The 101356-nt window shown below is 73.4% G+C and carries 105 protein-coding genes and 1 tRNA gene; 59 read left to right on the top strand and 47 right to left on the bottom strand.

Annotated elements, in window-relative coordinates; genetic code table 11:
• Positions 1-501: 501 nt before the first annotated feature.
• A complete protein-coding gene (locus ACFYE1_RS11895; RefSeq protein ID WP_387742986.1) occupies positions 502-1398 on the top strand; it encodes a heme o synthase in 897 nt (298 codons plus the stop codon).
• A 71-nt stretch (positions 1399-1469) separates the two neighbouring features.
• The gene (locus tag ACFYE1_RS11890; protein ID WP_387742984.1) at positions 1470-2387 is read left to right on the top strand and encodes a dihydrodipicolinate synthase family protein; all 918 of its coding nucleotides are present in this window, start codon (positions 1470-1472) and stop codon (positions 2385-2387) included.
• Positions 2388-2392: 5 nt separating this feature from the next.
• Here ACFYE1_RS11890 and ACFYE1_RS11885 read toward each other — a convergent pair whose 3' ends face one another.
• From ACFYE1_RS11885 to ACFYE1_RS11875, 3 genes are all read right to left on the bottom strand, one after another.
• Positions 2393-3418 (bottom strand): COX15/CtaA family protein, encoded by a 1026-nt coding sequence (locus ACFYE1_RS11885; protein WP_387742982.1) that lies wholly within the window; start codon positions 3416-3418, stop codon positions 2393-2395.
• Positions 3419-3569: 151 nt separating this feature from the next.
• Positions 3570-4358, bottom strand: a complete 789-nt coding sequence (locus ACFYE1_RS11880; protein ID WP_387742980.1) for an ABC transporter permease — start codon at positions 4356-4358, stop codon at positions 3570-3572.
• Positions 4355-5308 carry an ABC transporter ATP-binding protein gene (locus ACFYE1_RS11875; protein ID WP_387742978.1) on the bottom strand — a complete coding sequence of 318 codons (954 nt, stop codon included), beginning with the start codon at positions 5306-5308 and terminating at the stop codon, positions 4355-4357. Before ACFYE1_RS11875 ends, ACFYE1_RS11880 begins: the two co-directional genes overlap by 4 nt.
• Positions 5309-5592: 284 nt before the next feature.
• Here ACFYE1_RS11875 and ACFYE1_RS11870 point away from each other — a divergent pair, with 284 nt between their 5' ends.
• The 6 genes from ACFYE1_RS11870 (at position 5593) to ACFYE1_RS11845 (ending at position 11374) form a co-directional block, all read left to right on the top strand.
• Positions 5593-6390, top strand: coding sequence for a helix-turn-helix transcriptional regulator (locus ACFYE1_RS11870; protein ID WP_387742976.1), 798 nt, complete (start codon positions 5593-5595; stop codon positions 6388-6390).
• A complete protein-coding gene (gene sufB / locus ACFYE1_RS11865; protein ID WP_387742974.1) occupies positions 6383-7837 on the top strand; it encodes a Fe-S cluster assembly protein SufB in 1455 nt (484 codons plus the stop codon). The genes ACFYE1_RS11870 and sufB overlap by 8 nt, the downstream gene beginning before the upstream one ends.
• A 166-nt stretch (positions 7838-8003) precedes the next feature.
• Complete coding sequence (gene sufD / locus ACFYE1_RS11860; protein WP_387742992.1) at positions 8004-9203, top strand: Fe-S cluster assembly protein SufD; 1200 nt, start codon at positions 8004-8006, stop codon at positions 9201-9203.
• A gap of 59 nt (positions 9204-9262) precedes the next feature.
• Positions 9263-10024, top strand: a complete 762-nt coding sequence (gene sufC, locus ACFYE1_RS11855; RefSeq protein ID WP_387742972.1) for a Fe-S cluster assembly ATPase SufC — start codon at positions 9263-9265, stop codon at positions 10022-10024.
• 38 nt (positions 10025-10062) lie between these two features.
• Positions 10063-10419 (top strand): metal-sulfur cluster assembly factor, encoded by a 357-nt coding sequence (locus tag ACFYE1_RS11850; protein ID WP_387742970.1) that lies wholly within the window; start codon positions 10063-10065, stop codon positions 10417-10419.
• Positions 10420-10582: 163 nt separating this feature from the next.
• Entirely contained in the window at positions 10583-11374 is a 792-nt protein-coding gene (locus ACFYE1_RS11845; protein WP_387742968.1) for a ZIP family metal transporter, read from the top strand.
• A 416-nt stretch (positions 11375-11790) separates the two neighbouring features.
• On the opposite strand, the gene ypfJ is transcribed toward ACFYE1_RS11845, so the two are convergent.
• The 9 genes from ypfJ to ACFYE1_RS11800 form a co-directional block, all read right to left on the bottom strand.
• Positions 11791-12696, bottom strand: coding sequence for a KPN_02809 family neutral zinc metallopeptidase (ypfJ, locus tag ACFYE1_RS11840; RefSeq protein ID WP_387742966.1), 906 nt, complete (start codon positions 12694-12696; stop codon positions 11791-11793).
• 43 nt (positions 12697-12739) lie between these two features.
• Positions 12740-13351 (bottom strand): energy-coupling factor transporter transmembrane component T family protein, encoded by a 612-nt coding sequence (locus tag ACFYE1_RS11835; RefSeq protein ID WP_387742964.1) that lies wholly within the window; start codon positions 13349-13351, stop codon positions 12740-12742.
• Positions 13348-14085, bottom strand: a complete 738-nt coding sequence (locus ACFYE1_RS11830) for an energy-coupling factor ABC transporter ATP-binding protein (protein WP_387742962.1) — start codon at positions 14083-14085, stop codon at positions 13348-13350. Before ACFYE1_RS11830 ends, ACFYE1_RS11835 begins: the two co-directional genes overlap by 4 nt.
• A 3-nt stretch (positions 14086-14088) precedes the next feature.
• The gene (locus ACFYE1_RS11825; RefSeq protein WP_387742960.1) at positions 14089-14712 is read right to left on the bottom strand and encodes a biotin transporter BioY; all 624 of its coding nucleotides are present in this window, start codon (positions 14710-14712) and stop codon (positions 14089-14091) included.
• Between the two features lie 10 nt (positions 14713-14722).
• Complete coding sequence (locus tag ACFYE1_RS11820) at positions 14723-16177, bottom strand: AI-2E family transporter (RefSeq protein WP_387742958.1); 1455 nt, start codon at positions 16175-16177, stop codon at positions 14723-14725.
• A gap of 132 nt (positions 16178-16309) precedes the next feature.
• A complete protein-coding gene (locus ACFYE1_RS11815; RefSeq protein WP_387742957.1) occupies positions 16310-17404 on the bottom strand; it encodes a zinc-dependent alcohol dehydrogenase in 1095 nt (364 codons plus the stop codon).
• Positions 17401-18408: a Gfo/Idh/MocA family protein gene (locus ACFYE1_RS11810; protein ID WP_387742955.1), complete on the bottom strand. Its 1008-nt coding sequence runs from the start codon at positions 18406-18408 to the stop codon at positions 17401-17403. Before ACFYE1_RS11810 ends, ACFYE1_RS11815 begins: the two co-directional genes overlap by 4 nt.
• Positions 18405-19544: a glycosyltransferase gene (locus tag ACFYE1_RS11805; RefSeq protein ID WP_387742953.1), complete on the bottom strand. Its 1140-nt coding sequence runs from the start codon at positions 19542-19544 to the stop codon at positions 18405-18407. The genes ACFYE1_RS11810 and ACFYE1_RS11805 overlap by 4 nt, the downstream gene beginning before the upstream one ends.
• On the bottom strand, positions 19541-20509 hold the full coding sequence (locus ACFYE1_RS11800) for a glucosyl-3-phosphoglycerate synthase (RefSeq protein ID WP_387742951.1): 969 nt from the start codon (positions 20507-20509) through the stop codon (positions 19541-19543). Before ACFYE1_RS11800 ends, ACFYE1_RS11805 begins: the two co-directional genes overlap by 4 nt.
• Positions 20510-20734: 225 nt before the next feature.
• On the opposite strand from ACFYE1_RS11800, the gene ACFYE1_RS11795 reads away from it, so the two are divergent.
• Together ACFYE1_RS11795 and abc-f are read left to right on the top strand one after the other, a co-directional pair.
• Complete coding sequence (locus ACFYE1_RS11795) at positions 20735-21445, top strand: histidine phosphatase family protein (protein ID WP_387742949.1); 711 nt, start codon at positions 20735-20737, stop codon at positions 21443-21445.
• A 94-nt stretch (positions 21446-21539) separates the two neighbouring features.
• Positions 21540-23138: a ribosomal protection-like ABC-F family protein gene (gene abc-f / locus ACFYE1_RS11790; RefSeq protein WP_387742947.1), complete on the top strand. Its 1599-nt coding sequence runs from the start codon at positions 21540-21542 to the stop codon at positions 23136-23138.
• A gap of 26 nt (positions 23139-23164) precedes the next feature.
• Here the strand turns inward: abc-f and ACFYE1_RS11785 are convergent, their stop codons facing one another.
• The 3 genes from ACFYE1_RS11785 to ACFYE1_RS11775 are packed head-to-tail and all read right to left on the bottom strand — an operon-like array spanning position 23165 to position 24962.
• Positions 23165-24136, bottom strand: coding sequence for an SURF1 family cytochrome oxidase biogenesis protein (locus ACFYE1_RS11785; protein ID WP_387742945.1), 972 nt, complete (start codon positions 24134-24136; stop codon positions 23165-23167).
• Complete coding sequence (locus tag ACFYE1_RS11780) at positions 24133-24411, bottom strand: hypothetical protein (RefSeq protein ID WP_387742944.1); 279 nt, start codon at positions 24409-24411, stop codon at positions 24133-24135. Before ACFYE1_RS11780 ends, ACFYE1_RS11785 begins: the two co-directional genes overlap by 4 nt.
• A gap of 56 nt (positions 24412-24467) precedes the next feature.
• Complete coding sequence (locus ACFYE1_RS11775) at positions 24468-24962, bottom strand: DUF3099 domain-containing protein (RefSeq protein WP_387742942.1); 495 nt, start codon at positions 24960-24962, stop codon at positions 24468-24470.
• A gap of 176 nt (positions 24963-25138) precedes the next feature.
• On the opposite strand from ACFYE1_RS11775, the gene ACFYE1_RS11770 reads away from it, so the two are divergent.
• The 6 genes from ACFYE1_RS11770 to ACFYE1_RS11745 all read left to right on the top strand — a co-directional run bounded on the left by ACFYE1_RS11770 (position 25139) and on the right by ACFYE1_RS11745 (position 29932).
• Positions 25139-25867 (top strand): beta-ketoacyl-ACP reductase, encoded by a 729-nt coding sequence (locus ACFYE1_RS11770; protein WP_387742940.1) that lies wholly within the window; start codon positions 25139-25141, stop codon positions 25865-25867.
• A gap of 45 nt (positions 25868-25912) precedes the next feature.
• Entirely contained in the window at positions 25913-26671 is a 759-nt protein-coding gene (locus ACFYE1_RS11765; protein ID WP_387742938.1) for an SDR family oxidoreductase, read from the top strand.
• Between the two features lie 214 nt (positions 26672-26885).
• The gene (locus tag ACFYE1_RS11760) at positions 26886-27911 is read left to right on the top strand and encodes an ATP-binding cassette domain-containing protein (protein WP_387742936.1); all 1026 of its coding nucleotides are present in this window, start codon (positions 26886-26888) and stop codon (positions 27909-27911) included.
• The gene (locus tag ACFYE1_RS11755; RefSeq protein ID WP_387742934.1) at positions 27908-28744 is read left to right on the top strand and encodes an ABC transporter permease; all 837 of its coding nucleotides are present in this window, start codon (positions 27908-27910) and stop codon (positions 28742-28744) included. Before ACFYE1_RS11760 ends, ACFYE1_RS11755 begins: the two co-directional genes overlap by 4 nt.
• Positions 28745-28746: 2 nt before the next feature.
• On the top strand, positions 28747-29262 hold the full coding sequence (locus tag ACFYE1_RS11750) for a methyltransferase domain-containing protein (RefSeq protein WP_387742932.1): 516 nt from the start codon (positions 28747-28749) through the stop codon (positions 29260-29262).
• A 160-nt stretch (positions 29263-29422) separates the two neighbouring features.
• A complete protein-coding gene (locus ACFYE1_RS11745) occupies positions 29423-29932 on the top strand; it encodes an SRPBCC domain-containing protein (RefSeq protein WP_387742930.1) in 510 nt (169 codons plus the stop codon).
• Positions 29933-30170: 238 nt separating this feature from the next.
• On the opposite strand, the gene ACFYE1_RS11740 is transcribed toward ACFYE1_RS11745, so the two are convergent.
• Positions 30171-30587, bottom strand: a complete 417-nt coding sequence (locus ACFYE1_RS11740) for a VOC family protein (protein ID WP_387742928.1) — start codon at positions 30585-30587, stop codon at positions 30171-30173.
• 106 nt (positions 30588-30693) lie between these two features.
• Here ACFYE1_RS11740 and ACFYE1_RS11735 point away from each other — a divergent pair, with 106 nt between their 5' ends.
• Positions 30694-31248: a dihydrofolate reductase family protein gene (locus ACFYE1_RS11735; protein ID WP_387742927.1), complete on the top strand. Its 555-nt coding sequence runs from the start codon at positions 30694-30696 to the stop codon at positions 31246-31248.
• Positions 31249-31359: 111 nt separating this feature from the next.
• On the top strand, positions 31360-32784 hold the full coding sequence (locus ACFYE1_RS11730) for an FAD-binding oxidoreductase (RefSeq protein ID WP_387742925.1): 1425 nt from the start codon (positions 31360-31362) through the stop codon (positions 32782-32784).
• A 39-nt stretch (positions 32785-32823) separates the two neighbouring features.
• Here the strand turns inward: ACFYE1_RS11730 and ACFYE1_RS11725 are convergent, their stop codons facing one another.
• The gene (locus ACFYE1_RS11725) at positions 32824-33582 is read right to left on the bottom strand and encodes an amidohydrolase family protein (protein WP_387742923.1); all 759 of its coding nucleotides are present in this window, start codon (positions 33580-33582) and stop codon (positions 32824-32826) included.
• Positions 33583-33766: 184 nt separating this feature from the next.
• Between ACFYE1_RS11725 and ACFYE1_RS11720 the strand changes: the two genes are divergently transcribed.
• Entirely contained in the window at positions 33767-34177 is a 411-nt protein-coding gene (locus tag ACFYE1_RS11720) for a hypothetical protein (RefSeq protein ID WP_387742921.1), read from the top strand.
• A gap of 196 nt (positions 34178-34373) precedes the next feature.
• On the top strand, positions 34374-34568 hold the full coding sequence (locus ACFYE1_RS11715) for a hypothetical protein (protein ID WP_387742919.1): 195 nt from the start codon (positions 34374-34376) through the stop codon (positions 34566-34568).
• A gap of 232 nt (positions 34569-34800) precedes the next feature.
• On the opposite strand, the gene ACFYE1_RS11710 is transcribed toward ACFYE1_RS11715, so the two are convergent.
• From ACFYE1_RS11710 to serB, 5 genes are all read right to left on the bottom strand, one after another.
• Positions 34801-35061, bottom strand: coding sequence for a hypothetical protein (locus ACFYE1_RS11710; protein ID WP_387742917.1), 261 nt, complete (start codon positions 35059-35061; stop codon positions 34801-34803).
• Between the two features lie 63 nt (positions 35062-35124).
• Entirely contained in the window at positions 35125-35400 is a 276-nt protein-coding gene (locus tag ACFYE1_RS11705; RefSeq protein WP_387742915.1) for a helix-turn-helix domain-containing protein, read from the bottom strand.
• A 41-nt stretch (positions 35401-35441) separates the two neighbouring features.
• Complete coding sequence (locus ACFYE1_RS11700; protein WP_387742913.1) at positions 35442-36107, bottom strand: response regulator; 666 nt, start codon at positions 36105-36107, stop codon at positions 35442-35444.
• A complete protein-coding gene (locus ACFYE1_RS11695; protein WP_387742911.1) occupies positions 36104-37915 on the bottom strand; it encodes a sensor histidine kinase in 1812 nt (603 codons plus the stop codon). Before ACFYE1_RS11695 ends, ACFYE1_RS11700 begins: the two co-directional genes overlap by 4 nt.
• 121 nt (positions 37916-38036) lie before the next feature.
• On the bottom strand, positions 38037-38966 hold the full coding sequence (serB, locus tag ACFYE1_RS11690; RefSeq protein ID WP_387742909.1) for a phosphoserine phosphatase SerB: 930 nt from the start codon (positions 38964-38966) through the stop codon (positions 38037-38039).
• Positions 38967-39058: 92 nt separating this feature from the next.
• Here serB and ACFYE1_RS11685 point away from each other — a divergent pair, with 92 nt between their 5' ends.
• The 8 genes from ACFYE1_RS11685 (at position 39059) to ACFYE1_RS11650 (ending at position 46272) form a co-directional block, all read left to right on the top strand.
• Complete coding sequence (locus tag ACFYE1_RS11685) at positions 39059-39844, top strand: ABC transporter ATP-binding protein (RefSeq protein WP_387742908.1); 786 nt, start codon at positions 39059-39061, stop codon at positions 39842-39844.
• A 16-nt stretch (positions 39845-39860) separates the two neighbouring features.
• On the top strand, positions 39861-40739 hold the full coding sequence (locus tag ACFYE1_RS11680) for a sulfite exporter TauE/SafE family protein (protein WP_387742990.1): 879 nt from the start codon (positions 39861-39863) through the stop codon (positions 40737-40739).
• Between the two features lie 90 nt (positions 40740-40829).
• Positions 40830-41654, top strand: coding sequence for a TrmH family RNA methyltransferase (locus ACFYE1_RS11675; protein WP_387742907.1), 825 nt, complete (start codon positions 40830-40832; stop codon positions 41652-41654).
• Positions 41655-41854: 200 nt separating this feature from the next.
• On the top strand, positions 41855-42409 hold the full coding sequence (locus tag ACFYE1_RS11670; RefSeq protein WP_387742906.1) for an AMIN-like domain-containing (lipo)protein: 555 nt from the start codon (positions 41855-41857) through the stop codon (positions 42407-42409).
• 222 nt (positions 42410-42631) lie between these two features.
• A complete protein-coding gene (locus ACFYE1_RS11665; protein WP_387742904.1) occupies positions 42632-42892 on the top strand; it encodes a type B 50S ribosomal protein L31 in 261 nt (86 codons plus the stop codon).
• Positions 42893-43025: 133 nt separating this feature from the next.
• Positions 43026-44090 (top strand): lipoate--protein ligase family protein, encoded by a 1065-nt coding sequence (locus ACFYE1_RS11660; protein WP_387742902.1) that lies wholly within the window; start codon positions 43026-43028, stop codon positions 44088-44090.
• A 158-nt stretch (positions 44091-44248) separates the two neighbouring features.
• Positions 44249-44401 (top strand): hypothetical protein, encoded by a 153-nt coding sequence (locus ACFYE1_RS11655; protein WP_387742900.1) that lies wholly within the window; start codon positions 44249-44251, stop codon positions 44399-44401.
• A 101-nt stretch (positions 44402-44502) separates the two neighbouring features.
• Positions 44503-46272: a glycosyltransferase family 4 protein gene (locus ACFYE1_RS11650; protein WP_387742899.1), complete on the top strand. Its 1770-nt coding sequence runs from the start codon at positions 44503-44505 to the stop codon at positions 46270-46272.
• Here the strand turns inward: ACFYE1_RS11650 and ACFYE1_RS11645 are convergent.
• The 3 genes from ACFYE1_RS11645 to ACFYE1_RS11635 all read right to left on the bottom strand — a co-directional run bounded on the left by ACFYE1_RS11645 (position 46235) and on the right by ACFYE1_RS11635 (position 48886).
• On the bottom strand, positions 46235-47224 hold the full coding sequence (locus tag ACFYE1_RS11645) for an oxygenase MpaB family protein (RefSeq protein WP_387742988.1): 990 nt from the start codon (positions 47222-47224) through the stop codon (positions 46235-46237). The genes ACFYE1_RS11650 and ACFYE1_RS11645 overlap by 38 nt on opposite strands.
• A 103-nt stretch (positions 47225-47327) precedes the next feature.
• Entirely contained in the window at positions 47328-48002 is a 675-nt protein-coding gene (locus tag ACFYE1_RS11640; RefSeq protein WP_387742897.1) for a hypothetical protein, read from the bottom strand.
• 182 nt (positions 48003-48184) lie between these two features.
• Positions 48185-48886 (bottom strand): SDR family oxidoreductase, encoded by a 702-nt coding sequence (locus ACFYE1_RS11635; RefSeq protein ID WP_387742896.1) that lies wholly within the window; start codon positions 48884-48886, stop codon positions 48185-48187.
• Positions 48887-49108: 222 nt separating this feature from the next.
• On the opposite strand from ACFYE1_RS11635, the gene ACFYE1_RS11630 reads away from it, so the two are divergent.
• Entirely contained in the window at positions 49109-50503 is a 1395-nt protein-coding gene (locus tag ACFYE1_RS11630; protein WP_387742894.1) for an aldehyde dehydrogenase family protein, read from the top strand.
• A 55-nt stretch (positions 50504-50558) separates the two neighbouring features.
• Here ACFYE1_RS11630 and ACFYE1_RS11625 read toward each other — a convergent pair whose 3' ends face one another.
• Together ACFYE1_RS11625 and ACFYE1_RS11620 are read right to left on the bottom strand one after the other, a co-directional pair.
• Positions 50559-52241, bottom strand: a complete 1683-nt coding sequence (locus tag ACFYE1_RS11625) for an ABC1 kinase family protein (protein WP_387742893.1) — start codon at positions 52239-52241, stop codon at positions 50559-50561.
• Positions 52238-53392: a hypothetical protein gene (locus ACFYE1_RS11620; protein WP_387742892.1), complete on the bottom strand. Its 1155-nt coding sequence runs from the start codon at positions 53390-53392 to the stop codon at positions 52238-52240. Before ACFYE1_RS11620 ends, ACFYE1_RS11625 begins: the two co-directional genes overlap by 4 nt.
• Positions 53393-53584: 192 nt before the next feature.
• Between ACFYE1_RS11620 and ACFYE1_RS11615 the strand changes: the two genes are divergently transcribed.
• Positions 53585-55009: a hypothetical protein gene (locus ACFYE1_RS11615; protein WP_387742891.1), complete on the top strand. Its 1425-nt coding sequence runs from the start codon at positions 53585-53587 to the stop codon at positions 55007-55009.
• A 66-nt stretch (positions 55010-55075) separates the two neighbouring features.
• Positions 55076-55279, top strand: a complete 204-nt coding sequence (locus ACFYE1_RS11610; RefSeq protein ID WP_387742889.1) for a hypothetical protein — start codon at positions 55076-55078, stop codon at positions 55277-55279.
• 127 nt (positions 55280-55406) lie between these two features.
• On the opposite strand, the gene pepN is transcribed toward ACFYE1_RS11610, so the two are convergent.
• Positions 55407-58031, bottom strand: a complete 2625-nt coding sequence (gene pepN / locus ACFYE1_RS11605) for an aminopeptidase N (RefSeq protein WP_387742887.1) — start codon at positions 58029-58031, stop codon at positions 55407-55409.
• Positions 58032-58152: 121 nt separating this feature from the next.
• Here pepN and ACFYE1_RS11600 point away from each other — a divergent pair, with 121 nt between their 5' ends.
• On the top strand, positions 58153-58602 hold the full coding sequence (locus ACFYE1_RS11600) for a DUF2243 domain-containing protein (protein WP_387742884.1): 450 nt from the start codon (positions 58153-58155) through the stop codon (positions 58600-58602).
• Positions 58599-59384: a cytochrome c oxidase assembly protein gene (locus tag ACFYE1_RS11595; RefSeq protein WP_387742882.1), complete on the top strand. Its 786-nt coding sequence runs from the start codon at positions 58599-58601 to the stop codon at positions 59382-59384. The genes ACFYE1_RS11600 and ACFYE1_RS11595 overlap by 4 nt, the downstream gene beginning before the upstream one ends.
• Positions 59385-59394: 10 nt before the next feature.
• Here ACFYE1_RS11595 and ACFYE1_RS11590 read toward each other — a convergent pair whose 3' ends face one another.
• Complete coding sequence (locus ACFYE1_RS11590) at positions 59395-59667, bottom strand: hypothetical protein (RefSeq protein ID WP_387742881.1); 273 nt, start codon at positions 59665-59667, stop codon at positions 59395-59397.
• Positions 59664-60029, bottom strand: coding sequence for a hypothetical protein (locus tag ACFYE1_RS11585; RefSeq protein WP_387742880.1), 366 nt, complete (start codon positions 60027-60029; stop codon positions 59664-59666). The genes ACFYE1_RS11590 and ACFYE1_RS11585 overlap by 4 nt, the downstream gene beginning before the upstream one ends.
• Positions 60030-60207: 178 nt before the next feature.
• Between ACFYE1_RS11585 and ACFYE1_RS11580 the strand changes: the two genes are divergently transcribed.
• The 9 genes from ACFYE1_RS11580 (at position 60208) to ACFYE1_RS11540 (ending at position 71959) form a co-directional block, all read left to right on the top strand.
• Positions 60208-61191, top strand: coding sequence for a polysaccharide pyruvyl transferase family protein (locus tag ACFYE1_RS11580; protein WP_387742878.1), 984 nt, complete (start codon positions 60208-60210; stop codon positions 61189-61191).
• 49 nt (positions 61192-61240) lie between these two features.
• Positions 61241-62878 (top strand): carbamoyltransferase family protein, encoded by a 1638-nt coding sequence (locus tag ACFYE1_RS11575; protein WP_387742876.1) that lies wholly within the window; start codon positions 61241-61243, stop codon positions 62876-62878.
• Positions 62875-64527 carry an HAD-IIIA family hydrolase gene (locus tag ACFYE1_RS11570; protein WP_387742875.1) on the top strand — a complete coding sequence of 551 codons (1653 nt, stop codon included), beginning with the start codon at positions 62875-62877 and terminating at the stop codon, positions 64525-64527. Before ACFYE1_RS11575 ends, ACFYE1_RS11570 begins: the two co-directional genes overlap by 4 nt.
• Positions 64528-64529: 2 nt before the next feature.
• Positions 64530-65633, top strand: coding sequence for a glycosyltransferase family 9 protein (locus tag ACFYE1_RS11565; protein WP_387742873.1), 1104 nt, complete (start codon positions 64530-64532; stop codon positions 65631-65633).
• Positions 65621-66580, top strand: coding sequence for a glycosyltransferase (locus ACFYE1_RS11560; RefSeq protein ID WP_387742871.1), 960 nt, complete (start codon positions 65621-65623; stop codon positions 66578-66580). The genes ACFYE1_RS11565 and ACFYE1_RS11560 overlap by 13 nt, the downstream gene beginning before the upstream one ends.
• Complete coding sequence (locus ACFYE1_RS11555; protein WP_387742869.1) at positions 66577-68427, top strand: glycosyltransferase; 1851 nt, start codon at positions 66577-66579, stop codon at positions 68425-68427. Before ACFYE1_RS11560 ends, ACFYE1_RS11555 begins: the two co-directional genes overlap by 4 nt.
• On the top strand, positions 68424-69836 hold the full coding sequence (locus tag ACFYE1_RS11550) for a PfkB family carbohydrate kinase (RefSeq protein ID WP_387742868.1): 1413 nt from the start codon (positions 68424-68426) through the stop codon (positions 69834-69836). Before ACFYE1_RS11555 ends, ACFYE1_RS11550 begins: the two co-directional genes overlap by 4 nt.
• Positions 69826-70851, top strand: a complete 1026-nt coding sequence (locus tag ACFYE1_RS11545; protein ID WP_387742866.1) for a glycosyltransferase family 9 protein — start codon at positions 69826-69828, stop codon at positions 70849-70851. Before ACFYE1_RS11550 ends, ACFYE1_RS11545 begins: the two co-directional genes overlap by 11 nt.
• 97 nt (positions 70852-70948) lie before the next feature.
• Positions 70949-71959 (top strand): UDP-glucuronic acid decarboxylase family protein, encoded by a 1011-nt coding sequence (locus ACFYE1_RS11540; protein WP_387742864.1) that lies wholly within the window; start codon positions 70949-70951, stop codon positions 71957-71959.
• 49 nt (positions 71960-72008) lie between these two features.
• Here ACFYE1_RS11540 and ACFYE1_RS11535 read toward each other — a convergent pair whose 3' ends face one another.
• Entirely contained in the window at positions 72009-72941 is a 933-nt protein-coding gene (locus ACFYE1_RS11535; protein ID WP_387742862.1) for a glycosyltransferase family 2 protein, read from the bottom strand.
• The gene (locus ACFYE1_RS11530; RefSeq protein WP_387742861.1) at positions 72938-73834 is read right to left on the bottom strand and encodes a glycosyltransferase family 2 protein; all 897 of its coding nucleotides are present in this window, start codon (positions 73832-73834) and stop codon (positions 72938-72940) included. Before ACFYE1_RS11530 ends, ACFYE1_RS11535 begins: the two co-directional genes overlap by 4 nt.
• Before the next feature lie 200 nt (positions 73835-74034).
• Here ACFYE1_RS11530 and ACFYE1_RS11525 point away from each other — a divergent pair, with 200 nt between their 5' ends.
• From ACFYE1_RS11525 to ACFYE1_RS11515, 3 genes are read left to right on the top strand one after another with little or no spacing between them, the layout of a single operon-like run.
• The gene (locus ACFYE1_RS11525) at positions 74035-75732 is read left to right on the top strand and encodes a circularly permuted type 2 ATP-grasp protein (protein ID WP_387742859.1); all 1698 of its coding nucleotides are present in this window, start codon (positions 74035-74037) and stop codon (positions 75730-75732) included.
• Positions 75726-76652, top strand: coding sequence for an alpha-E domain-containing protein (locus ACFYE1_RS11520; RefSeq protein ID WP_387742857.1), 927 nt, complete (start codon positions 75726-75728; stop codon positions 76650-76652). The genes ACFYE1_RS11525 and ACFYE1_RS11520 overlap by 7 nt, the downstream gene beginning before the upstream one ends.
• Entirely contained in the window at positions 76649-77503 is an 855-nt protein-coding gene (locus ACFYE1_RS11515; protein WP_387742855.1) for a transglutaminase family protein, read from the top strand. The genes ACFYE1_RS11520 and ACFYE1_RS11515 overlap by 4 nt, the downstream gene beginning before the upstream one ends.
• A 58-nt stretch (positions 77504-77561) precedes the next feature.
• Here the strand turns inward: ACFYE1_RS11515 and glgC are convergent, their stop codons facing one another.
• Positions 77562-78806: a glucose-1-phosphate adenylyltransferase gene (gene glgC, locus ACFYE1_RS11510; RefSeq protein WP_387742854.1), complete on the bottom strand. Its 1245-nt coding sequence runs from the start codon at positions 78804-78806 to the stop codon at positions 77562-77564.
• A gap of 212 nt (positions 78807-79018) precedes the next feature.
• Here glgC and glgA point away from each other — a divergent pair, with 212 nt between their 5' ends.
• Together glgA and ACFYE1_RS11500 are read left to right on the top strand one after the other, a co-directional pair.
• Positions 79019-80212, top strand: coding sequence for a glycogen synthase (glgA, locus tag ACFYE1_RS11505; protein WP_387742852.1), 1194 nt, complete (start codon positions 79019-79021; stop codon positions 80210-80212).
• A 445-nt stretch (positions 80213-80657) separates the two neighbouring features.
• Positions 80658-80743: transfer RNA gene (locus tag ACFYE1_RS11500), tRNA-Leu, on the top strand.
• 645 nt (positions 80744-81388) lie between these two features.
• Here ACFYE1_RS11500 and ACFYE1_RS11495 read toward each other — a convergent pair.
• Together ACFYE1_RS11495 and ACFYE1_RS11490 are read right to left on the bottom strand one after the other, a co-directional pair.
• Positions 81389-81799, bottom strand: a complete 411-nt coding sequence (locus ACFYE1_RS11495) for a hypothetical protein (RefSeq protein ID WP_387742850.1) — start codon at positions 81797-81799, stop codon at positions 81389-81391.
• Between the two features lie 779 nt (positions 81800-82578).
• Positions 82579-82986, bottom strand: coding sequence for a hypothetical protein (locus ACFYE1_RS11490; protein ID WP_387742848.1), 408 nt, complete (start codon positions 82984-82986; stop codon positions 82579-82581).
• Positions 82987-83295: 309 nt separating this feature from the next.
• Here ACFYE1_RS11490 and ACFYE1_RS11485 point away from each other — a divergent pair, with 309 nt between their 5' ends.
• Positions 83296-83577, top strand: coding sequence for a hypothetical protein (locus ACFYE1_RS11485; protein ID WP_387742846.1), 282 nt, complete (start codon positions 83296-83298; stop codon positions 83575-83577).
• A 501-nt stretch (positions 83578-84078) separates the two neighbouring features.
• Positions 84079-84213, top strand: coding sequence for a hypothetical protein (locus tag ACFYE1_RS11480; RefSeq protein WP_387742845.1), 135 nt, complete (start codon positions 84079-84081; stop codon positions 84211-84213).
• 748 nt (positions 84214-84961) lie between these two features.
• Here the strand turns inward: ACFYE1_RS11480 and ACFYE1_RS11475 are convergent.
• Together ACFYE1_RS11475 and ACFYE1_RS11470 are read right to left on the bottom strand one after the other, a co-directional pair.
• Positions 84962-85348 (bottom strand): hypothetical protein, encoded by a 387-nt coding sequence (locus ACFYE1_RS11475; RefSeq protein WP_387742843.1) that lies wholly within the window; start codon positions 85346-85348, stop codon positions 84962-84964.
• Positions 85349-85659: 311 nt separating this feature from the next.
• Positions 85660-86127, bottom strand: coding sequence for a hypothetical protein (locus tag ACFYE1_RS11470; RefSeq protein ID WP_387742842.1), 468 nt, complete (start codon positions 86125-86127; stop codon positions 85660-85662).
• Positions 86128-86422: 295 nt separating this feature from the next.
• Between ACFYE1_RS11470 and ACFYE1_RS11465 the strand changes: the two genes are divergently transcribed.
• The 4 genes from ACFYE1_RS11465 to ACFYE1_RS11450 all read left to right on the top strand — a co-directional run bounded on the left by ACFYE1_RS11465 (position 86423) and on the right by ACFYE1_RS11450 (position 88905).
• Positions 86423-86824 (top strand): ester cyclase, encoded by a 402-nt coding sequence (locus ACFYE1_RS11465; protein WP_387742841.1) that lies wholly within the window; start codon positions 86423-86425, stop codon positions 86822-86824.
• Positions 86825-87062: 238 nt separating this feature from the next.
• Positions 87063-87299 carry a hypothetical protein gene (locus ACFYE1_RS11460; RefSeq protein WP_387742839.1) on the top strand — a complete coding sequence of 79 codons (237 nt, stop codon included), beginning with the start codon at positions 87063-87065 and terminating at the stop codon, positions 87297-87299.
• A 129-nt stretch (positions 87300-87428) separates the two neighbouring features.
• Positions 87429-87893 carry an ester cyclase gene (locus tag ACFYE1_RS11455; RefSeq protein ID WP_387742838.1) on the top strand — a complete coding sequence of 155 codons (465 nt, stop codon included), beginning with the start codon at positions 87429-87431 and terminating at the stop codon, positions 87891-87893.
• 715 nt (positions 87894-88608) lie between these two features.
• On the top strand, positions 88609-88905 hold the full coding sequence (locus tag ACFYE1_RS11450) for a hypothetical protein (protein ID WP_387742836.1): 297 nt from the start codon (positions 88609-88611) through the stop codon (positions 88903-88905).
• 76 nt (positions 88906-88981) lie between these two features.
• Here the strand turns inward: ACFYE1_RS11450 and ACFYE1_RS11445 are convergent, their stop codons facing one another.
• From ACFYE1_RS11445 to ACFYE1_RS11425, 5 genes are all read right to left on the bottom strand, one after another.
• Positions 88982-89386 (bottom strand): hypothetical protein, encoded by a 405-nt coding sequence (locus ACFYE1_RS11445; RefSeq protein ID WP_387742835.1) that lies wholly within the window; start codon positions 89384-89386, stop codon positions 88982-88984.
• Between the two features lie 705 nt (positions 89387-90091).
• On the bottom strand, positions 90092-90865 hold the full coding sequence (locus tag ACFYE1_RS11440) for a hypothetical protein (protein ID WP_387742833.1): 774 nt from the start codon (positions 90863-90865) through the stop codon (positions 90092-90094).
• 17 nt (positions 90866-90882) lie between these two features.
• Positions 90883-91095, bottom strand: coding sequence for a hypothetical protein (locus tag ACFYE1_RS11435; RefSeq protein WP_387742832.1), 213 nt, complete (start codon positions 91093-91095; stop codon positions 90883-90885).
• 391 nt (positions 91096-91486) lie between these two features.
• On the bottom strand, positions 91487-91954 hold the full coding sequence (locus ACFYE1_RS11430) for a hypothetical protein (protein WP_387742830.1): 468 nt from the start codon (positions 91952-91954) through the stop codon (positions 91487-91489).
• A 235-nt stretch (positions 91955-92189) separates the two neighbouring features.
• Positions 92190-93146: a helix-turn-helix transcriptional regulator gene (locus ACFYE1_RS11425; protein WP_387742828.1), complete on the bottom strand. Its 957-nt coding sequence runs from the start codon at positions 93144-93146 to the stop codon at positions 92190-92192.
• Positions 93147-93252: 106 nt separating this feature from the next.
• Here ACFYE1_RS11425 and ACFYE1_RS11420 point away from each other — a divergent pair, with 106 nt between their 5' ends.
• Positions 93253-93816, top strand: a complete 564-nt coding sequence (locus tag ACFYE1_RS11420; RefSeq protein ID WP_387742826.1) for a DinB family protein — start codon at positions 93253-93255, stop codon at positions 93814-93816.
• A gap of 54 nt (positions 93817-93870) precedes the next feature.
• Entirely contained in the window at positions 93871-94443 is a 573-nt protein-coding gene (locus ACFYE1_RS11415) for a mycothiol transferase (protein ID WP_387742824.1), read from the top strand.
• A 28-nt stretch (positions 94444-94471) separates the two neighbouring features.
• On the opposite strand, the gene ACFYE1_RS11410 is transcribed toward ACFYE1_RS11415, so the two are convergent.
• The 3 genes from ACFYE1_RS11410 to ACFYE1_RS11400 form a co-directional block, all read right to left on the bottom strand.
• The gene (locus tag ACFYE1_RS11410; protein ID WP_387742823.1) at positions 94472-94720 is read right to left on the bottom strand and encodes a hypothetical protein; all 249 of its coding nucleotides are present in this window, start codon (positions 94718-94720) and stop codon (positions 94472-94474) included.
• A 149-nt stretch (positions 94721-94869) separates the two neighbouring features.
• Positions 94870-95601, bottom strand: a complete 732-nt coding sequence (locus ACFYE1_RS11405) for a DUF72 domain-containing protein (RefSeq protein ID WP_387742821.1) — start codon at positions 95599-95601, stop codon at positions 94870-94872.
• Positions 95602-95686: 85 nt separating this feature from the next.
• The gene (locus tag ACFYE1_RS11400) at positions 95687-96184 is read right to left on the bottom strand and encodes a hypothetical protein (RefSeq protein WP_387742820.1); all 498 of its coding nucleotides are present in this window, start codon (positions 96182-96184) and stop codon (positions 95687-95689) included.
• A gap of 604 nt (positions 96185-96788) precedes the next feature.
• Between ACFYE1_RS11400 and ACFYE1_RS11395 the strand changes: the two genes are divergently transcribed.
• Positions 96789-97400 (top strand): deoxynucleotide monophosphate kinase family protein, encoded by a 612-nt coding sequence (locus ACFYE1_RS11395; RefSeq protein ID WP_387742819.1) that lies wholly within the window; start codon positions 96789-96791, stop codon positions 97398-97400.
• On the opposite strand, the gene ACFYE1_RS11390 is transcribed toward ACFYE1_RS11395, so the two are convergent.
• Positions 97375-98277, bottom strand: a complete 903-nt coding sequence (locus ACFYE1_RS11390; RefSeq protein WP_387742817.1) for an SDR family NAD(P)-dependent oxidoreductase — start codon at positions 98275-98277, stop codon at positions 97375-97377. The two genes, ACFYE1_RS11395 and ACFYE1_RS11390, sit on opposite strands and share 26 nt — an antisense overlap.
• A 98-nt stretch (positions 98278-98375) precedes the next feature.
• Between ACFYE1_RS11390 and ACFYE1_RS11385 the strand changes: the two genes are divergently transcribed.
• Together ACFYE1_RS11385 and ACFYE1_RS11380 are read left to right on the top strand one after the other, a co-directional pair.
• Positions 98376-99248: an aldo/keto reductase gene (locus ACFYE1_RS11385; RefSeq protein WP_387742816.1), complete on the top strand. Its 873-nt coding sequence runs from the start codon at positions 98376-98378 to the stop codon at positions 99246-99248.
• 63 nt (positions 99249-99311) lie between these two features.
• Positions 99312-100010 carry a type 1 glutamine amidotransferase domain-containing protein gene (locus ACFYE1_RS11380; protein WP_387742814.1) on the top strand — a complete coding sequence of 233 codons (699 nt, stop codon included), beginning with the start codon at positions 99312-99314 and terminating at the stop codon, positions 100008-100010.
• Positions 100011-100088: 78 nt separating this feature from the next.
• Here the strand turns inward: ACFYE1_RS11380 and ACFYE1_RS11375 are convergent, their stop codons facing one another.
• Positions 100089-100292, bottom strand: a complete 204-nt coding sequence (locus ACFYE1_RS11375; RefSeq protein WP_387742812.1) for a hypothetical protein — start codon at positions 100290-100292, stop codon at positions 100089-100091.
• A 184-nt stretch (positions 100293-100476) separates the two neighbouring features.
• On the opposite strand from ACFYE1_RS11375, the gene ACFYE1_RS11370 reads away from it, so the two are divergent.
• Positions 100477-101220, top strand: coding sequence for an MBL fold metallo-hydrolase (locus ACFYE1_RS11370; RefSeq protein WP_387742810.1), 744 nt, complete (start codon positions 100477-100479; stop codon positions 101218-101220).
• Positions 101221-101356: the final 136 nt, after the last annotated feature.

Raw genomic sequence — 101356 nt, 5'->3', positions numbered from 1 at the left:
TTCTCCACCGCATCCGCGGCCAGCACCCGCACCGTGTCCACAGCACGCCGATCCACATCGGTCCAGGTCAACTTCTGATCGAGTTCGGTCGCCAAGATTCGGGCCCTTTCCCTTGGGGTCCGCTGCCGTGTGCAGCGGGTGCCGGTCGCCGACCGGCCGTTTGGGTCCAGCTTAGGTCACGCAGATTTCGGCCGTGTGACCGACGGCACCGGTCCGGGGGGACGGGACGTCTTTCCCGTCATGTCCGGAGCGGGGACGGGCGCCGCCACGCGCTATGCTGTATAGGACCTTCTTCCGCGCCCGCGACCACCGCGCCGACCGCTCCTGCGGTCCGGCGACGCACCGTCTCCGGGCCGTCCTCGCGCACGGAGCCGGGGGAACACCACCGCAACCGGGAGCAATGATTCTGTGAACTCACTCGAGACGTCGGGACCCGCAGGACGAGCCGTCCTCGGCACCGGGCACACGGGTGTTGCGGCGGTCCCGGTCCGCGAGGGACGGATGAGGGTTTCCCGGAAGCTGCGGGCCTACGTGGCGCTGATGAAGCCGCGGATCATCGAGCTGCTGCTCGTGGCCACCGTGCCGACCATGATCTTCGCCCAGCAGGGCATGCCGAACCTCTGGCTCATCCTCAGCACCCTCGTGGGCGGCACGCTCGCTGCGGGCGCGGCCGGTGCCTTCAACTGCTACATCGACCGGGACGAGGACCGGGTGATGAAGCGCACGGCCAAGCGCCCGCTCGTCACCGGGGAGGTCACCGACCGCGAGGCCCTCGTCTTCGCGTGGGTGCTCACGGTCGTGTCGGTCGTCTGGCTCACGCTCGGGGTCAACGTGCTCGCCGGCGCCCTGGGCGCAACGGCCATCTTCCTCTACGCCGTCTTCTACTCGATCGTGCTCAAGCGCCGCACCGCCCAGAACATCGTCTGGGGCGGGGTCGCCGGGTGCATGCCGGTGCTGATCGGATGGGCCGCGGTGACCGGCGGCCTCGACTGGCCCGCGCTCGTGCTGTTCCTCTTCATCTTCCTGTGGACCCCGCCGCACTACTGGCCGCTGTCCATGAAGTACGCCGACGACTACTCCCGGGCCGGGGTCCCCATGCTGGGCGCCGTGGCCGGGGCCCGCACCGTGGGCAGCCAGGTGGTCCTCTACGCGTGGGCCACGGTGGTGTGCTCGCTGCTCCTCGTCCCCGTCGGCGGGGCCGGCTGGGTCTACGCGGTGACCGCGCTGGCAGCGGGCGCCTGGTTCGTGGGCCACAGCCACAAGCTGCACGCCCTCGCGGTGGCCGGCCGGCCCACGGACAAGCAGGCGATGCACGTCTTCCACGGCTCCATCGCCTACATCACCTTCGTGTTCCTCGCCCTCGCAGTGGACCCGTTCGTGGGCGGTCCCGTCCTCTGAGCCCACCGGGGCGGTTGGCCCCGGTGGTGCTCGCGTCCGGCCGGGCGATCCGCCGGACCTAGGATGGTCGCATGCTCAGCATGACCTTCACCGGGCTCGTCGCCTACCCGATCACTCCGTTCCAGCAGGGTGGCCGCCTGGACCTGGCGTCCTTCGAGCGCTATGTCGGCCGGCTGTCCCGCTCGGGGGTCGACGCCCTGGTGGTGCTGGGCAGCTCGGGGAGCTTCGCGTACCTCTCCGGGGAGGAGCGGGCCGACGTCGTGGGAGTCGCCGTGGAGGCCGCCCACGGCTCCGGGGTGCCGGTGGGGGCGGGGATCTCCGCGATGACCACCCGCGAGGTGCTGGAGATGGCCTACGCCGCCGAGAACGGCGGGGCGGACGGGCTCGTGCTCAACCCGCTGTCCTACATCCCGCTCGTCTCCCAGGAGATCGCGGACCAGGTGGAGACGGTCGCGGCGGCCGTGTCCCTGCCGCTGTGCATCTACAACAACCCGACGACCACGGGCTTCACGTACCCGGTGGAGCTCGCCGCCGAACTGTCCTGGCTGGAGAACGTCAGCGCGTTCAAGGACACCGCTGACTCCCCGGCGGACCTCGCCGCACGGCGGAGCCTGTTCGCCGAGCTCGCGGAGCCGGGCACGGCCCACGGGGTGAGCGGGGAGCGGCTGCTCCACGAGGCCACGCCGGACGCCGCGGCCTGGCACTCCGGCATCGCCGCGGTGCTCCCGCGCCAGTACGCCGCCTTCCGCGCCGCGGTGGTGGCGGGCGACGACTGCGTGGTGCGCACGTGGCAGTCCGCACTGACCCCGCTGATGGAGATCCTGCGCCAGGAGCGCCCCCTGAGCTCCCTGTACGCCCTCGCCGAGGTGTGCGGCGTCAGCACGGCCCCGCCGCGGCGGCCGCTGCTGCCGATCCCCTCGGCCAGCCGGCAGCGCCTGGCGCAGGCCGTCGAGGAGCTGCTCGACGAGGCGCCCGACGAGCGAGCCTGAGGACCTCAGCCGCGGACCGGGGCCTCGTCCGACGGCACCCGGTGGGTGCTCCGGAGCACCGGGTCCGGGGTGCGCGTGACCGCGAAGCCCTTCTCCACGGTGCGGGCGGTGGCCCAGATCAGCAGCGCGGAGCCCACCAGGTGCAGGGCGACGGCGACGATCGGCACGCCGTTGAAGTACTGGTAGTAGCCGATGAGCGCCTGCAGGACCAGCACGGCCAGCATGACGTTGAGGCTCGAGGCCAGCGGGACGGGCCACCGGTGCCGGCGCGCGAGCACCAGGCCGAGGACCACGGCCACGACGATCAGGTACACCGGCACCGCGTGCGCGCGGGTGATGAGGTAGGCGTCGAAGGCGTGCCGGGCGGTGGAGTCGTCCCCGGCGTGCGGACCGGTGCCCGTGACCAGGGTGCCCAGGTACAGGATCAGCGCGGTGAGCACCGCCAGGCTCACCATGAGCCTGCGCACGGTCCGGCGCTGCCCGTAGGCCTGACCGGGACGCTCTGCGTCCCGCACGGCGGGCAGGGAGCGCCGCCGGGTGCGGTTGACCAGCACGGTGGCCAGGGCGATCATCACCCCCGAGATGAGGTAGTGGATCCCCACGATCCAGGGGTTGAGCCCGGTGAGCACGGTGATCCCGCCGACCACGGCCTGCAGCGGGATGCCGAGACCCAGCAGCAGGGCGATCCGGAAGAGGTCGCGGTGCTCGTGGCGCAGCCGGAGCACTGCCAGGAACGTCAGCACCGCCACGGCGGCCAGCAGGAACGTCAGCAGCCGGTTGCCGAACTCGATGAGCCCGTGCATGCCCATCTCGGGGGTGTTGGTCCAGGACTCGTCCGTGCACCGCGGCCAGGTGGGGCAGCCCAGGCCCGAGCCGGTCAGCCGGACGAGCCCGCCGGTGAGGATGAGCACGGAGTTCGCGAGCAGCGACGCGACGGCGAGCCACCGGACCCACCGGGTGATCCGGGTCGGCAGCAGGACGCTGCCGTTCTCGCGGACGTCGACGTCGCTGGGGTCGCTGGCGCGGTTCATGGGTTCACTTCCGGACGGGATCGGTGCGGTGGGGTCTCCGCGCCCAGTTTATCCGGCTCCGCGGCCCCCGGTTCCCGCGGCCCCCGGTTCCCGCGGCCCCCGGTTCCCGCGGCCCAAAGCGGACCTGCAACCCCGGACCGGCACCGGCGGCTCAGCTCCAGCGGAACCAGCGCACGGCTCCGGCCCAGGCGGCCGCGGCCCAGACGGCGAGCACCAGCACCGGCAGGAGCGAGGGCGCCCCTGTGAGGAACGTCTGGCGCAGGGCGGTGCCCAGCGCGCCGGAGGGCAGCACCTCCACCACCCAGGTGAGCCTCGCCGGCAGCGGGGTGGAGGGGAACAGGGTGCCGCCGACGGCGGCGAGCAGCACCCACACGAGGTTGGTCACGGCGAGGGTCGCCTCGGCGCGCACCGTCCCGGCGAGCAGCAGTCCCAGCCCGGTGAACGCCGCGGCCCCGAGCAGCAGCACCGGCACGGAGACGAGCACCGCGGCCGCGTCCGGGCGCCATCCGAGGGCCGCGCCGAGCGCGGCCACCAGCACGTACTGCACCACGAGCACCGCGACGATCGCGAGCAGCTTGCCGGCGATCAGCCCGCCCCGGCCCAGGGGAGTGGTGGAGAGGAAGCGCAGCACCCCGTAGCGGCGGTCGAAGCCGGTCTGGATGCCCTGCCCCGAGAAGGCGTTGGAGAGCACGCACAGCGCCAGCACGCCCGGCACGGCGACGTCCACGCGGGAGGCGCCCGCCGGGACGGCGGCGTCCAGCAGGTCGGTGAGGGTCAGGGCCACGAGGGCCATGAGCGGCAGGATCACCAGCAGCAGCAGCTGCTCCCCGTTGCGCAGCATGGTCAGCGCCTCGTAGCGCGCCTGCGCGGCGACCCGGCGGGCCAGGGGGGCGGGGTCCGAGCGCGGAGGCACGGCGCGGGGCTGGGCGGGTGCGGTCATCGGATCTCCCGTCCGGAGATGTCGAGGAAGACGTCCTCGAGGGTGCGCGGCTGGAGGGACAGGGACTCGGGCATCGTGCCGGTCGCGGTGAACCACCGGGTCACGGCCTCGAGCATCGGGGGTGTGAGGGCGCCGGTGAGCGTCACGGTGCGGTCGGCGCGGTTGGTGCGGACGTCCTCGAACCCCGGGCCCTCCCACGGGAACGGCCCCGCGCGCAGCTGCTCGGGGGCCAGCGTCAGCACGAGCACGGCGGGCGCGTCGGCGCCCGGCGCCACCAGCTCCGCCACGGATCCCTGGGCCATGACCCTGCCGTGGTCCACGATGTAGACCTGATCGGCGAGGCGCTGGGCGTCGTCGAGCAGGTGCGTGGTGAGGATGATGCACACGCCCTCGCGGCGCAGCTGCTGGACGAGGTCGAAGACGATGTTGCGGGACTGCGGGTCCATCCCGGCCGAGGGCTCGTCGAGGAAGAGCACCTCCGGGCTGCCGGCCAGGGCCGCCGCCAGGGCCACGCGCTGGCGCTGACCGCCGGAGAGCCGGCGGACCACGGTGCGGTCGAAGCTGCTGATGCCCAGCCGCTCCACGAGCTCGTCCATGTCCCGGGGGCTGCGGTAGAGGGACGCCACGTGCCGGAGCAGCTCCAGCGGGCGCACGGCCTGGGGGAGTCCGCCGTCCTGGAGCATCACGCCCACGCGGGCGCGCAGGGTGGGACTGGCCCCCCACGGGTCCTGGCCCAGCAGGCGGACCGTGCCCGCCGAGGGCCGCTGCAGGCCCTGGGCGCACTCCAGGGTGGTCGTCTTGCCCGCACCGTTGGGCCCCAGCAGCGCCGTGATCTCGCCGTGCCGCGCGGTGAGGGACAGCCCGTTGACGGCGTGCACCACGTCGGCGCGCGTGGCGCCCGGTCCGGACGGACGCCGCGAGCGGCGCCGGCGGACGGGGAACTCCTTCACGAGGCGCTCGATCGAGAGTGCGGGCGAGGACGCGGGGGGACTCTGGGCGGGCACCGGACCAGTGTAGTGCGGCGCGCCCGCGGACCGGCCCCCTTGGCCGCACCGACTCCGGGGGTTATTATGAGTAGGTCGTGATTCGAGGAGAACGGCCGGGTAAGGATCGACTTACTGGTCAGCCTGGAATGAATTACGACATACTCCGGTTGTGTATTAGAAGCGCCCTTGCGGGTCGCGCGCTGCACCACGAGTACCTCCACCCCGACCAGGAAGCGAGCGGTTCATCCATGACTCAGACCACGGACGCCCGGAGCAGGTCCCGCTCCGGCCCGCGGGCGGAGCAGGAGGAGAACACCCGATCGCGCGTGCTGGGCGCCGTCCTCGAGCACGGCCCCGTCTCCGCCGCCGACCTCGGCGAGATGCTCGAGCTGACTCCGGCCGCCGTGCGCCGCCACCTGGACGCCCTCGAGGAGCAGCACTTCATCGAGGTGACCATGGTCCGCCGTCGCAGGGGAGGCGCCGGCCGTCCTGCGCGGCGCTACGTCGTCGCCCCCGAGGGTCACGCCAAACTTGGCGACGACTACCTCGAGATCGCGACCGACGCGCTTGAGTCCATCCGGCGCATCGCCGGCCCGGACGCCGTGCAGGCCTTCATCCAGGAGCGCGTGGACCGCCTCGAGGCGTCCTACCGCCCCGAGGTCGAGGCCGCCGGCGACGACGTCGCCGACCGCCTGCCCGTCCTGGTGCGGCTGCTCAGCCGCGACGGGTTCGCCGCCTCCACCAACGAGGTGGCCGTCGGCCGCGGGGAGGCCCGCACCATCGTCTCGGCGCAGCTGTGCCAAGGTCACTGCCCCGTGCGCGAGCTGGCCGCCCGCTATCCGCAGTTCTGCGAGCTGGAGACCGAGCTTATCGCCCGCCTGCTCGGCACCGACGTCCGCCGGCTCTCCACCCAGGCCGCCGGCGCGCACGTGTGCACCACGCACGTGCCCCTCGCGCGGCCGGGACCCGCCGCAGCACCGACTTCCGTGAACCGCACCGCGGACCACGTCTCAGACCAGACAACAGAGGAAGGCCGTCATGACTGACCAGATCGCCAGCGGCAACGACACTGTCATCGCCGACATCCTGGAGAAGAACCCCGAGCTCGAGGGGATCGGCACCTACGAGTACGGCTGGGCCGACTCCGACGTGGCCGGCGCCTCCGCGCGCCGCGGTGTCGACGAGGACGTCGTCCGGGACATCTCCGCGAAGAAGAGCGAACCGCAGTGGATGACCGACCTGCGGCTGAAGGGCCTGAAGTTCTTCGACCGCAAGCCCATGCCCACGTGGGGCGCGGACCTGTCCGGGATCGACTTCGACAACATCAAGTACTTCGTGCGCTCCACCGAGAAGCAGGCCGCCACCTGGGAGGACCTGCCCGAGGACATCCGCAACACCTACGAGAAGCTCGGCATCCCCGAGGCTGAGCGCGGCCGGCTCGTCTCCGGCGTCGCGGCCCAGTACGAGTCCGAGGTCGTCTACCACCAGATCCGCGAGGACCTGGAGGAGCAGGGCGTCATCTTCCTCGACACCGACACGGCGCTCAAGGAGCACCCCGAGATCTTCGCGGAGTACTTCGGCACCGTCATCCCCGTCGGCGACAACAAATTCGCGTCCCTGAACACGGCCGTGTGGTCCGGCGGCTCCTTCGTCTACGTCCCCAAGGGCGTGCACGTCGAGATCCCGCTGCAGGCCTACTTCCGCATCAACACGGAGAACATGGGCCAGTTCGAGCGGACGCTGATCATCGCGGACGAGGACTCCTACGTCCACTACATCGAGGGCTGCACCGCGCCGATCTACAAGACCGACTCGCTGCACTCCGCGGTCGTGGAGATCATCGTCAAGAAGAACGCCCGCGTGCGCTACACGACCATCCAGAACTGGTCGAACAACGTGTACAACCTCGTGACCAAGCGCGCGATCGCCCACGAGGGCGCCACCATGGAGTGGATCGACGGCAACATCGGCTCGAAGGTCACCCAGAAGTACCCGGCGGTCTACATGACGGGCGAGCACGCCCGCGGTGAGACCCTCTCGATCGCGTTCGCCGGCGAGGGGCAGCACCAGGACACCGGGTCCAAGATGGTGCACATCGCCCCGAACACGTCGTCGTCGATCGTCTCGAAGTCCGTGGCCCGCAACGGCGGCCGCGCCGCCTACCGCGGCCTCGTGCAGGTCCGCGAGGGCGCCCACGGCTCGAAGTCCAACGTGGTCTGCGACGCCCTGCTCGTGGACACGATCTCCCGCTCCGACACGTACCCGTACGTCGACATCCGCGAGGACGACGTCACCATGGGCCACGAGGCGACCGTCTCGCGCGTCTCCGAGGAGCAGCTGTTCTACCTCATGCAGCGCGGGATGGCCGAGGACGAGGCCATGGCGATGATCGTGCGCGGGTTCGTGGAGCCGATCGCCCGCGAACTGCCCATGGAGTACGCGCTCGAACTCAACCGCCTCATCGAACTGCAGATGGAAGGATCCGTTGGCTGACATGTCCAAGCTGAACGAAACGATTCGCAACGCCACGGAGGCCGCTGCCTCCGCGGCCACCGCGGTGGCCGACAAGGCCGTCGTCGCGGCCAAGGACGCCTACGACAACCTCGGTGAGAAGGTCGACGGTGTCCGCACCGGGGACGGGCGCGTCGCCATTCCGGGCATGGACCAGGAGGGGGAGCGGCTGGCCCGCGACAAGGTCGAGAACGACACGCTGGTGCGGCACACGTCCCACGGCGACATCTCCGGCGTGCCCGACTCCTCCCGCGCCGGGCGGCGCACGTCCTACGACGTCGCCGACTTCCCGAAGCTCACGGGCCGGGAGGAGGACTTCCGGTTCACCCCGCTCAAGCGCCTCAAGGGCCTGCACGCCGACGCGCTCACCGGGCCGGCGCCCGCGGTGACCGTCGACTCGGACGCTGTGCGCGTCGAGATCGTGGGCCGTGACGACGCCCGCATCGGGAGCGCCGGCATCCCCGAGGACCGGGTCTCCGCCAACGCGTGGAGCAGCGTCACCGAAGCCACCGTGCTGACCGTGCCGCAGGAGGCCGAGGTGACCAACCCGGTCGTCGTCGACATCCACGGCACCGACGCGACCCCGGCCGCCCAGCACCTCGTGATCGACGCCCAGCCCTTTTCGAAGGCCCTCGTGGTCCTGCGCCACCACGGCAGCGCCGTGCTCTCGCAGAACGTCGAGTTCCGGGTCGCCGACTCCGCGAACCTGACCGTGGTGACCCTCCAGGAGTGGGACGACGACGCCGTGCACGCCTCCTCCCAGCAGGCGCGCCTCGGCAAGGCGGCCACTTTCAAGCACGTGCTCGTCTCCCTCGGCGGGGACCTCGTGCGCGTCACCCCGTCCACCCGTTTCGACGCTCCGGGCGGCTCCGTGGAGTTGTACGGGCTGACCTTCGTGGACGCCGGCCAGCACCTGGAGTCCCGGCTGTTCGTGGACCACTCCCAGCCGAAGTGCACGTCGCGGGTGACCTACAAGTCCGCGCTGCAGGGCGAGAACGCACACGGCGTGTGGATCGGCGACGTCCTGATCCGCGCCGTCGCGGAGGGCACCGACACCTACGAGCTCAACCGGAACCTCATCCTCAACGACGGCCCGCGGATGGACTCCGTGCCGAACCTGGAGATCGAGACCGGCCTCATCGCCGGTGCCGGCCACGCCTCCACCACGGGCCAGCTGGACGACGAGCACCTGTACTACCTCATGTCCCGGGGCATCCCCGAGGACGAGGCGCGCCGGCTCGTGGTCCGCGGGTTCCTCTTCGAGATCATCCAGCAGATCGGTGTCCCGGACATCGAGGAGCGGCTGCGCGGGGCCGTCCAGGACGAGCTCGCCTCCGCGGACCACTGAGCCTCGTCCCGCACGCACTTTTTCCACCACAGACTTTTTCGACCACAGGAGAACCATCCATGGCAACTCTCGAGATCAAGGACCTGCACGCGTCCGTCGTGCTCGACGACGAGACCACCAAGCCGATCCTCAAGGGCGTGAACCTGACCATCACGTCCGGTGAGGTCCACGCGATCATGGGCCCCAACGGCTCCGGCAAGTCCACGCTGGCCTCCACCATCGCCGGCCACCCCAAGTACGTCGTCGACTCCGGCGAGGTCCTCCTGGACGGCGAGAACGTCCTGGAGATGTCCGTGGACGAGCGCGCCCGCGCCGGGCTCTTCCTGGCCATGCAGTACCCGGTGGAGATCCCCGGCGTGACGACCTCCAACTTCCTGCGCACCGCGAAGACCGCGATCGACGGCGAGGCCCCCTCGCTGCGCACGTGGACCAAGGACGTCAAGGCCGCCATGGAACAGCTGAAGATCAGCCCCGACATGATCCAGCGCAACGTCAACGAAGGCTTCTCCGGCGGCGAGAAGAAGCGCCACGAGATCCTCCAGATGGAGCTGCTCAAGCCGAAGATCGCCCTGCTGGACGAGACCGACTCCGGCCTCGACGTGGACGCCCTCAAGGTCGTCTCCGAGGGCGTCAACCGCGCCCTCGAGACCAACGACATGGGCGTCATGCTCATCACCCACTACACGCGCATCCTGCGCTACATCAAGCCGCAGTTCGTGCACGTGTTCCACGACGGCCGCGTGGTCGACGAGGGTGGGCCCGAACTCGCCGAGCGGCTCGAGAACGAGGGCTACGACCGCTACCTGGCCCCGGCCAAGTAAGCGGATCCGACCCCACCAGCCCCGAAAGGAGGCCAGCGATGGCCGACACCCCCGCTGAGACCACTGCCGATCCCGTGACCGCGGGCCGGCCCTCCACCGAGGAGGTCGAGGAGGCGCTCAAGAACGTCATCGACCCCGAACTCGGCGTCAACATCGTGGACCTGGGCCTGCTCTACGGCTCCAAGTGGGCGGAGGACGGCGCCCTGATCCTCGACATGACCCTGACCACGGCCGCGTGCCCGCTGCAGGACGTCATCGAGGAGCAGTGCGCGCAGAACCTCGACCCCATGGTGGACGAGTGGCGCGTCAACTGGGTCTGGATGCCGCCGTGGGGCCCCGACCGGATCACCGAGGACGGCCGCGACCAGATGCGGGCCCTGGGCTTCAACATCTGATTGTCCCCTCCAGCACGACCGCGGCGGCCCGCCCACCTCGAGCAGAGGTGGGCGGGCCGTCGTCGTCGTGCGGGGCCGGCACCTGTTCCGGTGCCGCGGCGCCTCCATAAGTAACCTTGCGAATTGTGGGTGCGAAGTCTCGGCCCGCTCCTACACTGCCCTCATGGGCCAGACCTTGCTCTTCGGGATCGTCGCCTCGAGCGCCCTCGTCATCGGCGCCCTCGTCGGAGTGCGCTTCGACCTTCCCAAGCGCGCGCTCGCCATCCTGCTGTCCTTCGCCGCAGGGGCTCTCATCACCGCGCTGGCCTTCGAGCTGTTCGAGGACGCCTACGAGCGCGGGGGCCTGCCACTGGCCGTGATCGGGCTGTTCGCCGGGGCTGTGGTCTTCACGGCCCTGAGCGCCCTCCTGGACCGCTGGGCGCAGCCGGGCCCCCGTGCCGAGGACGCCGAGAAGCAGCAGGGCAGCGCCAAGCTGGACACCGACGCCGCCGCGGACGAGAAGGCGCCGACGACCGCCTCCACCGGCGGTGCCGCCGGTCTCGCCCTGCTGGCCGCCGTCACCCTCGACGGCGTTCCCGAGAACGTGGCGCTCGGTGTCTCGCTCACGGAGGGCACCGGCGGGCTGGCGCTGCTCGCGGCGATCTTCGTGTCCAACCTGCCCGAGTCCCTGGTCGGGGCAGCCTCGATGCGCGAGCAGGGCATGTCGAAGGGCAAAGCGGTCCTGCTCTGGACAGTCTGTGGCGTGCTCCTGGTGGTGGCCGTGCTGGTCGGTGCCGGGCCTCTGGCCGGCAGCGACCCCGAGACGATCTCGCTGCCGCTGGCCTTCGCCGCCGGCGCGGTGATCGCGTCCCTGGCCGACACCCTGATGCCGGAGGCCTACGAGAACGGCGGCCCGGCGGTGGCCCTGAGCACCACGGCGGGCTTCGCCCTCTCGTTCGCTCTGTCCCTGGCCTGACTGTTCTCGCCGTTCGATTCGCCGTGTGGGCTTGCTCCCGGTTCACCGACGTGGAAGGACTGGGCGAGTCGGTGCCGGAGCGGCCGGAGAGCCCGGTGGTGACCTGGACCCGGGTGTCGCAGCAGCAGCTGCGCGGCGACGCCCGCAACTCCGGCTACGGGACATCGAGCGAGCTCATCGCGGCCACGGGACTGTTCGACACCCAGCGTCGCAGCCCCACGGTCCACGTCCGGGACGACCGGCGCACGTGGGTGCAGTGGGGGGTGCACCCAGGCCGCCAACCCGGCGTGTGTGTCCTGCCCGCCCTTGGGACAACGCCGAGTCCCCACGGTGCTCGCAATTCCCCATGCCGAATCTGGGGGACTTGCGCGCATGGTGGGGACTCGGCGCGACCGCGCGACCGCGCGAGGGGCGGGTCAGAGGGCCGGTGGGGCGTTCAGGTCGCGCGCGCTGAAGGTGTCGCACGCGGTGATGTCGCCGGTCCGGTAGCCGGCGTAGAACCACAGCTGCCGCTGGGCGGAGGCGCCGTGGGTGAAGTTCTCGGGGCTGACCCGGCCCTGGGTGGTCTCCTGGATACGGTCGTCGCCGATGGCCGAGGCGGCGTCGAGGGCCTGGTCGAGCTCCGCCTGGGAGATGTCCCCCAGGTCCACGGCCCCGGAGGTGTCCCCGGCGGCGCCGCCGGCCCACAGCCCGGCCAGGCAGTCGGCCTGCAGCTCGACGCGCACGGCACCGGACTCCGGGCCCTGCGGGTCCTGCTGGGCGTAGCCGAGGGTGCCGATCTGGTGCTGGATGTGGTGGCCGAACTCGTGGGCGAGCACGTACTCCTCGGCCAGCGGGCCGCCCTCGGCGCCGAACTGGGTCTGCAGCTCGTCGAAGAACGCGATGTCGAGGTAGGCCGTCTCGTCGGCAGGGCAGTAGAACGGGCCCACGGCCGACGACGCCGCGCCGCACCCGGTGTCGATCTGTCTTTCGAACAGCTCCACCCCGGGCATCACGTATCGCTCGCCCGTGGTCCGCGGCAGGTAGTCCTCCCAGAACTGGTCGAGACTCTGGGCCGTGGCGATCATCCGGCAGTCGGTGTACCGGTTCGCGTCCTCGCCCGTCCGGCACCGCTCCGCCCGCTCCTGCTCCACCGAGGTCCGGGACCCGGTGTCCTGGTCGCCGCCGGTGATCGCGTCGATGCCGTCCTGGCCGAAGAGCAGCCCCACGACGAGCAGCAGCAGCCCGCCGCCCAGTCCGCCGCCGACGGCGACCCCGCGTCCCCGCCCGCCGCCACTGCCCACGCGGGAGGCGTCCAGCTGGGAGCTGTTGTCGAAACTCATGGCTGAAGTGTAAGCCGTCTGATGGTCGCGCAGAGCAGAGCGTTCAGTCGAAGCCGCGGGCGGCGAGGGCCTGCCCCGTCCGCTCGGCGTAGGCCACCGTGGAGATCACCGCCGGGGTGACCAGCCGCACCGGATCGGGGCGCAGGCCACGTGCGCGCATGGCGTCCCGGAGCTCGCCCACGGCGCCCACGATGTAGGGGATCGAGCGGATCATCAACGAGATCGCCAGGCCGATGCGCTCGGGGTCCGCCCCGATCAGCCGCACCGGGGAGCACAGCCACACCACGCCGTCGAGCAGCTCCGGCAGGGGGGTGGTGTGCATCAGGACCCGGGTGACCACGAGGAAGACGAGGATGGTCAGCACCACGTCCGCTGCCTGCGCCGGCCCGGAGGTCAGCACGTGGTAGACGGCCAGCAGGACCAGCACGGGCAGCGCGGGTGCGAGTCCCCGCCACCACTCCCGGCCGCCGATGCCTGCGGCGGAGCCCGCGACCGCCAGGAGCAGGACCAGCGTGGCCGGCACCGGCCACGAAGGGGAGAGCACCACGGCCAGAGTCACGGCGACCATGCCGAGCCCCTTCGCCCGGAGCGGGGCGCGGTGCAGGAGGCCGGTGCCGGGGGAGTAGCTGCCGAACAGGTCCGGACCCCGGCTCACGGGCGGGCCTCCTGCGGGAAGCCGTGCGTGCACCACCGCTCGTAGGCGGGGACGACCTCCTCCGGAGGACCGTCCGCGACGAGGACCCCCTCGTGCAGGACCAGGACGCGGGGCGCGGTCGCGGCCAGGCCGAGGTCGTGCGTGGAGATCAACAGCTGGTGCGGGAGCCCGTCGAGCAGCCGGACGAGCCGCCCCCGGTTGCGCAGGTCGAGCAGGGTCGTGGGCTCGTCGAGGACCAGCACCTGGGGCTCCACGGCCAGCACCGCCGCGAACGCCGCCAGCTGGCGTTCCCCGCCGGAGAGGTCGTAGATGCTGTGCTCGGCCCGGTGGCCGATGCCCACGCGCTCGAGCAGGTCGAGCGCGGCGCGCCGCCGTCGGACCCGGGGCACGCCGGCCCCGCGCAGGGACAGCTCGACGTCCTCGACGGGGGTCGGCATCACCAGCTGGGAGAGGGGGTCGGTGAACACGAAGCCCACCCGCTTCCGTGCCGCGCGCACGTCCCGGGCCACGTCCGTGCCGTGCACGGTGACCGTGCCCGACGACGGGCGGACGAGGCCGTTGAACAGCCGCAGCAGCGTGGACTTGCCGGAGCCGTTGAGCCCGATCACGGCCACCCGCTGCTCGCTCAGGGACACGTCCAGGTCCCGGAGCAGGGTCAGCTCACCCGAGACGGTCGGCGCCGTGACGGTGACGCGGGAGCACACGAGGGCGGCGGCCCCGGAGTTTCCGGGCACGGGTCAGCGCGTGCCCGCGATCCGGGGGAACGCCTTGTGCACGCCCACGGCGATGACCGCGGCGAGCACCACCTTGATCAGGTCGCCGGGCCAGAAGACGAGGTCGGCGAGGAACGCGTCCTGGAAGGGCAGGCGCGCGTTGGCCACCAGGCCGAGGATGCCGCCGATCCGGATCACCACGAACCCCGCCAGGGCCGCGGCCACCAGCCGCAGCGTGTAGGTGCCGGTGCGCTCGTAGCGGGCGTTCGTGGCGCCGCCGTCGTTGGCCCGGCGCGCCGGGATCAGCCACTGGGCCACGTAGCCGGCCGCGGCCGCGGCGAACGGGAAGGCCAGGATGTAGCCCGCCGAGGGCCCGGCGAGCACGCCGAGCCCGCCGCGGAAGCCGGCGAAGACCGGGACGCCGATCAGGCCGACCAGGACGTACAGCGCCACCGCCAGCAGGCCACGGGTGCCGCCCAGGACCAGGCCGGTCAGGAACACGGCGAGGGTCTGCAGGGTGAGGGGCACCCCCGCCGCACCCAGCGGGATCCCGGGGAGCACGGACAGGGCGGCGGTGAGGGCCGCGAACACGGCGATGTTGGCGAGGTCCTCGGCGGTGATGGCGCGGCGGCGTTCGACGTTGGTCATGGCTCCCAGACTAGGGCTTGCGGGCCCCGGCGGCGGAACCGGTGGCGTCGTCCTCCGCGGTCCGGGCGCTGCCGTCGGGGTCGTCGTCCTGCCGGACGGCGTCGCGCTCCGTGGCCCCGAAGCGGCCGCCCAGGGCCTGCTGGTAGCGCATCCGCTGGTACTTCCAGCGCTCGGCCATCGTGGCCTTGGCCTCGACGCGGTCCTTCTGGTTCACCGGGTCCGGCCCCAGCACGGGGTCGTCGCCGACCTGGTAGCGGCTGGACCAGACCTGGATCACGGCCCACGCGACGGCGGTGTAGGGCACCGCCAGGATGGCGCCGAAGATGCCGCCGACCAGGGTGCCGACGGTCAGGGCGAGCAGCACCATGAGCGCGTGCAGGCTGAGGGTCCGGCCCATGATGATCGGCTGCAGGATGTTGCCCTCGATCTGGTTGACCACGACGATCACGACGACCACGGCCAGGGCAGTGCCCGGCCCGTTGGTGACCAGCGCGACCAGGGCGGCGATGATGCCCGCGATCGTGGCCCCGACCACGGGGATGAAGGCCGTGACGAACACGAGCACGGCGAGCGGGAGCGCCAGGGGGACACCCAGGAAGAGCAGCGCCGCCCCGATGAGGACGGCGTCCACCGCCGCCACGAACGCCGTGCCCCGGACGTAGCCGCCGAGCACCTGGGCGCTGCGGTCCACGGACTCGGCGAGCTTGGCCCGGCGCTCACCGCGGAACCAGCGCAGCGTGAAGTTCCACATCTTCTCGCCGTCCTTGAGGCAGAAGAAGAGCACCACGATCATCAGGACGACCCCGGTCACGAACTCCGTGGCCGCGCCCAGGCCGCTGATGGCCCCGCCCGCGAAGGAACCGCTGGTCACGAAGTCACCGGCCTGCTGGACGGCCGAGTCGATCGCGGCCGTGTCGACGGGGAGCGGCCCGGACTGCACGAGGCGCTGCAGCTCGTTCCAGCCCTCCTGCGCCGAGGCCGTGAGGGTGTCCCACTCACTGCGGACCGCGAACACGATGCCGGTGAGGATGCCGCCCACCAGGGCCAATATCCCGAGGAACGCCGCCAGGGTCGCCAGCAGATTGGACCACCCCTTGTGCTCCAGCCACTTGACCAGCGGGCCCACGGCCGAGGCGAGGATGAGTGCGACGAGCACGGCGATCAGCACGACCTTGACCTGCAGCAGGATCCAGAGCAGGCCGACGACCACGGCGGCGACGAGCAGCGTCTGGGCGGCGCGCGAACCGGCACGGCCGAGCGAGTCCGCCCACGGACCGACCGCCGGGGCCAGGGCCTGGGTGGCCTCCTCGAAGCCGGCGGGCTCGACTCCGGGGCCCATGGCGGGGACCGCGCTGGTGCCGGGGTCGGCCTGGCCGCCGAGCACGTTCTCGGCGTGCAGCGGGGCGGTCGACGAGCCCCCGCCGGGGCGGCGAGGCGGTTGATCCGGTCGGGACGACGTGGCCATGCGGAACTCCTCGGGGAGGGCTGCGGTCGGGGGTGCGGTCGTGCGACGACGACTGCGCTCGCCTCAACCCTAAGGCGGCTGACGGAAGGGTGTCCACCGGCCGGTACCGCGCCGGAGCCGCATCGGTCCCCGTCAGGCGCGGCCGTCCACCGCGAACACGGCGGTCAGGACGTGCCGGCGGCGGGCCGCGACGTCGTGCATCAGCGTGGGCGCGTCGTCGAAGGGGACGACGTCGCTGACCAGGTGCTCGCGGATCGCACCGGAGTGGGCGGCCAGCAGGCGGGTCGTCTCCGCGGAGAGCCGCGGCCGGTCCCAGGTGTGGGCGAGGCCGCGGGGGACCCGCCCGATCTGCGCGCACCGCAGGCTGAGCCCGTTGTGGTGGAACTCCTCGCCCAGCCGCACCGCGTCCGCGCCCGCCGTGTAGAACGCCAGGTCGATGACGCTGCCCTGCGGACGGACGGCGCGAAGCGCGGCGTGCAGCGCCGCGGGCTTGCCGCGGCACTGGAACACGACGTCCGCGCCGTGGTCGCCGGGCCCGTGCCGCCAGCGGGTCTTGAGCACCCGGCCGGGGTCGTCGTCGAGGTCCAGGGGAAAGAACCCCATCCGCTCGGCGAGCGCCCGGCGGCGTGGGTCGGAGTCGGCCACGGCGACCTCGCGCGCGCCGAGGACGCGGGCGAACAGGGCGGTCATCAGCCCCACCGGTCCGGCGCCGGTGACCAGCACGAGGCGCCCGGACACCCCGTCGCCGAGCTCGCGGACCGGTCCGGCGTCCGCCGCGGCGTGGAGCAGCCCGTTGGCGCAGATGGGGCCGAAGTGGGCCACGAAGACGCCGAGCAGGGGGTCCAGTTCGTCGGGGAGCGGCACCAGGTGCTCCGTGAGCGGATCGGCGACGTGCGCGGTGGCGTGGCCGTAGGCCGTGGCCAGCACGTCACCGGCCCGGAACGCCGGAGTGCGGGACTCGGCGACCCGGGCGACCTCCATGTAGCCCAGCCGGCGGACCGGGTAGCCCTGCTCCGCGGCCCCGGGCCGGAACAGCCCCAGCTCGGTGTCGTGCAGGGAGTGCAGCCCCGGGTGGTCGCCCTTGACGAAGGCCAGTTCCGTACCCGCGGACAGTCCGGTGACCAGCGTCTCCAGGAGCAGCCCACCCTCCGGGACCTCCGGCAGCTCCTCCTCCACGATCTCGATCCGGTTCCGGGCTGGGACGACGAGGTTGCGGCGCGCGCTCACCGCTGCCCCACCGGCCCCTTGCCGTCCGGACCCCGCTCCTCCAGGACCACGGGCCGCCCGGTCCGGGCCGAGTCGGCGATCGCGCACGCGAGCCGGTGGGTGCGAAGGGCCTCGCCGTAGGGCGCGCGCGTGGACTCGCGCTCGCCGCGCACCGCCTCCAGGAACTCCCGGTCCACGGTCACCCTCGGGTCCTCGGCGGGGGTGTGCTCGGAGCGGTCCTGGGCGCCGAAGGCGGTGAGGCCCTGCTCCGAAAGCTCCAGGTACAGCCCGCGGCTCACGGTGTGCAGGGCGGCCCGGTGCTTGGCCGCGAGCGCGGACGTCGCGGCGAGCGTGGCGACGGCCCCGGAGCGGAAGCGCACGGTGGCGGCGGTGGCGTCGTCGACGTCCCCGTAGTCCTGCGGGGCCCCGTCCGGGGCCTTGCGGATCCCGGCGGCGTACACCTCGACGGCCTCGCCCAGCAGGAACCGGGCGGTGTCCAGCACATGGGTGAGCTGCTCGACGATCTGACCGCCCGAGCGGTCCATGCGCCCCCACCAGGGCACGGGCGGGCGCTTGTCCAGCCAGTAGCCGTTCGCCAGCAGCGGGGGAGCATCGGCGAGCAGCTCACGGGCCAGCGCGGCCGTGTCGAGGCAGCGCCAGTGGTAGCCGGTCCCCGTGACCACCCCGGTATCCTCGACCCGCTGCCCGATCTGCTCGGCGATCTGCAGTCCGAGGCCGACGGGCTTCTCCACGAACAGCGCCTTGCCACGATCGAGCGCCGCGAGCTCGGCGGGTCCGTGGGCGAACGGCGGCACGCAGACGTAGACCGCGTCGGCCTCCACGGCGTCGAGGGCCTGGGCGGGGTCGGTGAACGCCGGGACGTCGAGCTCGGCCGCCAGGGCGGTGGCGGCGGGCAGATGCGCGTCCGTCACGCTGACCACCCGTGCCGTGCCGAGTCCGTGCAGCACGTCGACGTGGCGCCGGGCCACGGAGCCGGCCCCGACGAGGGCGATCTTCAGCGTCATGCGGGATTCTCCTCGAGCAGCCGGTCGTACAGGTCCAGATAGCGCCGGGCCATCCCGGCCGGCGTCCACTGCTCGGCGGCGTCCCGGCAGGCCTGCGGGTCGATCGTGTCCAGCGCCTGCAGGTGCCGGGCCAGCTCGTCCTCCGTGGCGGCCAGGAAGCCGGTGCGGCCGTGCTCCACCAGGGAGGGCAGCACCCCCCGCGGCGTCCCGACGACGGGCACCCCCCGGGACAGCGCCTCGACTACTCCGGTGGCGCCCGGTTCCGCCCAGCGGATGGGCGTCAGCAGGGCCCGGGCCGAGCGCAGCAGCCGCTCCTTGTCCTCGCCGGCCACCCCGCCCACCCAGGTCACCGAGGTCCCGTCGACCAGGGGCCGGACCTCGTCGAGCCAGTACCGGACGTCGGGGTGGGTGTGCAGCGACTCGTCGCCGTCGGCGAGCCGTCGCTCCAGCTCCTCGGGGTCGTCGATGCCGGCCACGGGGCCCGCCAGCACCAGCGGGATCCCCGCCCGCCGGCAGACCCGGACCGCCATGTCCTGTGCCTTGTCGGCGGTGATCCGGGCCAGCACCAGCGCGTGCTCGCCGCGCGGGGCATCGATGTCGATCCCCGGTGGCGCGGCCAGCGGGACGACGCCCAGCGTCTGCCGCCGCAGGTTGGCCGGCGCCCGCGCGAGCTGCGACTCGGAGACCGCGGCGAAGCGCACCCGCCCCCGGCCGTCGAACGCCGAGTAGAACTCGGCGTGCTTGCGCAGGTCCCAGTGCAGGGTCTGCAGCACCGGCGGGGCCGCTGCGCCCATCGCGCCCAGCACCGACGGGCCCACGACCTCCAGGTGGTCGTGGACGAGGTCCCACCGTCCCGGCTCCCGCAGGGCGTCCACGAGGCCCTGCATGTGGGCGTGAGCGAGGCCCGAGACCCGGTTGTAGGGCATGGCGATGGAGCGGAAGGCGGGCTCCTCCAGGGGGCGGAGGTAGTCATCGGCCTCCAGGGTGCTGGGGCCCACGGTCGCGAGCGTGACGTGGACTCCCGCCCGGCGCAGCTCCGGGACCAGGGTGGCGACCACCGTCTCGATCCCGCCGTACCCGGACGGGGGGACCGGCAGCCAGGGACCCGCGTTGACGAGCACCCGCAGACGGCTCATGCGGCGCGGCCCGCCGGGACCGCCGTGTACTCGGGGATCTCCGCCATGGGCGGGCGCTCCTGGACGCTGATCTCGTGGGTCTCGTCGAGGAAGCGGTCCCCCTGGCGCAGGAACTGCGTCAGGGACCCGCCGCTCTGGCCCACGGGTCCCTCACAGCGCAGCCGCGCCTGGACGGTCAGCTGGATCTGGGCCGCCATGCGGGCCAGCGCGGCGTCCGCGGAGTTGCGGTGCGAGCGCACCCCCAGGTCCACCTGCGCCATGGCGTCGAGACCGACCGCCTCCAGGACGTCGATCAGCATCGCGATCTCCACGCCGTAGCCGGAGACGAAGGGCACCCGTTCCAGCAGCGCACGGCGGCCGGCGTACTCCCCGGCCAGGGGCTGGACCAGGCCGGCCAGCTGCGGCCAGAACAGGTTCAGCAGCGGGCGCGCCACGAGCTCGGTGACCCGCCCGCCGCCCGCGGGCAGGACGGTGACGCCGTCGTGCAGAGGACGGTCGTAGCAGCTCTTGACGAACTGCACCCCGGGCTCGGTGAGCAGCGGCCCCAGCAGGCCCACCGCGAACCGGGCGTCGAACTCGCGCAGGTCCGCGTCGATGAACGCGAGCACGTCGCCGGAGGTCACGGCCAGCGACTTCCACAGGGCCTCGCCCTTGCCGGGGATGTTGCCGTGGGCGGGCAGGATCTCGTCCTGGCGGTGGACCCGGGCCCCGGCGGCCGCGGCGACCGCCCCGGTGCCGTCGGTCGAGTCCGAGTCGATGACGACCAGCTCGTCGATCAGCGGGACGGCGTCCATCAGCTCCCGCCGGAGCGCGGAGACGATGGTCCCCACGGTGCTCGCCTCGTTGCGGGCGGGCAGCACCACGCTGACCGTGGTGGCGCCCTTCCGCTCCACCAGCTGCTCGGAGGACCACTGTCGGCCGTTGTAGGTGCGGGTGGCGAACCACTCCCGGACGTCCTGTCGCATCGCACTCGCTTCCGACGGTGGTGGGCAGTCGTGGAACACTGGCTGATCCGAGCCGGACACTACAGAGCGATTCCCCGCTGCGGAAGACGTCGGGAGAGGACGTGGGCCATTGTGTCGTGCCGGGCGCCCGGCACGACGCGCCCGCGGTACCCGGCCGCAGGCGTGGCCTGCGCCATCATGGGTACGAGCCGGGCCCCGCCCCGGAGCCCGTGACGAGAGGTGACGATGAACGCGCCGAGAACGACCCCCGGACCGGACAGGCGCCGCCTGGTGCTGTGGCGGCACGGGAGGACCTCCTGGAACGTCCAGGACCGGGCCCAGGGGCAGGCCGACATCCCCCTCGACCCCGTGGGCCGGCGCCAGGCCCGTCGGGCCGCCCCCGCACTGGCCTCCTTCGAGCCCGCCTTCGTCTGGTCCAGCGACCTGGACCGGGCACGCTCCACGGCCCGGGAACTGGCCGTGCTGACCGGGCTCGAGGTGCACCTCGACGCCAGGCTGCGCGAGTACGACGTGGGCATCCGCCAGGGGACCACCTTCGCGGAGTTCCGCCGCAGCCACCCCGAGGTCTACGAGCGGTTCTTCGCCGAGGAGAACTACCGGGTGCCGGGCGCCGAGCTGCCCTCGGAGGTCGACGAGCGGATGACCGCGGTGCTGGCCGACGCGGCCGCGGCCCTCGGGGAGGGGGGCACGGGCGTGCTCGTCGGCCACGGCGCGGCGCTGCGCAGCGGTCTGCTCGCCTTCTTCGACGCCCCGCCCCGGATGCGCGAGATGTTCGCCGGGATGGCCAACTGCGCGTGGACGGTCCTGGAGGAGCACCCGCAGCGCGGCTGGCAGATCGTCGACTACAACGCCCGCACCCTGCCGGGCGCCTCCTCGGCGCTCGCCGACGAGATGCCCCCGCACCACGTGAGCAAGGACGCGCCCGCGCGTCCCTGATCGGGGTGCCGCAGGCGGAGGGGAACCGGTAGAATGGTGCGGTTGCCCGATCGGGCGCACGCCTCCCCGCACTCCCTTCCGAAAGGTCTCCTCCGTGATCACTGTCCAGAACCTCGAACTGCGTGCCGGTGCCCGGCTGCTCATGGACGAGGTCAGCTTCCGCGTGGACAGGGGGGACAAGATCGGTCTGGTCGGGCGCAACGGTGCCGGCAAGACGACGATGACCAAGGTTCTCGCGGGGGAGACCCTGCCCGCGGGCGGGACGGTGACGCGCACCGGGGCCATCGGCTACCTCCCGCAGGACCCGAAGGTCGAGGACATGGACCAGCTGGCCCGCGACCGGATCCTCTCCGCCCGCAACCTCGCGGGCGTCGTCGCCCGCCTGCGCCAGGCCGAGCAGGACATGGCCTCCGAGGAGGACGCCGTGCGCAACAAGGCCATGCGCGGCTACGACCGGCTCGAGTCGGAGTTCCTCTCCGGCGGCGGATACGCCGCGGAGTCCGAGGCCGCCACGATCACGTCCAACCTGGACCTGCCCGAGCGCATCCTCGACCAGCCGCTGCGCACCCTCTCGGGCGGCCAGCGCCGCCGCGTGGAGCTGGCCCGCATCCTGTTCTCGGACGCCGACATCATGCTCCTCGACGAGCCCACCAACCACCTGGACGCCGATTCCGTGGTGTGGCTGCGGGACTTCCTGAAGAACTTCCAGGGCGGGCTGCTGGTGATCAGCCACGACGTGGAGCTGATGGAGATGGTGGTCAACAAGGTCCTGTACCTGGACGCCAACCGCTGCGTCATCGACCTGTACAACATGGGCTGGAAGAACTACCTGCTCCAGCGCGAGCAGGACGCCCACCGCCGGAAGCGCGAGTACGCCAACGCGGAGAAGAAGGCCACCGCGCTGATGGACCAGGCCAACAAGATGCGCGCCAAGGCCAGCAAGGCCGTGGCCGCCCAGCAGATGATCAAGCGCGCCGAGCGGCTGATGAACGGCCTCGAGGGCGAGCGCCAGGCGGACAAGGTCGCGAACATCCGCTTCCCCAAGCCCGCCGACTGCGGCAAGACCCCGTTGACCGCCCGGGACCTGTCCAAGTCCTACGGTTCGCTCGAGATCTTCAACGACGTGGACCTGGCCATCGACCGGGGCTCCCGGGTGGTCATCCTCGGCTTCAACGGCGCCGGCAAGACCACGCTGCTGAGGATGCTGGCGGGCGAGGCCGAGCCGGACACCGGTGAGGTGGTCCCGGGGCACGGTCTCAAGCTCGGCTACTTCGCCCAGGAGCACGACACCCTGGATCCGGACCGGACGGTCCTGGAGAACATGCGCTCCGCCGCCCCCGACCTCGCCGACACGGAGGTCCGCAACGTCCTGGGCTCGTTCCTCTTCCAGGGCGACGACGTGTCCAAGCCGGCCGGGGTGCTCTCCGGCGGCGAGAAGACCCGCCTGGCGCTGGCGACCCTCGTGGCCTCGTCCGCCAACGTGCTGCTGCTCGACGAGCCGACGAACAACCTGGACCCGGCCTCCCGCCGGGAGATCCTCAACGCGCTGCGCACCTACGAGGGCGCGGTCGTGCTCGTCTCCCACGACGAGGGCGCGGTCGAGGCCCTGGACCCCGAGCGCGTGGTGATCCTGCCCGACGGCACCGAGGACCTGTGGAGCCAGGAGTACCAGGACCTCATCTCCCTCGCCTGAGCGTCCCGGCCCCGTGCGGGCGGGAGCTACCGGCTCTGGCGCTCGAGGGCGTCCAGCACCGCGTCCTCTTCGTCCTCCCCCGTGGGGCGGGAGCGCCGGCGCTGCGGCCTGGGCCGCATGAGCGATCTGAGGTGGGCCGGCATGTCGTCGGCCATCTCCAGCTGGCGGACGACGAGCTCCTCGTCGCCCTCGCCGATGTAGGTGCCGTCCTCGTCGTAGAACCGTGCGAGCCGGCGCTCCATCTCCTCGGCGAACTGGCGGTCCCACGCGTCGTTGCGGGCCTGCTGGCGGGCGGCGTAGCCGTAGGCCACGAAGAACAGGGCCGCGAACGCGTACCACTGCAGCGAGTAGGACAGGTGCGGCCCGGAGTCCGTCTCCGGCTCCGGGGACGGTGCGGGGGCCACCGAGGGCGCCGGGTCCTCGCCGAAGACCTCGCCGTAGGCCGCCGTCCCGATCGGCCGGTCCCAGCGCTCGCGCAGCTCTTCGAGGTTGATCGAAGCGATCTGCCCCTCGGGGGCCCCGCGGCTGACGTCCGGCTCCCCGGGCTGGAGCCGGGCGGTGACCGTGACCTGCCCGGCGGGCGGGGCGGGCACCTCGTCCGGCATCCCGTTGGCGGCCTCGCCGGTGGGGATCCAGCCGCGGTCGAAGACCACGACGTCCCCGCCCTGCGTGCGGAACGGGACGAGGACCTCGTAGCCGACGCGTCCGTTCTGCGGCCGGTTGCGGACCAGCACCTGGTCCTCCGGCAGGTAGCGGCCGGTCAGCTGCACGGGGTGCCAGGTGAGCCGCTCGTCGTGGGCGGCGAACTGCTCGGCCGCCTGCGCCCCGGTCAGGGGTTCGGCGCGGTAGTTCTGCGTGATCTTGGCGTTCTCGCCCTCGAGGTGGTCGTTGCGGTCCATCTGCCACCCGCCCAGGTACACCGAGACCACGGCGGCGGCGCAGGCGAGGAGGAAGAAGCCGAGCCACTTGCCGCTGAGCAGGAAGCGGTAGTCGTTCATCCCCCGTGCTCCTGCGCGGGGCCGGCGTCGGCCAAGGAGACGGTGTCCTTCCAGAAGCCGCGGGAGCCGAGGAACTGCTCGAGGTCGCCGCGGTGCTCCGGGCACGCGAGCCACGTCTTGCGGCGCTCCGGGTGGTGGATGCGCGGGTTGTTCCAGCGGATCTGCCACGCGGCGTCCGCCCGGCAGCCCTTGCGGGAGCACTGCGGGGTGTCAGGCCCGGCCGGGGGAGCGTCGGCGCCTCGCGGGGACAGCGATCCGAGCAGGTCGAACTCCACGGCGGTCGTGCTCCTCTGGGTCTTGGGTCGGGTCCCCGGGGCGGCCCGCGTCGGGCTCAGGCTGCTCCGCGGCGCCGGGTGGTGTCGTCCTCGACAGTAGCGGAGGAAGCCGGGTCCCCGCTGGGAGCGGCCCTGCTCCCGGAGCGCGCCGGACCGGTGCCGTCCTCCCCGTGGCCGGCGACGAACTCGCCCTCGAGCACGAAGCCGATCGCCAGGGGCGCGGCCGGCGGTGCCGGCTCGGGCGCAGCGGCCAGCGCCGGCGCGGCGGGCGGCTCGTAGTAGTGGCTCGTCCGGGTGGAGCGGTCGTTGCTGTTGGCCAGCAGCACCGCCATCCACGGCAGCACGGCAACGCCCAGGATCGCGACACCTCGGACCCAGATGTTGTCGACCGCGACGAACACGATGAGGCACACGATGCGCAGGCCCATCTGGATGCTGTAGACCTTCATCCGGTGGCCCATGTCCTGGGTGTGCGGCTCGGCCGTGGCCGTGATGGAGTGGACGTCGTCCTGGCCGGCGGTCTCGCCGGTGGTGAGATAGCGGTTGCTCATGGTCCTCCCAACAGACACTTCATTGTCTCACCGGGGTCCGACAACGAGAAGGCGGTCCCCGGGCGACTACCGGCCGGTCACCGGCCCCGACCGGTACCATTGGGGGGATTTCCCCGCGGGCCCGCGTCCACTCCGCAGTGCGGGACCGCGATCCTCGACCGAAAGGCCCCCTTCCCATGGCAGACGAGCAGCGCAGCCCGGCCCCCCGCACCGTCCTCGTGACCGGCGGCAACCGCGGGATCGGCCGGGCCATCGCGCAGGCCTTCCAGGACCACGGCGACAACGTGGCGGTGACCTACCGCTCCGGCGAGGCGCCCGAGGGCTTCTTCGCGGTGCAGGCCGACGTCACCGACTCCGCCTCGATCGACACCGCGTACCAGGCTGTCGAGGCCGAGTTCGGTCCGGTCGAGGTGGTCGTGGCCAACGCCGGGATCACCCGGGACACCCTGCTGCTGCGGATGAAGGAGCAGGACTTCCAGGACGTCGTGGACACCAACCTCACCGGCGCGTTCCGGGTGGTGCAGCGCGCCGCCAAGGGGTTCATGCGCCTCAAGCGCGGGCGCGTGGTCCTCATCTCCTCCGTGGTCGGGCTCTACGGCTCGCCCGGGCAGGTCAACTACGCCGCGTCCAAGGCCGGCCTGGTCGGCATCGCCCGTTCCATCACCCGTGAGCTGGGCGGGCGCAACGTGACCGCCAACGTCGTCGCCCCCGGGTTCATCAACACCGAGATGACCGCGGCGCTGCCCGAGGACACCCAGAAGAACTACCTCGCCTCCATCCCGGCCGGCCGGTTCGCCGAGCCGGAGGAGGTCGCCGCCGTCGTGCGCTGGATCGCCTCCGACGAGGCGAAGTACATCTCCGGCGCCGTCATCCCCGTGGACGGCGGCCTCGGCATGGGCCACTGAGCCCTGCCACCCCACGATCCCCGCACGTTCCACCGAAGGAGCACCATGAGTTCACTTGCAGGCAAGACCGCGGTCGTCACCGGGTCCTCGCGCGGCGTCGGCGCCGACACCGCCAGGCTGCTGGCCGGGGAGGGCGCCAACGTCGTCGTCAACTACCGGCAGAAGGCGCCCCGCGCCAACAAGGTCGTCAAGGAGATCGAGGCGGCCGGCGGGAAGGCCATCGCCGTGCAGGCCGACATGACCGAGCCCGAGGACGTCCGCGCCCTGTTCGCCCGCGCCGTGGAGGCCTTCGGCGGGGTGGACGTGCTCGTGCTCAACGCCTCCGGCGGCATGGAGACGGACCTCGGCGAGGACTACGCGCTCAAGCTCAACCGGGACGCCCAGGACGACACCCTCACCGCGGCCCTCGAGCACCTGCCCGAGGGCGGGCGCGTGGTCTTCGTGACCAGCCACCAGGCGCACTTCATCCACGACGTCGCGACCATGCCGGAGTACGTGGAGGTCGCGAAGTCCAAGCGCGCCGGTGAGGACACCCTCACCGCCCGCGTCCCGGAGCTGACCGAGAAGGGCATCACGTTCGTGGTGGTCTCCGGCGACATGATCGAGGGCACCGTGACCGCGACCCTGCTCAACCGGGCCCGCCCGGGCGCGCTCGAGGAGCGCCGTGAGGCCGCCGGCAAGCTCTACTCCGTGCAGGAGTTCGCGGAGGAGATCGCCCGGATGGTCACCGCGGACGTCCCCACCGGGCACGTCGAGCTCGTCGGCGGCGCCGACGACTTCCTGGCGAAGGCCGGCCGCCGGTAGCCCTGCCGGGAGCCTTCCCGGCGCGACGAAGTGACGGCGGAGCGCCGCCCGGAGACGTTCCGGGCGGCGCTCCGCCGTCCTCGGGCCGGGGACGGGTGAGCTGTCCGGGGAGGATGAGATGCTTCTCGGGTCGCCGATCGGACGGCCGGGTCCCGAGCACAGCACGGGGCCGGGAGGGAACAGGGGCGGGCGCGCCCCGGGACGGAGCTCCACCATGACGGGTCCACTCATCGAGGTCGACGGGCTGACCAAGACCTACCGGTCCCGCTCGCGCACGGTCCACGCCCTGGCCGGCCTCGACCTGTCCGTGCCGGAGGGGATCGTCAAGGGCCTGCTGGGCCCGAACGGGGCGGGCAAGACCACCGTGGTGAAGGTGCTCACCACCCTCATCGCCCCGGACGCCGGAACGGCGCGGATCGACGGGGTCGACGTGGTCGCCGAGCCCGCCCGGATCCGGCGGATGATCGGTGCCTCGGGCCAGTACGCCGCGGTCGACGAGAACCTCACCGGCACCGAGAACCTGCGCATGGTCGGCCGGCTCTACCACCTGGGCGGGGCGGCCGCCCGCCGCCGGGCCGCAGAGCTGCTGGAGCTGTTCGACCTCGAGGAGGCCGGGGACCGCCCGGTGAAGGGGTACTCGGGCGGCATGCGGCGCCGCCTCGATCTCGCCGGGGCGCTGGTCATCCGGCCCCGCGTCCTGTTCCTGGACGAGCCGACCACCGGCCTGGACCCGCGCAGCCGCATCGGACTGTGGGACGTGATCCGCTCGCTCGTCCAGGACGGCACCACGGTGCTGCTCACCACCCAGTACCTGGAGGAGGCCGACCAGCTCGCCGACGAGATCTCCGTGATCGACGACGGCAGCGTCATCGCGGCGGGCACTCCCGACGAGCTGAAGACACGCCTCGGCGGGCACCGGGTCGTCGTCGTGCTGCAGGACGGGACCGACGCCGCGCGGGCCTCAGACGTGCTCGCCCGGCACGGGGAGGGCGCCCCCACGCTCGACGAGCAGGGGCGAGAGCTCCAGGTCCCGGTCCGGGAGGGCCCGCAGGCCCTCCAGCGCATCCTCGCGGACCTCGACGCCCAGGGCGTGGGCCTGCACGACGCCGGGATGCGCCGCCCCACCCTCGACGACGTGTTCCTCTCGCTCACCGGGCACACCACCGCCCACGCCGCCGGCACCGGCGACGAGGCTCCCGGCAACGCCGTGACCGCGACCGGAGGAGGGCAGCACCGATGAGCACCCGCGCCCTGCCCGGATCGGCCAGTCCCGGCGCCACCCTCAGCACCTGGGCCGCCGACGGCTGGACGGTCACCCAGCGCAACCTCATCAAGCTGCGGCGCTCACCGGACATGCTCGTGTTCGCCGTGCTCCAGCCCGTCATGTTCGTCCTGCTGTTCAGCCAGGTCTACGCCGGGTCGATCCGCGTGGAGGGCACCGACTACACCCAGTACCTGATGGCAGGGATCTTCGGGCAGACCGTGCTCTTCGGCTCCACGTTCTCCGGGGCCGGCATGGCCCAGGACCTCAAGGAGGGGATCGTGGACCGGTTCCGGACCCTGCCGATGAGTCCGTCGGCCGTGCTGATCGGGCGCACCAACAGCGACCTGGTGCTCAACGCCGTGTCCATGGTCATCATGATCGGCACGGGTTTCGTGGTCGGGTGGCGGTTCACCACGTCGTTCGGGTCCTTCCTCGCCGGGATCGCCCTGCTGCTGCTGTTCAGCTACGCGTTCAGCTGGGTCATGGCGCTCGTGGGCATGAGCGTGCGCAGCCCCGAGACCGTCAATAACGCCTCGTTCATCATCCTGTTCCCGCTGACGTTCATCTCCAATGCGTTCGTGCAGTCCCAGAACCTCCCGGGCCCGCTCGAGGCCTTCGCCAACTGGAATCCCGTCTCCGCGCTCGTGCAGGCCGCCCGCCAGCTGTTCGGCAACACCGGGTCCGCCCCCGTGCCGGACGTGTGGCCCATGCAGCACCCGGTCCTGACCGTGGTGGCCGGCAGCCTGCTGCTGCTCGTGGTCTTCGTGCCGCTGTGCCTGCGCAAGTTCGCCACGGTCAGCTCGCGGTGACCGTGGCACGGCGTCCGGTGCCGGAGCGCAACCGGTGGGCCGTGGAGCAGCTCGACCTCCGCCCGGCCTCCCGGGTGCTGGAGTTCGGCTGCGGTGGCGGCGCGGCGGCGCAGCTCGTCCTCGGCCGGCTCCCCTGCGGGCCGGTGCTGGCGATCGACCGTTCGGCCGCCGCCGTGGCCCGGGCCGTGGACCGCAACCGCGCAGCCGTGGACGCCGGGGTGCTCACGGTGCGGCAGGTCGCGCTCGCCGACCTCGACGTCGCGGCCGGGTCCTTCGACGTCGCGTTCGGCGTGGACGTCAACCTCTTCTGGACGACCTCCGCGGACACGGAACTGGCCGTGCTGCGGCACGCGCTGGTCCCGGGCGGCACCCTGCTCGTCGCGTACGGACCCGGTCCGCGCCCGGACCGCCGGGCCGCCCTGCTGGAGCGGGTGCGCGGGGCCGTGGCCGCCCACGGGTTCGTCGGCGCCGTGGTGCTGGAGGAGGGCCGGGGGAGCGGCGTGCGGGCGCGAGCGTGAGCTCCACGGCGCCGGTCCGTGCCCGAGGAGACGAGAAAACGTCCGCAATGTGACGTCGCCCGTGCGCCGCGGGTGCTAATGATGGACCACACGGTGCGGGGCCGTCCGCGCCTCGGCCAGGAGCACCTCCGCGCGGCGCGGAGCCGAGCGAGGAGCCACCATGACCCCACGGCCCACAGGACGTCTCGACCCCAGCGGTCACCTCGTCCTCACCCGCACCCTCCGCACCTCGGCCGAGGAGGTCTGGGCGGCGCTGACGGACTCGGACCGGCTCGGCCGGTGGTACGGGACGTGGAGCGGGGACCCGGCCTCCGGGCGCGTCGAGCTGCTGATGACCGCCGAGGACTGGGACCAGCCCGAGCCCCTGCTGATCCGTCGGTGCGATCCGCCGCGGCACCTGGCGCTCACGCTGGGCACGGCCGCCGACGCCTGGCGCGTGGACCTCGACGTCGAGGACTACGGCGGGACGACGGTCCTGCAGCTCACCCACCGATATCCCGATCCCGACGAGGTGGAGTCGGTCGGGCCCGGCTGGGAGTACTACCTGGACCGGTTCGTCGCCGCCGAGACCGGCGGGGACCCGGACGCCGCCGACTTCGCGCGGGACTACCACCCCGCGATGTCCGGGCACTACCGGCCGCTCGCCGAGCAGCTCCGGGCCCGGGACTGACCCCGGGCGGAGGGTCCTCGGCGTGCCCGGGCACCGCCCGCACCGGGAAGCCGTCGAGCGAGTGGGGGACGCGCCACCGCACGATGCCGACGGCTGCCTCCTGCGGCCCGTCGGGCGGCCCTCACCCGGGGTTCGGGTGCTCGCTCCGGAGGAGGTTGCCGCACGCACGCGTCGTCGAAGACGCGGGTGTGCGATCCGCAGGGGACGCCCCGCCTCGGATCGGGTGGCGCGGGGCGCCTCAGGAGGCGGCGTCGCCGACGCTGAGCATCCAGTGGATGCCGAACCGGTCGGTGCACATCCCGAACAGTCCGCCCCAGGGCGCCTCCTCGAGCGGCATCGTGACGGTCCCGCCCGCCCCCAGCTCCTCCCACCAGCCGCGCATCAGGGCCTCGTCGTCGCCGCTCACGGAGACCGAGACGTTGTCCCCGACGGCGAGGTCCATGCTGTTCGGGGTGTCGGAGGCCATCAGCACCATGCCGGTGGCCGTGGTGAGCATCGAGTGCATCACCTTGTCCTGCTCCGCGGGGTCGTCGCTGGCCCCGTACTCGCTGAACCGGCTGATCGACAGCTCCCCGCCGAACACGGATCGGTAGAACGTCATCGCCTCCTCGGCGGTGTCCCGGAAGGAGAAGTAGGGATTGAGCAGCATGGGCATGGCCGGGCCTCCGCGTCGATCGGTCGATGCCCCCATCATGACGCCGTCCGGGGGGCGGGGGAAGCACCCCTGGGAAGCCGCCGGCCGGGTGCGTAACCTGGTGCGCATGAGCAGAACGCAGTACTACGTGGCGGCCAGCGCCGACGGGTACATCGCCGACCGGGAGAACCACCTCGACTGGTTGCTGCAGTACGGCTTCGAGGCGTACCAGGAGCACTACGACGCCTTCCTGGCCGACGTCGGGGCGCTCGCGATGGGCGCGAGCACGTACGAGTTCGTCCTCGACCAGGGGGACTGGGCCTACGGCGACCTGCCGGTGTGGGTGTTCACCCACCGCGAGCTGCCGCGTCCGGAGGGGGCGAACCCGCAGTTCGTCAGCGGTCCCGCCACGCTGCACGCCGAGGCCCTGGTGGCGTCCGCGGGCGGGCGGAACCTGTGGGTGGTGGGCGGCGGGCAGCTCGCGGCCCAGTTCGCGGACGCCGGTCTGCTCGACGAGCTGTGGCTGACCTACATGCCGATCGTCCTGGGCGGTGGGCATCCCGTCCTGCCGACCGCGGCGGCGCGCGACCTGCGGCTCCAGCGCACCACCCACTTCGAGGGCGGCGCCGTGGAGCTGCGCTACGTCCTGCAGGGCCCGGACCGGCAGGTGTGGCCGGAGTAGCCTCCCTCCGTTGTCGGGCCGGGGGCCGGGGACTACACTTCCTGCCACGCCCTCGGCGGCCGCTCGGCCGCTCCACCGGGGCCCGAGCGCCCCTCGTCGCAGGACCTCGCCATGAGCATCCACCGTCCCGTCACCGGTGACCGTGCGACCGATCGGGCCCTCCACGACCTCGCGGAACGCCTCACCGGCGCCCTGATCGGCCCGCACGAGCCCGACTACGACGACGCACGGCGGGTCTGGAACGGCATGGTCGACGTCCGCCCGCGCGCCCTCGTCCGTGCCGGCTCCGTGGCCGACGTCGACCTCGTCCTGGCGACCGCCCGCAGCACGGGCGTGCCGCTCGCCGTGCGCGGCGGCGGGCACAGCATCGCCGGTCACAGCACGGTCGCGGACGGCCTCGTCCTGGACCTCGGCGGTCTGACCGGCGTCGCCCTCGACCCGGCGTCGCGCCTCGTGACCGCCCAGCCGGGGGCCACCCTCGCCCACGTGGACCGGGCGACGGCCCCGCACGGCCTCGCCGTTCCGCTCGGGGTGGTCGGCGGCACCGGCGTCGCCGGGCTCACCCTCGGCGGCGGCATCGGATGGCTGACCCGCACCCACGGCCTGACCATCGACAACCTGGTCTCCGCGGAGGTGGTGACCGCCGCGGGGGAGCACCTGCACGCCGACGAGGCGGAGCACCCCGAACTCTTCTGGGGACTGCGCGGCGGAGGCGGGAACTTCGGCGTGGTCACCTCTTTCAGCTACCGGGCCCACCCGCTGGCATCCCCCGTCCTGGTGGGCGGCCTGGTCTACCGCCGCCCGCGGTGGGAGCACGCGCTCGCGGCCTTCGAGGCTTGGGCGCGGGAGCTCCCGGACGAGATGAACACCATCGTGTCCTTCGTGGTCCTCCCACCGGAGTACGGGCTCGGGACCGAGGTGCTCATGACCGTCGGGCTCGCCTGGGCCTCGCCGCAGCACGGAGCCGGGCTCGAGCTCGTCGGCCGGTTGCGCGCGGCGGCGCCGCCCGACCTCGAGACCGTGGGCCCGGCGCCCTGGACCGTGTGGCAGACCGCGAAGGACCCGGTCTTCCCGGCCGGTTCCCGGGGCTACTGGAAGAACGTGGCGTTCAGCCGCCTGGACGAGGAGGTCGTCTCCGTGCTCGTGGCCGTGGCCTCCGAGATCACCTGGGTCGGCAGCGGCATCAACCTGCACTACCTCCGGGGCGCCTTCGGCCGGGTGCCCGAGGACGCCACGGCCTGGCCCAGCCGCGCTGCCCGGTTCTGGCTGAACATCTTCGGGTTCTGGCGCGACCCGGCCGACGACGTCCGGCTCGCGGCGTACGCCCGGACGGTGCACGCGGCCCTGGAACCCTTCGCGGAGCAGGGCCGGTACGTCAACTTCCTTGGGGCGGAGACCGGCGGCGACCCGGTGGCGGCCGCGCGACAGGCCTACGGGCGCGACAAGCACGAGCGGCTGGTCGAGCTCAAGAACCGCTTCGACCCGGAGAACATGTTCCGCGGCAATCACAACATCGTCCCGACGGCGCCCCGCTGACACCGGCGCGGTCCAGGACCCGGGCGGGGGCCGGGCCGGTCAGGGCGCGGCGGCCGGGCGCGGCAGCCCGTACCAGGCCTCCGCGTTGTCGTGCAGCACGGCCGCCGCGGCGTCGGTGCCCAGGGCCTCGGCGACCAGGGCGACGTCCGCGCTCCGGAACGGGCGCTCCGCCCGGGTGCTCGGCAGATCGGTGCCGAACAGCAGCGCGGTCGGGTTCACGGCGTGGATCCGGCGTAGCGCGTCCCGCACGTCGAGGTCGACGCGGCCGAACCCCGTGGCCTTGGCCCTCACGCCGTGCCCGACGAGCTCGAGCAGCCGTGGCAGGCCGGCCGCGCTCATGCCGAGATGGTCGACGACGGCCCTCGGCAGCCGCCGCAGCACGGGGGCGAGGTGCTCCAGCGCGGCGGCGTCCAGGTAGAACTCGGCGTGCCACCCGGCGAGGTCGTGCACCCGCCGGGCGAGCCGCTCGATCCCGGCAGGGTCCGCGTCCGCGCCGCGGCGGAGGGTGAAGCGCACCGCCCGCACCCCGGCCCCGTGCAGCTCGCGCACCTGCTCGTCGGCGACGGTGGGCGGCAGCTGGGTCACACCGACGAAACCCGGGCCGAGCTCCGCCAGCGCCGCGCGCAGGTAGCCCTGGTCGTGGCCCTGGAAGGAGCCGCTCACCACCGCCCCGCCCACCACGCCCAGCCCCCGGACCCGCCGTCGGTAGTCCTCGACCGTGAACCGCGGCGGCACGTACCCCTGGTTCGGCACCAGCGGGAACCGCGGGTCGACCACGTGCAGGTGGGCGTCGATCATGGCGTCATTCTGCCCGATGCCGCTCGTGTCCCCGCCGCCGGTGCTTCCGGTGCCGCTCGTCCTGCTGCCGGCGTGCCGGCCGGCGCCGCTCTGCCCTCCGGGCGGGGCGTTCGGGCGAGCGTCCCGCGGCGACACGAAGGTGGCCCCCAGCACCGGTGCGTGCGCACACATAAGCTACTCGTCGATGACCACCACCGCCCGGACCCCCGACCACGCGCTCCAGGCCGCCGAGGAGGCGCTCGAGCGTGCCCGGCGCAGCTACGCCCGGAAGCTGCTGCGCCTGGTGGCGGCCGAGCTGACCCACCGGCACCCCGAGGCGGTACGGCTGGACGTGCTCACCCGCGACGGCGACCGGGAGTTCTTCGTCGACGCCCTGCGCGACGCCGACGGCGAGTACGTCTGGGGCGAACCCGACCGGGTCGTCGTGGTGCGCGAGACGGCCGACGACGAGCTCGGCGGCACCGTCACCGTCGCCGCACGGGACGTGCGCGAGCTCGTGGGCCGCGCCCTGGACGCCTACGACGGACCGCTGGAGGGGCTGCTGCGCCACGACGAGGAGCGCGACACCTACTGGCTGGACCTCGCCCGCCCCTGACCGCCCCGGCCCGCCCCGTCCGGGCTGGCGCCGGGGGGCGGCGACCGGCTCGGGTGCCCACCCGGGCAGGTGCCGCCGGAGCCACAGCGTCATCCACAGCTTGAGCCGCATCTCGTCCCGGCCGGGGACGTCGACCACCAGCGCGGTCGGCCCGTACCGGTGGACCGACACGACTCCGCCCCGGTCGACGAGCTCGGTGACCAGCCGCTCCACCAGGGCGGGGTGCCGGTCCACGATGTCCGCGCGCAGCCCCACGTCGAAGCAGTCCAGCTCGGCGACCACGCTCACCATCGGCCCCGCGGACGACTCCGGACCGTCGCCGCCCAGCGCGGAGATCGTCCGCCGGGCGTGGGCGAGCATCTCCGCACCGTCCATCGGGTCGCGGCCGTGAGCGGACTGGTAGGCGCTGCAGAGCGGCAGGGCCGGGAGGAAGATCTGGTGGTGGTCCGTGGCGAGCACCGGGTAGTTGAGCAGCGGGTGGTCGCTGATGCGGTGCTCCCTGATCCGCCAGCGGGCGCCGGGCACCGCTGCGACAATCACCTCGGCGAGGTAGCTCACGAACCCGTCGGACAGCGCCAGCGTCCGGGCGGCGGGTGCGGGTCCACGAGCCTGCCGTGCCGGGCCTAGCTGGGCCAGGAGTCGCGGGTCGGGTCCTTCTCCAGCGTCTCGCGGGCGACGCCGAGCTCGGCGCAGCGGCAGGCGATCCGATCCCACACCGGCGCGACCGCGTCCAGCGTGCCGTCCAGCAGGGTGGCTGCGGTGCCGCCGTGCTCGGTCAGCGCCGTCCGCAGCAGCTGCAGCGCCGTGACGCGTTCGGCGACGAAGCCCTGCAGCGCCTCGCCCGCCCGCTGCGGGGTCATCCACTCGGAGAGCGTTGTGGCCATGGGGACGACACGACGCCCGGACCGTCCGGCGCCGGAGGACGCCGCCGACCGGGGCCTGGCGGGTCACTCCTCGAAGGGGGGCCACAGGCTGGTCCCCAGACGGACCTCCAGACGGGCGATCGTGTACCCGTCCGGCCAGACGTGTCCGTCCAGGATCCGGGACAGCGCGGTGTGGTCGACACCGGTGAGCGCCCCGAGCTCGCGCAGCGTCCGGGACCCCACGGCCGCCCTCAGGTTCAGGGCGAAGAGCCTCGCCCGCTCCGCCACCGGGTCGCCGCAGATCTCGTCCGGCCACGAGACACAGTGGTCCTGTGGTTCCGGTCGTACCCTGCTGGCCATGGCGAGCAGTCTAGGGACCGCTCCTGAGCATGAACTTGGCGTCAGGGTGCGGCCGGCCCGTAGCGGTGCTCGGGGCGCCCGGTGCTCCCGTAGCGCAGCTGGATCTCGACCGATCCGTCCTCGGCCAGTGCGGAGAGGTAGCGCTGGGCCGTGGCCCGGGAGACACCGACCTTGCGGGCGATCTCCGCGGCCGACAGGGCCACCCCGGCCTCCAGTGCCGCCAGGACCGAGGCCTCCGTCGCGGACCGGGTGCGCTCGCCGGAGGACGCGGCCTCGCCCGGGTGCAGGGCGTGCAGTGCGCGGTCCACGGTCTCCTGCGTCAGCGCGTCCCGGTCGGCGAGGAGCCGGCGGTACCGGGCGTAGGCCCGCAGGGTCTGCGCCAGCCGCTCGTTGGGGAACGGCTTGATGAGGTAGGCGAGCGCGCCGCGGCGGACGGCGGTCCGCACGGAGGCCGGGTCGGCCGCCGCGGTGAGCATGATGACGTCCACGTCGAGGACGCGCAGCAGGTCCAGTCCGAGCGCGTCGGGCAGATAGACGTCCAGCAGCACGAGGTCGGGCTGGTGGGCGTGGACGGTGCGCATCGCCTGCTCGGCGGTGCCCACGGGGGTCAGCGCCGTGAAGCCCGGCACGGCGTGCACGAAGCCGGCGTGCAGCCGTCCCACGTGGAAGTCGTCGTCCACCACGAGGACCACCAGGTCGTCGCTCATCCTGCACCTCCTGCTCTGTCGGCGGACCGGTCGTCGCGGACGTCGGCCCTGGGTCCGGGATCGCGGACCACGGTACCGGGCAGTCGCGCGCAGAAGACCGCTCCCGGCCCGCCGGGGCGTCCGGGGTCGGCGACCCACACGTCCCCGCCGCGCCGGCGTGCCAGCTCACGGCTCAGGGACAGGCCGAAGCCCTGGCCGTGGACGTCGGGCAGCGCGTCGTACGGCGTTCCGAGGCCGTTCCCGGATCCGCCGAGGACGGCGGTGGACGGTCCGGCGGTGGACCAGCCCTGGGCGAAGATCGGCTCGGGGTCCTCCACGGGGAGCCCATCGCCGGAGTCGGCCACGACGAGGTGCAGGGTGCCCTCCCCGCCGGTCCAGTCGTCGAGCAGCTCGACCTCGATCCACCGGTCCTGCGCAACGCCCTGGACGGCGGCACGGACGGCGTTGTCCACGAGGCTGCCGATCACGGTGGTGACGTCCTGCGGGTCCGTGATCCGGCCGCGGACCAGGGTGTCCGCACCGACGCGCAGGCTCACGCCGCGCTCGGCGGCCTCGACGCTCTTGGCTCCCAGGAACGCCTGCAGGTAGGGGTCCCGCAGCAGTTCGGCCCGTTCGGCCGGGTAGGTCAGGGGCCCGGTCTCGGTCACTTCGGAGACGTATCGGCGGGCCTCCTCGGCGTCGCCGATCGCGAGCAGCCCCGAGATGGTGTGCAGGCGGTTGGCGAACTCGTGGCGCTGGGCGCGCAGGGCGGTGCTGAGGGCGCCGACGGCGTCGAGCTGCCGGGTCAGGGACTGCAGCTCGGTGCGGTCCCGGATCAGCACCACCCAGCCCAGGGGCGGCAGTCCCGGTCGGGCCGGGCGGACGGCGCGGGCGGAGACGATGAGCACGTACCGGCCGACGACCTGCTCTACGGCCGGGGACGCGGGCGTCGCCGCGGCGAGCAGGGCTGGGAAGGACGCCGGCAGGCCGGCCTCGGCGAGGGGGGTCCCCACGAGCCGGGAGGGCTCCGCCACGCCCAGCAGGCGTCCCGCCTCGGCGTTGACCACCGTGATGCGGTGCTCGGGCGAGACGCCGATCACGCCTTCGTCGACCCCGCGCAGCACGGCCTCCTGGTCCTGGGCGAGCCCGACGATCTCCTCCGGCTCCAGCCCGAGGGTGAGTCGCTTGAGGCGGCGGGCGATCGCCGCGGAGGCGGCCGCGCCGAGACCCAGGGCGCCGACGGCGGTGGCCGCCACGGGGGTGATGTCCTCCTCCAGCGTGGCGAGCACGTCCGCGCGGGAGATCCCCACGCTCACCGCGCCCACCACGGCGGCGTCCGTTCCGGGGGCGTACACGGGGACCTTCGCGCGGGCGGAGTGCCCGAGCGTGCCGCGCTCCTGGCTCGTGACCTCCTGTCCGGCCAGAGCCTCGGTGGGATCCGTGCTGACGGGCCGGCCCAGCTGCTCGGGGTTGGGGTGGGAGAGCCGGAGACCGGCGTCATCGGTGATCACCACGAACAGGGACCCCGTGCGGCCGCGGACGTCCTCGGCAGCGAGCTGCAGGGCGCCCCGGGACAGCACGTCCGGGTCGAGCTCCCCGGGACCGGCCCCGACCAGTTCCGCCACGCCCGCGCGGACGTCGTCGTCGGCGGCCACGGACCGGGCGATGGACAGCGCCCGCTGCTCGGCGTCGCGGCCCAGCCGCTCGTAGGTCAGCCAGGCGTAGACCCCGCCGCAGAGGAGGACGACGGCCGCGACCACCGTCAGGTGCAGCAGCATCATCCGGACCAGGAAGCCGGGGCGCTGCCGGGGCGCACCGGGTGCCGTCACTGTCTCTCCTCGTGGCCGGGCGTGGTCTCGTGCTCGACCCTTTCGCGTGGTGCAGCCCACTCTACGGCCAGGTGGCACCCCAGGGGCGTCCGACCGGGGCGGCGCCGGCGGGGGCAGGCGGTCAGAGCTCGGCGAAGAAGCGGACCGCATCCAGGTTCGGCAGGTTGATCTGGGCGTCGGCGGCCGCGCGCGGGGCGGGCTTGGCGTTGTAGGCCACGCCGAGCCCGGCGGCCGTGAGCATGTCGATGTCGTTGGCGCCGTCGCCCACGGCGATGACGTCCTCGGCGGCGACGCCCAGTTCCTCGGCCCAGGTCCGCAGGCACCGCTCCTTGACGGTGCAGTCCACGACCTCGCCGAGCACCCTGCCGGTGAGCCTCCCGTCGACGACCTCGAGGGTGTTGGCGGCGTGCCGGGTGAGCCGCAGCTGCTCGGCGAGCGGGGTGAGGATCCCCAGGAAGCCCCCGGAGACCGCCGCCACGGCGTGCCCCTCCCTGAGGAAGGCCTTGACGAGCACGTCCGCGCCGGGGGAGAGCCGCACGGCGGCCCGGACCTCGTCGATCACGGACGCGGGCAGCCCCGCGAGGGCCTCGACCCGTGCGTGCAGGGACTGGGCGAAGTCCAGCTCCCCGCGCATGGCCGCCTCCGTCACGGCGGCGACCTCGGCCTCGCGTCCCGCGTGGGCGGCGAGCATGTCGACGACCTCCTGCTGGATGAGGGTGGAGTCGACGTCCATGACGAGCAGCTTCTTGTGCCTCGGGTCGAACAGGGTGGTCGGGATCACGTTGACGTCCACGCCCGGCAGCATCTGGGTCAGCGGGTCGGGGCGCAGGGCGGCCAGCAGGGCGGTCGCGTCGGTGCCGTGCACGAGCGCGGTGAAGGCGTTGTAGCCGGGGACCTCCGAGTCCGGGCCGGCGGAGCCGGGGCCGGTCACCCGCACGGTGGAGAAGCGCTCGACCTCGGCGCCGGCGTCCTGCACCAGGGCGAGGATGCGCTCACGGGCCTCCGGGTCCGGATTCTGGGCAAACGCGATCACGGCGAGGTCGGTGGTCATGCGGCCAGTGTATCCGTGCCCACGGTCGCACCCGTCCGGTGCCGGGCACCGCCGCGGGGACCGCCGCGGCCCGGTGCCCTACAGTGGCCCGTATGAGTGCTGTGGTGGAGATGGTGGACGTCAGCGTGGTCCGCGGGCAGAAGACCCTGCTGGAGTCGGTGGACTGGGTCGTCAACGAGGGCGAGCGATGGGTGGTGCTCGGCCCCAACGGCGCCGGCAAGACCACGCTGCTGTCCGTCGCCGCGGCCCGGCTGCACCCCACCCGCGGGATGGTGGACATCCTCGACGAGATCCTCGGCGCGGTGGACGTCTTCGAGCTGCGTCCCCGGATCGGCCTGAGCTCCACGGTGCTCGCCGCCCAGATCCCCGAGGCGGAGACGGTGCGCAACTGCGTGGTCACGGCCGCCTACGGCGTGACCGGACGGTGGATCGAGAACTACGACGACGCCGACGAGGCCCAGGCGCGGGAGCTCCTGGACGCGTGGGGCATCGGCCACCTGGCCGGGCGCCGCTTCGGGACCCTGTCCGAGGGGGAGCGCAAGCGTGTGCTCGTCGCCCGGGCACTGATGACCGATCCCGAGCTGCTGCTGCTGGACGAACCGGCGGCCGGGCTCGACGTGGGCGGCCGCGAGGACCTGGTGGCGCGGCTGGACGAGCTGGCCCGGGACGAGACCGCGCCGACCGTCGTCATGGTCACCCACCACCTGGAGGAGGTGCCCGACGCCTTCACCCACGCGCTGCTGCTGCGCGAGGGCCGGGTCGTCGCCTCGGGGCCCGTCGAGCAGGTCATGACGCAGAAGAACCTCTCCGTGACCTTCGGCCTGCCCCTCAAGCTGGTGAAGGTCGGCAACCGCTACGCAGCGTTCGCCCGGTCCTGACCCGGCGTCCGTGTCCGTGCAGAACGCCCTGGACGCCGTCGCCGACCTCGCGGCCACCCTGCCGTTCGAAGGCTGGCAGGTGGGACTCATCCTCCTGGCGGGGGTGTGGGCGGGGCTGATCAACACGATCGTGGGCTCCGGCACCCTCGTGACGTTCCCCGTGCTGGTCACGATGGGCGTGCCACCGGTGACCGCCTCGATGTCCAACGCCATGGGCCTGATCGCCGGCAACCTCACCGGCGCCTGGCACTACCGCCACGAGCTCAAGGGCGTCGAGCGGACCCTCCTGAAGCTCATCCCGTTCTCGGTGGCCGGCGGCGTCCTCGGAGCGGCCCTGCTACTGCACCTGCCCGAGAGCGTGTTCGGCTACGCCGCGCCGGCACTGATCGTCGTCGCCCTCCTGTTCGTGATCTTCCAGCCGCGGCTCCAGGCGCTGGTGCGCCGCCGCAAGGACGAGCAGGCCGAGGCCGCCGCCGCGGCGGCGCGGGCCCGCGGGCAGACTCCGCGGCCCCTGGACCCGGACCGCGCCCCGCAGCCCGTGTCCCTGTACGCCCTGGTCCTCCTGGCCGGCGTCTACGGCGGCTACTTCGTGGCCGCCCAGGGGGTGCTCCTGCTGGGCATTCTCGGTGTGTTCCTGCTCGCCTCCCTGCAGGCCGCGAACGCCGTGAAGGTGGTGCTCGTGGCCCTGGTCAACATCGTGGCCGCCGCCTCCTACGTCCTGTTCGCCCTCGACCGCATCAACTGGTGGGTGGTGCTCCTCATCGCCGTCAGCTCCACCGTGGGCTCCTGGGCCGGAGCCAAGATCGGCCGCCGGCTCTCACCGGTCGTGCTGCGCACCGTGATCGTGGTGCTGGGCGTCGTGGCCCTCGTCAACCTGGTGTCCCGGCTGCTCTGACACCGGAGGCTCCTGGCACCCGCTACGATCGGGGCGGCCTCGCTCTGCGACGACCTTCCTCTGCGACGACCCCGACCACGAAGAGACCCCGTGACCGACACCCCCCGCCCGATCCGCCTCGACGGCGCCGACGACCCCCGTGTGGCCGACTACGCCCGCCTGACCGACGTCAGGCTCCGCCGCAAGCTCGAGCCCGAGCGCGGCATGTACATCGCCGAGTCGTCCAAGGTCCTCCGCCGGGCGCTCGCGGCCGGGCACGAGCCCCGCTCCTTCTTCATGGCCGAGAAGTGGCTCGAGGACCTCGCCGACGTCCTGGCGGAGCACCCGGACGTCCCCCTCTACGTGGGCGAGGACGACGTCCTGACGCAGATCACCGGCTTCCACCTGCACCGCGGCGCCCTGGCGGCCATGCAGCGCCCGGAGCCGGTGGAGCTGGAGCAGCTCCTGGCGTCGTCGCACCGGGTGGCGGTCCTGGAGGACATCGTCGACCACACCAACGTGGGGGCGATCTTCCGCTCGGCCGCCGCGCTCGACGTCGACGCCGTGCTTGTCACCCCGCGCTGCGCCGACCCCCTGTACCGGCGGTCCATCCGGGTCTCCATGGGCACCGTGTTCCAGGTCCCGTGGACCCGGCTGCAGCACTGGACCGCCGACCTGCAGCGGATCAAGGACGCGGGTTTCACCACGGCGGCGCTCGCCCTGAGCGAGGACGCGATCAGCCTCCGGGAGCTGTCCGCCCGCCAGGACGAGCGACTCGCCCTGGTCCTCGGCACCGAGGGCGACGGGCTGAGCGCCGCGACCGTCCACCATGCGGATCTCACCGTCCGGATCCCGATGTCCCACGGCGTGGACTCCCTCAACGTCGCCGCCGCCTCGGCCGTAGCCTTCTGGGAGACGCGGCCCGACCGCGGCTGAGCGCTCCGGCCGGCGCGCGGGGCGGCCGGCCCGCGCGCCGTGACGGCCACGGCGGCAGGACCTCGGCGGTGTCGGCCCGGCCCATAACGATTGCTGCTCCACTTCGCTCTCACCGGGAGACTTAGCTTTCGAGAAGGCGGATCATGGGAGCACCCGCTCGAGCCCGACGGGGGCGCGAGGGGTCATCGAGAAGGTGCATCATGAAGAAGTTGATCTCATGGCTGGCAGCACTCGTGCTGGCCATGGGGCTGGGGCTGATCGCGCCCAGCAGCGCCACCGCCGCGACGCCGTACTGCGGCATCACGTGGGGCTCCACGGCGAAGGCCCGCAGTGGTGAGGCCACCACGCCCCGCTACCCCCACGTCACCGACGTCCGGGCGGGGCAGCACCGCTGCTTCGACCGGCTGGTGATCGACCTCGACGGCAAGGTGCGGGGCTACGACGTCCGATACAAGGGTTTCGAGGGCATCGGCTCCGGCGACCCCATCCCCCTGCACGGGACCGACCTGGTGATCTCGGTCAACGCCCCCGCGTACGACGGGAAGGGTCGGGCCACCTACGAGTTCGACGACCCCGGGGCACTGGTGGACGTCCACGGCTACCGCACCTTCCGGCAGGTCGCCTGGGGCGGCAGCTTCGAGGCCAGGACCTCGGTCGGCCTCGGCGTGCGCGCCCGGCTGCCGTTCCGGGTGTTCGTGCTCGAGGGGCCGGGCAAGGGATCACGGCTCGTCGTCGACGTCGCCCACCGGTGGTGACCCCAGCGGCGACGTGAGCGCGGGCGAGGGGCCCGGCCCCCACCGGGCCCCCGTCCGACGGGACGGCACGTGAATTTCCACCGGCGATCCGGTACGCTGGACGGCTGGTGCCCGATGCCCAAGCCCTTCCGGGACCGCGCGGACGGACGACGACGGCGCACCGCCCACCGAGCGAAACCGTGACTGGCAGAATCCAGGCACCGACGAAAAGGTTCGAACCCCATGAAGACTGACATCCACCCGGACTACCACCTGGTCCTCTTCCGCGACCTGGCCTCCGGCAAGACGATCCTGACCCGTTCCACCGCCACCTCGAAGAAGACCGAGACGTGGGAGGACGGCAACGAGTACCCGATCATCGAGGTCGAGATCTCCTCGGAGTCCCACCCGTTCTACACCGGCAAGCAGCGCATCATGGACTCCGCCGGTCGCGTGGAGCGCTTCAACGCCCGCTTCAAGAACTTCGGCAAGTCCAGCAGCTGACGTTCGTCCCGCTCGCGGGGTCCCGCACGCTCGCCCGCAGGCCCGGACCGCACCGGTCCGGGCCTGCGCCGTGCCCCCGGGCCCCGGCGTAGGCTGACCCGGGACCACCAGCACGGACGACGGGAGGACGCGGATGGCGCAGGAGCGGCGGCACGGGGAGTTCAAGGTGCTGGGCGGCAAGCTCGTGGTCGCGGACCTGCGCGTGGTCGACGGGCGGCTGGCCGACGTCTCCGTCAACGGGGACTTCTTCCTCGAGCCCGACGAGGCCCTCGAGGACATCAACGCGGCGCTGACCGGGCTCAGCGAGCACACCTCCCCTCAGGAGATCGTCGGGGCCGTCGAGGCGGCCCTCGCGCACGACGCGGTGCTGTTCGGCTTCTCCCCGCAGGCGGTCGCCACCGCGGTCCGCCGGGCCCTGGCCCACGCCACGACGTGGGAGGACCACGCGTGGGAGGTCATCCCGCCCACGGTCCGGCCCACCCTGGAGAACCTGGCGCTCGACGAGGTCCTCGCCCGCGAGGTGGGCGCGGGCCGGCGCCCGCCGGCCCTGCGGCTGTGGGACTGGGAGGAGCCGTCCGTGGTCATCGGGTCCTTCCAGTCCCTGCGCAACGAGGTGGACGCGGAGGGCGCCCGGCGGCACGGTGTCTCCGTGGTGCGCCGCGTCTCCGGGGGCGGGGCCATGTTCATGGAGGCGGGCAACTGCATCACCTACTCGCTGTACCTGCCGCAGTCGCTGGTGGACGGCCTCAGCTTCTCGGAGTCCTATCCGTTCCTCGACCGGTGGGTCGTGCAGGCGTTGCAGGAGATGGGCCTGGAGGCGTTCTACGTCCCCCTCAACGACATCGCCACCGAGCACGGCAAGATCGGCGGAGCCGCGCAGAAGCGATTCGCGGGCGGCGGCATGGTCCACCACGTGACCATGAGCTACGACATCGACGCCGAGAAGATGACCGAAGTCCTGCGGATCGGCAAGGAGAAGCTCTCGGACAAGGGGCACCGCTCGGCCAAGAAGCGCGTGGACCCGCTGCGCCGGCAGACCGGCATGGCCCGTGCCGACGTCGTGGACACGCTCATGGAGGTCTTCGCGGCACGCTACGGGGCCGTGGCGGGCGCCGTCCGCGACGCCGAGCTCACCGCCGCCCGCGAGCTGGTGGCCACGAAGTTCGCGACCCCGGAGTGGATCGCCCGGGTGCCCTGACCCGTCCGGGTTGTCCTTCGCCTCTGCGCTCGAGCTCGGCGGCGTCCCGCCGAGGGTCCGGACGGCGACGACCCCGTCGGCCCCCGGTCGGCCGGGTGGCCGAGGTGGTTCGCCGGTCGGCCCCCGACCTGGCCGGTTCCTCGGCGGAGGAACTGCGGATGTCCACGGCCCCCGGACGCGGCCGCCCCCTGTCCCCGGACGGCCCGTCCGCCGTCCTGGCCGACCTCGGGACGACGGCGGGGATCGGCACGGCAGTCGCCGCGGACGAACCGGGCCGATGTCTTGCTACGCTGAGCCCTGACGATCAGTAGTTCCCCGCCGGCTCTCGACCCGGCGAGGTGCATCTTCCCCCCGCCCGCAGCACGCCCCGTGATCGACCGGGACGGCCCCTCTTGACCCCCGCGAGAAGGCCATGCCGCACACCCCCCGCCCCTTCAGTCCGGACGACGAGCCCGAGGCCTTCTGGCTGCCCGCGGTCCGGGTCCTCCCCACCGGCGCGGCGCGACCCGCCGTACGCGCCCTGCTGGGCAGGCCCTGGCCCGAGGCCGGCGCCGCCGTGTCCCGTACGCTGGGCGCGGACGTCCGCGCGGAGAGGCAGCTCGAGAGCCGGCTCCGCCGTGCCCACCGCGGGCGCCCCGCGCCGGGCGCGGCCCGCCGCCTCGCCGAGGCCGCCCTGTCCGCGGGCCTCGTGGCCGAGGCCGACCGGCTCCTGGCGCACGTGCCGCCCGGCACGAAGGACGTCGCCGGCACGAGGGCCCGCCGGAACCGCCACGTCGGGCGGATCTCGGAGGCCGTGGGCGAACTGCGGCGCGCCGTGGCCGCCGGCCGCGCCACGCCGGGGGAGCGGCGCCGGCTGCTCCACTACGAGGACGAGCTGCGGCTGCTCTCCGGCTGGCGGCCCGCCCTGACCCCGGTGGTGGGCTATCGCCCGGAGCCCTCGTCCGTGCTGCACGTGCTCGCCGAGACCCCGCCGCGCGCCCGGGACCGCCGCGCCCCGCGCAACCACTCCCTGCTCTCCGCGACCGTGGCCCAGGGCTGGACCGTGACCGCCGTGACGCGCCCCGGTCCCCTGCCCGTCGACGGCAGGGCGCACGGGGTGGCCGCAGAGGTCCTCGACGGCGTCGCCTACCACCGGATCCTGCCCGCCCGCCGTGCGCTCCTCCCCACGGCACGGCTGCAGCAGGAGGCGCAGACCCTGCTCGGGCTGGCGCTGCGCGCGCGGCCCGCGGTGCTGCACACCACGAGCCGGCCCGGCAACGCCCTCGTGACCCGTGCGGTGGCGGAGGCCCTGGGGATCCCGTGGGTCTACGAGGTGCGTGAGCTGCCGGCGGACCGGTGGGCGGCCGCCCGGCCCGCCGAGGCCGCCGCGAGCGAGCGCCACCGGCTCGACTGCGACCGCGAGGCCGAGGTCCTGGCCGACGCGGCCGACGTCGTGACCACGAGCCGTGCCATGGGCGAGCGGGTGCGGGCGCTGACGCGGACCCTGCCGGCCGGTCCGGTGCCGGTCCGCGTGGCGCCCCCCGCCGTGGACGGTCCCTACCTGGCGGATCCCCGCCCCCTGCGGGAGGCGCGCCGGGTGCTGGGGCTGCCGGAGACGGCCCGGGTGGTGGGTGCGGTCGCGGACCTGGTGGAGCACGAGGGCCTCGACGACCTCCTGCGCGCCGCCGCCCTCGTGAGCGCGGACGTGCCGGAACTGCTCGTGGTGGTCGTGGGAGACGGCCCGGCGGGACGGGAGCTCGAGGGGCTGGCGGCGGAGCTCGGCCTGCGCGGCCGGGTCCGCTTCGCGGGACGGGTCCCGGACGAGCAGGTGGTGCAGTACCACCAGGCGTTCGACGTGTTCGTGGTCGCCCGCAAGGACCGACCGGTCACCCGGGCCACGGTCCCGACCGAGTCCGTGGAGGCCCTGGCGACCGGGACCCCCGTGGTCGCCTCCCGGCTGCCCGTGCTCGCCGAGACGGTGGCCGACGGCATCACCGGGATGCTCACCCCGCCGGAGGAGCCCGAGACCCTCGCCACGGTCCTGCGGATGATGCTCGAGTGCCCCGCCGTCCGCCGGTGCCTGGGCGGCGAGGGCCGACGCCGGGTGGTGCCGGGACGGACCTGGCACGGCGTGGCCTCGGCCGCCGCGGAGGCCTACGACCACCTCACCGGCCGCGCGGGCTCCGAGGAGGCGTCGGCCTGAGCTCGGTGGGCTCTGGGAGCAGACCGAGACGCGCGAGGCGGCGGCGTGCGGCCGCCTCGCTGGGCCCGGTCTCCCCGAGGGCCCTGCCGACGACCGCGAGGGTGAGCCCGGCGGCGCCCCGCACGGGCAGCGGCACGGGGCCCAGCCGCGGACGCTCGAGATCGAGCAGGTCCAGCCGGTCCTCGGGCAGCGAGTCCACGACGGCGGCGAACAGGGCCCGGTAGCCCGGCAGCAGCACCGGGTCCAGGGGCGGACGGCGCAGGAACGCCACGACGTCGTCCACCCGGTGGCCCCCGGCGAGGCGGGGGCCGAAGGCCCGGAGGCGCTCGTCCAGCTCGGCCTCGGAGCGCGGCGGCCGCTCGACGCCCATCAGCCGGCCGGCCACGGCCCACTCCCGCACGTAGGCGTCGGGCCCGCCCGGGATCGGCCCGCCCCACCGCTGGTGGCAGCGCAGGAAGGCGTCCGTGAACGCGAGGTGGACCCACTCGGCGAGGTCGGGGTCGTTCGCGCAGTACGGGCGCCGCACGCCGTCGGCCCCGGTGTAGGTGCCGCGCACGCTGTCGTGGATCCCGCGGACGTGCGCCGAGGCCCGGTGCGCGGCGGTGGTGTCCCCGTAGGTGACGGTGAAGATCCACCGGATGGTCCCGGCCAGGCGTCCCAGCGGGTCGCTCCGGTAGTCGGAGTGCTCGACGACACCTGCCAGCGCTCCCGGGTGCAGGGCCTGGGTGAGCAGGGCGCGCACGCCCGCGGGGATGGTCGCCATCGAGCCGTGCACGGCCCACACCGCCGAACCGGGCCGGAAGAACCCGGCGTCCTCGCCCTCGGCCAGCGCCAGTTCCCACTCCGGCACGCGGTCCGCCTGCCCGGCGAACGTCGTGCGCAGCCTGTCCTGCAACGGCGCCATCAGTCCCACGTCGCGCTCCTCCCTGTTCGGGTGCTCGGTGGGGACCATCATGGCCGCCGCCTCCGACATTCGTCGCGCCGCGCGGCCCCGCCGGCAGGGCGGCGCCCGGTGCCGGAAGGACAGCGGACCGGCGACGGGCCGGCCGGCCCGGTCAGGACCGCTCCGGCCCCCCACCGGCCCAGGAGGCCAGGGGCGCGCCCTCGAGGAAGCGCACGAGGGCGGGCGAGCGGGTCACCACGGTCTCCTGGTAGCGGCCCGGCAGCTCGCGGTCCTTGCCGATGATGAGCTGTTCGACGTCGTCGTCGAGGAACATGCCCAGCGTTCCCCGCAGCAGCTCCAGCGCGGTCTCGTCGCGGAGCATGTCGCGGACGGCGCCGGGGAGCCGGACGGTGCGCGCGCCGTCGAGGACCACGTTGACGAAGTCGGGGGTGTCGCCCTCCGACCAGTGGGCCGTGGACGCGGCCGCAACCACCCCGACGGCCTCAACCGCGAGGGTGACGACGATGGTCGCCTCGCTCAGCGCCGCCTGGATGCCCACCGCGCGGCACCGGTCACGGGTCCTGCGCCAGCGGCTCGGGCGCGTGCGGTCCACCACCAGGTACTCCAGCTGCAGCCTGCCCTCGCAGTCCTCCATGAAGGAGATGGTGACGGTCTCGGAGGGGCAGTCCCCCCGGACGGCGGCGTAGGCCCGGCGCAGCAGGTCCTGCAGGTCGGTGGAGCCCCGGCCGAGCGTGCGCGCCGAGAGGCTCACGGGCCGTCCGTGGTCGTCGAGGCAGCGCACCGTGATCGGCTCGCGTGCCACCGTCGTGTCGAGGGGAGAGTCCACGCTGACGTCGGGCCTTTCTGCTGGGTCGGGGAGTGCTTCCCATTCTAGATGCGCACGCATCGTACCGGTCCGTTGCGCGGCGTACCCCGTTGTGGGGACAACGACCCTCTCACCAGCGGCGACGGCCGGGCCCGACGGTGCTTCCACCGTCCGGCCCGGCCGGTCCTGGGGCCGTGTGCCGATCAGGGCCAGGAGCCCTCCTCGGCGTGGGCGACGAACAGCTCGCGGATCTCGCACCCGCGGGGCTGGGCGAGGGCGAACAGGACGGCGTTCGCGACGTTCTCCGGATCGTTGAGCTGGGAGTCGTCCTGGGGCTTGTACTGCTCGTCCCGGTCGTCGAAGAAGTGCGTCTTCATGCCGCCGGGAATGAGCTGGGTGACGCCGACCTCGCCCTTGAGCTCCGCGGCGAGAGCCTGGCTGAAGCCCAGCACCCCGAACTTGGACGCGCAGTACGCCGTCGCGTCCGAGACGCCCTTCAGGGCCAGGGTGGAGGCCACCGTGACGACCCGGCCCCGCGACTCCCGCAGCGCGGGCAGCGCCGCACGCACCGTGGACACGGTGCCGAACAGGTTGACCTGCACGACCTTCTCCCACTCGGTGCTCGCCACGTCCTCGAGCCGGCCGCAGCGGTCGATGCCGGCGGCGGTGACGACCGCGTCCAGGCCGCCGGCGGCCTCCGCCGCCCGGCGCACCGTCTCGGTGACCGCAGCGGTGTCCGCCACGTCCACCTCGAAGGCGGTGACGCCCGTGAGCGTGCTGATATCCCGGTCCAGGACGATGGGGGTGCCGCCGCTGTCGCGGACCGCCTCCGCCACGGCGGCGCCGAGCCCGGAGGCACCGCCGGTGATCAGCACCCGGCCGGGGTTGGTGGACTGGAAACTCATGCAACTTCCTCTCTGCTGGACACGGCCGCGCCCGCGGCCGGTGCCGCGGGCGGGCGTGCTGCTCCTGGTCGGAACTCAGGGCAGGCCCCGCGGGTGCGGCGGCCTGGTCACTGCTACCGTAACCGGTCCCGGCCCGTTCATCAGTATGCTCATCAGGACGGTCCCCGGGGTGTCCGCACCCGCACGTCCGGTGGACGCCCGCCCGAACGGAGAAGGAGTTCCATGACCACCGCAGCACCCGCCACCGCCCCGACGACCGAGCTCACCGTGCAGGATCCCCGGGACGGCTCCACAGTCGGCACCGTGGCCGCCGCCACGGAGGAAGATGTGCGTGCCGCGGTCGCGACCGCCCGCGGCGCCGCCCGCGACTGGGCGCGGACCGCCCCCGAGGAGCGCGGCAAGGCCCTGCGGGCCGCCGCCGACCGTCTCGCCGAGCACGCCCAGGAGCTCGCCGAGCTCAACGCCCGCGAGACCGGCAAGCCCGTCGAGGAGTCCCTGGGCGGGGTCATGGCCGGGGTCGGCACGCTCCACCAGTACGCGGAGCTCGGCCCGGTGCACCGGGGCCACAGCCTGCGGGGCAGCGTGCTGGCGGCCGACTACACCGTCGCGGAGCCGCGCGGCGTCGTCGTCGCCCTCACGCCGTGGAACGACCCCGTGGCCGTGGCCGCGGGTCTGCTCGGCGCCGCGGTCGTCACCGGCAACACCGTGGTGCACAAGCCCAGCGAACGCTGCCCGCACGTCGGGGCCCGCCTCGGGGAGATCCTTGCCGAAGCCCTCCCCGCCGGTGTGCTCACCACCGTCACCGGCGCCGCCGCCGTGGGGGAGCTGCTCACGGCCCTGCCCGACGTCGACGTCCTCGCCCACGTCGGCGCCACCGCCACCGGGGAGGCCATCGCCCGTGCCGCGGTCGGCACCGGCGCACACGTCATCCGGGAGAACGGCGGCAACGACGCCCTGGTGGTCGACGACGACGTGGACCCCGGGTGGGCCGCCGGGCAGGCCGCCCTCGGCGCGTTCGCCAACTCGGGCCAGATCTGCGTGGCGGTCGAGCGGATCTACGTCCACCGCGGCGTCGCCGAGCCCTTCCTCACGGCGCTCGCCGAGGAGGCGCGCCGGCGCAACACCGACGGCACGCTCGCCCCGCTGGTCGACGAGCGGATGCGCGAGGAGGTCCACCGCCAGGTCGCCGACAGCGTCGCCCACGGGGCGGTCGTGGTCGAGGGCGCGCAGGTCCCCGAGGGCCCCGGCGCGTTCTACCCGGCCACCGTGCTGCGCGGGTGCACCCCCGGGATGACCGTGATGACCGAGGAGACGTTCGGGCCGGTGGCCCCGGTCCAGGTCGTCGACAGCTTCGACGAGGGGCTGCGGCTGGCCGCGGCCGACCGGTACGGGCTGGCCGCGACCGTGCTCACCGGGCGGATCGCCCACGCCCAGCGCGCCGTGGCTGAGCTGCCGGTGGGCACGCTGAAGGTCAACAACGTCTTCGGGGGCGCCCCGGGCGGTGCGGCGCAGCCGCGCCGGGCGTCCGGCGCGGGCTTCGGCTACGGGCCCGAGCTCCTCGACGAGATGACCCAGGTGAAGGTCGTGCACCTCGAGATGCCGCCGGCCGGCGACTGAGCCCGGGCGGCCCCGGGCCGCCCGGGCACGCGGCCGGGACGTCGCCGCGGGCGGCTCAGAACCGGCGGCGGACCCGGATGGTGTTGGCCAGGCGCCGGACCTTGGGCACGTTGGTGGAGAGTACGAGGTAGCCGGTGAGGGTGCCCACGGTGGTCGCACCGCCGGCGATGAGGGGGGTGTGGAACTTCCGCCACCGCTCCGGGTCGGACGCGAGGATGTGGGCCATGCCGTTGATGGACGCGGCGATCACCGCGCCGGCCACCACCTGGTGGCCGATCTTCTCGCCGCGCCGGAGCAGCGGCTCGATCTCGTCGGCGCGCAGGTGGACGTCGAAGCCGCCGCGCTCCAGGACCACGATGAGCCGCCGGAGGTACTCGGGGGCCTCGACCCCCATCTGCACCGCGTCCTGCAGGATGTCGCGCATCCGCTTGGCGAGGATCTCGGGGGAGAGCCGGTGCAGCACGAACCGCTGCGCGTACGGGGTGAGGACCGTGACGAGGTCGAACTCCGGGTCCAGGCCGGTGCCCACGGACTCCGCCGTGACGAGCATCCGCAGGAACAGGGCGGACTCGCGCGGCAGGTGCATCCGGTAGCGGCGCAGCATCCCGATGAGGTCGCCCATCAGGTGACCCACCCGCACCTCGTGCAGGGGCTTGTTCGAGTAGCGGCGCAGCAGGAACGCCACGTCCCGCTCGAGCTCCTTCTTGTTGACGTCCTGCTCCTGCGAGGTCAGCCCGAGCAGCCCCGCGGCGACCCGCCGCGGGTTCTCCTGCACCACGCCGAGCATCAGGGTCACGAGGTGGTCCCGGAACTCGTCGGTGAGGGTGCCCATCATCCCGAAGTCGATGATCCCGATCCGCCCGCCGGTCTCCACGAAGAGGTTGCCGGGGTGCGGGTCCGCGTGGAAGAAGCCGTGCTCGAAGATCATCCGGCAGATGGCCTCGGTCGAGTCCACGGCCAGCAGGTGCCGGTCGAGCCCGGCGTTCTCGAGCGCGGGGTAGTCGTTGATCTTGATGCCCCGGATCCGCTCCATCGTGAGGATCCGGGAGGTCGAGGCCTCCCAGAAGATCTCCGGGACGTGCACCCGGGGGTCGCCCCTGAAGTTCTCGGCCATCCGCTGGGCGTTGCGGCCCTCCGTGAGGTAGTCCAGCTCGTCCCGCAGGGACTGGGCGAACTCGTCCGCGAGGCCCTCGAGGTCGAAGTGCTGCACCGCCGGCCAGTAGGTGGACATCAGCTTGGCCAGCTCCGAGAGGATCTCGAGGTCGCGGTTGACCTCCTCGACGACGCCGGGACGGCGCACCTTCACGATGACGTCCACGCCCTTGTAGACGGCCGCGTGCGCCTGGCCGATCGAGCCGGTGGCGAGGGGCACCGGGTCGATCTCGGCGAGGATGTCCTCAGCCGCAGAGTCGGGCTCCGACTCGATCATCGCCCGGATCCGCTCCGGCGGCACCGGTGGCGAGTTGTCCTGCAGCCGCGTCAGCTCCTGCACGTACCGCGGCGGCAGCAGGTCCGGCCGGGTCGAGACCACCTGGCCGAGCTTCACGAACGTGGGACCGAGCTCCTCGAGGGCCTGCCGCAGGTGGACGGGCTGGCTGTAGAGCTTGTTCGGGTCGATGAGCCGGACCCGGGCCAGGGGGGCGCGCCACTCCTCCTTGATGCCGCCGAGGGCGAAGCCGAAGCCGTGCTTCGAGAGGACCTCGAGGATCTGGAGGAAGCGTTCCCGGCGGCTGATCATCGGCGGGCCACTCCGGTGCTCATCCGGGCCAGGTAGAAGGACATGAACCCGGTCGCGACCGCCACGATGAAGCACAGCGCGCTCACCAGCGGCTCGATGCCCAGGAACAGCACGCCCACCCCGCCCAGCAGCACGGTCATGGCCAGCAGCACCCACACGGCCACGTGCACCCGGCCGAGCACACCGGTCCCCGGGCCGGCGGAGGACCGCTGGGCGGACACGTCGTCGTCGTCGTGCGGATCGCGCTCGGCGCCGCCCGCGGCGGACACGGCCAGGCCCTTCCGCCACTTCTTCGCGTTGCGCGAGCGGTCGGCCTCGGCCGGGACGTAGGCGTCCGGGACGGCGTGGCTGCCGCCGGGCGGCAGCAGCTCGGGGACGTCGTTGGGCAGCTGCTCGAACCACTCCGCGGGGATGTCCTCCGGACGAGCGGCCTGGAGCGTCATCGAGACCTCGAAGGCCGAGCCCCGGATGGTGCCCCACACCGCGGTGAGCTTCTCCCGCTGGAAGGCGTGGTCGATGATCGGGATGAACTGCTCGGACATCTGGGTGGAGAGCCGGCCCACCTGACGGCGCTCGTAGAGCACGTCGACGATGTCCAGGGTCTGCCCGTGGTGGTTGCGGACCTTGTTGGTCTCCAGGGTCAGCATGACGCGGCCCTCGCCGGACGGGGGGATGACGCTGTGCAGGTACTCGGCGAACTCCTGCTCGTCCAGGACCTTGATCGACGGGCCCTGCGGCAGCACCGCGGCCTGCGCCGGGGGCGTGTTGAGCGGGAACAGCAGGTCCGGGGCGGCGATCGACAGCCGCGCCGAGGCGTCGACCTCCGCCTGCCCGTCCTGGCGCAGGACCGTGGCCTCGAGCTTCAGCGGCGCCACCGGGGTGTAGCCGGACGCGATGACCCGCGCGAGATAGGGCCAGTACCGCTGCGCGTCCTGCTGGGCGAGGTGACCGATCTTGTTGGGCCCGATCCGCACCGAGACGGTGTGGGGGTCGAACGGGTTGTCCGGTTCCGGGACGAGCGCCGCGTTGCCCGTCCAGGTGCGCAGCTTGCCGAAGGACAGACCGCCGAACACCCGCATGATCTCGGTGTCGTAGAAGTTCTCCGTGACGATCTCCAGAGAGCCGCGGTCGTTGAGCGCGTAGTCGGTCATGGTCTCCCTCGATGGAGCTGGGGCATCAAGTCGTCAATAGCTTCTCACGATTCCCGGGAGGCCCGGTTCATCGCCGGACCCGTACGGTGTCCGCGCTGACTGGTGCAATGATGACCGATCAGGACACCGGGCGGGCCCCGGTGGCCGCCCCGGGACGAGAGCCGGACCGGGATCCGTAGAGGAGGCGCGCGGATGCCCCAGGGACCTGTCCTCCCGCCCGAGCCCGACCGCCCGGCGGTGGACGTCGACGTGCTGCGCACGCTGTTCCTCAGCCCCGCCGACTGGATCCACCGCCGCGTGGAGTCCGTGCTCATGAGTCCCGACGGCGTCACCCGCCGCAAGGTCTCCCTCGACGTCGACCTCGCCGCGCGCGCCCCGTGGCCGGCCGACGACGCCGGCCGGCTGCTGGTGCCCGTGACCATCCAGGCCAAGCAGCCCCTGCGCAACTTCGACGCGGTCTGCCAGGGCGACCCCGTCCCGGTCCTCAGCACGGAGGACAACGGAGCGCTCGCCGAGCTGCTCCTGCGCGGACTGATCCCGGAGCAGCTGCCGCCGGCCGAGGCAGCGGTCCTGGCGGACGACCACGTCCCGGCCGTCGTGCACGCCCCCGAGCTGCTCGTGGAGGACGCCCTCGACGGGTTCTGGGCCTACTGCGAGCACCTGCGCACGGTCGTGCAGGAGCTCGTCGACCGGGGGCGGCTGCCGGCGGAGGACGCCGAGCACTGGGACGCCGACCTCGCCCTGTTCACCACGGTGGCCGACCAGCTGGCCCGCGGCTTCCTGCTGACCTTCGCACTGCCCGCGGAGTTCGCCGGACGCCGGCTGGTGCTCAAGTACTCGATGGACGAGCAGTACGCCGCCGGCCGGAGGCCGCGCGCCCGGGACCGGCTGCGGCACTGCTGGATGCCCTGGGTGGGGCGGGTCGGCCTGCACGACCTCGCGTCCTGCCGCAGCTTCCACCTGGAGCTGACGGTGCCCGCGGAGGTCCGGCTGCACGAGTTCACGGTCCTCTCGCACGAGGGCGGCCGCCCCGGGGGACAGGGGGGGTCGCACCGGGCCGTGGACCGGGTGCTCGCCGAGGACCGCACCGTGCGGCAGTGGCCCGGGGCGGTGCGCGGTCACCTGGCGCTGCGGCCCACGTCCCGTTTCGACGACGCCTTCTGCGAGATGGTGATCCTGCCGGCGCGGCAGGGGATCACGGCGTTCGCCTCCGTGGCGGTCAGCGTCATCACGGCGGTCCTGCTGCTCCTGGGGCTCGTGTCGAGCGTGCGGGAGCACGTCCTGGGACCGGGCTGGCAGGTGCCTTCCGCAGCGGCGTCGATCGTGATGTCCGTGGTGGCGGTGCTGCTCTCCTGGATCAGCCGGCAGCCGGAGCACGACATCTCGGTGCGCGTCATGCGGCCCCTGCGCTACGCGCTGAACCTGGAGGCCATGGTCATGCTGATGCTCGCCGGCGCGGCCTCGGTCCCCCTCACCCCGGAGGCTGCCGCGGCGTACTGGTCGGTGCTCGTGCTGCTGCACGTGCTGTCCCTCGTGCTCGTGGCGCGCACCTGGTGGGTGCGGCGGTCCGTGGACCGGGGCGGGTACACGTCCCGGGCGCGGCGGCACGGCCGATGACCGGCGGCGCTCTGTTCACTGGGGCGGCGGCCTCCTACACTGGAGCTGTCACGGAAAGGATCCACCATGGCCTATGACGCCCGGACCGGTCCGCAGGCGCCCCAGCCGCGCCGCGAGCACCGCAACGACTCCAAGGTGAACCTGCTGCAGCTGGGCAACTCGTCGATGTCGCTCGGGCAGAGCCTCGACCGGCGGGTGTTCAAGTCCAACGAGGACGCCCAGCGCGCCGTCGACCGCGTGCTGCGCCGCTCGGGGCGCACCGCCACCTGACGCCGCGCCGGCCCCGACCGCAGCACGTCCGGCTGCCCGCCGTCATCCGGTCCCCGGACGGTGACGATCCCCCCGGTGCGCACCGGGGGAACGTCACGGTCCGGGGACTCGGCGTGCGGGCGGGCGCTCAGGGGCGTGCTGCCGCCTGCGCCCGCAGCGCCCGCAGCAGGTGGTCCCGCTCCTCGACCAGGATCCGGCGCAGCGCGGCGGGCGCCCCGGCGTGGTTGCTCAGCCACAGCTCCGTGCGGGCGAGCACCGGGTGGTGCTCGGGGTCGTGGCCCGGCTCGAGGTCGGCGCCGGCGGGATACAGCCCCTGCGCGATGCGGGTGGCCATCCCGATCGAGCGGCGCGCCCACACCTCCTCCAGCATGGCGAAGTACGGCTCGCGGTACGGCTCCACCAGCTCCGCCGGGCCCAGTTGGAAGCCGGCGACCGTGGCGCTCAGCAGGTCGTTGGACAGCAAGTCACCGGTGATCGCCTCCCACGCCTCGGCCTTGGCCCGGGAGAGCGGGCGGGCGGCGCGGGTGCGGGCCCACCCGACCTGCCCGGTGCGGGTCCGGTCCGCGGCGCGCTCCCGCTCCAGGGCGTCGTCCAGCCCGGAGTCCTCGCCGTGGCCGGTGGCCGCCAGCGCCGTCCACAGCGCCCAGCGCAGCTCCGAGCCCAGCCGCAGCCCGGGCAGCGCGTCCCGCCCGCCGAGGAGGTCGCGCAGCCAGCCGGCGTGGCTCCCGTCGCGGCGGGCCGTGCGGGCGGTGAGCCGGGCGAGGGCCAGCTGCCGGTCGCTGCCGGGGTCGGAGCGGCGCAGTTCCCGGACGGCCGCGTCGAGCAGCCGTCCCCGCAGCCGCTCCCGACGGGCCGTCGGGGTGAACCGCTCGACGGCCTCCACGGCGTGGTCCACGGCGGTGGAGAGCATCCCGGTCCGGGGCTCCGCGAAACCGTGGTCCAGGACGGCGCCCACCCAGTCCCCGGGGTCGAGCTCGGCGTCCCGGGTTGCGTTCCACAGTCCCGACCACAGCTGGGCGCGGGCCATGTCGTCCTCCACGGAGGACAGCGAGCTCAGGGCCGTGGTGAGCGAGAGCGGGTCCAGGCGGGTCTTGGCGTAGGTGAGGTCCTCGTCGTTGACCACCAGCAGGGGCGCGGTCGAGCCCACGAGCTCGGGGACCTCCACGGAGGACTCGGCGGGAAGGTCCACGCTGACCGTGCCGGTGCGCACCAGGAGGTCCCCTGGCCCGCGCTCGTAGCCGCCGAGCAGCAGCCGGTGCGGGCGCAGCACCCCGGAGCCGGGGTCCTGGAGCAGCGCCGCGAAGGTCACGGTGCCGTCGTGGTCCCGGGCGAGGTCCAGGGCCAGGGAGGCGACGCCGGAGGTGCCCAGCCAGGACTCCGCCCAGCCGCGGACGTCCCGCCCGGAGGCCTCCTCCAGCACGGCCAGGAAGTCCTCCAGGGTGGTCGACCCGTAGGCGTGGCGACGGAAGTAGGCGCGGCACGCGTCGACGAACGGGCCGTAGCCCACGAACGCCACGAGCTGCTTGAGCACCGCGGCGCCCTTGGCGTAGGTGATGCCGTCGAAGTTCTGCCGGGCGGCCTCGAGGTCCTGGACGTCGGCGACCACCGGGTGCGTGGTGGGCAGCTGGTCCTGCCGGTAGGCCCAGGCCTTCCGGCGGTCCGCGAACGCGATCCACGCCTCCTCGAAGTCCGTGGCCTGCACGGACGCGTGCGCCCCCATGAACTCCGCGAAGGACTCCTTGAGCCACAGGTCGTCCCACCACGTCATGGTGACGAGGTCCCCGAACCACATGTGGGACATCTCGTGCATAAGGGTGTTGGCCCGCCCCTGGTACTGGGCGCGGGTGGCCCCGTCCGGGAACAGGTACTCCTCGGTGAAGGTCACCAGCCCGGGGTTCTCCATGGCGCCCAGGTTGTACTCGGGCACGAACGCCTGCTCGTACTTGCCGAACGGGTAGGGATAGCCGAACAGCTCGGTGAAGAACGTCAGGCCCTGCCGGGTGAGGTCGAACAGCTCCCGGGCGCCGGTGCCCGCGTCCAGGTGCTCCGCCAGCGAGGCGCGGCAGTACAGGGCCAGCGGCACGGACATGCGGCTGCCGTCCTCGAAGGAGTGCCGCCACTCGCCCGCCACCCGGTGGTACGGGCCCGCCAGCACCGTGGTGATGTACGTGGAGATCCGCTCCGTGGGGGCGAACTCGTGGCGCACCGCCCCGGCCCGCTCGGCCTCCGGGGCAGGGGACACCGCCATGCGCACCCCGTTGGAGGAGGCCTGCCAGCCGTCCGGCGCCAGCACCGTGAACCGGAAGGACGCCTTGAGGTCCGGCTGCTCGAAGTTCGCGAAGACCCGGCGGGCGTCCGCCGGCTCGTACTGCGTGTACAGGTAGACCCGGCCGTCGGCCGGGTCCACGAACCGGTGCATGCCCTCCCCGGAGCGGGAGTACAACCCCCGCCCGGCCACCGACACCTCGTTGGTCGCCCCGAGGGAGGGCAGGCGGATCCGTGCGCCCTCGACGACGTCGTCCGGGTCCAGCTCCCGGCCGTTGACCGTCACCGACTCCACGGAGTGCCCGATGAAGTCCAGGAACGTCTGGGCGCCCTCCTCGGCGCCGAAGCGCACCGTGGTCACGGACCGGAACGAGTCCGCCTCCGCGTCCGGTGCGGCGGACAGGTCCAGCAGGACGTCGTAGCTCTCTACGGCGACGAGCTCGGAACGGTCGGCGGTCTCGCGGCGGGTCAGGTTGTCGTTGCGCACCGTGCCATTGAACCACCCGGGCCGGTCCGCCCGCCGGGGCGCGGACAACCGGGCCCTGGACAGCCGGCGGCGCCACCGTAGGCTGGACCGCGACCCCGCCCGTCCGCACCAGGAGGACACCATGGCCGACCAGGACCGCCGGACCCTGCTCGCCGGCGCACTGCTGGGGGCGGGCATCGCCGCCTCCGTGGTGGACCTCGCCGTCTTCCACCTGATCCTGCACTGGCACCACTTCTACGACCTGTCCACCACCGGCGTCGCCCTCGCCTCGGACGGGCTCTTCCACGCCTTCGGCTGGTTCGTCACCGTGGGCTCCCTCTTCCTGCTCGCCGACATCCGGCGCCGGGGCGCCATGTCCTGGCGCCGCTGGAGCGGGGGCCTGCTCGCGGGTCTCGGCGCGTTCCAGCTCTTCGACGGCGTGGTCCTGCACAAGGTGCTCAGGATCCACCAGATCCGCTACGACGTGGACCTGCTGGTCTACGACGCCACGTGGATCGGCACGGCCCTGCTCGCGCTCGCGGCGGGACTCGTGCTGCTGCGCCGGACCCGCCGCGTCCGCCCGGGGCGATGACGCACCACCACGCCGCCACCGGCTGGGCCCTCTTCGACGGGACCGTGCTCGTCCTGCTCGGCCTGGGCGCCACCGGCTGGGCCGCGGGCCTGTGGGCGGCGCGGCACCGCGGCCCGTGGCCGGTGCACCGCACGGTGCTGTGGTACGCGGGGCTGCTGTGCGCCGGTGCGGCGTTGGTCGGTCCCCTGGCGGAGGCCGCCCGCGCTAGCTTCACCGCCCACATGGCCGGGCACCTGCTGCTGGGGATGGCCGCCCCGCTGCTGCTGGTGCTCGCAGCCCCCGTGACGCTGGCGCTGCGCGCGCTGCCCGTGGCCCGCGCCCGGGCCGTGTCCGGTCTCCTGCGCACCGCGCCCGCCCGGGCCGTGACCCACCCGGTGGTGGCCGGGGCGCTCAACGGCGGCAGCCTGTGGCTGCTCTACACGACCGGGCTGTACGGCCTCATGCACGCCTCGGTGCTCATGCACGCGGCCGTGCACCTCCACGTGCTGCTGGCGGGCTGCGTCTTCACCGCGGCGGTGGCCGGGGTGGACCCGAACCCGCACCGGGGCTCGTTCCCGCTGCGCGCGGCGGTGCTGGTCGGCTTCCTGGCGGCCCACTCGGCGCTCGCCAAGCACCTGTACGGGCACCCCCCGGACGGGGTCGGGGCGTCGGACGCCCGCACCGGTGCGCAGCTCATGTACTACGGCGGGGACGTCGTGGACGTGGCGCTGATCGTCGTGCTCTTCGCCCAGCGGCTCGCCGCCGGACGGCCCCGCGACAGGGCCGCCCGGCCGGTCGCCTGAGGGAACAGGGTCAGACTCCGGGGGCCGCCTCCCGGCGGGCCTCGAGGGCGGCCACGAGCTCCTCGTGGCGGTCCTGGGTGACGGGGTGGGGGCCGTCGGCGTTCACCAGGTACTCGTGCTCGAGCTGGCACACGATCCTGCTGTGCAGGACCTGCAGCTCCACGAGGGGCAGCGCGGAGAGGTCCCCGGGGAAGTCGCAGTCCGGGGTCAGGCACGTGTCGCAGCCTGCGGTATCCCCGGCACCGGCGTCCGCCGAGGACGGGACGACGTCGAGGCCGCTCATGCCGCCACCCCGCCCCGCTCGGCGCTGTTCCGGGGCGCGGGTGCCGGTGCGTGCGGACGGGCCGCCGGGCGGACCGCCTCCGGGAGGCCGAACGGCACCGGCCGGGTGAGGACCTGCACGGCGCCTCCCGGCTCCGGCGCGGGGCCGTGGTCGAGGGACCACCGCAGCCGGTCCGGGCCGCCCGGGTCCACGTGCTGGGCGCCCTTGGGGTCCACGGCGACGGACGCGCCCGGGAACAGGGCGCGGTCGCCGAGCGGGGTCAGGGTCCGCCGGCTGCGCTCGGTGAGGTCGCCGGTGACCACCGGGTGCACGCACCGGGTGTCCAGCTCGATCTGCACGACGACGGACAGGGGATGGTCCATGGAGGGAGTCCTTCCACGACAGGACGTCACGGCCGGCTGATCGACCCGTGCCATCGAGCGTAGACCTCTGTGTCCCGGGTCACCAGTCGTCGTGCCGAGTCGTTACCGGACGTGACAGTGCCCACAGTGCGCCCGCCGAGCGGCCGTGGGCTCCGCCCCGACCGGTAGCGTCGACGCCATGCGCACACTCGTGGTCGGTTGGTCCAGCGTCCTGCACGGCGAGGCCACGGCAGGTGACGTCCTCGCCATGGACGCCGTCGCCGACGCCCTCGGCACGGCGGGCGTCCCGCACGACGTCGCCTGGAGCGCGGTCATGTGCCCACCCGGCGGGCTGCGGCTCGACGACGTCGAGCCGGCGCGCTACACCCACCTGCTGTTCGTGTGCGGGCCCGCGACCGGACGGTCGATCGCCGCGCTGCACGAGCAGTTCGCCCACTGCCGCCGGATCGCGGTGGGAGTCAGCGTCCTGGACCCCGCGGACCCGGTGACCGCCGGGTTCCACCGCGTGATCGCCCGCGACCGTCCCGGTGCCGACGCCCGCCGGGACCTCGCCGCACGGGCCGTTCCCCAGCTCGTGCCCGTACTGGGCGTCTACCTCACCTCCGGGCAGCACGAGTACGGAGCCCGCCGCCGGCACGACGACGTCGGAGCCGGACTGGAGGAGTGGCTGGCCCGGCTCGACGCCGCCCGGCTGCCGCTGGACACCCGGCTGGACCCGCGGGACTGGCGCCTGCCCGCCACCGCGGCCCAGGCGGGGTCCGTCCTCGCCCGCCTCGACACCGTGGTGACCATGCGCATGCACGGTTTGGTCCTGGCGCTGCGGGCCGGGGTGCCGGCGCTCGCCGTGGACCCCGTCGCGGGCGGCGGGAAGGTCACGGCCCAGGCGCGCGCCTGGGACTGGCCGGCCGTGGTCGGCGCGGACGAGCTCGACCCCGGACGGCTCGACGAGCAGCTGCGGTGGTGTCTGTCCCCGGCCGGGCGCAGGGCTGCCGCGGACCGGGCGGCGATGGCCCCGAGCGGCTTCGAGCAGCTCGACGAGCTCGTCGGGGAGCTCCTCGGCGACCTGTCCGGGGAGCCGGGGCGGGACGCCGACCGCGAGTTCGACCGGGAGCTCGGCCCCGAGCTGCTCGAGGCGGCGGAGACCGTGCGGCACCGGGGCTGACACGGCCCCTAGATCAGCCGCCTGATCATTTTGTGCCATACTCCGATCCATGAACTACCTGGGCATCAACGCGATCTTTCACGACCCCGCGGCGGCTCTCGTCGTGGACGGCAGAGTGGTGGCCGCGGCGGAGGAGGAGCGCTTCTCCCGCCGCAAGCACGGCAAGCGTCCCGTGCCGTTCTCGGCGTGGGAGCTGCCCGAGCAGGCGATGCGCTGGTGCCTCGCCGAGGCCGGGCTGACGCCCGCGGACCTGGACGCCGTGGGCTACTCCTTCGACCCGGCCATCGCCGCCGAGATGCGGGACGACCCGTACGACCCGGTGCGCGTGGACTACGCCCGGCGGGCCGCCGGATTCCTCGCCGAGGCCCTCCCCGGCCTGGACCGCGGAAAGGTCCGCTTCGTGGAGCACCACGTGGCCCACGCCGCCTCCGCCGGCCTCGCCGCCCCCACCCGCACGAGCAGCGTCCTGGTGGTGGACGGCCGCGGCGAGGCGCACTCGCACCTGGCTGGCCGCTACCGGGACGGCGAGCTGGAGATCCTGCACCGCCAGACCCTGCCCGAGTCCCTCGGCCTGCTCTACGAGTCCCTGACCGACCACCTGGGCTTCCTGCGCTCGAGCGACGAGTTCAAGGTCATGGCCCTGGCCTCCTACGGCGAGGCCCGCTTCCTGCCAGAGCTGCGCGAGATCGTCCGCGCCACGGGCGACGGCGGCTTCCGCGCCCAGGCGCCCGACTGGACCCGCTTCGCGCCCCGCCGGATCGACGACGGCACCTGGGGCGGCGACCACGCCGACCTCGCCGCCTCGGTCCAGGCCGTGGTCGAGGAGGTCCTGGTGGACCTCGCCACCTGGCTGCACGAGCAGACCGGTGACCGGGTCCTGACGATGGCCGGTGGCACCGCTCTGAACTGCGTGGCCAACTCCCGGATCTGGCGCGAGACGCCGTTCGAGGAGGTCTGGGTCCAGCCCGCCTCGGGGGACTCCGGGACCGCCCTCGGCGCGGCCCTCCACCTGGCCCAGGAGGCCGGGGACCTCGGCGACCCCCAGCCCACCGCGGCCCTCGGGCGCAGCTGGTCGGGCGAGGAGCTCGCGCAGTGGCTGAGCACCGCGCAGGTGCCCTTCACCACCCCGGACGACCTCGCCGGAGAGGTCGCCGACATCCTCGCGGACAACGGCGTGATCGCCTGGTTCGACGGCCGCAGCGAGTTCGGCCCCCGGGCGCTGGGCCGCCGCTCCCTCCTGGCGAATCCCATGCACCCCGACAACCTCGAGCGGCTCAACGACGTCAAGGGCCGCGAGCAGTTCCGGCCCGTGGCGCCCATGGTGCTCGAGGAGCGCGCCGCGGACATCTTCAGCGGCGGGCCGATGCCCAGCCCCTTCATGCTCTTCGTGCACGACGTGGCCCCCGAGTGGCGGGAGCGGATCCCCACGGTCACCCACGTGGACGGCACCGCCCGGATCCAGACGGTCGCCGAGGAGGACAACGCCGGGATCGCGGCGCTGCTGCGGGCCTTCGACGAGCGCACGGGCGTGCCCGTCGTCGTCAACACCTCTCTCAACACCGCCGGCCGGCCCATGGTCGACGACCCCCGCGACGCCCTCGAGCTCTTCGGCTCGGCCCCGGTGGCCGCGCTCGTGCTCGGCCCGCACCTCGTCCGCCGCGCCTGCCTCTTCCAGGAGGCCAAGTGACCGCCGCGCCCGCGACCTACGCCGTCGTGGTCCCCTCGGTGGGGCGGCCGACCCTCCAGTGGCTGGTGGACACCCTCTCCGCCCAGGACGTCGACGCGGACCACCCCGGACCGCTCGAGGTCGTCGTGGTCGACGACCGGCGCGGGGACGTGGAGCCGCTGCGGCTGAGCGTGCCCGACACCGTGGCGTGGACCGTGCGCACCGTCCGCGGCTACGGCCGGGGCCCGGCCGCCGCGCGAAACCGGGGCTGGCGGGCCGCCCGCCGCTCGGGGGCGGAGTGGATCGCCTTCCTCGACGACGACGTGGAGCTGCCGGCCGGCTGGGCCCAGCGCCTGGCCGAGGACCTCGCCGCGTGCGGGCCCGAGATCGGCGCGACGCAGGGCCGGATCGACGTCCCCCTCCCGGGCTACCGCCGGCCCACCGACTGGGAGCGCAACACCGCGTCCCTCCAGGACGCCGACTGGGCGACCGCGGACATGGCCTACCGCACGGCCGCGCTCGAGGACGTCTCCGGCTTCGACGAGCGCTTCCCCCGGGCCTACCGGGAGGACGCGGACCTCGCGCTGCGCGTGCGCAGGGCCGGGTGGCAGCTGGTGCGCGGGCAGCGCCGGATCACGCACCCCGTGCGTCCCGCCGACGACCTCGTGAGCCTGCGCGTGCAGGCCGGCAACGCCGACGACGCCCTGATGCGCCGCCTGCACGGGCCCGACTGGCGCCGTGCGGCCGAGGCCCCTCCCGGCAGCTTCCGGTGGCACGTCGCGACGGTCGCCGCCCTGGGCACCGCGGGAGCGGGCGCCGGAGCGGCGCTCACCGCCACGGCCCTGGGCCACCGGTCCACCCGGCGCTCCGCCCTGGCCGCGGCCGGTGCCGGTGCCGCGGCGTGGGGCTGGCTGACCGGGCGGTTCGTGCTGCTGCGCGTCGGCCCGGGCCCCCGCCCGGGCGACCCCGAGTTCCTGGCCGAGCTCAGCCGCATGCTCCGCACCAGCGTCACCATCCCCGTGGCCGCCGTGCGGCACAAGGCCCGGGGCTGGTGGCATCACCGGGAGACCGGGCCGTGGCCCGTCCCCGCGCGCGCCGTGCTCTTCGACCGGGACGACACCCTGGTCCACGACGTGCCCTACAACGGCGACCCGGACGCGGTCGAACTCGTCCCCGGAGCCCGTGAGGCGGTCGACGCCGTGCGCGCGGCCGGACTGCGGGTGGGCGTGGTGTCCAACCAGTCCGGCATCGGCCGCGGTCTGCTGACCCGCGAGCAGGTCGACGCCGTCAACGCCCGCGTCAGCGAGCTGCTCGGCCCCTTCGACACCTGGCAGCTGTGCCCGCACGCCCCGGAGCAGGACTGCGCGTGCCGCAAGCCCCGGCCCGGGATGGTGCTGGCGGCCGCCGTGGAGCTGGGCGCGGACCCGTCCGAGTGCGTGCTGATCGGCGACATCGGCGCTGACGTCGAGGCCGCACAGGCCGCCGGCGCGCGCAGCGTCCTGGTCCCCACCCCGGTGACCCGCGAGGAGGAGGTGGCGGCCGCCCCGGCCGTGGCCCGGACCCTGCGGGAGGCGGTCGCCTCCGTGCTGGCGCCCGCCGCCGTCGAGGGGACGGAGGACGGCCCCGACGGCTTCCCGGCACCGGCCGCGGCGGCCGGGGCCCGGGGCTGAGCGTGGGCCGCACCCTCGCCGTCCGCCTCGACTCGGACGGGGACGTCCTGCTGACCGGGCCCGCGGTCCGCGCCCTGGCCCGGCTGGGGAACCCGGTGGACCTGCTGGCCTCCCCGTCCGGAGCCGCCGCCGCCCGGCTGATGCCGGACGTGGCCGAGGTCCTCGAGTACTCGGCCCCGTGGTCGGGCTTCCGGCCCCCGCCCGTGGACCGGGAGGCGACCGCGGCCCTCGTGGAGGACCTCGCCGCCCGGGGCTACGACCTCGCCGTGGTCTTCACGTCCTTCCACCAGAGCTCCCTGCCCATGGCGCTGCTGGCCCGGCTCGCGGGCATCGACCGTGTCGTCGCGACGAGCGCGGACTACCCCGGGTCGCTGCTGGACGTCCGGCACCGCCGCGCGGACCCGCCCGGCGGCGGCCACGAGGTCGAGGCGGGGATGGAGCTCGCCGTCGCGGCCGGGGCCCCCGAGCCCACGTCCGACGACCTGCGCCTGGCCGTCCGCCGCCCGCTCCCGGAGCCGCCGGGCGAGCTGTCCGCGCTGCCGGACGGATTCGTGGTGCTGCACCCCGGCGCCTCCGTCCCGTCCCGCGGGCTCACCGCCGAGCACGCCGGGGCCCTCGCCGCGGGTCTCGCCGTGGCCGGGCGCACGGTCGTCCTCACGGGCGGACCGGGGGAGCGCGAGCTCACCGCCGCCGCCTGCGCGGCAGCCCGGGCCGCCGCACCCCGCGGCCCGGTGCTGGACCTCGCCGGCCGCACCGACCTGCCGGGCCTCGCCGCTGTGCTGGACGCCGCCGCGTGCGTCGTCGTGGGCAACACCGGCCCCGCGCACCTCGCCGCGGCCGTGGGCACCCCGGTGGTGTCCCTCTTCTCCCCGGTGGTGCCCCCCGAGCGGTGGGTGCCCTACGGCGTGCCTGTCGTGCTGCTCGGGGACCAGGGTGCGGACTGCCGCGGCTCCCGCGCCCGTGACTGCCCCGTCCCCGGCCACCCGTGCCTGTCCTCCGTGTCCCCGGCCGCCGTGCTCGCGGCCGTCGAGGAGCTGACGGACGGCGTCCCGGGGGCTTCCGCCACTGTTCCCGAACCGGAAGGAGGACCCGGGTGCGCATCCTGACCTGGCACGTCCACGGGTCGTGGACGACAACGTTCGTGCACGGCCCCCATACCTATCTGCTGCCCGTCGTCGCCGACCGCGGCCCCGACGGGCGCGGCAGGGCCGACACCTGGGACTGGCCGGCCGCCGCCGAGGAGCGCACGCCCGAGGAGCTCGCCGACGCCGCGTTCGACGTGGTGCTCCTGCAGCGCCCCCACGAGCTGGAGCTGCTGGAGCGGTGGACCGGGCGCCGGGCAGGGACCGACGTGCCGGCGGTCTACGTGGAGCACGACACGCCGCGGGGGCCAGCCGTGGCCACCCGCCACCCCCTGGCCGAACGCTCCGACATCCCCGTGGTCCACGTGACGCACTTCAACCGGATCATGTGGGACAACGGGGACGCGCCCACCGACGTCGTGGAGCACGGCATCCTGGACCCCGGCCCGCTCTACACCGGGCGCACCGCAAGCCTGGCCGCCGTGGTCAACGAGCCCGTCCGGCGCGGGCGGATCGCGGGCACCGACCTGCTGACGGCGCTGGCCGAGGAGCTGCCCGTGGACGTCTACGGGATGGGCATGGACCGCCTCGCGCAGCACGCGCCCCACATGGCCGGGCGGTTGCACGAGAACTATCCTCAGGAGAAGCTGCACGCGGCGCTCGGCGAGCACCGGGCCTACTTCCACCCCTACCGGTGGACGAGCCTGGGGCTCGCGCTGCTGGAGGCCATGACCATCGGGATGCCGGTGCTCGGGCTCTCGACCACCGAGGCGCCGCGGGCGGTGCCGCCCGGGGCGGGGCTGCTCTCCAACGATCCGGAGGCCCTCGCGGCCCGGGCCCGGCACTGGCTGCACGACCCCGACGCGGCGACCGCCGCGGGCGCCGCCGCCCGCGCGCACGCCCTGAGACACTACGGTGCGGACCGCTTCCTCGCGGAGTGGGACCGCATCCTGGAGAAGGTGACAGCATGAGAATCGCAATGGTCTCCGAGCACGCCAGCCCGCTGGCCGCGCTCGGCGGGGTCGACGCCGGGGGGCAGAACGTCTACGTGGCCTCCCTCGCGGAGGAGCTCGCCCGGCTGGGCCACGACGTCGTCGTGTACACGCGCCGCGACGCCGCGGGCCTGCCCGACGAGGTGGAGCTCGCCCCCGGGGCCCGCGTGGTCCACGTCCCCGTGGGGCCCCCGAGCCCCCTGCCCAAGGACGACCTCTCCCCGTACATGGACGAGTTCGGCCGCTGGCTCGCCCGCGACTGGGCCCGCCGCGGCGTGCCCGACCTCGTGCACGCCCACTTCTGGATGTCCGGGATCGCGGCGCGCCGCGCGGCGGAGACCATGCAGATCCCGGTGGTGCAGACCTTCCACGCGCTCGGCGCCGTCAAGCGCCGCCACCAGGGCGCGGCCGACACCAGTCCCGCGGGCCGGCTCGCGGCCGAGAATGAGATCGTCGCGGCGGCCGACCTCGTCCTGGCCACCTGCCGGGACGAGCAGGCCGAGCTCCTGGCCCTCGGCGGGGACCCCTCCCGGATCGACGTGGTCCCGTGCGGCGTGGACCTCGACGCCTTCGTCCCCGCGCCCCGGCAAGCCGGCGGCCGGCGGCCCCGGATCGTGGCGCTCGGCCGGCTCGTGGAGCGCAAGGGCGTGGACGTGGTCGTGCGCGCCCTCGCCGAGCTGCCCGACGCGGAGCTCGTCGTGGCCGGCGGTCCCGACCGCGCCGAGCTGGACCGCGACCCCGAGGCCCTGCGGCTGCGGGCGCTGGCCCGGGAGCTCGGGGTGGCGGAGCGCGTGGAGCTCCTCGGCCGGGTGGACCACGACGCCGCCGCCGCGCTGCTCGCCACGGCGGACGTCGTGGCCTGCACCCCCTGGTACGAGCCGTTCGGCATGGTCCCGCTCGAGGCGATGGCCTGCGCCCGCCCCGTGGTGGGCAGCGCCGTCGGCGGCCTGCTCGACAGCATCGAGGACGGCGTGACCGGCCTGCACGTCCCCCCTCGGGACGTCGCCGGGACCGCGGCCGCGCTGCGCACCCTGCTGGCGGACCCCGAGCTGGCGGCCCGCATGGGCCGCGCCGGGCGCCGGCGCGTGGAGCGGCTCTTCGGCTGGCGGCAGGTGGCCCAGGAGACCGAGCGCTCCTACGCCCGCGTCGTCGCCCGGCACCGCCGGGAGCACCCGCCACGGCTCGGCCAGACCGAGCGCTGGCTCGGCGCCCACCTGGACGAGCTGGCCGTCGCCGCCCGCGACGCCGCCCAGCACGCCGACGTGGTGGACCGGTGGGGCGCCCGCCTGGCCGGGATGCTCACGGACGGCGGGCGCGTGCTCGCGGTGGGCAACGGCGGCAGCGCCGCGGAGGCCCAGCACTTCACCGCGGAGCTCGTCGGCCGCTTCGTCGACGACCGGCAGCCGCTGTCCGCCGTGTGCCTGTCCGCGGAGACCTCGAGCCTGACCGCCATCGTCAACGACTACGGCGTGGAGGAGGTGTTCGCCCGCCAGGTCCAGGCCCACGGGCGGGCCGGCGACGTGCTCGTCGTGCTGTCCACCAGCGGGCGCAGCCCCAACGTCCTGGCCGCGGCCGAGCGGGCGCGGGAGCGGGGCCTGCACGTCTGGGCGCTCACCGGCCCCGGCCCCAATCCGCTGACCGAGCGGGCGGACGAGTTCCTGACCGTCGCCGCGCCCAGCACCTCGGTGATCCAGGAGGTCCACCTCATGCTGCTGCACGCCGTCTGCGCCGCCGTCGACTCCCGTCTGGCGCCGGCCGCCGGGTCCGCGGAGCCCGCCGGGACCGGGACGCCGGCGTGGACGGCCGTCCGGGCGGGGGCCGCGTGAGCGCCCCGCGCATCGTCGTGGTGGGCGACGCCCTGCTGGACCGGGACGTCTCCGGCACCTCGACCCGGCTGAGCCCCGACGCCCCGGTCCCCGTGGTCGACGTCGACGGCGTGTTCGCCAGCCCCGGCGGGGCCGGCCTCGCCGCCCTGCTGTGCGCCGAGCCGCCGTTCGTCGGCGCCGTCCCGGCGACGGCCACCGTGACCCTCCTGGCGCCGGTCGCGGACGACGCCGCCGGGCGGGAGCTGGCCGGCGCGCTCGGCGAGGTCGGGCTGGAGCGGCTGGGACACGACGGAGGGACGCGCACCAAGACGCGGATCCGCAGCTCGGGGCAGACCCTCGTGCGCGTGGACGAGGGCGGGCCCGGCACCCCGGTCGGCGTCACCGCCGCACACGTGGCCGCCGTCCTGGCCGGGGCGGACGCCGTCCTGGTCTCCGACTACGGGGGAGGCGTCACGCGCGACCCCGCCGTGCGCACGGCCCTGGAGGAGCACGCCCGCACCGGCGTGGTCGTGTGGGATCCCCATCCGCGCGGCGGCGCCCCGGTGCCCAGGTGCACGCTCGTCACCCCGAACGCCGCCGAGGCGGCGGCCGCCCTCGAGGGCGCCGCGCCCGGGTCCCCCCGGGACCTCGCGGGCGCCCTGCGCCGGCACTGGGGCGCCCGCGCCGTGGCTGTCACCGCCGGCGCGGACGGGGCGTACCTGACCACGGCCACCGGCACCGAGCTGGTGCCCGCGGCGCCCGTGCAGAACACCGACCCCTGCGGGGCGGGGGACCGGTTCGCCTCCGCGGCGGCCCTCGCCCTCGGCGGCGGCACCCACGTGACGGCGGCCGTCGAGACCGCGGTCGAGGCCGCGGGCCAGTGGGTCGCCGCCGGCGGGGCGGCCACCTACCGCAGCCGCCGCGCCGCGGCAGCCCGGGGCCGGCCCGTCCCGCACCCCGGCGCCGAGCGGCTGCCCCGGGAGGTGCAGGACCTGCTGGCCGAGGTGCGCGGCCGCGGCGGGTCCGTGGTGGCCACGGGCGGCTGCTTCGACGTCCTGCACGCCGGGCACATCGCCTCCCTCGACGCCGCGCGCCGGCTCGGCGACGCCCTCGTCGTGCTCCTGAACTCGGACGACTCCGTGCGCCGGCTCAAGGGCCCGGGCCGCCCCGTGGTCGGCGAGTCGGACCGCGCCCGCGTGCTGGGCGCCCTGCGCAGCGTCGACGCGGTCGTCCTCTTCGACGAGGACGACCCGCGCGCGGCCCTCAACCTGCTCCGCCCCGACGTGTGGGTCAAGGGCGGGGACTACACGCCCGAGCAGCTGCCCGAGGCCGTCGACGTCCGGGGCTGGGGAGGCCGCGTCACCGTGCTGCCCTACCTGTCGGGGCGCTCCACCACCGCGCTCCTGCAGAAGGCCGGCCGTGAGCGCTGAGCCCGCCACCGACCTCGGGACGAACACCGCGGCCGGGACCGTGCCGGGCCGGTGGGCCGTGGACCCCGCGTCGATCGGCCCCGGGGACGTGCTCGTGCTGCGGGCGCTCGGACTCGGGGACGCCCTGACGGCCGTGGCCCCCCTGCGGGGCGTGCGCCGGATGCTGCCCGGCCGCCGGACCGTGCTCGCCGCTCCGGCGGGCGTGGGCGCCTGGCTGGCCGGGCTCGGCGTCGTCGACGGCGTGCTCCCGGTCCCCGGGCTCGTGCCCCTGCCGCCGGTCCCCGGTGGCCACGTGGCCGTGAACCTGCACGGGCGCGGGCCGCTCAGCCACGATCTGCTCCTCGCCTCCCGCCCCGAGCGGCTCGTCGGCTTTGCCGCCCCGGAGGCCGGCCACGACGGCCCACCGTGGCGGCCCGACGAGCACGAGGTGCATCGCTGGTGCCGCCTGGTCGCCGAGGCCGGGGGGCCGTGCGGCCCCGAGGACCTGCGCCTGCGCGACCACCGCCCCGCGCCCGAGGACGCGCCCGTGGTGATCCACCCGGGCGCCGCCTCGGGCGCCCGGCGCTGGCCCGCCGATCGCTGGCGGCAGGTCGCCGCGGACCTGGCCTCGGACGGGCACCGGATCGTGGTCACCGGCTCTCCGGCCGAGGCCGGTCTCGCCGCCGCCGTGGTGGCGGGGATCGACGCCGCGGAGAACCGGTGCGGGACCCTGGACCTGGACGGCCTGACATGCACCGTCGGCGCGGCCGCCGTGGTGCTCAGCGCCGACACCGGCGTGGCCCACGTGGCCACCGCCCTGACCGTGCGCTCCGTGGTGCTCTTCGGCCCCACACCGCCCGCCTTATGGGGGCCCGCCGTGGACCCCGACCTGCACACCGTGCTGTGGCACGGCGACCCCACCGCGCAGGCGTGGGGCGACCCGCACGCGGACCGGCTCGACGAGCGGCTGGCCGCCGTCACCCCGGCGGAGGTCCTGACCGCGGCCAGGTCCCAGCTGGGCGCCTCCCGCACCTGACCCCCCGGGACCCGCCCCGGTCCGCCGAGGCCCGCCCTTTGGCCCCCGATCTTCGACTCCCTGACCTCCGCCCCGTCCTTCGAACCCGAGGAGCACCGTGAACCCTGCGACAGACGCGACCACCCCTGCGGGCGCAGCCCGTCCGATCCGCCGCGCCGTCGTGACCGGCGGGACGGGCTTCCTCGGCAGCCACCTCTGCACCGAGCTGCGCCGCCGGGAGGTGGAGGTCGTGTGCCTCGACAACTTCCTCACCGGCTCGGCGGCCAACATCGAGCATCTCGTGGGCGACCCCGGCTTCCGGCTCGTCCAGTGCGACGTCACCGACTACGTGCACGTGCCCGGGGACGTGGACCTCGTCCTGCACTTCGCGTCCCCGGCGTCCCCGATCGACTACCTGAAGCTGCCCATCCACACCCTGAAGGTCGGCTCGATCGGCACCCACCACGCCCTGGGACTGGCCAAGGACAAGGGCGCGCGGTTCGTGCTGGCCTCCACCTCCGAGGTGTACGGCGACCCGCAGATCCACCCGCAGCCCGAGAGCTACTGGGGCCACGTCAACCCGGTGGGTCCGCGGGGGGTCTACGACGAGGCCAAGCGCTTCGCCGAGGCCCTCACGGTCGCCTACCGCGCCGAGCACGGGGTGGACACGGCGATCGTGCGGATCTTCAACACCTTCGGCCCCCGGATGCGCCCCTTCGACGGTCGCGCGATCCCCACGTTCATCCGCCAGGCCCTGGCCCGGGAGCCCCTCACCGTGGCCGGGGACGGCGCCCAGACGCGCTCCGTCTGCTACGTCTCCGACCTGGTCCGCGGCATCCTGGCCCTGGCCGACAGCGGGCACAGCGGGCCCATGAACATCGGCAACCCGCACGAGCTGTCCGTGCTGCAGATCGCCCGCGACGTCATCGCCGCGACCGGGTCCTCGTCGGGGCTGGAGTTCGTCGAGCGTCCTGTCGACGACCCCATGGTGCGCCGTCCGGACACCACGCTCGCGACCGAGGTCCTCGGCTGGACCCCGGAGGTCCCGTGGACGGAGGGGCTGGAGCGCACGGTCGAGTGGTTCCGGGAGGGGGCAGGCCTCCCGCAGGCCTCGGTGCGCGCCAGCTGACCGGCCCGCCCCGGACAGCGCCGGTCAGCGGCTCGGCCGGGGCGGGCGCTCAGCTGACGTAGCGGCGCGCGGCGCTGCTGCGCTGCGACTCCTCCAGCGCCAGGAACCGCCGCTCGACGCGCTCGGGCAGGGGCCGCCGCTCGCGCAGCACCCACGGCGCCCCGCGCAGGGCGTCGAGCAGGGCCAGGGCCGTCACCCCGTCCTGCGGGGCGGCGCCGACCACGTCGCGGGTCCGGCGCAGGGCCGCGCGCAGCGGGCGGCGCAACCAGATGAACCACAGCGTGTTGCGCAGTCCGTGGCGCCGCCGCAGGTGCGGGTCGCGGACCGTGGAGGCCTGGTGGTGGACCACGACCTCGGGCAGGTGCACGAGCTCCCAGCCCGCGGTCGCGAGGTCCGCCGCCAGCAGCTCCTCCTCGCCGCCGAGCCACAGCCGCTCGCTGAACCCGCCCACCTCGCGGAACGCGGTCCGGCGGACCACGGACGCCCCCGCCAGGAAGCTGCCCAGCGCAGGCCCGGGCATCCACTCGGGGCCCTCGACGGGCGAGTGCAGCAGCTCCGCGTTGATCGGGTCCTCCCGGGATCCGGGCTCCACGAGGATCCGGCCGGTGACCACGCCCAGCCGCGGGTGGGCCTCCAGCGCGTCGGCCGCCCGGCGCAGCGATCCGGGCTCCCACCAGGTGTCGTCGTCGCAGAAGGCCACGAACGGTGCGTCCACGCGCTCCAGCGCGACGTTGCGGCCCACGGCACCGAGGTTGACGGGACTCGCCACGAGCTCCGCCCAGGGGTGACGCTCGCGGATCGCGTCCGCGGTGCCGTCCGCGGAGCCGTTGTCGACGACCACCACATGCGGTCGTTCCGGGAGCTCCCGCAGCCGGGTCAGGGCCAGCAGGGCCTCGTCCCGGCGGTTGTAGGTGATCATCACGACCGCCACGCGCTCGTCGGGGCCGGTGGCGGACGTGGGGGCGGCGGCGGTCTCGGTCACGGGTTCTCCTGCACTGCGGTCGGATCGGTGGCGGTGGGGTCGGAGCCGTGCAGCAGCGCGAGCGCGGCCTCCGTGGTCGGGGACACCCGGCGCCGGGCCCGGAGCGCCGCCGGGACGCGGGGGAGGGCGCGGAGCAGTCCGCGGCGCCCCGCGCGGCCACCGCGCAGGGCTCCCCCCAGCTCGTGCGCCACGACGCGCAGGGGCCGGCGCATGACCGCGGTGAGCAGGTGGCTGCGGACCAGCTCGGCCTGCCGGCGCTCGTCCGTGCCCCGTCGCGGCGAGGGGTGGTGGTGGGCGCGGACCTCCGGCACGTAGGACAGCCGCCACCCGGCGTCGAACAGGTCGAGGGCGAGGCGTTCCTCCTCACCGGGAAAGCGCACGACGTCGTCGAAGCCGCCGGCCGCCAGGAACGCGGCGCGGCGCACGACCGCCCCGCAGGCCACGAAGCCGAGCAGCGCCGGGCCGGGGCACCCGGTCGGGATGCCCAGCGGGGACGCGGCCAGCACAGCGTTGAGCGGGTCCGGGCGCTCCTCGGGGCCCACGGCGATGGACCCGGCGATCAGGCCCAGCCGGGGGTGGGCGTCGAAGACGGCCGCGGCGCGGGCGAGCGCCCCGGGGGCCCACCACGAGTCGTCGTCGGCGAAGGCCACGTAGGGGGTCCTGGCGAGCCGGACGCCGACGGTCCGGGCCACGGCCCCGGTGTTGCGGGGCAGCTCCACCACCCGCACGTGGGGGTGGGCGGCGCGCACCGCCTCGGCGGAGCCGTCCGTGGAGGCATTGTCCACGACGACGACGGGCCCCTCGTGCCGGCCGAGGTGCGCCACGAGCTCCTCCCGGCGGTTGCGGGTGGCCACGACCACCGTGACGCGGCGCTGGGGGTCCGGGACGTCCATGGTGTCCTTCCGTCGGGTCCGCCGTGTCCCGGTGGCGGACACGCCCTCCCATCGTAGGGGCACGTCCTCCCGCCGCCGGGCGCAGGGTGCGTGACACAATCGGGAGGAGCCTCGGCCACCGGGTTACCGCTGCGAAATACGGCCCGTCCATACTGCACGTACTGCCCGCCCCGACCCCGAAAGGCCTGTGATCGCCCGACATGTCCGACCTGTTCGAGAACTACGCCGCCGACATGGCCGTGGCGGCGGCCTACGACGAGATGTACACGGCCGACCGGCAGGTCCGCCCCGGCTACGACCGCATCGGCGGGGTCCTGGACGACCTGTCGCTCAGCGACGTCAACACCCGTGCCGACTCCATGGCCCGATCCTTCCTCGACCGGGGCGTGACCTTCGACTTCGCGGGGGAGGAGCGCCCCTTCCCGCTCGACATCGTGCCCCGGGTGATCACCGCCGGCGAGTGGGACGTGATCGAGCGCGGCGTGAAGCAGCGGGTCCGGGCCCTGGAGTGCTTCCTGGACGACGTCTACGGGGAGCAGCGGGTCGTGGCCGAGGGGATCGTGCCGAAGGCGCTGATCACCTCCTCCGCCCACTTCCACCGCTCGGTGTGGGGCTTCCGGCCCGCGGGCGGCGTCCGGATCCACGTCGCGGGCATCGACGTGGTCCGGGACCGGCAGGGCGTGTTCCGGGTCCTCGAGGACAACGTGCGCGTGCCCTCGGGGGTGTCCTACGTGATCGAGAACCGGCGGGCCATGACCAAGGGCCTGCCGGAAGCCTTCATGTCGCAGCCGATCCGCGCCGTGGAGGCTTATCCCCGGCACCTCTACAAGGCGCTGCGGGCCACGGCCCCGGAGGCGGCCGAGGACCCCACGGTGGTCGTCCTCACCCCGGGCGTGTTCAACTCCGCCTACTTCGAGCACACCCTGCTCGCCGGGCTCATGGGCGTGGAGCTCGTGGAGGGCCGCGACCTCGTGGTCCGCGGCGACAAGGTCTACATGCGCACCACGGACGGCGAGCAGCGCGTGGACGTGATCTACAAGCGGATCGACGACGAGTTCATCGACCCCCTGCACTTCCGCTCCGACTCCGTGCTCGGCTGCTCCGGGCTGGTCAACGCGGCCCGGGCTGGGAACGTGACCATCGCCAACGCGATCGGCAACGGCGTGGCCGACGACAAGCTCACCTACTCCTACGTCCCCGACCTCATCCGGTACTACCTGGACGAGGAACCGGTGCTGCCCAACGTGGACACCTACCGGCTGGAGGAGGACGAGGCCCGCGCCTGGGTCCTGGAGCACCTGGACGAGCTGGTGGTCAAGCCCGTGGACGGGTCCGGCGGCAAGGGCCTGGTCATCGGTCCCCAGGCCACCGAGGCGGAGCTCCAGGAGCTGCGGGCGAAGGTGCTCGCCGATCCGCGCGGGTGGATCGCCCAGCCGGTGCTGCAGCTGTCCACCGTGCCGACGTTCACGGACGGCGAGTTCAGCCCCCGCCACGTGGACCTGCGGCCCTTCGCGGTGAACAGCGGCGACGAGGTCTACGTGCTGCCCGGCGGGTTGACCCGCGTGGCCATGCAGAAGGGCTCGCTGATCGTGAACTCCTCGCAGGGCGGCGGATCGAAGGACACGTGGGTGCTCGGCCAGCCGCAGACCCAGGACCTCGACCCCGGCCAGGCCCCGCCCCCGGACGTCGACTCCTCGGTGCACACGTGGCCGGTCTCGGCGTCCTGGCAGGACGAGGGCGACAGCGGCCAGCAACAGCAGCAGCAACAGGTCGTGTCCGGCCCGGGGGTGGTGTCCGCCGCGGCACCCGCCACCGCGGACACGGCCGAGACGACCACGGCGAAGACCACCGCGGCCACCACCGCGACGACCCGCACCGGAGAGGGGCCCACATGCTGAGCCGCATTGCCGAGTCACTGTTCTGGATCGGCCGCTACGTCGAGCGGGCCGACGGGGTGGCGCGGATCCTCGACGTCCACCTGGAGCGCATCACCCAGCTGCCCGTGGGCGAGCAGGAGGCCGAGGTGCGCCGCATCATGGCGGTGATGGGCGTGGAGCCCGGCGACGGCGACTACAGCGTCCGGTCGATGATCCACGAGCTCGCGTGGAACAAGGACTGCCTGACCTCCATCTCGGGCTCTCTGCACGCCGCCCGCGAGAACGCCCGCCGCGCCCGGGAGACCGTGTCCTCGGCCATGTGGGAGTCGCTCAACTCGACCTACTACGGTCTGGGCCAGCACCGCCGCGACGTCGTCGGCACCTTCCGGGTCTGCCACTGGACCATCGAACGGATGGCGACCGTGCGCGGGCAGACCCAGATGACCATGTCCCACGACGAGTCCTGGATGTTCTTGTCCCTGGGCGCGGCGATCGAGCGGGCGGACATGACGTCCCGGCTGCTGTGGACCCGGTCGATGTCCACGTCCGGCATGTCGTGGGTGTCGATCCTGCACTGCGCCGGCGGGTACGAGGCCTTCCTGCGCACCCGGTACGGCACGTTCAGCGACGAGTCGGCGACCGAGTTCCTGCTCCTGGACCGGCTCTTCCCGCGCTCGATCCTGCACGCGCTCACCACGGCGGAGGAGATCCTCGTGGGCCTGGAGCCCGGTCTGCAGCGGGTCGGGTTCAAGGACGACGCCCGCCGCATCATCGGCGAGGCGCGCACGGCCCTGGAGTTCCACCACGCGGAGGACCTCATCGCGGTGCTGCCCGAGCACCTGAACAACGTCCAGGCCGCGTGCGCGAAAGCGTCGGAGGCCGTGAGCACCAAGTACTTCTCGCACGCCGTCGAGGCGTCCTGGTTCGGAGGCATGCTGTGACCCGGCTCAAGATCGACCACGTCACCCGCTACGACTACAACGACAACGTCTCGAAGTCCTACAACGAGGCCCGCATGACGCCCCTCTCCGACGACGAGCAGATCGTGCTCGAGGCGGAGCTGACGCTGAGCCCGGGGACCGCCACGGTCAGCAACTACCGGGACTACTGGGGCACCCGGGTCGCGGCCTTCGACATCCAGGGCCGGCACCGGCACCTGAAGGTCCGCTCCTCGGCCACGGTGGAAGTGCACCGGCGGCCCGGCGACGAGGTCGCGGACGGGCTGAGCTGGGACGAGCTGGCGACCCCCGAGGTCCTCGACGCGGTCTCCGACTTCGTGCCCCAGACCTCGCTCTCCCGGCTGGGGCCCGAGCTGGAGAAGGTCGCCGAGGAGATCCGCAAGGAGGCGGCCGACCCGGCCGCGGCCGCCGCCGCGATCTTCCAGGGCATCGCCTCGCACATGCAGTACGTGCCCGGGGTCACCGGGGTCCACACGGACGCGGAGGCGGCCTGGCGGGAGGCCAAGGGTGTGTGCCAGGACCTCGCCCACGTCGGGATCGGCATGCTGCGGCACATCGGGATCCCCGCCCGCTACGTCTCCGGCTACCTGCACCCGGACTACGAGGCGGGCATCGGCGCGACCGTGCCGGGGGAGTCCCACGCGTGGGTGGAGTGGTGGAACGACCGCTGGTACGCCTACGACCCCACCAACCACACGCGGCTCACCGACTTCCACGTCACCGTGGCCCGCGGCCGGGACTACACCGACGTCACACCGCTGAAGGGCATGGTCACCGGCGGCGGAGGCACCTCCGGGCTGCAGGTCCAGGTCGAGGTCACGCAGACCGCATGACCACGGCGGGGCCGCCCACCGTCCTCGGGTGGGCGGCCCCGCCGTGACGGTGGGCGGCCTAGCTCTCGAACCGGTAGTTCTTCGGGGCGACCGTCAGCCCCGAGGGCGTCACCGTCAGGCCCCGGGCCCGGTCCCGCTCCGCGTCCACGCCGACCTTCGTGCCCGGGGGCACCACCACGTTCTTGTCGATGATGCACCGGTCGACCACGGCCCCCTCGCCGATCTGGACGTTGGGCATCAGGATCGACTGGTTGACGGTGGCGTCGTTGTGGACCAGCACCTTGGGGGAGAGGACCGACTCGGTCACGCGTCCGCCGGTCACCAGGGCCCCGCGCGAGAGGATCGAGTCCGTCGCGATCCCGCCCTCCCCGTGCGGACCGCGCACGAGCTTCGCCGGCGGGGCCTGCATCTCGTTGGTGTAGAGCGGCCAGGCGTAGTTGTACAGGTTGAAGACGGGAAGCGGACGGATCAGGTCCATGTGCGAGTCGTAGTACGAGTCCAGGGTGCCGACGTCGCGCCAGTACTGACGGTCACGATCCGTGGAGCCCGGGACGTCGTTGTTCGTGAAGTCGTAGACGGCCGCCTCGCCGCGGTCGGCAAACCACGGCATGATGTCCCCGCCCATGTCGTGGCTCGTGTCCTCCTTCGCCTCGTCGGCGCGCAGGGCCTCGACGAGCGCGTCGGTGTCGAACACGTAGTTGCCCATCGAGGCGAAGAACGCGTTCGGGTCGTCGGGCAGGGGTGCCGTGCTCTGCGGCTTCTCCACGAAGCGGGTGATCCTCGTGACGTCCTCCGGGTCCGTTTCGATCACACCGAAGGAGGTCACCATCTCCATCGGCTGGCGCACGCCCGCCACAGTGGCGCGGGCCCCCGACTCGATGTGGAAGTCCACCATCGCCGAGAAGTCCATCCGGTACACGTGGTCCGCACCGACCACCACGACGATGTCCGGCTTCTCGTCCTCGATGAGGTTCATCGACTGGAAGATGGCGTTGGCGGAGCCCAGGAACCACTCCTTGCCGCGACGCTGCTGCGCCGGGACGGTGACCACGTAGTTGCCCAGCTGGGCGGACAGCCGCCAGGTCTGGGTGACGTGCTGGTCCAGGGAGTGGGACTTGTACTGCGTGAGCACCACGACCTGGAGATAGCCCGAGTTCACGATGTTGGACAACGCGAAGTCGATCAGCCGGTAGCCGCCCGCGAAGGGCACCGCGGGCTTGGCGCGGTCCTCGGTGAGGGGCATCAGGCGCTTGCCCTCGCCTCCGGCCAGGACGATCGCGAGAACCTTCTTACGGTGGGGCATGGGAACCTCTCTGACTTCTTCGGCAATCGGGCGCGACAACTCCGCCTCGCGGTGCGGAACCACTCGACAGGCGCCTTCATTGTGTCTTAACACCCGCGAAGGAGAGTGACCGACGGCACAGGAGTCCAGATATGTCACCGGGAGCAGCGACTCCGGCTCCCGGCGGCAGATTTCTCGTGGCGGTGGCGCGATCCTGCAGTACGCTCGGAACCGTGCGAGTAGATATCTTGTCCAAGGAATTCCCGCCCGAGATCTACGGCGGCGCCGGAGTCCACGTGTCCGAGCTCTCGCGGGTCCTGGCCCCGCTGGTCGACCTGAGGGTGCGGTGCTTCGGCGCTCCGCGCGAACCACGCGTCAACGGCGTGGACGTCCAGGCCTACCCCGTCCCCGCCGAACTGTCCGACGCCAACGCCGCGATCCAGACCCTGGGCGTGGACCTCGCCATGGTCGGCGACATCGCCGGCGCCGACGTGGTGCACTCCCACACCTGGTACGCCAACATGGGCGGGCACCTCGCGTCGCTGATGCACGGCATTCCGCACGTGCTCTCCGCGCACTCCCTCGAGCCCCTGCGCCCGTGGAAGGCCGAGCAGCTCGGAGGCGGCTACGCGGTCTCCTCCTTCGTGGAGAAGACCGCCTACGAGGCGGCCGCGGCGATCATCGCCGTCTCCGACGGGATGCGCCAGGACATCCTCCGGTCCTATCCGGACGTCGACCCCGACCGGGTCCGGACGGTGCACAACGGCATCGACGTCAGCCAGTGGGTGCGCGACGAGGGCACCGACGTGCTCGAGTCCTACGGCATCGACCTCGCCAAGCCCTCCGTGGCGTTCGTGGGCCGCGTCACCCGGCAGAAGGGCGTGCCGTTCCTGCTGCGCGCCGCGTCCCGGCTGCCCGAGGACGTGCAGCTCGTGCTGTGCGCCGGCGCCGCCGACACCCCGGAACTCGGTGCCGAGGTCAACGCGCTGATCGACGACCTCAGGGCCACCCGGTCCGGGGTGGTGCTCATCGAGAAGATGCTGCCGCGCCGCGAGATCGTCCAGATCCTCTCCGGCGCCACGGCCTTCGCCTGCCCGTCCGTCTACGAGCCGCTCGGGATCGTCAACCTCGAGGCCATGGCCTGCGGCACCGCGGTGGTCGCCTCCGCCACGGGCGGCATCCCCGAGGTCGTCGTCGACGGCGAGACCGGCCGGCTGGTCGAGATCGACCAGGCGCAGGACGGCACCGGCACGCCGATCGATCCCGAGAAGTTCGTGGCCGATTTCGCGGCCGCGCTGACCGAGGTCGTCGCCGACCCGGTGCGCGCCCGGGAGATGGGCGCCGCCGGCCGGCGCCGCGCCGAGGAGCACTTCGCGTGGGAGTCGATCGCCGAGCGGACCGTGGAGGTCTACCGCTCCGTGCTGTGAGTCCCGCGCAGCCCGGGCGGTCCAGGTAGGTGGACGCCGGGGCCGCACGGGAGAGGCGGCGGCCACCGAGGGCCCGTGGGAGCACGGGGCGGCAGCGGCCGCCGCCGGCACAGGTGAGGGGGGTCCCCGGCCACCCCGAAAGCCTGCGTCGACGGCGGGGACGGGGGCACCCCGGCGGCTCAGACGCGGCTCTCGAGCGAGCGTCGTCCCAGGTCAGCTGGACAATCCGGGACAGGCTCAAGACTTATTGAACCGCATGCGGGGGCGCGGTGGAAGTCGCGAGCGCACCTACCCACGAGTTTTCATCGATTTTCTCGGTGGCGCCCTGTCGACTTCCCCGGCAGCCTCACCGATGTGAACAGTGGGCGCGCATGTGGTAACTTGTTCTCTGTTGCGTTCAGGGAGAGCGGCCGGAAACGGCACGACGTTCCGACTGGATCCACTCGCGCGGGTGGCGGAATAGGCAGACGCGCTAGCTTGAGGTGCTAGTCCTCGTATTAGAGGGTGGGGGTTCAAGTCCCCCCTCGCGCACAGAGAACGGCCCGGTCAGGCCGGACACGGCAGCCCCGTCGTCGACAGGAGAACGAGTCCTGTTGACGGCGGGGCTGGTCTCGTCGCCATGGCGAGCATCAGTACTCGTCCGTGCACGGACGGGACGTCGACCTGGGCGGTGCCGTGGCGCGACCAGGACACCGGCACGCAGAGCTCCCGTACCTGCGACGAGCAACCGGAAGCCGTGATGCTCCAGGAATCCCTCGACGCCAACGGCAACTCCTTCCGCTGGGCCGCCCGGTCGACGAGGTCGCCTCCGCCGACATCGCTGTGCGGTGCAACGGACCGGACGCAGCGGCCAGGACGCGGTGGAGCATCCACGCCGTCCTCTCGGCCGCTCGAAGATCCGTATCCGCTGAGCGTGGAAGCGGATCCGCAACGGCAAGCGGATCGGCACGCCGAAGTCTCTGTGATCTCACCGCCACGTCACCTTGTCCGCGAAGGCTACCGTGCGCCTGCGCGAGGACATGACAGGTCGCGGGCGCAGGGACCTCATCGACACGTCGCCGCCGCGCGATGGCCCTGGCGCGTCGGTGCGGACCGGCCTGGATCCGCTGGAGGAGCAGGTGGGCACCGAGATGCCCATGGCTCCCACGCGTGCGGAGGAGCTCCGGTGAGGGTCTGTCACTCCTCGCGTCTGCCGGCCATTCGTGTCCCGGCGAACATCGCCATCCAGAAGAGGCCGGTGGCCAGCATGCCCGCTCCTCGGCCGAGCACGCGCAGTGCCACCATCGACATGTCCTGAGCGTGCTCGATGGAGTCCAGCCCGCCGATGCCGGCACTCAGCAGCACGCCGATGAGGAGCGCCCCGATGACCTTGTGGGACGTCGACAGCGTCGGGTGCAGGTAGTGCAGGGCGGCCCCGGCGGTGAGCGCCGGTGTGAAGGGAGATCCCAGCGAGAGACCTGTCTCCATGGAGACGGGTGCGGCCGGGTAGGCGATCAGGCCCAGGCACGCCTGCAGCGTCAGCGCGGCGACGGACGCCAGCAGCAGCATCTGGCGGCGGTCGTGGGCCTGTTCGGCAGTGGTGTCCATGAAGCTCACGTGCGCGGTCCGCCGAGCAGATCCGGGGCACCGAGTGCGTCCGCCGGTTCGGGGCTCGAACCACCGGGACACTGGCGACGGCACCACTCCGGCCGGCTCCGCTCGTGTCGGTCGTCGCCGGTGCGGGAAGGGTGGCGCAGTGCCGCGGTGGTCCGGTGCGTGGAGGAGGTCATCGTTGCTTCACAGTAGCGAGACGGCCCACGGTCGGCGACGCGACATGCGCGACACTCTGTCCCCGGCGTTGCGGTCATGGGCCGGCTCGCCCTGGTGCTCACCCACCACCTGGGTCACCGCCGCCTTCAGGCCCTCGGAATCGATGTCCGCCGTCCTCGGCGCCGGGTCGATGCCGCCGACGGTGAGCGGGGCGGGCCCCGTCACGGCGCCGGACCGCCCTTCTCTGTGGGGGTGGACCGGTTCGCGTTCTCGGTGCGGGGGCCACGACGGTGCCCTCGCAGAAGGGGAACTCCGCGAGGGCACCGGCCGGCCGCCTTTCTCTGCCCCCCCCCCCCGACGTCCCGGAGGGTCTCGAACCCGCACGACCGGCATCTCAGCAGAGGATGCCCCGTGGCGGGTCCGTGCCGATCGCAGCCCCCGGACGTGCAGGCATGCGCCGCAGCCCAGTCGATCCGGCGACCCGCGGCGGGGCTCCCCCGTCGCCAGGAAGGTCCAGTGGCACCGGACGTCCTCCAGCGCTCCACGGGCGTCTCGGGTGCCGTCGCGTCCTGCCCCGTCGCTCATGTGTGCGGGCTCCCGTCCGGAACCGTGCAGGATCAAGGGCTCGGGCTGAGCTCCCCGCCGAGCTCGATCCGCAGCTGCTGCAGCTGAGTCTCGTCCGGGGAGAGAATGACCCAGTTCTCCGCGTACAGGAACGGGATCCTTCCCCTGCCGCCAAGGGTGCTCAGGAAGCCCTGCATGCTCTCTGGGGATCCTGCGACGGCCATCCCCATCAGGCCGTTGTTGCAGTCCAGGAAAGTGGTCTCCGGATCGTCCGGCGCGGACAGCTGATCCGTGCCCGGGCACTCCACGCCGGCGTCCACGACGTCTTCGCGCAGCGCCAAGGCGTCGTCGTAGGCCTCGGCTGGGCCGTTCACCATCGCGCGGATGTCATCGGTGGTGGGCCCGCAGCCGGTCAGGGCCAGCACGGAGAGGGAGATCAGGGCGGTGGCAGCGCGGCGCACGAGCGGCTCCGGTCGTCGGGGATCGAGCAGGGCTGAGGTTCAAGCGCGTCGGTGCTCGGGCAGGCACCTGCTTCAATCCTACGTGCCGACCAGGGGCGTCCGGCAGGGCTCGTGGCGAGGGAGCGGTCCGCACACCTGGTGCCCGCACCAGTCAGCCCGACCATGAGGAGCACTCCGCGCCCCCCTTGGTCCCGAGCAGACCGTTGCCGCGCTCACCGTCGCCCACCCCGGCGGCGCCACGACGACCCCCGTATTCGTCGAGAACGGCGAGCTCGACCCTTCCACCGCGCCGTACAGCGCCGGGACGCAATGCCGGCTCAGCACCCGGAGGCCATCGCGACCGTCCCCACGCGGAACGGATCCCACCGCTTCCCCGCGAAGCCGCAGGCCGATGCCGTGGCGTTCCACAGCCCGTCCGTGCCTTCGGAGCACACGCCCCGATCGAATCCGTCATGGTGGGGCGAGCCGCCCACACCGCAGGCCGACGAGCTGCCCGACGGCGTCGACGACCTCTCGCCCGAGGCGCGGCGGACCCTGCTCGACCTGCTGCGCGCACTGGTGGTCACCGAGAGCGGGGGCGGGCCGCGCTGATCGCGATGATCCTCGGGACGTCGAACGGGCAGCGAGCCGCTGGACCGGTCGGCTCCGTGGCGACCCCGCCAACACATCGGGGCCGCCACGGGCGACGCGCGCCGACAGGGGCGCTGCGTGCAGCGAGACCACGCCCCCCGACGGGTCTCGCGCTGTGTCGGGTCGCTCGCAGGCGGCTCACCGACAGCATCAGCCTATCCGGCCCGCCAGCGACCGGACAGCCCCACTTCTGTGCACAAGCATGGGCTCAGCGGCACCCCACCATGACCGTCTCGGCGGCCGGCAGCGGTGCGGCCCTCGAGAGCAATCGTCGCGACGGTCGGCGTGACCCTCGGCCGGCCAACCGGGCTTGAGGAAGGCGACGTGCACCTGCTTCTTCCGCTCGGGGCACCCGTAGGAGGCGATGACCCGTGCCGCGTCCTCCTTCTCGAAGCCGCCGGGGTTGTCGATGACCAGACGCACCAGCGTACGTTCGACTCCCCGCGCGAAGCAGAGGACCGGGTGAGCACGACGAACGACGTCGGCGTGGAGCGCAGCGACGCGATCGTCGTGCAGTCCATCAGTACGGCCCTGACCGCTGAAGAACGGATGCAGCTGGTGGACGGCGTGACCGGCGCCCACGACTCCGACAGCTGAGCCTGCCTTCTGGAATGCTCGTTCCCGATGAGCTGCAGCTGCTTCAGCCGGCCTGGGGCCGCCGTCGTCCCTCAGCAGGGGATGAGGCTCGGCTTCTCCGTGAACAACGCGTCCGGACAGCTGCGCCACCGGGGGAGGCCATCGCCAGGCCGGACAACGGCGCCAGATGTCCGCAACCAGGTGCTGCAGGGGAGTCCGCGCGCACGGCGGTGTCCAGGTCCAGACCGGAATTGACCGCCACCGCCACCGGCGAGGTCGTCACCGGCTCGGGATCCGCCGGGGCCGGGACCGCCGGTGCCGGCTCGACCGTGGGCAGCTCATCGACGCGGTCTCCACAGGCCGCTCGGACCTGTCCGGCCAGGCCCAACAGCTGATGCGCCGACACCTCGTCGAGACCCAGACCCGACCGGAGCGTCGACCAGCCATCTCTTCGCAGCACTCATGTCCGCGTTCTCCTGAACCCTGTCGAGGCCCGGGCCCGTCCCGGGGCCATGTGCCCCCGGCGCCAGTGGACTGGTCCGGAGGACTGACGTGCGGATGCCGACCAGCCGGAGGCCATCCGTGGGGGACCTCTCAGGGCTCAACGGATCGACACGGTCGCGGAAACAGGAGCACACCGGAGCATCGCCGTGGACTCCACGTAGGACCGTCCTTCCACGGTGGCAATGGCAGACAGACTCGTCAGGAGGAGTATGGCCGCAGGTGTCAGGGCTGACGCCGCTGCACCCGGATGTGCGACGAGGCCGAGTCAGTCCATCGCGTCGATCTCCACCGCGAAGGTCATCGCGACCCGGTCGTGTGTCACCCCGGGCAGGGACGCCAGGTCCGGCGGACAGAGGTTGCCGAGCATCTGGGCGGTGGTGCGATCATCCAGCAGAGGCCCACCGGAACCCAGGACGTTCCCGGCGCCGTCGGTGATCTCAGCCAGGTAGAGCGCGTCCTCGACGTCGTCACAGATGAGCAGCAGGGCAGCGGCTTCCGGGTGCCGGGTGCGGACCCGGAGCACCAGGTCCTCCAGGGCCGCGACAGTGAGCTCCAGGCGGGCGCGCTGAAAGTTGCGCCGGGCGGTCTCGAACCGAGCGGTGGAGGTGGTCGGGCCCTGCAGGTCCGCAGAAGAGGCTGGGGGATTCCTCATGGGCCCCACGCTATCGCCGGCCCCTGACAGGTCCTTCCCAGGGCACCCACTCGAAGGACGGTGCAGCCGGCAGCTCCAGCTCCGGGGCGAGCTTCCGCGCCACCTCGACGGCGGTGCTGTGCGTGGTCCGTGACCGGTGCACGAGAACGTGTCCGAGGAGCTGATGTCGGCTCGGTCGGAGCATGACGAGCGGCTCCTCACCGCAGCTGCCGAGCGCGCCGGGTTGATGTCCACGATGGAGCACCGGGGAGTGCTCGTCGTCGCCAGTGGGCTCTCCCTGATCGGTGAGACCGCCGGCGGTCCTCGGGGACTCAGGTACGGGCGACGCCTGAGTCGAAGACGTCGTTGTACTCGCCATCGAAAGCCGTCACGGTTTCCACGGGGTCGTAGCCGTCCACATACATGACGGCCCGCGCGAGGACGCCGCGAATCCAGAACTTCGTACCGTCCGGTGCTTTGCCCGTCGGGTCCGAATTCAGTCTCCTGCGTACGACTTCGTCCTCGTTGTGGTGCTTCTTGGTCTTGGTGACAGTCTCCAGACTCCAGTGGGAGTCGTCGTGCTTGCTGGGTCCGCCGAATGTCACCTGGAGCTCGATACGGTCAACATCCTGCTGCTCGTAGTCATCGCTGGAGGGGCCGATGCGCTTGTAGGTTTTCGCATCTCCGCCCGCTTCGTACCAGCCACTGGTGTGCTCGAACGCCTTGACGGTGATTCTCCATTGGCCGTCCGGGGTGAGGTGTTCCACTTCCCGCGCAAAGTCCCGCGCTTGATCAGACATGTTTGCTGTCCTCCTGCAGTCCCATGCGGAGCAAGCTCGGCGCCGGCCCGTGATGATGCTGATCATGATAGTGATCCGGAGCCGGTGACGCGATGTGTGTCGAACCCTTCCGGAGGGGCTCCGGGGTCGTAGCGCTCGACTCGAGGTGTCATGGGGCAACGATCCGAACCGTTCCCTTGAGCGCCCCGGACACTCGTGGCTAGGGTCGTTGCACGACCGAAGGCCGGGCACCAGGGGTGGGGGAGCATCGATCATGGACGCTGCGGGGGCAGGGGCGACAACACCTCGCCGACAAGTGGCCGAGGAGCGGGTGGCGGCCTTCAATGACCACGACGCGGCGCGGTTCGCCGACTTCTACGCCGACGACGCCCGGTTGGAAGCCCCGACGTTCCCCGTAGCCCTGGCCGGCCGGGAGGCCATCCACCAGAACGAGGTCGGCCTCCTCACCGCAGTTCCCGACGCGCACGTCGACATGATCGGTGTGATCACCGACGGCGACACGACTGCGCTGGAGGTCGTCCTGCGGGGCACGCACACGGGTCCGCTGGCGACGCCTGACGGCACCGTGCCCCCGTCTGGCAACACGCTCGACATCGCCATGGTGCTCGTGAGCACATTCGGCGATGACGGCAGGATCGTCCTGGAACGGCGATACTTCGACTCCGGCGCCATGTTTCGCCAGTTCGGTCTCGCCTGAACCTCCCGGACGCAGGTAGCCCTCGACTCCGTCGTGGGACACCGACGCGTGAGCTGTCGCACCTACTGGGGTGCGTTTGTGACGGCTCATCCGGTGCGTTCGTCACGATCTCGGTGCCAACCTCGGGCCCCCGCACCGGTGCTCCGTGGGTGTGTGGACACTGATCCCGTGGACGCGGCTCCATCCTGTCCGCAGCACCCGCCGTGGACAGCGTCCGGCCCGTTCTCGGCACCGGGTCATGAACACCACCCACCGCAGTGCCGCCGCCGCGGCAGCGGCACTGCTGTTCGCCGTCACGCCGGCCGGCGCGACCACCCACGAGCCCGCCCCGCCGGCCGAGCCGCCGGCCGAGCCGCCGGCCGAGGTGCAGTGGCCGCCGCCCCGGAGTTACGACCAGCGCAGCGTCGGGCAGCGGCACCATCGCGACGAAAGCCCCGATCTCCGCCGGGGCGTCCTCACACCCTGGAGACCATGACGTCGCCTCCATGACGCGGAAGCGACGATCCGACGACGATTCCGGGTGCTCCCTTGGTGCTGCTTTCCGGGGCTCCTACCGTCGAAGGAGACCTCGGACCGAGCCGGGGCCCGGAGACAGGAGCCGTCGATGAGCACGCAAGCACAAGACGCCGCCAGCACCTCTGGCGAGGGCGAGGAGACGTACCGGCGGCTGATCAAGGAGTGGAACGCGGCGTACAACGCCCGTGACGCCGAGAAGGTCGCTTCCTGCTACGCCCAGGACGCCGTGGTCGCGGATCCGGTGTCACTAGAACCCCTGCGGGGACGGGGAGCCGTCCAGCACGACGTCGCCGCGTTCCTGGAGGCGATGCCGGATACCGCCGCCGAGCTCCAAGAGGTGTTCGTGGACGGGAACACGGTCGCGACCCGCGTGCTGATCACCGGGACCCAGACAGGACCGATGCCCACGCCCTCCGGTCCGATCCCCCCGGCGGGTCGCCCGGTGACGGTTCCGATGGGCGTCTTCAGCCGATTCGGTGCGGACAGCGAGATCGCCGAGGAGTACCGGTACTACGACCTGGCAGGCATGGCGGAGCAGCTCGGAGGGGACTAGCGCACCGACCGATGCCCCGGGCTCCGCCGTGGAGCACCGGGGCGCTCGTCGTCACGGGTGCAGGGTCTGACGATCTGCAGGGAGGAAGCAGGTGGCGACGCAGACAGCTTCGGCTGCTTGCCCGCAGGTGTCCTGTGGCCTGGCCGGGGAGGCGACCTCGACGATCGCGCCAGGGGCGGAGGCCTGCTCGAAGGATCTGCGGGCTGCGGCGTCCTGCCTCGTCGTGAACTCGTGCGGCAACGGCTCCACCATCCGCGCGGGGGCGGGCCTGAACCGCCGGGGGCCTGAACCACCGGGGGGCGGAGCACCACCTGTGACGGCCAGGCACTCAGCGCAGCCACCAGCGGCCTCGAGGACCTCACCGCGACCGGGGCGGTGGGAGAACGACGGGCCCTGCTCATGGGGGGATGACAGGGCCCGCGTGGGTCCCCACCAGCGGTGAGGACACCGACGATCCGGCCACACCCCGACCTGAAAGGGGGTCAGCCGGGGGGCACAGATCGACAGTTCCGACATTACCTCCCGTCAGGAGGCAGACATCGTCCGGACGCCCCGGGAGCCGCCTCGGGGTTCACGGTAGCGATCTCAGGCGCGGGAACGGTTCCGGCACCCGTGCGGGCTCCAGGCCCTTTTCCGGCCGTCATCAATGACACGTCACAGGAAATGCATGGGAACGACTGGACAAAGGTCTAGTCTCATCACAGGAGGTGCATTCGTGAACACAAGACTTGGCGACGTGGTGGCGGGCAGTGGTGTGGTGCTGATGGTGGTGACCTTGATCGGCATGGTCATCGACCTGTGGGCAGAAGTGGCACCCGGGGCATCCGTGGCGATGCTCTTCGCCCTCGGTGCCGTCGGGGTGGCGGGGGAGGCGGTGCGGCGTTACGAGCACGGCGCGGCACACCAGCAGAGCACCGGGGAGGCTCTGCTGGAGATGCGGAGGCGGCGTGCTGAGCTGACCCAGCGCGAGCAGGCCGAGAACACCAGCCCGCCCGGACTCCTCGCGGCCTGAGAAGTGGTGTCGACAGTGCTTCCGGGGCAGCGGTCGGGCGCAGAGGTGTGCGGACAGGCCTCGGAACCGTGGCCGCTCAGGGGTTCACGGTGATCTGTCCGCCGAGCTCGTCCTGCAGCTGTTGAAGCGGCGCCTCGTTCCTCGAGATGACGACCCAGTTGGCCGCGTGCAGGATGGAGGCGTTCTCCTCGCTGCGGAGGAGACCCAGGAGCTCCTCCATGCTCTCTTCGGATCCCGCGACCGCCATCGCCATGACGCCGTCGGCGCAGTCGAGGAACGTGGTGGCCGTATCGGCCGGGGCTCGCAGCTGATCCGTGCCCGGGCACTCCACACCGGCGTCGACGACGTCTTCGCGCAGTGCCAGCGCGTCGTCGTAGGTGGTCTTGCCGTCCACCATGGCCCGGATGTCGTCAGCGGTGGGCCCGCAGCCGGTCAGGGCCAGGGACGAGAGAGCCAGCAGAGCAAGAACGGGTCGCCGCATAGGATGTCCTGTCGTCGATGGGTCTGTGGCCGAGCAGGGATCACCGAGATCGCGAACCCCGGTCCGATCCTATGTGCCGGGCCCTCGGATGGGGGCGATCACTCCAGCGCGGCGGGCCTGCCATGGCCTCGACCCGTTGCACCGTGCCGGGCAGCGACGCGAGGCTCTGCTGACCGGGCACCCGGAGGACACCCTGACCATCGCCATCGTGGCGATCGGCGCCACGCTGGGACTGACGAGCGTCGGGGTCGTGCTCGAACCTGGTGCCTGCCTGTTGAGGTCCGGGATCAGCGTGCCCGAGACACCCACGGCTCCGTGGCGGCCCCGCTGGGAACAGGGGCCGCCACGGGCGACGCGCGCCGACCAGGGGCGCTGCGTGCGGCGGGAGCACGCCCCCCGACGTGTCTCGCACCGTGGGGCCGTGAGAAGGCGGCCCACCGGCGGCCGCAGCCGATGCAGTCCGACTGCTGCGGCCAGGCGGCCCCGCTTCTGTGCACCAGCAGGCAGCGCCTCGGCGCCGTGATCAGTTCGGCGCTCCCACGGTCCACCTCCCCGCCACGTCCTCGGCTGCCCGGGTGGGGCACCGTCCGCCATCGCCGGGCAGCGGGTTCCAGCGGTGGGTCGGGCAGGGCGAGGACGAGCATGCCGGGGTCACGGTCGTGATCGGCTGCTGGTGGGACCGCGCGCAGTCCCTCAGCGTCCCTCTCATCCGGTGTCCTCCTGCCCCGAGCGGTGGTGCTCGTCGAGGACACGGGTGAGAACCCGGCCCGGGGCATGCTGGTACCCGGGGTCGACGCGCTCGAGCACGGCCAGGATCGCTTCCACGTCGTAGACCACGGACGGGTCGCCACCGTGGTGGCTCCAACGGCGCTCGGCCACCCACGCCCACACGTGCACGGGCCGGCACTGATGGCAGGTGCCGTGCTCGGCGGTGAGGCAGTCGGGTCCGACCTGCTGGTTGAGTCCGGCGATCTCGGCGGGGGTGCGGCGGTGGTGCCCCACCACGGCCCAGAACTTCTCGTCGGGGATCCGGGTGAGGTCCGAACACAGACAGGCCAACGACTCCCGCGCCCGAGCCACGTCGTAGTAGAAGTCCGGCCTCGACCAGGGCGGGACCCGGTGCTGGGCGTGCAACGCCTCGATGACGGCCTGTTCCTGTGCGTGGGCGATCTCGGCCGCGGTGCGCGGCGATGTGTCCGCGGCGGAGCGCCAGAGGCTGTCGAAGAGGGTCGCGCCCTCAGTGCAGGCCTGGCGGACCAGCAGCGTGCCGATGTCCGAGGAGTAGCGCTGGCACCAGAGCGCCCCGGAGAGCCGCTCGTAGACCCGCCCGTCGTCCAGGGTGAAGCTCTTCTGGTCGGCTGTCACGACCACACGGCGGGTGATGGGTTCACCGGTGGCTCCGGTGCGCGCGGGGATGACCACCGCGCGGGCACCGGCGTACACCGCACCGCCCTGGTTCAGTCTCCGCCGTTCGTCCATCGATCGGTGTCCTGGCCTCAGCGGGTCGGCCGGCGGCGCCGGCCGCGGAACCGGACGGCGCGGCGGGCGCGGGCTCCGGTCCGGGTGCGGCCCGGAACGGGGACGTCGCACGAGGTCTCGATGGGCGTCCCCGCGCTGTCCCCGCGCCACTGGTGGTCGATCTGCTGGTCGCGCAGCCCGGGATCGGGGTCGCGGATCGTCCGCTCGGTGTCCGCGCCGTGGATCAGCACGACGCCCGACGCGCACGGATGGGTGGCGGGTTCAGCGGCCAGGGGGTGCTCCTCGTGGAGTCGGTGGCAGCGAGCGACGGGTTGGCCCGGTGCCTGCTGGTCGAACCGTAACAGCCGCCGGGGACGAGGCGAGGGGCCTTGGGGGTGCGGAGAATGCGCGTGTCGTCGGCTGTTCGGGAGATGGCGCGCAACACATCCAGGCGCACGGGAGCAGAGACGTCGTGGACGGGGCCGGGCCGGCGCGGGGAGGTGGCGGCGAAGAGCGACTGCCGCCCCGTCGCCTCGCCCTCCTGTGCGCAGCGGGCGGGAGGAGGAACGCCGTGCCGAACGAGTGGACCTCCAGCCGCGGCGGCCGCGCGGAACGCGACGGGCGTCGCGGGCGCGGGGCCCGTCACGAGGGAGGCCGGTGGTTCTCCCCGGCGAGAGTGCTCACGCGGTCCCCTGCGGCGTCCATGCCCAGCGAGGCGAGGACCGCGGGCGCCGCCATCCACCGGCGCGGATGGGTCGCTCCGCGTCCGACCAACCAGCGCTCGAGCCTCGCGTCGATCCGCAGCGAGGCGGCCTGGATCCCGCAGGTCGCCGCGCCGAGGCTCAGCAACAACGCCGCCCGCGCCGCCACCGGCAACCGCTGCGCGGAGACGGGCACCCCGTCGGTCGGGGACCGGGGCTCGGTGCCGGAGTCGACGGACTCGTCGTCGCCCGTGCTCCGGGAGAGTGCCCACGCCCCTGCGGCGACCACCAGAACTCCCGGCACCACGACGTAGGCGGCGCGCACCCGAGGGGACCAGCCGGACGGACAGATGAGCGTCAACGCCCCGGCGGCTGCGGAGCCGGTCAGGGAGAGCACCAGATCGTTCATGGTTCTACGGTACGTGCCGCATCCCGGGTCGTCACCCGGGGCAGGCCCTCCCGGCGAGGTGGGTTCGCGGGTGGTCGCGGCAGACGGCGTGGCGGCCGCGCCTTTACCGCGGCGGACGACGCGTCCGACGGGGCACTCCCGCGCCTGGCTCGGCCACCTGACCGGCGTTCCTGGCCCCCCGGCGGACGACACCGACGACCCGCGGGGGCGCCCTGGTTCCGGAGGATCCTGGCGCTCACTCGCTCGCCGAGCCCGCCCTCAGCATCCGCCGGCCCATTTCCCGCAGGACCGCGGCGAACTCGGGCGGGCCCAGGACCTCCAGCTCGAAGCCCGTGCGCACCAGGTGCAGGGCGATCTCGAACAGGTCGTCTCCGCCGGCCTCGAGCAGGCACGCGGCGGGGCCGTCAGCCGTGAGTCTTGCGGCCTGCGGCGGGATGACATCCTCGGCGCGGTCCAGTGGCACCAGCAGGCGCACCCGCACGGCGTGCTCGTAGGCCCCCGCGGTGACCGACCGGCGCACGTGCTCCTCGACATCGGGCACCGCGCGCGGGACGAACCGGAACGTGGTGGCCCGCCCGGCGTGGATCCGGTCCAGCCGGAACGTGCGCCAGTCCGCCCGGTCCAGGTCCCAGGCGAACAGGTACCAGCGCCGGCCCAGCGACAGCACCCGGTACGGCTCGATCCGCCGTCCGGCCCGCCGGCCGTCCCGGGTCTCGTAGTCCAGCCGCACCAGCCGTTGTGCCCGCACGGCCCGGGTCAGCAGGACCAGGACGTCCGCGTCCACGCCCGGTCCGGCCGGGACGACGACGTCGACCCCTCCGGCCACAGCCGCGACCTCCTCGCGCAGCCCCGGTGGCATCACCTGGTCCAGCGTCGTGAGCGTGCGCAGCGCGGCCTCTCCCAGTCCGTCGATCCCCGAGGCCGCCGCCAGCCGCAGCCCCACGGCCGCGGCCACCGCCTCCTCCGGCTGGAGCAGGAGGGGCGGGAGCCGGCGCCCCGGCCCCAGACGGTAGCCGCCGCCGGGTCCCCGGCCGGCGGGCACGGGATAGCCCAGCTCCCGGAGCCGGTCGACGTCCCGGCGCACGGAGCGCACCGTGACGCCCAGCTCCGCCGCCAGCTCGGGCCCGCTCCACACCGGGCGGGACTGCAGCAGGGAGAGCAGTCGCAGCACACGGCGCGTCGGATCCGTCATGGCACCAGTCTTCACCGAGCAGCGGACAGGATCTGTCCGCTCTGGGGCAGACACTGGACCCGATCCGGGAACTCCGCCCGAGATCCTTGACCAGGAAGGAACCGCCATGACCGACCTCGACGTCGCCGCCTGCGCCGCCGACCAGATCCACTGGCACTGGACCCACCAGCTGCGACCCCGCCTCACCGGCCTGACCGACGACGAGTACCTCTTCGACCCGACCGGAGGGTCCGCGTGGACGGTCCATCCCTGGACGGAGCGGCGCACCCCGATGCAGGCGGGCAGCGGGGAGTTCGTGGTGGACTTCGCCCTGCCCGAACCGGTGCCCGCGCCGTTCACGACCATCGCCTGGCGGATGGCGCACGTCGTCGTCGGCGTGCTCGCGGCGCGCAGCCACGGGCACTTCGCCGGTCCGGAGGCCTCCTACGAGAACTGGGCGTACGCCGGTACCGCGGAGGGGGCGCTGGCTCAGCTCGATCGCGAGTTCGCCCGCTGGACGACCGGGGTGCACTCGCTCTCGGCGGCGGACCTGGCACGCCCGTGCGGCCCGCAGGAGGGCCCCTACGCGGACCTGCCGATGCTCGCCCTGGTGCTGCACATCAACCGGGAGCTGATCCACCACGGCGCGGAGCTCGCCCTGCTGCGCGACCTGTACGCCCACACCCGCTGAACCACCCGGCCTGCACGCCCCGATCCGAGCCCCACGACACCGCAGGAGCCCACCATGCCCTTCCTCACTCCCACCGTCACCGACGAGCGCGACGCCCTGGCGACCTTCGCGAGCCAGCAGATCCGCCAGGTCGCCACCACCCTCCAGGGCCTCGACGCCGATCAGCTCCGGGCCACCCCCTCGGCGAGCGCCATGAGCCTGGGGGCACTGGCCCGGCACGTCCTGTTCATCGGCGGCAACGGTCCGTTCGCCGTGCTCACGGATCCCGGACGGACTCCGGCGGAACCGCTGGACGGCGCCGGCTACGCGGCCGGCGCCGTCCTGCCGGACGCCGTGCTGCCGGAGGACACCGCCGAGTCCCTGCGCGCCGCGCTGCACGCGCTCGCCGACCGCGTCGAGGCCGGGCTGCGCACCGCGGACCCGGAGGCCCGCATCCCTGTCCCGGAGGCCCCGTGGTTCCCGCAGGACCTGGGCAGCTGGCCCGCCCGGTGGGTGGCGCTGCACATGGTCGAGGAGAACGGCCGGCACGCCGGGCACGCGGACATCCTCCGCGAGTCTCTCGACGGGAAAACCGCCTACGAGCTCAACGCCCTGGCGGACGGGGAGCAGTGGAGCCCGGAGAGCTGACCGGCGGGGGCGGTGTCCGCACTCGTCGTCACCTCCGACGTCGTGCCGGGCTCCGCCGACGACGCGGCTGCTCGTCGTCCGCGGGGCGTCCGGTCCCGGCCTCCGGGTCCTCCGGCGGCGGGACGTCGTCCTGCGCGTCCTCGGGCGGCGTGTCCGCACGCCGGTTGTTCTCGTCGGTGGCGGCGGTCAGCCAGTTCTCGTCGCGGACGCCCAGTCCCTCCTGGCTCGTCTCCGCGTAGGCCTCGTTGCGGTCCGCGGGCTCGGGGTAGCGGTCCATGTCCGGCTCCTGTGCTGCTCGACGATGATGGCCCGATTCTAGGCCCGGATCCTGGCGCTCCGCGCCCCGGCCTCCTCGCGAGCCCGTGTACGACGCCGGCACCGCCCGGCAGTGCTCGTCCGCGTGCCGGACCCGGCCCGGGCGTCTGCTCAACCGCCCTCGAGGAGCCGGCGCAGCGTCAGGGCGTTGCGCACCGCGTGGCCGTCACCGTCGTTGTTGAAGTACGCGTAGACCTCGCGGCCGCCGTGGTGCCACTCCCGGATCCGGTCCGCCCACCATGCCAGGTCCGTGTCCGGGTAGGAGCCCGCGTAGAGGTGGTGGTGGTCGGGGCCGTGGAAGCGGACGTAGACGAACGGGGCGGTGGCCTCGAGGACGCAGGGCAGCCCGGCCCCGCTCATCACGCAGTACGCCGCGCGGTGGCGCCGGAGCAGCTCGAACACCTCCGGGTGCACCCAGCTGTCGTGGCGGAACTCCACCGCGACCGGCAGCCAGTCGGGCAGACCGGCCAGGAACCAGTCGAGGCGCACGTCGTCGCGGGCCTGCGCCGGCGGGAGCTGGACGAGCAGCACCCCGCGTCGGTCCCGCAGCTCGTGCCAGGACTCGGCGATGCGCCGGCTCCAGGTCTCGGGCGCGTAGAGCTTCTTCGCGTGCGTCAGTCCACGGGGTGCCTTCACCGTCATCCGGAAGCCATCCGGCAGGCGCCGGTTCCAGCCGGCGAAGGTGCTGCTCCGCGGCCAGCGGTAGAAGCTGGCGTTGAGCTCCACGGTGGAGAAGACCCGGGTGTAGAGCTCCAGGCGTCTCGCCGGAGCCGTGCCCGGAGGATAGAGGACGTGCTCCCAGTGGTCGTAGCTCCACCCGGAGGTGCCGATGTGCCAGCCCATGGGTTCCAGGCTAGCGGTGCCGAGCGCCCGCTCCGGAGGGCGCCTGCGCTGGCCCGGGACCCGGGGGCCCGGACCGGGGAGGGCGTCAGGAGGTGACGTCCCGGTCGTCCTCGCGGCCGTGCCGGTCGACGACCGCCCAGAACAGGTCCTCGGGGATCGCCTCGAGGTCGGGGTGCAGGGCGGCGAGCTCGTCGATGATGGCGGCCACGTCGTAGTGGGCGTGCACGTCGCCGCGCCGTGCCAGCCGGTTCGAGGAGATCAGCCCCTCGACGTAGGCGGCGTGGTCGGAGTCGGTGAAGGTGCTCAGCACCGCGTCGGCCCACAGCTGCTCGAACGCCGGGTGGCCCTCGGTGACGAGCCGGGTCGGGGCGTGCGCGCCGTCGAGCTCGGCGGGGTCGGCGGTCGCGGCGTCCCACACCAGTCCGGTGGCCTTGGCGAACCGGGTGCCGTCGTCGACCGTGACGGCCCGGTCGGTCTCGTCGACGACGGTGTGCCGCTCGGTGCGCAGGACGGGGCCACCGCGGACCACCACGGCACGAGTGCCGACGCCGGTGGCGCCGCCGGGGTGGTGGTGCCGGCTCACGGAGGCCTCCTCGGGTCCTGCGGTGCGGTGGCGGCCGATCCGCCTGGTGCCAGAACGTAGCAGTCCGCGCAGACCGCCGGAAGCCTCCGGGAACGCGCACGGCGCCGCCGGAGGAGCTCCGGCGGCGCCGACGGTGCGGGGTGGACCGCGGCTCAGCCGCCGAGCAGCACCGCGCGGACCAGGTCGAAGAACATGCCGAGGATGGCCGTGAAGTTGGGGTTGAAGAACGCGTCGAACTCGCCGACCAGTCTGATCATGACAGTTCCTTCCGAGGGTGGGGGGTGCCCGGGCCGGGCGGCAACCCGGCCCGCAGCTCAGTCTACCGAGCGCGTTCCCGTTCGCACATGGCCTTTCGGCCAGATCGCGACTCGGATCGCCCGGACGCCGGGAGCCGTCAGGGAGTGCGAGTTCCGGCGGCGAGGGAGCGGCGTGTCCGACGCACGCGCTGCTCCCGTTCCCCTCCATCACCGGAGGCGCCCGTGGCCGAGGCGAGGCTGCACTCAGGACATGTCGTGCGATTCCTCCCGGATGCGCGCCGAGTGCACGCCCGCGCCCCGGTCCGTACGCTGGAACGCGTCGGCGCACGACCGGAGGAGGCCCCGTCATGCCGCAGGAACCGGATCCCCGTCCGCGGCTGATCGGGTTGCACGGGCGCAAGCAGTCGGGCAAGGACACGTGCGGCGACCGACTCGTGCTCGCGCACGGCTACGCCCGGGTGGCCTTCGCGGACCCGTTGCGGCTGTTCCTCACCGAGCTGGACCCCCTCGTGGGCGTCCGGGACGGCAGGCCCCTGCGGCTCGCCACGGTGCTGGCGGAGGCGGGCGGGGACTGGGGCCTGCTCAAGGACGAGGCGCGGGAGCCGGTGCACCGGGAGATCCGGACGCTGCTGCAGAAGGTGGGCAACGAGGCGGGCAAAGCCGTCTTCGGGGAGACGGTGTGGGCGGACCGCGGTCTGGAGACGGCCCGGCGGCTGGGCGGGCCGGTCGTGTTCACGGACGTGCGCTTCGACGTCGAGGCCGAGGCCATCACGGCCGCCGGGGGCGGGGTGGTGCACGTGGTGCGCCCCGGGGCGCACGCCCCGGACGACCCGCACCCCTCCGAGGCCGGCATCGACCCGCGCTGGATCACCGCCGTCCTCGTCAACGACGGGACGGTCGAGCAGCTCTGGGCGAAGGTCGACGCCCTGGTGCTCAGCCGGCCCGGTGTCCCGGGGTGAGCCCCACGAGTTCGGGGCTGCGCTGCCACAGGGTGTCCGCGAGCGCGTCGTCGGCCGCGCGGGACGGGGCGCGGGCCGGTCTCTTCTTCTCGTAGTAGCCCCCGGAGCCCCAGTCCCGGCCCGCGGCGCCGTCGGCCAGCCACACCAGGGTCTCCGCGCCCTGCTCCGGGGTGATCATGAGCCGCCGGCCCAGGCGCGTGCGGTACAGGAAACGCAGGGCGGTGGTGGTGCCCGAGGCGAAGTTCGTCGCGACGCCCCCGGGGTGGAAGGCCGCGGCCGTCAGGCCGAGCGGCCCGTACCGGCGGTCGAGACCGCGGGTGAAGAGGATGTTGGCGAGCTTCGTGTCCCCGTAGGCCCGCTGCGGGGACCAGCGCCGGTGGTCGACGAGGGTCTCCGGGGAGAGGCGGCCGAGGTGGGCCGCGACGCTGGACGTGGTGAGCACCGCGGCACCGTCCGCCAGGAGCCTGTCCAGCAGCAGGTGGGTCAGCAGGAAGGGCGCCAGGTGGTTGACCTGCCACGTCAACTCGTGCCCGTCGGGCGTGAGCTCGCGGCGGTCGAAGATCCCGCCGGCGTTGTTGACCAGGACGTCGATCCGCGGGACGGACGCCTGCAGCTCCCGGGCGAGCCGGCGCACGTCGTCGAGCCGCGCGAAGTCCGCGGTGAAGTGCCGGACCCCGAGCGGACCGGCCACCGCCGCCGTCTTCTCCCCCGAACGGCCGACGACGACGACGTCGTGGCCCCGTGCCGTCAGCTCCCGGGCGGCCGCGGCGCCGATGCCGTCGCTCGCGCCGGTGATCACGACCGTGCGCCGGCCGTTCCGCTGCCCGTCGTGCCGGTCGGCGCCCACATCGGTGCGCTGCTCGTCGTGCTGGTCCATGGAGACCTCCTCGGTCGTGCCGGAATCCCGGTCAGCATAGCGACGCCTCCTGGGCAGTCGGGCGGAATAAGCACGCGGGCGGACTCGTTGCGGCACGCATGACGGACAACACCCGGACCACCGCCCGAGCTGTTCCCGGCACCATCGACCTCCGGGACCTCGGCACCGTCCGCCGGCTCGGCTTCGGCGCCATGCGCATCGTCGGCGAGGGAGTGTGGGGCGAGCCCGCCGACCGGGCGAATGCCCTGCGCGTGGTGCGCCGGGCCGTCGAGCTCGGCGTCGACTTCATCGACACCGCCGACGCCTACGGCCCCGACGTCAGCGAGCAGATCATCGCCGAGGCCCTGCACCCGTACCCCGAGGGCGTGCGCGTCGCAACCAAGGTGGGCTTCGCCCGCACCGGGCCGAGGAAGTGGATCCCGCTGGGCCGGCCCGAGTACCTCCGCCAGCAGACGGAACTGAGCCTGCGCAAACTCCGGGTGGACACCCTCGACCTGCTCCAGCTCCACCGCGTGGACCCGGCCGTCCCGGCCGAGGAGCAGTTCGGCGTCCTGCGGGAGCTCCAGCAGGAGGGCAAGGTCCGGGCCCTGGGCCTGTCGGAGGTGACGGTCGAGCAGCTCGTGACCGCGGGGCGGCACTTCACCGTCTCCACGGTGCAGAACCGCTACAACGTCACCGACCGCACCTCCCAGGACGTCCTGGACCACGCCACGGAGCACGGCATCGGGTTCATCCCCTGGGCCCCGATCTCCGCGGGAGAGCCGGCCCGCCCCGGCGGACCCGTCGACCGGGCCGCCCAGCGGCTCGGCGCCACCACCGCCCAGGTCGCCCTGGCCTGGCTGCTCCGGCACTCCCCGGTGCTCATGCCCATCCCCGGCACCGCCTCCCTCGAGCACCTGGAGGAGAACATGGGCGCCGCGGACCTCGAGCTCGACGACGCCACGTACGAGGAGCTCACCGCCGCGCACTGACCCGCCCCGGTCACCCGGACAGACACCACCCGGACAGACACCACAGTCGAGGAGCTACCCATCATGGCCCGTGTTCTGATGATCGTCACGGCGGCCGACTCCCTCACCATGCGGGACGGCACCGAGCACCCCACCGGCTTCTGGGCGGAGGAGCTCGTCGTCGCCCATCGGGCGCTGCGCCGGGCCGGGCACACGGTCGACATCGCCACCCCCGGCGGGCGCCGGCCCACCGTCGACGAGGCCAGCTTCACCCCGGACATGACCGGAGGCCAGGAGCGGGCCGACGAGTTCCGCGCCTACCTCGAGGAAATCGATGCAGAGATCGCCGCGCCCCGTTCCCTGGCCGACGTCGACGAGCACGACTACGACGCCCTGGTCCTGCCCGGCGGCCACGGCCCCATGGCGGACCTCGTCAACGACCCCTCGCTCGGCCGGATCCTGTCCTCCTCGGACCGGGCCGGTCGGCTCATCGCCCCGTTCTGCCACGGCCCCGCCGCCCTGCTCAGCGCCCAGGACGACGGGACGTTCCTCTTCGCGGGCCGGAGACTGACCGCCTTCACCAACGAGGAGGAGATCGGTGGCGGTACCGGGGAGAACACCCCCTGGTTCCTGGAGACGGTCCTGCGGGAGAAGGGAGCCGTCGTGGAGACCGGCCCCGCGTGGTCCAGCCACGTCATCCGCGATGCCAACCTGATCACCGGGCAGAACCCCCAGTCGAGTCAGGCGGTCGCCGACATCCTCGTGGAGGCGCTCGCCGAGTGACCCGGAGTGGCCGGGCGGGGGGAACGTGGCGTGGTCGCCGACGCCGTGCGCTGCGGGCGGGCGCGGGAACCGACGGTCTCAGGCGCTGACGGCCGCCTGCCGGGCCAGCGCCAGGGCGCGGGCGGCGACCACGGCGTCCCGGAAGTCCGGGAACGTGCTGCGGACGGGGCTGCCGCCGTCGGCCGGGACGAACGTCATGGCCCACCGGTGCCGGCGGAACCGGTGGAAGGGCACGGCGGCGATCTCGACGGAGGGCAGGGCATCGGGACTGTGGTCGATCACAGCGGGACCTTTCGGGGGGTCAGGTCGGGGGTGTGCAGAGTTTGCTCCGGGCGGACCGGGGGATCCGCGGGCCGGGGCGGCCCTCGGGGCCCACGGTACCGGGCGTCCGACCGGCCCGCGGATCTCCCGGTCCGTGTCGGGGACCGGCAGGTATGATCAGCACACTGATCGAGTGAGGAGACCCATGTTCACCCCCGAAGTGGCCGACGGCGTCCACCGCATCGCCCACGCCCACGTCAACTGCTACCTGATCGAGGACGAGGACGGCGTCACGCTCGTGGACGCCGGCCTGCCGAGCATGTGGCCCATGCTGCTGGCGGGACTCGAGGAGCGCGGGCGGCGCCCCGACGAGGTCAGGGCGCTCGTGCTGACGCACGCGCACTTCGACCACGTGGGCTTCGCCCGCCGCGCGCAGGAGGAGTGGCAGCTGCCCGTGTACGGGCACCCGGACGACGCACGGCTGGCCGCGCACCCGTACCGGTACCGGCCCGAGCGCAACCGGTTCGTCTACCCGTTCACCCACCCGCGGTCCCTGCCGCTGCTCGGCCGCATGGCGGCGGCCGGGGCCCTCGCGGTCAAGGGCGTGCGCGACCTGCGCCCGCTCGAGGCCGGCGCGGCCCTCCCGGTCCCGGGTCGGCCCGTGGTGGTGCACACTCCGGGCCACACGGACGGGCACTGCGTCCTGGATCTGCCGGACCGGGACACCGTGCTCAGCGGGGACGCGCTCGTGACGCTGGACCCCTACACCGGCCGGCGCGGTCCGCAGATCGTCGCCGCGGCCGCGACCAACGACTCCGCCGTGGCCCTCGAGTCCCTCGACGCGGTGGCCGCCACCGGGGCGCGCACCGTGCTGCCCGGTCACGGGGAGCGCTGGACGCAGGGAGCCGAGGCCGCGGCCCGGCACGCCCGCGAGGTGGGCGCCCACTGAGCGGGGCCTGAAGGACCCGCGGAACGGGCCCGGGACGGCCGCGGCCGTCCCGGGCCCGCCGCGTGCGGTGGGGTTATTCCTTGTGGAGCTTGTCCTGGATGGTGCCGGCGGCCTTCTCCACCCGGTTGGGGATCTC

Origin of the sequence: Kocuria nitroreducens (assembly GCF_042879195.1) — a bacterium.
GTDB lineage: Bacteria > Actinomycetota > Actinomycetes > Actinomycetales > Micrococcaceae > Kocuria > Kocuria nitroreducens.
The sequence above is the reverse complement of the archived record's forward strand: the minus strand, read 5'-3'. Positions and strand labels throughout refer to the sequence as shown.

Excerpts from the sequence above, each read along its gene's own strand:
- ACFYE1_RS11890 (WP_387742984.1), top strand. The coding sequence starts at position 1,470 with ATGCTCAGCATGACCTTCACCGGGCTCGTCGCCTACCCGATCACTCCG.
- ACFYE1_RS11410 (WP_387742823.1), bottom strand. The coding sequence starts at position 94,720 with ATGGACCGCTACCCCGAGCCCGCGGACCGCAACGAGGCCTACGCGGAG.
- ACFYE1_RS11385 (WP_387742816.1), top strand. The coding sequence starts at position 98,376 with ATGACGGACAACACCCGGACCACCGCCCGAGCTGTTCCCGGCACCATC.
- ACFYE1_RS11670 (WP_387742906.1), top strand. The coding sequence starts at position 41,855 with ATGAAGAAGTTGATCTCATGGCTGGCAGCACTCGTGCTGGCCATGGGG.
- ACFYE1_RS11880 (WP_387742980.1), bottom strand. The coding sequence starts at position 4,358 with ATGACCGCACCCGCCCAGCCCCGCGCCGTGCCTCCGCGCTCGGACCCC.
- ACFYE1_RS11795 (WP_387742949.1), top strand. The coding sequence starts at position 20,735 with ATGAACGCGCCGAGAACGACCCCCGGACCGGACAGGCGCCGCCTGGTG.
- ACFYE1_RS11805 (WP_387742953.1), bottom strand. The coding sequence starts at position 19,544 with ATGAGCCGTCTGCGGGTGCTCGTCAACGCGGGTCCCTGGCTGCCGGTC.
- ACFYE1_RS11495 (WP_387742850.1), bottom strand. The coding sequence starts at position 81,799 with ATGGACACCACTGCCGAACAGGCCCACGACCGCCGCCAGATGCTGCTG.
- ACFYE1_RS11700 (WP_387742913.1), bottom strand. The coding sequence starts at position 36,107 with ATGAGCGACGACCTGGTGGTCCTCGTGGTGGACGACGACTTCCACGTG.
- ACFYE1_RS11820 (WP_387742958.1), bottom strand. The coding sequence starts at position 16,177 with ATGGCCACGTCGTCCCGACCGGATCAACCGCCTCGCCGCCCCGGCGGG.
- ACFYE1_RS11415 (WP_387742824.1), top strand. The coding sequence starts at position 93,871 with ATGCCCTTCCTCACTCCCACCGTCACCGACGAGCGCGACGCCCTGGCG.
- ACFYE1_RS11685 (WP_387742908.1), top strand. The coding sequence starts at position 39,059 with ATGAGTGCTGTGGTGGAGATGGTGGACGTCAGCGTGGTCCGCGGGCAG.
- ACFYE1_RS11525 (WP_387742859.1), top strand. The coding sequence starts at position 74,035 with ATGTCCGACCTGTTCGAGAACTACGCCGCCGACATGGCCGTGGCGGCG.
- ACFYE1_RS11420 (WP_387742826.1), top strand. The coding sequence starts at position 93,253 with ATGACCGACCTCGACGTCGCCGCCTGCGCCGCCGACCAGATCCACTGG.
- ACFYE1_RS11575 (WP_387742876.1), top strand. The coding sequence starts at position 61,241 with ATGAACTACCTGGGCATCAACGCGATCTTTCACGACCCCGCGGCGGCT.
- ACFYE1_RS11620 (WP_387742892.1), bottom strand. The coding sequence starts at position 53,392 with ATGACCGACTACGCGCTCAACGACCGCGGCTCTCTGGAGATCGTCACG.
- ACFYE1_RS11445 (WP_387742835.1), bottom strand. The coding sequence starts at position 89,386 with ATGCGGCGACCCGTTCTTGCTCTGCTGGCTCTCTCGTCCCTGGCCCTG.
- ACFYE1_RS11660 (WP_387742902.1), top strand. The coding sequence starts at position 43,026 with ATGGCGCAGGAGCGGCGGCACGGGGAGTTCAAGGTGCTGGGCGGCAAG.
- ACFYE1_RS11395 (WP_387742819.1), top strand. The coding sequence starts at position 96,789 with ATGCCGCAGGAACCGGATCCCCGTCCGCGGCTGATCGGGTTGCACGGG.
- ACFYE1_RS11705 (WP_387742915.1), bottom strand. The coding sequence starts at position 35,400 with ATGGCCAGCAGGGTACGACCGGAACCACAGGACCACTGTGTCTCGTGG.
- ACFYE1_RS11485 (WP_387742846.1), top strand. The coding sequence starts at position 83,296 with ATGCCGGCTCAGCACCCGGAGGCCATCGCGACCGTCCCCACGCGGAAC.
- ACFYE1_RS11870 (WP_387742976.1), top strand. The coding sequence starts at position 5,593 with ATGACTCAGACCACGGACGCCCGGAGCAGGTCCCGCTCCGGCCCGCGG.
- ACFYE1_RS11600 (WP_387742884.1), top strand. The coding sequence starts at position 58,153 with ATGGCCGACCAGGACCGCCGGACCCTGCTCGCCGGCGCACTGCTGGGG.
- ACFYE1_RS11455 (WP_387742838.1), top strand. The coding sequence starts at position 87,429 with ATGAGCACGCAAGCACAAGACGCCGCCAGCACCTCTGGCGAGGGCGAG.
- ACFYE1_RS11730 (WP_387742925.1), top strand. The coding sequence starts at position 31,360 with ATGAGCATCCACCGTCCCGTCACCGGTGACCGTGCGACCGATCGGGCC.
- glgC (WP_387742854.1), bottom strand. The coding sequence starts at position 78,806 with ATGCCCCACCGTAAGAAGGTTCTCGCGATCGTCCTGGCCGGAGGCGAG.
- ACFYE1_RS11520 (WP_387742857.1), top strand. The coding sequence starts at position 75,726 with ATGCTGAGCCGCATTGCCGAGTCACTGTTCTGGATCGGCCGCTACGTC.
- ACFYE1_RS11590 (WP_387742881.1), bottom strand. The coding sequence starts at position 59,667 with ATGAGCGGCCTCGACGTCGTCCCGTCCTCGGCGGACGCCGGTGCCGGG.
- ACFYE1_RS11470 (WP_387742842.1), bottom strand. The coding sequence starts at position 86,127 with ATGTCTGATCAAGCGCGGGACTTTGCGCGGGAAGTGGAACACCTCACC.
- ACFYE1_RS11635 (WP_387742896.1), bottom strand. The coding sequence starts at position 48,886 with ATGAGTTTCCAGTCCACCAACCCCGGCCGGGTGCTGATCACCGGCGGT.
- ACFYE1_RS11440 (WP_387742833.1), bottom strand. The coding sequence starts at position 90,865 with ATGGACGAACGGCGGAGACTGAACCAGGGCGGTGCGGTGTACGCCGGT.
- ACFYE1_RS11425 (WP_387742828.1), bottom strand. The coding sequence starts at position 93,146 with ATGACGGATCCGACGCGCCGTGTGCTGCGACTGCTCTCCCTGCTGCAG.
- ACFYE1_RS11655 (WP_387742900.1), top strand. The coding sequence starts at position 44,249 with ATGTCCACGGCCCCCGGACGCGGCCGCCCCCTGTCCCCGGACGGCCCG.
- sufC (WP_387742972.1), top strand. The coding sequence starts at position 9,263 with ATGGCAACTCTCGAGATCAAGGACCTGCACGCGTCCGTCGTGCTCGAC.
- ACFYE1_RS11800 (WP_387742951.1), bottom strand. The coding sequence starts at position 20,509 with ATGCGACAGGACGTCCGGGAGTGGTTCGCCACCCGCACCTACAACGGC.
- ACFYE1_RS11710 (WP_387742917.1), bottom strand. The coding sequence starts at position 35,061 with ATGGCCACAACGCTCTCCGAGTGGATGACCCCGCAGCGGGCGGGCGAG.
- ACFYE1_RS11735 (WP_387742927.1), top strand. The coding sequence starts at position 30,694 with ATGAGCAGAACGCAGTACTACGTGGCGGCCAGCGCCGACGGGTACATC.
- ACFYE1_RS11895 (WP_387742986.1), top strand. The coding sequence starts at position 502 with ATGAGGGTTTCCCGGAAGCTGCGGGCCTACGTGGCGCTGATGAAGCCG.
- ACFYE1_RS11615 (WP_387742891.1), top strand. The coding sequence starts at position 53,585 with ATGCCCCAGGGACCTGTCCTCCCGCCCGAGCCCGACCGCCCGGCGGTG.
- ACFYE1_RS11610 (WP_387742889.1), top strand. The coding sequence starts at position 55,076 with ATGGCCTATGACGCCCGGACCGGTCCGCAGGCGCCCCAGCCGCGCCGC.
- sufB (WP_387742974.1), top strand. The coding sequence starts at position 6,383 with ATGACTGACCAGATCGCCAGCGGCAACGACACTGTCATCGCCGACATC.
- ACFYE1_RS11720 (WP_387742921.1), top strand. The coding sequence starts at position 33,767 with ATGACCACCACCGCCCGGACCCCCGACCACGCGCTCCAGGCCGCCGAG.
- ACFYE1_RS11595 (WP_387742882.1), top strand. The coding sequence starts at position 58,599 with ATGACGCACCACCACGCCGCCACCGGCTGGGCCCTCTTCGACGGGACC.
- ACFYE1_RS11770 (WP_387742940.1), top strand. The coding sequence starts at position 25,139 with ATGGCAGACGAGCAGCGCAGCCCGGCCCCCCGCACCGTCCTCGTGACC.
- ACFYE1_RS11760 (WP_387742936.1), top strand. The coding sequence starts at position 26,886 with ATGACGGGTCCACTCATCGAGGTCGACGGGCTGACCAAGACCTACCGG.
- ypfJ (WP_387742966.1), bottom strand. The coding sequence starts at position 12,696 with ATGAGTTTCGACAACAGCTCCCAGCTGGACGCCTCCCGCGTGGGCAGT.
- ACFYE1_RS11725 (WP_387742923.1), bottom strand. The coding sequence starts at position 33,582 with ATGATCGACGCCCACCTGCACGTGGTCGACCCGCGGTTCCCGCTGGTG.
- ACFYE1_RS11555 (WP_387742869.1), top strand. The coding sequence starts at position 66,577 with ATGAGAATCGCAATGGTCTCCGAGCACGCCAGCCCGCTGGCCGCGCTC.
- ACFYE1_RS11810 (WP_387742955.1), bottom strand. The coding sequence starts at position 18,408 with ATGACGCTGAAGATCGCCCTCGTCGGGGCCGGCTCCGTGGCCCGGCGC.
- ACFYE1_RS11475 (WP_387742843.1), bottom strand. The coding sequence starts at position 85,348 with ATGAGGAATCCCCCAGCCTCTTCTGCGGACCTGCAGGGCCCGACCACC.
- ACFYE1_RS11785 (WP_387742945.1), bottom strand. The coding sequence starts at position 24,136 with ATGAACGACTACCGCTTCCTGCTCAGCGGCAAGTGGCTCGGCTTCTTC.
- ACFYE1_RS11460 (WP_387742839.1), top strand. The coding sequence starts at position 87,063 with ATGAACACCACCCACCGCAGTGCCGCCGCCGCGGCAGCGGCACTGCTG.
- ACFYE1_RS11825 (WP_387742960.1), bottom strand. The coding sequence starts at position 14,712 with ATGACCAACGTCGAACGCCGCCGCGCCATCACCGCCGAGGACCTCGCC.
- ACFYE1_RS11845 (WP_387742968.1), top strand. The coding sequence starts at position 10,583 with ATGGGCCAGACCTTGCTCTTCGGGATCGTCGCCTCGAGCGCCCTCGTC.
- ACFYE1_RS11630 (WP_387742894.1), top strand. The coding sequence starts at position 49,109 with ATGACCACCGCAGCACCCGCCACCGCCCCGACGACCGAGCTCACCGTG.
- ACFYE1_RS11665 (WP_387742904.1), top strand. The coding sequence starts at position 42,632 with ATGAAGACTGACATCCACCCGGACTACCACCTGGTCCTCTTCCGCGAC.
- ACFYE1_RS11755 (WP_387742934.1), top strand. The coding sequence starts at position 27,908 with ATGAGCACCCGCGCCCTGCCCGGATCGGCCAGTCCCGGCGCCACCCTC.
- ACFYE1_RS11740 (WP_387742928.1), bottom strand. The coding sequence starts at position 30,587 with ATGCCCATGCTGCTCAATCCCTACTTCTCCTTCCGGGACACCGCCGAG.
- ACFYE1_RS11380 (WP_387742814.1), top strand. The coding sequence starts at position 99,312 with ATGGCCCGTGTTCTGATGATCGTCACGGCGGCCGACTCCCTCACCATG.
- ACFYE1_RS11645 (WP_387742988.1), bottom strand. The coding sequence starts at position 47,224 with ATGGTCCCCACCGAGCACCCGAACAGGGAGGAGCGCGACGTGGGACTG.
- ACFYE1_RS11765 (WP_387742938.1), top strand. The coding sequence starts at position 25,913 with ATGAGTTCACTTGCAGGCAAGACCGCGGTCGTCACCGGGTCCTCGCGC.
- ACFYE1_RS11745 (WP_387742930.1), top strand. The coding sequence starts at position 29,423 with ATGACCCCACGGCCCACAGGACGTCTCGACCCCAGCGGTCACCTCGTC.
- ACFYE1_RS11850 (WP_387742970.1), top strand. The coding sequence starts at position 10,063 with ATGGCCGACACCCCCGCTGAGACCACTGCCGATCCCGTGACCGCGGGC.
- ACFYE1_RS11430 (WP_387742830.1), bottom strand. The coding sequence starts at position 91,954 with ATGAACGATCTGGTGCTCTCCCTGACCGGCTCCGCAGCCGCCGGGGCG.
- ACFYE1_RS11650 (WP_387742899.1), top strand. The coding sequence starts at position 44,503 with ATGCCGCACACCCCCCGCCCCTTCAGTCCGGACGACGAGCCCGAGGCC.
- ACFYE1_RS11370 (WP_387742810.1), top strand. The coding sequence starts at position 100,477 with ATGTTCACCCCCGAAGTGGCCGACGGCGTCCACCGCATCGCCCACGCC.
- sufD (WP_387742992.1), top strand. The coding sequence starts at position 8,004 with ATGGACCAGGAGGGGGAGCGGCTGGCCCGCGACAAGGTCGAGAACGAC.
- ACFYE1_RS11530 (WP_387742861.1), bottom strand. The coding sequence starts at position 73,834 with ATGGACGTCCCGGACCCCCAGCGCCGCGTCACGGTGGTCGTGGCCACC.
- ACFYE1_RS11390 (WP_387742817.1), bottom strand. The coding sequence starts at position 98,277 with ATGGACCAGCACGACGAGCAGCGCACCGATGTGGGCGCCGACCGGCAC.
- ACFYE1_RS11585 (WP_387742880.1), bottom strand. The coding sequence starts at position 60,029 with ATGGACCATCCCCTGTCCGTCGTCGTGCAGATCGAGCTGGACACCCGG.
- ACFYE1_RS11775 (WP_387742942.1), bottom strand. The coding sequence starts at position 24,962 with ATGAGCAACCGCTATCTCACCACCGGCGAGACCGCCGGCCAGGACGAC.
- ACFYE1_RS11625 (WP_387742893.1), bottom strand. The coding sequence starts at position 52,241 with ATGATCAGCCGCCGGGAACGCTTCCTCCAGATCCTCGAGGTCCTCTCG.
- ACFYE1_RS11580 (WP_387742878.1), top strand. The coding sequence starts at position 60,208 with ATGCGCACACTCGTGGTCGGTTGGTCCAGCGTCCTGCACGGCGAGGCC.
- ACFYE1_RS11885 (WP_387742982.1), bottom strand. The coding sequence starts at position 3,418 with ATGAACCGCGCCAGCGACCCCAGCGACGTCGACGTCCGCGAGAACGGC.
- ACFYE1_RS11405 (WP_387742821.1), bottom strand. The coding sequence starts at position 95,601 with ATGGGCTGGCACATCGGCACCTCCGGGTGGAGCTACGACCACTGGGAG.
- serB (WP_387742909.1), bottom strand. The coding sequence starts at position 38,966 with ATGACCACCGACCTCGCCGTGATCGCGTTTGCCCAGAATCCGGACCCG.